General features: G+C 36.8%; 113 protein-coding genes, 2 pseudogenes and 1 riboswitch (2 of these 116 cut by a window edge). Of the genes and pseudogenes, 48 read left to right on the top strand and 67 right to left on the bottom strand.

Annotated elements, in window-relative coordinates; genetic code table 11:
• The 3 genes from serC to ACM26V_RS23515 form a co-directional block, all read left to right on the top strand.
• Positions 1–128, top strand: partial view of a 3-phosphoserine/phosphohydroxythreonine transaminase gene (gene serC / locus ACM26V_RS23525; protein ID WP_416149184.1) — the end only. The gene continues 958 nt to the left of window position 1, outside the view; 128 of the gene's 1,086 nt are visible here — the last part of the coding sequence; its start codon lies beyond the left edge, outside the window; its stop codon occupies positions 126–128.
• A gap of 459 nt (positions 129–587) precedes the next feature.
• Complete coding sequence (locus ACM26V_RS23520; protein ID WP_416149183.1) at positions 588–1,166, top strand: HTH-type transcriptional regulator Hpr; 579 nt, start codon at positions 588–590, stop codon at positions 1,164–1,166.
• Between the two features lie 316 nt (positions 1,167–1,482).
• Complete coding sequence (locus ACM26V_RS23515; protein ID WP_416149182.1) at positions 1,483–2,034, top strand: DUF3267 domain-containing protein; 552 nt, start codon at positions 1,483–1,485, stop codon at positions 2,032–2,034.
• Positions 2,035–2,058: 24 nt separating this feature from the next.
• On the opposite strand, the gene ACM26V_RS23510 is transcribed toward ACM26V_RS23515, so the two are convergent.
• Positions 2,059–2,634, bottom strand: coding sequence for a YpmS family protein (locus tag ACM26V_RS23510; RefSeq protein WP_416149181.1), 576 nt, complete (start codon positions 2,632–2,634; stop codon positions 2,059–2,061).
• 236 nt (positions 2,635–2,870) lie between these two features.
• Here ACM26V_RS23510 and ACM26V_RS23505 point away from each other — a divergent pair, with 236 nt between their 5' ends.
• Complete coding sequence (locus tag ACM26V_RS23505) at positions 2,871–3,053, top strand: hypothetical protein (RefSeq protein WP_416149180.1); 183 nt, start codon at positions 2,871–2,873, stop codon at positions 3,051–3,053.
• Between the two features lie 208 nt (positions 3,054–3,261).
• On the opposite strand, the gene ACM26V_RS23500 is transcribed toward ACM26V_RS23505, so the two are convergent.
• Together ACM26V_RS23500 and ACM26V_RS23495 are read right to left on the bottom strand one after the other, a co-directional pair.
• A complete protein-coding gene (locus ACM26V_RS23500) occupies positions 3,262–3,345 on the bottom strand; it encodes a YjcZ family sporulation protein (RefSeq protein WP_416151953.1) in 84 nt (27 codons plus the stop codon).
• Between the two features lie 43 nt (positions 3,346–3,388).
• Positions 3,389–3,478, bottom strand: a complete 90-nt coding sequence (locus ACM26V_RS23495) for a YjcZ family sporulation protein (protein ID WP_416149179.1) — start codon at positions 3,476–3,478, stop codon at positions 3,389–3,391.
• Positions 3,479–3,695: 217 nt separating this feature from the next.
• Here ACM26V_RS23495 and ACM26V_RS23490 point away from each other — a divergent pair, with 217 nt between their 5' ends.
• Both ACM26V_RS23490 and ACM26V_RS23485 read left to right on the top strand, forming a co-directional pair.
• A complete protein-coding gene (locus tag ACM26V_RS23490; RefSeq protein WP_416149178.1) occupies positions 3,696–4,631 on the top strand; it encodes a peptidylprolyl isomerase in 936 nt (311 codons plus the stop codon).
• A gap of 383 nt (positions 4,632–5,014) precedes the next feature.
• Positions 5,015–5,110 (top strand): YjcZ family sporulation protein, encoded by a 96-nt coding sequence (locus ACM26V_RS23485; protein ID WP_416149177.1) that lies wholly within the window; start codon positions 5,015–5,017, stop codon positions 5,108–5,110.
• Here ACM26V_RS23485 and ACM26V_RS23480 read toward each other — a convergent pair.
• The 8 genes from ACM26V_RS23480 to ACM26V_RS23445 form a co-directional block, all read right to left on the bottom strand.
• Complete coding sequence (locus tag ACM26V_RS23480) at positions 5,107–5,352, bottom strand: sporulation YhaL family protein (RefSeq protein ID WP_416149176.1); 246 nt, start codon at positions 5,350–5,352, stop codon at positions 5,107–5,109. The genes ACM26V_RS23485 and ACM26V_RS23480 overlap by 4 nt on opposite strands.
• A gap of 194 nt (positions 5,353–5,546) precedes the next feature.
• On the bottom strand, positions 5,547–6,506 hold the full coding sequence (gene yhaM, locus ACM26V_RS23475) for a 3'-5' exoribonuclease YhaM (protein WP_416149175.1): 960 nt from the start codon (positions 6,504–6,506) through the stop codon (positions 5,547–5,549).
• Positions 6,507–6,607: 101 nt separating this feature from the next.
• Entirely contained in the window at positions 6,608–7,990 is a 1,383-nt protein-coding gene (locus ACM26V_RS23470; RefSeq protein WP_416149174.1) for a sensor histidine kinase, read from the bottom strand.
• A complete protein-coding gene (locus ACM26V_RS23465) occupies positions 7,987–8,658 on the bottom strand; it encodes a response regulator transcription factor (protein ID WP_416149173.1) in 672 nt (223 codons plus the stop codon). The genes ACM26V_RS23470 and ACM26V_RS23465 overlap by 4 nt, the downstream gene beginning before the upstream one ends.
• 493 nt (positions 8,659–9,151) lie before the next feature.
• Entirely contained in the window at positions 9,152–9,694 is a 543-nt protein-coding gene (locus ACM26V_RS23460) for a GbsR/MarR family transcriptional regulator (protein ID WP_416149172.1), read from the bottom strand.
• Between the two features lie 69 nt (positions 9,695–9,763).
• Positions 9,764–12,775 (bottom strand): AAA family ATPase, encoded by a 3,012-nt coding sequence (locus ACM26V_RS23455; protein WP_416149171.1) that lies wholly within the window; start codon positions 12,773–12,775, stop codon positions 9,764–9,766.
• The gene (locus tag ACM26V_RS23450) at positions 12,772–13,998 is read right to left on the bottom strand and encodes a metallophosphoesterase family protein (RefSeq protein WP_416149170.1); all 1,227 of its coding nucleotides are present in this window, start codon (positions 13,996–13,998) and stop codon (positions 12,772–12,774) included. The genes ACM26V_RS23455 and ACM26V_RS23450 overlap by 4 nt, the downstream gene beginning before the upstream one ends.
• Positions 13,999–14,110: 112 nt before the next feature.
• Positions 14,111–14,455, bottom strand: a complete 345-nt coding sequence (locus ACM26V_RS23445) for a hypothetical protein (RefSeq protein WP_416149169.1) — start codon at positions 14,453–14,455, stop codon at positions 14,111–14,113.
• 171 nt (positions 14,456–14,626) lie between these two features.
• Here ACM26V_RS23445 and ACM26V_RS23440 point away from each other — a divergent pair, with 171 nt between their 5' ends.
• Positions 14,627–14,812, top strand: coding sequence for a YhzD family protein (locus tag ACM26V_RS23440; protein WP_416149168.1), 186 nt, complete (start codon positions 14,627–14,629; stop codon positions 14,810–14,812).
• An 86-nt stretch (positions 14,813–14,898) separates the two neighbouring features.
• Here ACM26V_RS23440 and ACM26V_RS23435 read toward each other — a convergent pair whose 3' ends face one another.
• The 5 genes from ACM26V_RS23435 to ACM26V_RS23415 form a co-directional block, all read right to left on the bottom strand.
• Entirely contained in the window at positions 14,899–15,324 is a 426-nt protein-coding gene (locus ACM26V_RS23435; protein ID WP_416149167.1) for a PaaI family thioesterase, read from the bottom strand.
• Positions 15,306–15,443 (bottom strand): hypothetical protein, encoded by a 138-nt coding sequence (locus ACM26V_RS23430; RefSeq protein ID WP_416149166.1) that lies wholly within the window; start codon positions 15,441–15,443, stop codon positions 15,306–15,308. The genes ACM26V_RS23435 and ACM26V_RS23430 overlap by 19 nt, the downstream gene beginning before the upstream one ends.
• Positions 15,444–15,544: 101 nt before the next feature.
• On the bottom strand, positions 15,545–16,390 hold the full coding sequence (locus ACM26V_RS23425; RefSeq protein ID WP_416149165.1) for a Cof-type HAD-IIB family hydrolase: 846 nt from the start codon (positions 16,388–16,390) through the stop codon (positions 15,545–15,547).
• Between the two features lie 254 nt (positions 16,391–16,644).
• Positions 16,645–17,004 carry a YlbF family regulator gene (locus ACM26V_RS23420; RefSeq protein WP_416149164.1) on the bottom strand — a complete coding sequence of 120 codons (360 nt, stop codon included), beginning with the start codon at positions 17,002–17,004 and terminating at the stop codon, positions 16,645–16,647.
• A 136-nt stretch (positions 17,005–17,140) separates the two neighbouring features.
• Positions 17,141–18,283, bottom strand: coding sequence for a DUF445 domain-containing protein (locus tag ACM26V_RS23415; RefSeq protein WP_416149163.1), 1,143 nt, complete (start codon positions 18,281–18,283; stop codon positions 17,141–17,143).
• Between the two features lie 250 nt (positions 18,284–18,533).
• On the opposite strand from ACM26V_RS23415, the gene ACM26V_RS23410 reads away from it, so the two are divergent.
• The 3 genes from ACM26V_RS23410 to ACM26V_RS23400 all read left to right on the top strand — a co-directional run bounded on the left by ACM26V_RS23410 (position 18,534) and on the right by ACM26V_RS23400 (position 20,931).
• Positions 18,534–18,752 (top strand): DUF5342 family protein, encoded by a 219-nt coding sequence (locus ACM26V_RS23410; RefSeq protein ID WP_416149162.1) that lies wholly within the window; start codon positions 18,534–18,536, stop codon positions 18,750–18,752.
• Between the two features lie 47 nt (positions 18,753–18,799).
• Entirely contained in the window at positions 18,800–19,696 is an 897-nt protein-coding gene (locus tag ACM26V_RS23405) for a PucR family transcriptional regulator (protein ID WP_416149161.1), read from the top strand.
• A gap of 143 nt (positions 19,697–19,839) precedes the next feature.
• Positions 19,840–20,931: an ABC transporter ATP-binding protein gene (locus ACM26V_RS23400; protein ID WP_416149160.1), complete on the top strand. Its 1,092-nt coding sequence runs from the start codon at positions 19,840–19,842 to the stop codon at positions 20,929–20,931.
• Positions 20,932–21,219: 288 nt separating this feature from the next.
• Here ACM26V_RS23400 and ACM26V_RS23395 read toward each other — a convergent pair whose 3' ends face one another.
• From ACM26V_RS23395 to nadB, 6 genes are all read right to left on the bottom strand, one after another.
• On the bottom strand, positions 21,220–21,420 hold the full coding sequence (locus ACM26V_RS23395) for a small, acid-soluble spore protein, alpha/beta type (protein ID WP_416149159.1): 201 nt from the start codon (positions 21,418–21,420) through the stop codon (positions 21,220–21,222).
• 229 nt (positions 21,421–21,649) lie between these two features.
• Positions 21,650–22,300 carry a 3-oxoacid CoA-transferase subunit B gene (locus tag ACM26V_RS23390; protein WP_416149158.1) on the bottom strand — a complete coding sequence of 217 codons (651 nt, stop codon included), beginning with the start codon at positions 22,298–22,300 and terminating at the stop codon, positions 21,650–21,652.
• Positions 22,301–22,317: 17 nt separating this feature from the next.
• Positions 22,318–23,010 carry a CoA transferase subunit A gene (locus tag ACM26V_RS23385; RefSeq protein ID WP_416149157.1) on the bottom strand — a complete coding sequence of 231 codons (693 nt, stop codon included), beginning with the start codon at positions 23,008–23,010 and terminating at the stop codon, positions 22,318–22,320.
• 294 nt (positions 23,011–23,304) lie between these two features.
• Positions 23,305–24,408, bottom strand: coding sequence for a quinolinate synthase NadA (gene nadA / locus ACM26V_RS23380; protein ID WP_416149156.1), 1,104 nt, complete (start codon positions 24,406–24,408; stop codon positions 23,305–23,307).
• Positions 24,401–25,252: a carboxylating nicotinate-nucleotide diphosphorylase gene (gene nadC, locus ACM26V_RS23375; RefSeq protein WP_416149155.1), complete on the bottom strand. Its 852-nt coding sequence runs from the start codon at positions 25,250–25,252 to the stop codon at positions 24,401–24,403. Before nadC ends, nadA begins: the two co-directional genes overlap by 8 nt.
• A complete protein-coding gene (gene nadB / locus ACM26V_RS23370) occupies positions 25,218–26,744 on the bottom strand; it encodes an L-aspartate oxidase (protein ID WP_416149154.1) in 1,527 nt (508 codons plus the stop codon). The genes nadC and nadB overlap by 35 nt, the downstream gene beginning before the upstream one ends.
• Positions 26,745–26,835: 91 nt before the next feature.
• On the opposite strand from nadB, the gene ACM26V_RS23365 reads away from it, so the two are divergent.
• Both ACM26V_RS23365 and ACM26V_RS23360 read left to right on the top strand, forming a co-directional pair.
• Positions 26,836–27,966: an IscS subfamily cysteine desulfurase gene (locus tag ACM26V_RS23365; protein WP_416149153.1), complete on the top strand. Its 1,131-nt coding sequence runs from the start codon at positions 26,836–26,838 to the stop codon at positions 27,964–27,966.
• Between the two features lie 11 nt (positions 27,967–27,977).
• The gene (locus ACM26V_RS23360) at positions 27,978–28,526 is read left to right on the top strand and encodes a transcription repressor NadR (RefSeq protein ID WP_416149152.1); all 549 of its coding nucleotides are present in this window, start codon (positions 27,978–27,980) and stop codon (positions 28,524–28,526) included.
• Between the two features lie 6 nt (positions 28,527–28,532).
• Here the strand turns inward: ACM26V_RS23360 and ACM26V_RS23355 are convergent, their stop codons facing one another.
• The gene (locus ACM26V_RS23355; protein ID WP_416149151.1) at positions 28,533–29,261 is read right to left on the bottom strand and encodes a sulfite exporter TauE/SafE family protein; all 729 of its coding nucleotides are present in this window, start codon (positions 29,259–29,261) and stop codon (positions 28,533–28,535) included.
• 135 nt (positions 29,262–29,396) lie between these two features.
• On the opposite strand from ACM26V_RS23355, the gene ACM26V_RS23350 reads away from it, so the two are divergent.
• Positions 29,397–30,038, top strand: a complete 642-nt coding sequence (locus tag ACM26V_RS23350; protein ID WP_416149150.1) for an NAD(P)-dependent oxidoreductase — start codon at positions 29,397–29,399, stop codon at positions 30,036–30,038.
• A gap of 79 nt (positions 30,039–30,117) precedes the next feature.
• On the opposite strand, the gene ACM26V_RS23345 is transcribed toward ACM26V_RS23350, so the two are convergent.
• The 3 genes from ACM26V_RS23345 to ACM26V_RS23335 all read right to left on the bottom strand — a co-directional run bounded on the left by ACM26V_RS23345 (position 30,118) and on the right by ACM26V_RS23335 (position 34,991).
• On the bottom strand, positions 30,118–32,133 hold the full coding sequence (locus ACM26V_RS23345; protein ID WP_416149149.1) for an ABC transporter ATP-binding protein: 2,016 nt from the start codon (positions 32,131–32,133) through the stop codon (positions 30,118–30,120).
• Positions 32,130–33,896 (bottom strand): ABC transporter ATP-binding protein, encoded by a 1,767-nt coding sequence (locus tag ACM26V_RS23340; protein WP_416149148.1) that lies wholly within the window; start codon positions 33,894–33,896, stop codon positions 32,130–32,132. Before ACM26V_RS23340 ends, ACM26V_RS23345 begins: the two co-directional genes overlap by 4 nt.
• Before the next feature lie 483 nt (positions 33,897–34,379).
• Positions 34,380–34,991 (bottom strand): response regulator transcription factor, encoded by a 612-nt coding sequence (locus ACM26V_RS23335; RefSeq protein ID WP_416149147.1) that lies wholly within the window; start codon positions 34,989–34,991, stop codon positions 34,380–34,382.
• Positions 34,992–35,733: 742 nt separating this feature from the next.
• Here ACM26V_RS23335 and ACM26V_RS23330 point away from each other — a divergent pair.
• From ACM26V_RS23330 to cydS, 3 genes are read left to right on the top strand one after another with little or no spacing between them, the layout of a single operon-like run.
• Positions 35,734–37,080: a cytochrome ubiquinol oxidase subunit I gene (locus ACM26V_RS23330; protein ID WP_416149146.1), complete on the top strand. Its 1,347-nt coding sequence runs from the start codon at positions 35,734–35,736 to the stop codon at positions 37,078–37,080.
• A gap of 18 nt (positions 37,081–37,098) precedes the next feature.
• The gene (locus ACM26V_RS23325; RefSeq protein WP_416149145.1) at positions 37,099–38,112 is read left to right on the top strand and encodes a cytochrome d ubiquinol oxidase subunit II; all 1,014 of its coding nucleotides are present in this window, start codon (positions 37,099–37,101) and stop codon (positions 38,110–38,112) included.
• A 12-nt stretch (positions 38,113–38,124) separates the two neighbouring features.
• Positions 38,125–38,256 carry a cytochrome bd oxidase small subunit CydS gene (gene cydS, locus ACM26V_RS23320; RefSeq protein ID WP_416149144.1) on the top strand — a complete coding sequence of 44 codons (132 nt, stop codon included), beginning with the start codon at positions 38,125–38,127 and terminating at the stop codon, positions 38,254–38,256.
• Positions 38,257–38,369: 113 nt separating this feature from the next.
• On the opposite strand, the gene ACM26V_RS23315 is transcribed toward cydS, so the two are convergent.
• Both ACM26V_RS23315 and ACM26V_RS23310 read right to left on the bottom strand, forming a co-directional pair.
• Positions 38,370–39,323 (bottom strand): aldo/keto reductase family protein, encoded by a 954-nt coding sequence (locus ACM26V_RS23315; protein WP_416149143.1) that lies wholly within the window; start codon positions 39,321–39,323, stop codon positions 38,370–38,372.
• Between the two features lie 237 nt (positions 39,324–39,560).
• Positions 39,561–40,448, bottom strand: a complete 888-nt coding sequence (locus ACM26V_RS23310) for an NAD-dependent epimerase/dehydratase family protein (RefSeq protein WP_416149142.1) — start codon at positions 40,446–40,448, stop codon at positions 39,561–39,563.
• Between the two features lie 236 nt (positions 40,449–40,684).
• Between ACM26V_RS23310 and ACM26V_RS23305 the strand changes: the two genes are divergently transcribed.
• The 6 genes from ACM26V_RS23305 to ACM26V_RS23280 all read left to right on the top strand — a co-directional run bounded on the left by ACM26V_RS23305 (position 40,685) and on the right by ACM26V_RS23280 (position 45,416).
• Positions 40,685–41,551: a substrate-binding domain-containing protein gene (locus ACM26V_RS23305; protein WP_416149141.1), complete on the top strand. Its 867-nt coding sequence runs from the start codon at positions 40,685–40,687 to the stop codon at positions 41,549–41,551.
• A gap of 16 nt (positions 41,552–41,567) precedes the next feature.
• Positions 41,568–42,266, top strand: coding sequence for an ABC transporter permease (locus ACM26V_RS23300; protein ID WP_416149140.1), 699 nt, complete (start codon positions 41,568–41,570; stop codon positions 42,264–42,266).
• The gene (locus ACM26V_RS23295) at positions 42,263–43,009 is read left to right on the top strand and encodes an ATP-binding cassette domain-containing protein (protein WP_416149139.1); all 747 of its coding nucleotides are present in this window, start codon (positions 42,263–42,265) and stop codon (positions 43,007–43,009) included. The genes ACM26V_RS23300 and ACM26V_RS23295 overlap by 4 nt, the downstream gene beginning before the upstream one ends.
• A 146-nt stretch (positions 43,010–43,155) precedes the next feature.
• A complete protein-coding gene (locus ACM26V_RS23290) occupies positions 43,156–43,551 on the top strand; it encodes a GntR family transcriptional regulator (RefSeq protein ID WP_416149138.1) in 396 nt (131 codons plus the stop codon).
• Complete coding sequence (locus tag ACM26V_RS23285) at positions 43,541–44,416, top strand: ABC transporter ATP-binding protein (RefSeq protein ID WP_416149137.1); 876 nt, start codon at positions 43,541–43,543, stop codon at positions 44,414–44,416. Before ACM26V_RS23290 ends, ACM26V_RS23285 begins: the two co-directional genes overlap by 11 nt.
• Positions 44,406–45,416 (top strand): hypothetical protein, encoded by a 1,011-nt coding sequence (locus tag ACM26V_RS23280; RefSeq protein ID WP_416149136.1) that lies wholly within the window; start codon positions 44,406–44,408, stop codon positions 45,414–45,416. Before ACM26V_RS23285 ends, ACM26V_RS23280 begins: the two co-directional genes overlap by 11 nt.
• A gap of 98 nt (positions 45,417–45,514) precedes the next feature.
• On the opposite strand, the gene ACM26V_RS23275 is transcribed toward ACM26V_RS23280, so the two are convergent.
• Positions 45,515–46,432 carry a pseudouridine-5'-phosphate glycosidase gene (locus tag ACM26V_RS23275; RefSeq protein WP_416149135.1) on the bottom strand — a complete coding sequence of 306 codons (918 nt, stop codon included), beginning with the start codon at positions 46,430–46,432 and terminating at the stop codon, positions 45,515–45,517.
• Between the two features lies 1 nt (position 46,433).
• Positions 46,434–47,534 carry a carbohydrate kinase gene (locus tag ACM26V_RS23270; protein WP_416149134.1) on the bottom strand — a complete coding sequence of 367 codons (1,101 nt, stop codon included), beginning with the start codon at positions 47,532–47,534 and terminating at the stop codon, positions 46,434–46,436.
• A gap of 234 nt (positions 47,535–47,768) precedes the next feature.
• Here ACM26V_RS23270 and ACM26V_RS23265 point away from each other — a divergent pair, with 234 nt between their 5' ends.
• From ACM26V_RS23265 to splB, 4 genes are all read left to right on the top strand, one after another.
• Entirely contained in the window at positions 47,769–49,415 is a 1,647-nt protein-coding gene (locus ACM26V_RS23265; RefSeq protein ID WP_416149133.1) for an ABC1 kinase family protein, read from the top strand.
• A 13-nt stretch (positions 49,416–49,428) separates the two neighbouring features.
• Positions 49,429–49,755 (top strand): phasin family protein, encoded by a 327-nt coding sequence (locus ACM26V_RS23260; RefSeq protein ID WP_416149132.1) that lies wholly within the window; start codon positions 49,429–49,431, stop codon positions 49,753–49,755.
• 333 nt (positions 49,756–50,088) lie between these two features.
• Entirely contained in the window at positions 50,089–50,370 is a 282-nt protein-coding gene (locus ACM26V_RS23255; protein ID WP_416149131.1) for a transcriptional regulator SplA domain-containing protein, read from the top strand.
• Positions 50,367–51,395, top strand: a complete 1,029-nt coding sequence (splB, locus tag ACM26V_RS23250) for a spore photoproduct lyase (RefSeq protein ID WP_416149130.1) — start codon at positions 50,367–50,369, stop codon at positions 51,393–51,395. The genes ACM26V_RS23255 and splB overlap by 4 nt, the downstream gene beginning before the upstream one ends.
• Positions 51,396–51,417: 22 nt before the next feature.
• Here the strand turns inward: splB and ACM26V_RS23245 are convergent, their stop codons facing one another.
• From ACM26V_RS23245 to helD, 7 genes are all read right to left on the bottom strand, one after another.
• Entirely contained in the window at positions 51,418–51,711 is a 294-nt protein-coding gene (locus ACM26V_RS23245; RefSeq protein WP_416149129.1) for a hypothetical protein, read from the bottom strand.
• A gap of 86 nt (positions 51,712–51,797) precedes the next feature.
• Positions 51,798–53,714: an EAL domain-containing protein gene (locus tag ACM26V_RS23240; protein WP_416149128.1), complete on the bottom strand. Its 1,917-nt coding sequence runs from the start codon at positions 53,712–53,714 to the stop codon at positions 51,798–51,800.
• Positions 53,715–53,900: 186 nt separating this feature from the next.
• On the bottom strand, positions 53,901–54,770 hold the full coding sequence (locus tag ACM26V_RS23235; protein ID WP_416149127.1) for a GNAT family N-acetyltransferase: 870 nt from the start codon (positions 54,768–54,770) through the stop codon (positions 53,901–53,903).
• A 44-nt stretch (positions 54,771–54,814) separates the two neighbouring features.
• A complete protein-coding gene (locus tag ACM26V_RS23230) occupies positions 54,815–55,273 on the bottom strand; it encodes a GNAT family N-acetyltransferase (protein WP_416149126.1) in 459 nt (152 codons plus the stop codon).
• A gap of 370 nt (positions 55,274–55,643) precedes the next feature.
• Positions 55,644–56,123, bottom strand: coding sequence for a hypothetical protein (locus ACM26V_RS23225; protein WP_416149125.1), 480 nt, complete (start codon positions 56,121–56,123; stop codon positions 55,644–55,646).
• 201 nt (positions 56,124–56,324) lie between these two features.
• Complete coding sequence (gene map, locus ACM26V_RS23220; protein WP_416149124.1) at positions 56,325–57,095, bottom strand: type I methionyl aminopeptidase; 771 nt, start codon at positions 57,093–57,095, stop codon at positions 56,325–56,327.
• A 101-nt stretch (positions 57,096–57,196) separates the two neighbouring features.
• Positions 57,197–59,479 carry an RNA polymerase recycling motor HelD gene (helD, locus tag ACM26V_RS23215; RefSeq protein ID WP_416149123.1) on the bottom strand — a complete coding sequence of 761 codons (2,283 nt, stop codon included), beginning with the start codon at positions 59,477–59,479 and terminating at the stop codon, positions 57,197–57,199.
• A 348-nt stretch (positions 59,480–59,827) separates the two neighbouring features.
• On the opposite strand from helD, the gene ACM26V_RS23210 reads away from it, so the two are divergent.
• Positions 59,828–60,823 (top strand): peptidoglycan-binding protein, encoded by a 996-nt coding sequence (locus ACM26V_RS23210; RefSeq protein ID WP_416149122.1) that lies wholly within the window; start codon positions 59,828–59,830, stop codon positions 60,821–60,823.
• A gap of 71 nt (positions 60,824–60,894) precedes the next feature.
• Here ACM26V_RS23210 and ACM26V_RS23205 read toward each other — a convergent pair whose 3' ends face one another.
• Positions 60,895–61,818, bottom strand: coding sequence for a ketopantoate reductase family protein (locus ACM26V_RS23205; protein ID WP_416149121.1), 924 nt, complete (start codon positions 61,816–61,818; stop codon positions 60,895–60,897).
• 95 nt (positions 61,819–61,913) lie between these two features.
• On the bottom strand, positions 61,914–63,098 hold the full coding sequence (locus tag ACM26V_RS23200) for an MFS transporter (RefSeq protein ID WP_416149120.1): 1,185 nt from the start codon (positions 63,096–63,098) through the stop codon (positions 61,914–61,916).
• 152 nt (positions 63,099–63,250) lie between these two features.
• Here ACM26V_RS23200 and ACM26V_RS23195 point away from each other — a divergent pair, with 152 nt between their 5' ends.
• A complete protein-coding gene (locus tag ACM26V_RS23195; RefSeq protein WP_416149119.1) occupies positions 63,251–64,942 on the top strand; it encodes a M3 family oligoendopeptidase in 1,692 nt (563 codons plus the stop codon).
• Between the two features lie 69 nt (positions 64,943–65,011).
• Here ACM26V_RS23195 and ACM26V_RS23190 read toward each other — a convergent pair whose 3' ends face one another.
• Both ACM26V_RS23190 and ACM26V_RS23185 read right to left on the bottom strand, forming a co-directional pair.
• On the bottom strand, positions 65,012–65,995 hold the full coding sequence (locus ACM26V_RS23190; protein ID WP_416149118.1) for an aldo/keto reductase: 984 nt from the start codon (positions 65,993–65,995) through the stop codon (positions 65,012–65,014).
• A gap of 227 nt (positions 65,996–66,222) precedes the next feature.
• A complete protein-coding gene (locus ACM26V_RS23185; protein WP_416149117.1) occupies positions 66,223–66,531 on the bottom strand; it encodes a hypothetical protein in 309 nt (102 codons plus the stop codon).
• A gap of 371 nt (positions 66,532–66,902) precedes the next feature.
• Here ACM26V_RS23185 and ACM26V_RS23180 point away from each other — a divergent pair, with 371 nt between their 5' ends.
• The 4 genes from ACM26V_RS23180 to tenA all read left to right on the top strand — a co-directional run bounded on the left by ACM26V_RS23180 (position 66,903) and on the right by tenA (position 70,526).
• Positions 66,903–68,171, top strand: a complete 1,269-nt coding sequence (locus ACM26V_RS23180; protein ID WP_416149116.1) for an MFS transporter — start codon at positions 66,903–66,905, stop codon at positions 68,169–68,171.
• Positions 68,172–68,251: 80 nt separating this feature from the next.
• Positions 68,252–68,434, top strand: a complete 183-nt coding sequence (locus ACM26V_RS23175; protein ID WP_416149115.1) for a hypothetical protein — start codon at positions 68,252–68,254, stop codon at positions 68,432–68,434.
• A gap of 164 nt (positions 68,435–68,598) precedes the next feature.
• Complete coding sequence (pgeF, locus tag ACM26V_RS23170; protein WP_416149114.1) at positions 68,599–69,435, top strand: peptidoglycan editing factor PgeF; 837 nt, start codon at positions 68,599–68,601, stop codon at positions 69,433–69,435.
• Positions 69,436–69,634: 199 nt separating this feature from the next.
• Positions 69,635–69,739, top strand: a riboswitch (TPP riboswitch).
• Between the two features lie 121 nt (positions 69,740–69,860).
• Positions 69,861–70,526 (top strand): thiaminase II, encoded by a 666-nt coding sequence (gene tenA / locus ACM26V_RS23165; RefSeq protein ID WP_416149113.1) that lies wholly within the window; start codon positions 69,861–69,863, stop codon positions 70,524–70,526.
• A gap of 52 nt (positions 70,527–70,578) precedes the next feature.
• Here tenA and ACM26V_RS23160 read toward each other — a convergent pair whose 3' ends face one another.
• Both ACM26V_RS23160 and ACM26V_RS23155 read right to left on the bottom strand, forming a co-directional pair.
• Complete coding sequence (locus tag ACM26V_RS23160; protein ID WP_416149112.1) at positions 70,579–72,006, bottom strand: dihydrolipoyl dehydrogenase family protein; 1,428 nt, start codon at positions 72,004–72,006, stop codon at positions 70,579–70,581.
• Positions 72,007–72,261: 255 nt separating this feature from the next.
• Positions 72,262–73,689 (bottom strand): SpoVR family protein, encoded by a 1,428-nt coding sequence (locus ACM26V_RS23155; protein ID WP_416149111.1) that lies wholly within the window; start codon positions 73,687–73,689, stop codon positions 72,262–72,264.
• A 558-nt stretch (positions 73,690–74,247) separates the two neighbouring features.
• Between ACM26V_RS23155 and ilvE the strand changes: the two genes are divergently transcribed.
• The 9 genes from ilvE (at position 74,248) to ACM26V_RS23110 (ending at position 85,566) form a co-directional block, all read left to right on the top strand.
• Positions 74,248–75,159: a branched-chain-amino-acid transaminase gene (gene ilvE, locus ACM26V_RS23150; protein WP_416149110.1), complete on the top strand. Its 912-nt coding sequence runs from the start codon at positions 74,248–74,250 to the stop codon at positions 75,157–75,159.
• A 437-nt stretch (positions 75,160–75,596) separates the two neighbouring features.
• The gene (gene ilvB / locus ACM26V_RS23145) at positions 75,597–77,330 is read left to right on the top strand and encodes a biosynthetic-type acetolactate synthase large subunit (protein ID WP_416149109.1); all 1,734 of its coding nucleotides are present in this window, start codon (positions 75,597–75,599) and stop codon (positions 77,328–77,330) included.
• The gene (ilvN, locus tag ACM26V_RS23140) at positions 77,327–77,848 is read left to right on the top strand and encodes an acetolactate synthase small subunit (protein WP_416149108.1); all 522 of its coding nucleotides are present in this window, start codon (positions 77,327–77,329) and stop codon (positions 77,846–77,848) included. Before ilvB ends, ilvN begins: the two co-directional genes overlap by 4 nt.
• Before the next feature lie 65 nt (positions 77,849–77,913).
• A complete protein-coding gene (ilvC, locus tag ACM26V_RS23135; protein WP_416149107.1) occupies positions 77,914–78,945 on the top strand; it encodes a ketol-acid reductoisomerase in 1,032 nt (343 codons plus the stop codon).
• The gene (locus tag ACM26V_RS23130) at positions 78,932–80,485 is read left to right on the top strand and encodes a 2-isopropylmalate synthase (protein ID WP_416149106.1); all 1,554 of its coding nucleotides are present in this window, start codon (positions 78,932–78,934) and stop codon (positions 80,483–80,485) included. Before ilvC ends, ACM26V_RS23130 begins: the two co-directional genes overlap by 14 nt.
• Positions 80,486–80,496: 11 nt before the next feature.
• Positions 80,497–81,588 (top strand): 3-isopropylmalate dehydrogenase, encoded by a 1,092-nt coding sequence (gene leuB, locus ACM26V_RS23125; RefSeq protein ID WP_416149105.1) that lies wholly within the window; start codon positions 80,497–80,499, stop codon positions 81,586–81,588.
• Positions 81,589–81,767: 179 nt separating this feature from the next.
• Complete coding sequence (gene leuC / locus ACM26V_RS23120; protein WP_416149104.1) at positions 81,768–83,183, top strand: 3-isopropylmalate dehydratase large subunit; 1,416 nt, start codon at positions 81,768–81,770, stop codon at positions 83,181–83,183.
• A gap of 29 nt (positions 83,184–83,212) precedes the next feature.
• Complete coding sequence (leuD, locus tag ACM26V_RS23115; protein ID WP_416149103.1) at positions 83,213–83,797, top strand: 3-isopropylmalate dehydratase small subunit; 585 nt, start codon at positions 83,213–83,215, stop codon at positions 83,795–83,797.
• A 224-nt stretch (positions 83,798–84,021) separates the two neighbouring features.
• Complete coding sequence (locus tag ACM26V_RS23110) at positions 84,022–85,566, top strand: peptide chain release factor 3 (RefSeq protein ID WP_416149102.1); 1,545 nt, start codon at positions 84,022–84,024, stop codon at positions 85,564–85,566.
• A gap of 102 nt (positions 85,567–85,668) precedes the next feature.
• Here ACM26V_RS23110 and ACM26V_RS23105 read toward each other — a convergent pair whose 3' ends face one another.
• The gene (locus tag ACM26V_RS23105) at positions 85,669–85,809 is read right to left on the bottom strand and encodes a hypothetical protein (protein ID WP_416149101.1); all 141 of its coding nucleotides are present in this window, start codon (positions 85,807–85,809) and stop codon (positions 85,669–85,671) included.
• A gap of 186 nt (positions 85,810–85,995) precedes the next feature.
• On the opposite strand from ACM26V_RS23105, the gene ACM26V_RS23100 reads away from it, so the two are divergent.
• The 4 genes from ACM26V_RS23100 (at position 85,996) to ACM26V_RS23085 (ending at position 89,441) form a co-directional block, all read left to right on the top strand.
• Positions 85,996–86,997 (top strand): NADP-dependent oxidoreductase, encoded by a 1,002-nt coding sequence (locus ACM26V_RS23100; protein ID WP_416149100.1) that lies wholly within the window; start codon positions 85,996–85,998, stop codon positions 86,995–86,997.
• A gap of 319 nt (positions 86,998–87,316) precedes the next feature.
• Positions 87,317–88,009, top strand: a complete 693-nt coding sequence (locus tag ACM26V_RS23095; RefSeq protein WP_416149099.1) for a DUF1538 domain-containing protein — start codon at positions 87,317–87,319, stop codon at positions 88,007–88,009.
• Positions 88,006–88,737 carry a DUF1538 domain-containing protein gene (locus ACM26V_RS23090; RefSeq protein WP_416149098.1) on the top strand — a complete coding sequence of 244 codons (732 nt, stop codon included), beginning with the start codon at positions 88,006–88,008 and terminating at the stop codon, positions 88,735–88,737. The genes ACM26V_RS23095 and ACM26V_RS23090 overlap by 4 nt, the downstream gene beginning before the upstream one ends.
• Positions 88,734–89,441, top strand: coding sequence for a P-II family nitrogen regulator (locus tag ACM26V_RS23085; RefSeq protein ID WP_416149097.1), 708 nt, complete (start codon positions 88,734–88,736; stop codon positions 89,439–89,441). Before ACM26V_RS23090 ends, ACM26V_RS23085 begins: the two co-directional genes overlap by 4 nt.
• Positions 89,442–89,521: 80 nt before the next feature.
• Here ACM26V_RS23085 and tnpB read toward each other — a convergent pair.
• Both tnpB and ACM26V_RS23075 read right to left on the bottom strand, forming a co-directional pair.
• A pseudogene (tnpB, locus tag ACM26V_RS23080) lies at positions 89,522–90,435 on the bottom strand (IS200/IS605 family element RNA-guided endonuclease TnpB); the annotation flags it as partial.
• A gap of 144 nt (positions 90,436–90,579) precedes the next feature.
• A pseudogene (locus ACM26V_RS23075) lies at positions 90,580–90,690 on the bottom strand (helix-turn-helix domain-containing protein); the annotation flags it as partial.
• 254 nt (positions 90,691–90,944) lie between these two features.
• On the opposite strand from ACM26V_RS23075, the gene ACM26V_RS23070 reads away from it, so the two are divergent.
• The gene (locus tag ACM26V_RS23070) at positions 90,945–91,841 is read left to right on the top strand and encodes a DMT family transporter (protein ID WP_416149096.1); all 897 of its coding nucleotides are present in this window, start codon (positions 90,945–90,947) and stop codon (positions 91,839–91,841) included.
• Positions 91,842–91,974: 133 nt separating this feature from the next.
• Here the strand turns inward: ACM26V_RS23070 and ACM26V_RS23065 are convergent, their stop codons facing one another.
• The 17 genes from ACM26V_RS23065 to ACM26V_RS22985 form a co-directional block, all read right to left on the bottom strand.
• On the bottom strand, positions 91,975–92,163 hold the full coding sequence (locus ACM26V_RS23065) for a Spo0E family sporulation regulatory protein-aspartic acid phosphatase (RefSeq protein ID WP_416149095.1): 189 nt from the start codon (positions 92,161–92,163) through the stop codon (positions 91,975–91,977).
• 259 nt (positions 92,164–92,422) lie between these two features.
• Entirely contained in the window at positions 92,423–94,156 is a 1,734-nt protein-coding gene (locus ACM26V_RS23060; RefSeq protein ID WP_416149094.1) for a phospho-sugar mutase, read from the bottom strand.
• 84 nt (positions 94,157–94,240) lie between these two features.
• Positions 94,241–95,905, bottom strand: a complete 1,665-nt coding sequence (locus ACM26V_RS23055) for a glycerol-3-phosphate dehydrogenase/oxidase (protein ID WP_416149093.1) — start codon at positions 95,903–95,905, stop codon at positions 94,241–94,243.
• 225 nt (positions 95,906–96,130) lie between these two features.
• The gene (gene glpK / locus ACM26V_RS23050; RefSeq protein ID WP_416149092.1) at positions 96,131–97,639 is read right to left on the bottom strand and encodes a glycerol kinase GlpK; all 1,509 of its coding nucleotides are present in this window, start codon (positions 97,637–97,639) and stop codon (positions 96,131–96,133) included.
• 12 nt (positions 97,640–97,651) lie between these two features.
• A complete protein-coding gene (locus ACM26V_RS23045; protein WP_416149091.1) occupies positions 97,652–98,503 on the bottom strand; it encodes an MIP/aquaporin family protein in 852 nt (283 codons plus the stop codon).
• A 213-nt stretch (positions 98,504–98,716) separates the two neighbouring features.
• Positions 98,717–99,271, bottom strand: a complete 555-nt coding sequence (locus ACM26V_RS23040) for a glycerol-3-phosphate responsive antiterminator (RefSeq protein WP_416151952.1) — start codon at positions 99,269–99,271, stop codon at positions 98,717–98,719.
• A 22-nt stretch (positions 99,272–99,293) separates the two neighbouring features.
• The gene (locus tag ACM26V_RS23035; RefSeq protein WP_416149090.1) at positions 99,294–100,304 is read right to left on the bottom strand and encodes an aldose epimerase family protein; all 1,011 of its coding nucleotides are present in this window, start codon (positions 100,302–100,304) and stop codon (positions 99,294–99,296) included.
• A gap of 145 nt (positions 100,305–100,449) precedes the next feature.
• Positions 100,450–101,034, bottom strand: coding sequence for a hypothetical protein (locus tag ACM26V_RS23030; RefSeq protein WP_416149089.1), 585 nt, complete (start codon positions 101,032–101,034; stop codon positions 100,450–100,452).
• On the bottom strand, positions 101,034–101,546 hold the full coding sequence (locus ACM26V_RS23025; protein WP_416149088.1) for a hypothetical protein: 513 nt from the start codon (positions 101,544–101,546) through the stop codon (positions 101,034–101,036). The genes ACM26V_RS23030 and ACM26V_RS23025 overlap by 1 nt, the downstream gene beginning before the upstream one ends.
• A 122-nt stretch (positions 101,547–101,668) precedes the next feature.
• The gene (locus ACM26V_RS23020) at positions 101,669–102,133 is read right to left on the bottom strand and encodes a chemotaxis protein CheX (RefSeq protein ID WP_416149087.1); all 465 of its coding nucleotides are present in this window, start codon (positions 102,131–102,133) and stop codon (positions 101,669–101,671) included.
• Between the two features lie 51 nt (positions 102,134–102,184).
• The gene (locus ACM26V_RS23015) at positions 102,185–102,877 is read right to left on the bottom strand and encodes a DUF2225 domain-containing protein (RefSeq protein WP_416149086.1); all 693 of its coding nucleotides are present in this window, start codon (positions 102,875–102,877) and stop codon (positions 102,185–102,187) included.
• 382 nt (positions 102,878–103,259) lie between these two features.
• Positions 103,260–104,204, bottom strand: coding sequence for a nucleoside hydrolase (locus ACM26V_RS23010; protein WP_416149085.1), 945 nt, complete (start codon positions 104,202–104,204; stop codon positions 103,260–103,262).
• 10 nt (positions 104,205–104,214) lie between these two features.
• Positions 104,215–105,156: a nucleoside hydrolase gene (locus ACM26V_RS23005; RefSeq protein ID WP_416149084.1), complete on the bottom strand. Its 942-nt coding sequence runs from the start codon at positions 105,154–105,156 to the stop codon at positions 104,215–104,217.
• A gap of 102 nt (positions 105,157–105,258) precedes the next feature.
• Positions 105,259–106,230 carry an ABC transporter permease gene (locus ACM26V_RS23000; RefSeq protein ID WP_416149083.1) on the bottom strand — a complete coding sequence of 324 codons (972 nt, stop codon included), beginning with the start codon at positions 106,228–106,230 and terminating at the stop codon, positions 105,259–105,261.
• Entirely contained in the window at positions 106,231–107,289 is a 1,059-nt protein-coding gene (locus ACM26V_RS22995; RefSeq protein WP_416149082.1) for an ABC transporter permease, read from the bottom strand.
• Positions 107,289–108,815, bottom strand: a complete 1,527-nt coding sequence (locus tag ACM26V_RS22990) for an ABC transporter ATP-binding protein (protein ID WP_416149081.1) — start codon at positions 108,813–108,815, stop codon at positions 107,289–107,291. The genes ACM26V_RS22995 and ACM26V_RS22990 overlap by 1 nt, the downstream gene beginning before the upstream one ends.
• 286 nt (positions 108,816–109,101) lie before the next feature.
• Complete coding sequence (locus ACM26V_RS22985; protein WP_416149080.1) at positions 109,102–110,274, bottom strand: BMP family lipoprotein; 1,173 nt, start codon at positions 110,272–110,274, stop codon at positions 109,102–109,104.
• A gap of 482 nt (positions 110,275–110,756) precedes the next feature.
• On the opposite strand from ACM26V_RS22985, the gene ACM26V_RS22980 reads away from it, so the two are divergent.
• Together ACM26V_RS22980 and ACM26V_RS22975 are read left to right on the top strand one after the other, a co-directional pair.
• Entirely contained in the window at positions 110,757–111,146 is a 390-nt protein-coding gene (locus ACM26V_RS22980) for a response regulator (RefSeq protein ID WP_416149079.1), read from the top strand.
• A gap of 241 nt (positions 111,147–111,387) precedes the next feature.
• Positions 111,388–111,648 carry a hypothetical protein gene (locus tag ACM26V_RS22975; RefSeq protein ID WP_416149078.1) on the top strand — a complete coding sequence of 87 codons (261 nt, stop codon included), beginning with the start codon at positions 111,388–111,390 and terminating at the stop codon, positions 111,646–111,648.
• Here ACM26V_RS22975 and ACM26V_RS22970 read toward each other — a convergent pair whose 3' ends face one another.
• From ACM26V_RS22970 to ACM26V_RS22955, 4 genes are all read right to left on the bottom strand, one after another.
• Positions 111,649–112,695, bottom strand: a complete 1,047-nt coding sequence (locus ACM26V_RS22970) for an ethanolamine utilization protein EutH (RefSeq protein WP_416149077.1) — start codon at positions 112,693–112,695, stop codon at positions 111,649–111,651.
• Positions 112,696–112,790: 95 nt separating this feature from the next.
• Positions 112,791–113,222 carry a hypothetical protein gene (locus ACM26V_RS22965; RefSeq protein ID WP_416149076.1) on the bottom strand — a complete coding sequence of 144 codons (432 nt, stop codon included), beginning with the start codon at positions 113,220–113,222 and terminating at the stop codon, positions 112,791–112,793.
• A gap of 87 nt (positions 113,223–113,309) precedes the next feature.
• Entirely contained in the window at positions 113,310–115,163 is a 1,854-nt protein-coding gene (locus ACM26V_RS22960) for a PAS domain S-box protein (protein WP_416149075.1), read from the bottom strand.
• A 173-nt stretch (positions 115,164–115,336) separates the two neighbouring features.
• Positions 115,337–115,343: the end of a manganese catalase family protein gene (locus tag ACM26V_RS22955; protein WP_416149074.1), read on the bottom strand. 887 nt of this gene lie beyond the right edge of the window; the window shows 7 of its 894 coding nt (coding positions 888–894); its start codon lies off the right edge, out of view; the stop codon is at positions 115,337–115,339.

The following is a 115,343-nucleotide window of genomic DNA, read 5'->3' as shown; positions in this document are numbered from 1 at the left end:
GGTTTGTTGGCTTAAATGGCCACCGTTCTGTTGGTGGTTGCCGTGTATCAAGTTACAACGCTGTCCCACTTAAACATGTAGAAGTTCTCCGCGACTTCATGATCGATTTCATGAAGAAAAACAGGTAAGCTATCATTACATGCTTTAACACTGTATTGTGATTATTAGTTGTAATCTTAGATAATAATAGTATTTGTATCTAAAATAATTTATTTTTTTCTAGGTACCATCTTACATAGGTGGTACCTAGAATTTTTTCTCATAATTTACTGGACAAAGCCTTAATTATAAACGTTCTCACTGTCTTTGGATCACTTAAGATACTTTTTATAATAAAAGTTTTCAGAAAATACAGAAATGATATTGAGAACACTTCAATTACTATGTTATGATGTTAATATCATTTTCCTAGTAAAGTAATAAACTATGAGAAAATTGTAATTATACTTATAGGCTATATAAAGTATGTAGACACCAAGATAATTGAGCAGGTTTTCACTCTAGAAGCTTAGCGGTTTAGCTTACTAGTCATAAAATAGAAACTTACTTTGAAATAGCCTCACATACAAAATGAATGGAGGGGACGTATGGAGCAGTCACCAACGCAATCCATGGTTCAGTCAATTATGTATAGTCATAAAATTGCTCAATTGAGCAAAGCTCTTTGGAAATCGATTGAAAAAGATTGGCAAACTTGGATCAAACCGTTCGATTTAAATATTAACGAGCACCATATTCTTTGGATTGCCCACCAACTTGAAGGGGCATCGATCTCCGATATTGCTAAATTTGGTGTGATGCATGTTTCAACAGCGTTTAATTTCTCAAAAAAACTTGAAGAACGAAATCTATTATCTTTTTCTAAAAGACAAACAGATAAACGGAATACATATGTCTATTTAACCCCACAAGGAGAAGAACTTCTCATGAAAACCTTTGAGAGCTATAACCTTGACACATATGGTGTTCACAGTGGGTCCTTACCTATTAAAGATTTGTATGGAAAATTCCCTGAATTTTCAGAGTTAATAAGTATTGTCAAACACGTTTACGGATCTGATTTTATTTCTACTTTTGAAAACTCACTGTCAAAATTTGAAGAAGATTTTATAGAAGATGATGGAAAGTTAGTGCCCATCCCGAAAGATAAAGAAACTACTTCATAAATGATTAAATAGAATTTTAAGAGAAAGAACCTTGACTGAGAGTCCTCTCATGTTAGGTTCTTTTTTGGGTCACAAATATTTTTACCACTCCGCTAATAATAAAACAGTCTAAAAAGTGCAGATTCTGTAAAACATTTACTAAGTGATCGCGATGAAATTGGCTCTCTCAAAATAAATTTATTTTTTTTTGCCAAAAACCATTGATTTCTTTTCGATTTCATCGTAAGTTACTATAGTGCTCCATTGAAAGAAGTTCTGACAACAAATAACTAAACTGTCTTTTATAGAAGCAACATTCTTCAGGAGGTGTTAGCAGATGAACTGTGTAAAAACAATATCTGTAGAAAATCAATTTGGCAAACTTCGCCTCTGGTTTTTATCATCAATCATTATGCTAGGATATTTCTTAATCTTTTTCATGGTATTTAGAACCTTTTTCACGTCTGTAGCATTAGTCGATTTTGGAGTTAGTTTTCTGCTCCTGTCTTTAGCCCTTGTCCTACCAATCCATTTACTTTTGCATTGTATGCCGATATGGCTTGTCGGGAAAAAAGCAACTTTCGGTTTCAGAAAAAATCAATGGCCTTACTTTTACTATTCAACAAAACAACCTTTATCAAAGCAAATAAGTTTATTGTCAACCAGTTCTCCTGCTTTCTTGTTAACTGGCATTTCCATTGTAGGATCGATTCTGTTTCCACAATTTGTCCATTACATTGCAATGATGTCAGCCCTTAATGTCGGTATTTGTGTATATGACTTCTTGAACTTTAAACAAATTAAAACAGCGCCTAAAAATTGTTTCATTGAAGAAAATCGAAATGGATTTTACGTACTTAATCCAATAATACAAAAAGAGCCCTCCTAGGGTTCTTTTTCTAGTTTTATTAGACTATCTGGCAGTAAATGTCATAAGTAACTCAATTTCGTTGGTTTCTAAATCAAATGATTGGATATTAATATCTATTTCTTCTGATACACCTTGGCGAACATCAACATAAAATTTACGGTCTTCCGATATAACATGAATCCAATCAGGTAATTCAATTGTTGCTGAAATCAATTGAAACACCCTTTCTGAAGGCAGTGACATCCCGCCAACATGGAAATACTCCTCTTCAAGCTCTAAGTTCCCCTCATTTGTCACGTTTGGAGTTAACTTCATCTCTATCGGAACATTTAAACCAAATGCTTCAATTTGGGTTTCTAAGTAAACACCATCGTCGATATATAAATCATACATCTCCGCATCTTGCTCCTTACTTAATTCTTGCTGTAGCCAACTATTTAAATCCTCTTTCGTAGTTGTAATTGTAAATGACGCACCCTCGCTTACCTCAGGTACCGTCGACTGAAAATCATCACTTCCTTCGTCGGATAATGCTAGATTAAGCCAAACGACAGCAGAGACAATCAATAAACTCAAAAATCCGATTAATGTCAAAAACAAAACTTTCCATTTATTCACGGGTAATAGGCCTCCTAACCAGCACTTCATTCAATATTTTATTCAAATCTTACACTAGTTCATTTCACGTAACAATAAATCTTTGTTACAATGTAAATATTACTTTAACGTATTCAGACTCTTATCCTACGCACATCTCTTTAACAGGTTCCCTTATTTGAAACATAAATAACTTTAATTTTACGATACCTTTTGATAAAGTAGGATAAGAGTCTACCTTAATTGGGGGTTACTAGATGGTATATTTACCTTTTTTGTTATTTGCATCAATTTATCTCTTTGTTATTAATACTATGACAAACTCACTATGTATACAAAAGGAAATTCCTGAAGAAAAACAAGCAAAAGTTTTTCGAACGATTAATGTGTTAATCACTATTCTTATTACTTCTTCTTTCGTCAGAATCTTTTTTACATGATTAATACAAATCATTAATATCCTAAGTAGTATATTTAAAAACCTGTTTGTCCCAAAATACGGGAGAAGTAAATTGTTAATTGCATAGAAAGAGAACGAGCAGTGAGACTTTTCCTGCTCGTTCTTTTTTCTTTTTTAACGACCGCAATCATTAGTAATCTGAGGATTTCTTTATAAATATTAATTCTTGCTCTACAGCCGGTTACTTATTACCACCAAGAGGCACCCACAATCACTAGAAGGATAAATAATACTACCAACAAGGCAAAGCTACTTTGCTGTTGATATGCCATATAATCACCTCCATTTTCCAAGTACTGGCCTATAGAATTTTAATTAACATCCCCAAGATGCGCCAATGATCACTAATAAAATAAACAACACAACTAGCAATGCAAAACCACCTGTTTGGTATGAGTGTGACACGGTACATTCCTCCTTGTTTTATCGTTCATTACATCTTATTAAGATCTCAAATATATGTATGGACGTATGTCATGATTTTATATAAATTGTTTATCCTTTAGAAATTTGGGGCAGTACGCCGTCATTGTCTCTCCGGACCGATGGGGCGACAAGAACTCCCAATAATCAATTTGATTCATTTAAAAATAATTTGGAATGTGCTATAGTAAAATTCAATGTGGAAACAGTTTTAGAAAAAATAGGAGTGGAAAAATTGAGAAAAAGTACGATAATTCTTATGCTTTTTAGTCTAATTTTATTATCGGCGTGCTCAAATAACTCAAATGTGAAAGATCAAAGTGAAACAAATGAATTTGATCATTCTTATGAACGCATTATTGTGGAAGCAGATACTTGGATTATTACCGAAGATGAATTCATTGAAATATTAAAAACAGAGCACGGAGAGCAAATACTTCAAGACATTGTTCACGATAAAATGATCCATGCTGAAGCAGAAAAAATAGGAATTACTGAAGAAGAGATTCAAGAAGAAATCCAATTTTTAATGACGAATATAGGAGCCGCCAATGAAGATGTTTTCTACGAAATGATGGAAGATCAAGGGATTTCCAGCGATGAAGATTTGCGTATGAGAGTAATCAATCATCTCGTCATTCAGCATCGAATTGGACTTATCGGTGAAGTGACTGAAAAAGAGCTTCTTAAAGAATACGATCGTGGTGAAGAAGTTGAAGCAAGGCATATTCTTGTGGAAGATGAGGATACCGCTTTTAAAGTAATCACACTTTTAGAAGAAGGAAATAACTTTGAAGACTTGGTTGATACCTATTCACGGGATCCTGGAACTAGAGAAGTTGGTGGATATCTTGGAAGTTTTCGTAGAGGTACGATGGCACCCCTACTTGAGGAAGCTGCTTTTACACTTGAAATAGGTGAACGAAGTGAACCTGTCCAAAGCCAATTTGGTTATCACATTGTTGAAACAACTGGACGAACATTGTTTGAAGATGAATTCGAAGATGTGCAGGAGCTATTATTTTCTACTTTAAATGATCGGAAACTTTTTAAAATGAACGCTGAGGAAATCAATATGCTAGAGAGTCTAGATATATCGATTCTTGATCAAGATTTTGAACATCTTTTTAAATAAAGCTGCGAGAGGCATTTAAAATACACGAAACCTCCTGTCCTGAGATACAAATTCCTCCGTAAAATTACAGTTACACGATACCTCAGAAGGACTCTCGTAGTGACTCTGTGGTTAATTCATCAATAGGTAATTAATTTCCCGGAATCACCAATGAGCTTGCCCCTTCTTTTCTATTAGAAAAACTTGGCTTTTCGCCAAGTCCTTCATGGCGAAAACCTTAGTTTATCTTACTTTAATCCTTTAGCAAAGTTAAACATTCTTAAAGTATAAAATAATCGATTAGTCGCTTTTCCATATTCGCCTATGAACCGATATCTTGCTCCCATCATAGATTAAGTATGGGAGCTCTTCCCAACATCGACCACAGAAAGGGTGAAGTACTCATGGCAGGTTATGCAACTACTCCTTACAGCGGATTTACACTTATCGTTGTGCTTTTCATTCTACTCATCATTGTAGGTTCTGCTTACGTTTGTTAATTTTCATGGGGAATTTTAGCTCCCAATGTAAGATAACATTGGGGGCTTTTCCCATGCTTTTTTTCTTCAATCCAGCACTTGGCAGACATGGTAGCACTAACTCCAATACCAATTACTATAAAATAAATCCACCATGGATGAGAATAAAAATAATCTCCAAATACCGTTAACGAAATAATTCTCAATGAAAAAGCTAAAAATAAACCACCAATTAATGTAAAAACAACCGTAATTGGATTCATTGTTTTCCTCCTCTATAATCAACTCTATTAATATAGTTTACTCTATGTATCTCAGTCTAAAAATATGATAGACGCGATACATAATCTCACATCAATAGTGTTTATAAAAAAAGGGCCTCAAATAAAAGAAACCGTCGTTTCTAAATCTGATGCCCTTTTTGCTATTAAATATCGGAAACAGTTACTATATTTCTTTATAAATCAATTGGTTTGTCATGAAATGAAGGTTTGTAAAATGAACGATTATCCATTGGAAATACCTTCTCGGAAAATTCCCCTGGAAATACACGATCTAACGTTCTGTCCATCATGTTCATCTTTGCATCGATGTTATCAATCATATGTAGCATTTCTGCTTCCCTTATTAAAGGAGGTTTCGGACTACCCCATTCCCCTTTAGAGTGATGCGAAAGGATAAGATGTTGTAACACGAGTACTTCTTCACCTTCAATCGCCAATTCTTTTGCTGCCTCTTCAATTTCAGTCACCATTATTGTGATATGTCCCAACAATTTACCTTCTATTGTATATTCTGTCGCCATTGGTCCTGACAGTTCCCTCACCTTAGCCATATCATGTAAAATGACACCTGCATACAATAGATCTTTATCTAGGCTAGGATAAAGAGACGCTATACTCTTTGCGAGTTCAAGCATCGAGACGACATGATAGATTAAACCGGAAACAAATTCATGATGATTCTTCGTCGCGGCTGGAGACACTGAAAAATCTTGCTGATGTTTTTTAAATAAATGTCTCGTAATTCGCTGAATTTTAGCATTTTGCATATCAAAAATATATTGTGTTATTTCTTCTAACATCTCTTCTTTATTCCTAGGTGCAGATGGTAAAAAATCCTCTGGTTTTACTTGGTCCATTCCCGACGTTGGACGAATAGCCTTGATTTTCAATTGACGCATCCCACGAAAATCATGTACCTCTCCTTGAACATGAACAATTGAACCACTTATAAACGTCGCTTCATCCTCAGATGAAATACCCCAAAGTTTTGCTTCAATAGCTCCTGTTTTATCTGTTAGGTGCAATGTAAGGAATGGTTTTCCATTACTAGCAATTCCTCTTTTCGAGTTTTTTATCAGTAAATAAGTATCTACTGATTCACTAATTTGATGATGATGTATCCCTTTCTTCATCGATTAACAAGCCTCCTCTTCGATACTTTTGTCATTATTATACCATATTTGGTTCGCCTAATTACCTAACACTACTCATTTCAAAAACGTCTCACCGATTATTAAAGTGGTGGTTTTAATTTCTTATCCTGCACTTTTTTTGTTTTAGGTAAGAGCATCGTAAATATTACACCATTTTGACTATTTTTGACTTGTGGATATCCTCCATGAAGTTCACAAATTCGTTTAACAATGGCTAATCCTAAACCAAATTGACCCTTATTCCCTTTTCTAAAAGGTATAAACAAATACTCTAATTCATCATCTGGAATTTTCTCCCCATTATTTATTACTTCAATTCGTATATAATCATCCTCCTGGTCAATTGCTTTCATTTCAATCATATCAACCGCATAACGTAAAGCGTTATCAACTAGGTTTTCCAAAAGTACCCCCAATTGCTCTTTATCACCAAAAAGCATCACTTGATCTCCCTTAACAGAAATCTTCACACCTTCTTTTGCTAAACGGAATCTACCTTCTACATGATAAGCAATCGATCCAAATGGAAACTCAACCATATCCATTGGTGCCTCACTTAATGTATCTAACTTTGTATAATAAAGCATGTCCTTTACTCTTTTTTCCATTCGATTAGATTCTTCTATAATGACATCCATCGTTTGTTCCATATTCTCTTTCGGAAGAATGCCATCTTTTACTGATTGCGCGTAACTTTTCACAACCATTATTGGCGTTTTCAACTCATGAGAAGCATGCTGTATAAATGTTTTTTGTGCAGAGTCAAATTTTATTAGATTTTGCCTCATAGATTCAAATTGATTTGAAAGTTTCTCGAAATCTTCATCCCCTTCCCAATGGAAAGGCTCTTTCCAATTTCGTTCAGCAATTTGCTCAAAGTGATTCCCCAAACTCATCAGAGGTTGCTTTAAGTAGTGTTTTAACCAAAACGCCGGCACTAAACTCATAAGACTAGCAAACAGCATAATATAGCTCAATCGTCCCCAAAGTCTATTTACCATTTGATCACGGTAGGTGTCCCACATATACGAAATATGATAGGCTTCTCCTCCTGTCGTATAGACTTTATAAACAACATAAAACAACGTTGCTTCATTATATGTTAATTCATACCGTCCTCTTCGCGTCAACTGGTTTTGTGAGCGATCACTCATTTCCCTAAGAACTTCACTCGGAACTGGATCTCCTTCGATCGTTCCAAACTGATTCATCAAAAATACATTCCCTACTGAACGTTCCGCTTCTCGTCTCTCAATAAAATCGAGTTCGGAATGTGGAGGAATCAAATAATCGCCATAGGGGTTCGTATGTCGGTTTTGTTCTTGTTCAATAATTCGATACGTCTCCTCTGTCAATTCGCTTTTTAATGAAATTGGGTAGATAACTCCAATCAAAAGTGCGACCATTAATAGAATCGAAATAAAGGAGAACCAGATTCGTTGCGTCAAGTTCAAACGAATCATGAAGAGAGGACCCTATATCCGTATCCATATAATGTTTCAACATGAATACGAGGTAGTTTTTTTCTCACTCTTCGAACCACGTCATCAACTGCTCGTTCTGAACCAAAGTAATCCGATCCCCACACATACTCAATAATTGATTCTCTTGAAAGTGCGTTTCCAACATTAGAAGCTAAAAGAATAATTAAATCCATCTCTTTTGTTGTTAATTCAAGCAGATTTCTCTCATCATATACAGTCCTTGAAATTGGATCAATAATATACCCATTCAACTCAATAGCATCTTGATCCTGTACTTCCGGCGGATATGCTCGATTTAATAATTTTTTTGCCCGGATAACTAATTCTTCTGGAAGAAATGGTTTTGCTAAATAATCATCACTTCCTAATTCCAAACCTAGAACACGATCTAAATCCTTGTCTCTTGCGGAGATAAAGATAACAGGGATATCCGCTTCATTTTTTATTGACTTCAATAACTGGTATCCGTCCATGCCTGGTAACATAATATCTAAGACCCACAAGTGTGGGGCTTCTTGAATATGATCATAAGCTTCTTTGCCATCCAAAAAATGCGTAACTTCCCATCCTTCTTTCTCCATATATGCCTTGATGACTTCTCCTAAATTCTTTTCATCTTCTACTAAATAAACTGAAAATACACTCATCGTCATCATCCTTTAAATTTCTTTTATGTCACTATTATACTAAATATAATTAATTCCGAACGTTTTATTTGTTAAAAGTATAACTACTGATCAAGTACCTACGCACCATAAATAATAGCATTATTGGTACGATTAAATTAAGTTTAATACATATCGATATTAAATAAAAACGTTTCGACACTTTTACATATATTTCAGAGAAGTAGTGAATCTCCTTTATCCTTAGAGATTGAAGGAGTGATCGACTTAAATTGAATAAGGAAATAGGGGGATAATACAGGCATAAGTTTTGTATATGAACTTTTTGCGGTTTGAACCAAGTGGGTATTCTCTTTTACATTTCACTATTTTCTAAAAGGGACATTTCTTTTAGGAGGACATGTTACCGCTCGGGTTTGCTGCAGGTCGTCGAGCGGGTTCAAGCCTCTTCAAGTTAACAGAGAGACACCAATTCCCATGTATCTTCTCTGCAAATTCAAAAGAAGATTTACAATTATTTTTCCATTGGAACGAGTGAATAAATTTCTCCCGACTCCACAACATCTACAAAACGAAGCAACCATTTATAATATTCCTTTGCGTAATTAATCCTTTCAATCGCTTCCTGTATTTGTTTTATTAATTCTACGTCTTCCGCATCTTCTAATATATATTCTAATGATTCCTTTGCTTCATCAGCTTCTTCAATATTGGTTTCTGTTGCTTTTTTCCATTGTCTCGAAAACAACGTTGTAAACGATTTGTACCAATCTTCTTCCGTTCGATATAAATCTTTTCTAACACCTCGTTTAAATACTGGATCTACCATTTTCATATCGGCCAATGTACGAACACCTGTACTCATGCTCGTTTTACTCATCCCTACGCCATCTCGTAAGTCGTCTAATGTCATTGGTTTATCAGAAAAATAAAGTGTCCCATAAAGTCTACCTATTGACGGAGTAATCCCATATAATTTCATATTTTTTGCCATACTTTGAATAAATTCATCTTTAGTCTCTTCAAATTGAACCCATTTATTATTTACTTCTTTCACTGATAAAACCTCCACCATCACTCTTAATGATTATTTTTACCAAAAATCGTTTTTCGATTACGCGAAACGTTAAGTTAAGTTCAAATAATGGATAGAAATACGATCACTTTCAATTATGTCAATTTCTTTTATAATACTTTCGTGACAAGTAAAAAATAGAATTTGTCTATCTTTAGACAATTCATTGAGGAATGTTAATACAGATGATCTCCTATCTTTATCCATGTTAACAAATGTTTCATCTAAAAAGAACGGAAAATTCTTTTTTGTTGACTCTTCAGTTGCTAAAGCTAATCGAATCGATAGATAAAGTAGCTCACATGTTCCTCTACTCAAATCTCCTGGATCAAATCTCTGACCATCTTCACGTTCCACTAAAAATCGTTCTTCTCCTAAAGGCGCAAATAAATATGGATACCTATTATCAGTTAGTTCAGCAAAAATAAGTTGTGCTCGTTTTAACACTGCTGGTTGCCTTTCTTTCTCATAAATCGCCTTTACTTTCCCAATCATATACTGACTAGTTTTAAACACGGCCCACTCTCTCGCCAGGTCATTTACTTTTTCTTTCAATGCAGTAAACCTTTGTAACTGTTCTTCATAGGTCCCATCCTCTTCAAGTTGACGAAGCCCGACCCTCAATTGAGAAAGCTCGGTTACTAACCGATTCTTTTCACCCTCTAACTCTCCAGATAGTTCATTCAATCGTTCCAGCTCAACCGATTCATCTATTGGTTCATGAATAATTTCATCAACTAATTGTTTTCTCTCAGATTCATTAGGAATCATTGAAACCATCTGAAGATGCCATTCACGTAATCGTTCTTCATTTACTTTTTGCTGGCGAAACTCCTCTGCCTTTTCTCGAAACTCCTCTTGCTCTCGAACTCCAGCAACATGAAACAGATCTTCCAATTGTTTAGTTAGCTGATTGTCCTCTTCTTCCGTTTGTTGAAGGATATCTGTATGCGTATCGATTTTATCAGATTGTCTTTGTGATTCGTCGATTTGCTCTTTTTCGAACACGAGAAGGTGCTGCATACCTTTCACTAAATCTTCAATTGATGCATCAATCGGACGATCTTTTAGTTTTCCTGATGAAAGGACGGTCACTTGCTCCTCATACATTTTAATGTTATCAACGATTTGTTTCTTTTTTACGGAAAGAGCTTCTATCTCCTTATCCAGTTGTTTCCATTCTTTGATCGAGAGAAGTAATTTTTCATAAAATAGTAATTCCTTTCCTGTAGGCAAGGCACTGTTAATACACCACTCGTGCACTTGTTCATTAAATAAAGCCAACTCGTCTTGAAGCTCAGCCCATTCATCTTGCCATTGCTCCTGTTGCCGATGTATAAAGGAAAGCTTTTGCCTTATTCGATCTACTTGTATTTTACGTTCTTGATGTTGTTTTAAAAGTTTCTCTGCTTGTCTATCATCAGCTGCCTCAGGAATTTCTTCAACAATATTATTGAGCTTACTGTTAATCTCACTCATTTGTTGCTCTAGATGAAGTTGATTCTTCTTGCGTGACTTAGTGACTTTTTTTAATAACATAGCGGTAACTAAACTCGATAATAAGAAAACCGTAAATAAAAGAAAATCAGTTATAAACAAACGAGTTACTGCGAAGGTTAATAAACCAAGAGAAAGTACCAACATGCCGTATATCAATAGTTTATCACTATTTTTTGAACGTTCCTTCTCCTGTTTCATCCAATTAAACTGATCGGAAAGAAACGTTTTTTCCTGTTGAAAAATCGCTTTGTGACCTCGATATTCAAGCTGCTTTTCTAGTTTTTTTTCGTCTTTTTCAGATAGTGAATTTTTTTCCTCGTGAGCCAATTGCTCACTTGCTACACTCTCCTCTAAGTGTAATTTCTTCTTTTCATCTAATAGTCGTTCTTCCTTTGCGAGTAAAGATTGAGATTGCCATTTTAATTGTTCATTTTTTTCGAGAACATAGCCATTTATATGAGCATTTCGAAATACTGATTGGTCATACGGCACCCAATCCTCTTCAATATTTTTTTGTTGTTTCAATAACTCGGATTCATTAAATTCAATTTGTTCATTTTCTTGTTTCATTTTTTTGTAGCTAGGAAATTGCTCTGTAATTTCACTTAATTCAAATTTTTCCTTTTCAGACAAACGATCAGAACTTAACTGATCAATTTGCTTATGTAAAACTAGAATCTTTTCTTTCTCATGAGATTTGCGGGCTTCTTTTTCATGTCGTCTTTCAATTAATCGGTCTAATCGATGCACTCCATCTAATGGGAATTGTTTTATTTTTTCTTCACTTTCCTCTTGACGCTTTAACGCATACCAGTCACGAACGAGAGACGATATTGAAATACGTTTATCAAGTTTTCGCAATTGTTGTTGAATCAGGGTTTGGTCTTGATTGATTTTAGCAAGTTTCTCTTTTTTTTCGCGGACTAACTCTTGAACCATATCGTATTCATCTAACTGCACTTCCCATTTGCTCAAATTTTGTTTCATTTCAACTAAGCGATTTGATAACTCATTGATCTTTGTTTTTTTTCCTCTAGGTTTGAAAAGACGTTCGGACTCTTGTTCAGCATATTTATCAAGATTTGTTAGTTTATTCGCTCCCGTCATTCCAGCATCATATAAATAACGATTTAACTCTTTCGGCGTTAAATCTTTCATTCCTTGTAATCCATCTAAATCAAAATGAAAAATTCCTTTAAATGTAGCAATGTCGATTCCTTTTATAAGCGTGCGAAGATCATTTTCATCGCCTGACCGTCCATCAGGGTAATGGACGGTCACTGTTCCTTTTTTCGTTCGCCCTCCAGTACGCTCAATAAAAATACCTTCGTATGGTGATTGGTCAATCAAAATAGATCCACCATAACGATCCGTCCCTCTTGGGATATATTGATTCTCTCTTTTAGATGGAAACCCAAAAAAAATCGAATGTATGAACGTCATCAACGTCGATTTACCTGACTCATTATCCCCCAAAAAAGTTTCAAACTGACTTTCATTAAAATCCCATTTCTGATCAATCCATTTACCAAAACCATAAATATGTATTTGCCTTATCTTCATGTCTCCTTCCCCTCTTCCAACAATGTCGTAAGAATCATCCTTTCTGCCTTTTCAATAATTTCTTTATGTTCATCTACCGTCAAATCATTTAAATAAGAGCGGATTTTATGATGCGAAAACAGTGGCGACAATACCTCAGACAACGATTCATCGGTTTCCATCTCTTCTCTTAGTCGGATCACGTCTCCAAGAAGATGGTCTTGTTGCTTCCAAACCTCTCGTTGAAGATTAGGGAGCGTGTCAAATACAATTCGATCAATTGATATATCATCATCCGTCCATTCTTCATACAAAAATGTGATTATTTCTTGCCGACTCCGCTGATCAGACAACTTATCATGAAGAATGCCACTTCCTTCTATAGTTACCATCACAATTCGTTTTTCCTTACTCGTTTTCACCGTCTCATTAAATTCCTCTACTAATTCATTTATCGTTTGCAATTCAGAGATGGACAAACGATGATGTTCCCAGCGAATTGGACTTGTTTCAATAAACTGTAATTGAGACTCTGAAGGTGATAATTCAACGTAATAAGCACCTTTTGCGCCTGTTTCCTTACGATGACATCCTTGAATATTTCCTGAATAGACAATTGGTGGATTCTCTCTTAACACCTGTCTCTGATGAATATGCCCAAGAGCCCAGTAATCAAACCCTTTCTCTTCTAATGAATGCACAGTGAAGGGAGCATAAGCATCGTGACCTTGTTGGCCTTTTTCCTGACCGTGCAGTAAACCTATATGATAAGCTTCGGTATTTTCTACTTTTTTATAATGTGGGGTGGGATTCTCTGTAAATGCTGATTCTGGATAACTAAATCCATAAATAATTACTTTCTCTCCTTGAGATGTCACGTACTCTTTGTGAGACACTTCTGTTGAAAAAATAAAAACATTCTCAGGCATCCCGATCATTTGGCGCTCATTCAGTAAAGGATCATGATTTCCATGAATCATAAAAACTTGGATATTGTATTTTAGTAATTTTTCTGCTTGTTTTTTAATAAACCACTGCCCTCTTATCGAGCGTTGTTTCTGATCATATACATCTCCACTTATTAATATAAAATCTACATTTTTTGAGATAGCTTCCTTTACAATTTTTTCAAAAGAATCATATGTGGAACGAACAGCTTCTTGAATAAATCGATCACTCATGTCCGTTGATGTTTGAAATGTCCGACCTAAATGAATATCTGCGCAATGGATAAAACGAATCATTGCCATCCCTCCTCCTAATGAAAATTATACCATATAAGCGAATGAACGTTCGTTAAAATTCAATCAAAAAAATCGACTCTTAGTAGTAGAATCGATTTTCCAATGTAATAAATTAAAAATATGGAAGAGTAGCGAGCGCAACGAGAGCTGTCAAAGGTAAAATGAGTCTTTGAAAACGTCGTGGACGGTAATATGGATATGGTGGGTACAGTGGGTACTGAGGGTAATATGGGTAATATGGGTATCCGTAACCAAACCCTCCTTCACTGTAAGTTGGGTGTAGTGTCGATTCTTGTCCTTGCTGATTCATTTCTCCACCTAAAGGGATCGCAAAAGATACATTCTCGTTATCGACCCCCTCAACGATTGCATCAAACTGCTGTTGGTCGTTGGTTGTTACAAGGACGTACCTGTGCAAGTGAGCTTCACAATGTCGTTTCATGTCATGGGTAGTCATCCCATCGCCTCCTTTCTGCCCAGTTTATTCACTTGCCTTTAAAACGTGATTAAGAAAGAAAAACTTCATAAAAGCGGATCCAATAAGAAGAGGTCTATTCGATTTTTATTGAGGCATGAAAATTTTCATAGTATGATGAAGTTATATTCTTAAAAAAGTGGAGGTCTCTAAATGGCTAAATTTTATTTAACCGCTTTCAGTGAAACAGGTGAACATCTTTTAAACGAGGTAATCGAAGCAAATAGTGACAAAGAAGCTTCTGAAAAGGGGTTACATCGACTTCAAACTGAAAAATTATTGCAATACCCGAGTCGTGTTGTTCGATCTTCAGGTGGACTTGTTCATTTTCATCCGTAGTAATCACAGATATTTCAAAAAAAATGTTGTTTAATTATCAAAAAGAAAGCAGCCCACACGATGGACTGCTTTCTTTTTGATAATTTTTAAACCGTATAAAAGGTTCCGGTCACTTTACTAAGCAGGCGCTCCTGGTCATCCTCAATCGTACATTCCACAAATTGGACCCTTTTCCCTTTTTTCAAGAAATAAGCTCTGGCTTTTAACTCGCCTGCTTTTGCCGTTCTAAAAAATTGTGTTTTTAACTCAAGTGAGACAGACGGTTGATCCTCGAAAGCTGCACATAAATGTCCCATTGCTGTATCTGCCATATATGTAATGATCCCTCCATGAATAAAACCAACTGGGTTATACATCACTTCAGAAACCGGTGCTGTCAGAGTCACAACTTCCTCTTCTTCATTATAATCAAAGCTAAAATCCATTAATGAGTACAAAAATAACTGTGGTGTTCCATCCTTATGGTCTTTTAATGCTTGATTGAATCTTTGCGTCATTTTTTGCTCGTCCATGAGACACTCTCCCTTCGTTTCACTCCTTTCATTATAAACTTCTTTTGATGAAATTGAACAGCGGATAAAACAGAAACCACCTCTTCTTGTGACCCTTCTTTTCCAAATTCACTCGCCATGGGGGCACAAGCTCCCTCTCCACTCCAATCAAATCAATCCACAAATTAATCCCAAAAAGTGCTCTCTACCGAAGTAGACAGCACCTTTTTTCATTGTATTGTTATACCTCTATTCGAAGTTGCTTTCGGAAGACTTCTTTTACCATATATCCGACACCATTTTGATCATTTGATCGAGTAAGCCAATCTGAGGCAGATTTAACTGACTCCGGTGCATGCCCCATAGCCACTCCTAATCCTGCTTGGGCAATCATGTCTAAATCACGTTCATCAGATCCGATAGCAACAGTCTCAGTTAACTTAATTCCTAATCGATCCGCTAAACTTTGTAAAGCTGTTGCTTTAGAGGCCCTCTCATCCGTTATATGCAGTTCCCCATCATTACTAATAATAAATCTCAAACCAGAGATCGTATCTTGCAATTCTTCCTTTGCATCCTCGCGTTCTCGATCATTCCAAAATTGAGCACGTATATTTAAAACACTTAATGGTTGATCTATTAACCGATGACTAACTGATTCTACATAGTGTGTAGAATAAAATAACGGGTCATTTAATTGAAGGTTCATCCGAGATATTAGCTGACTTTTTTGTTTCGTTTTGTTAGCGATCGCATATTTTTCATGAAATAACCTGAAATGACAATGATAATTTTCCAAAATATCAACAATTTGATAAACAGTCTCTGCACTTAACCTTCTCTCAAATACTGGAGAAGCTACATTATCTGCCATAAACGCTCCATCATGAGAAATCAAATAAGAAGGAGAAAGTTTCAGTGTTTTAGCAACTTTATTTGCTGAAAGAAATGGTCTTCCTGATGCAAGCGTAATATAAACGCCTTTTTCCTTTACATACTCAATGGCTTCTTTCGTCTCCTTTGTTAATCGATAATTCGATTTTAAAAGGGTTCCATCGATGTCTAACGCTAGTAAGCGATATGCCATAGTTGTTCATCCCCCTAAATTACAATGATTGGTATTATATATGAGACGGGACAAGGGATTAGAACAGAAAAGCGGTTAGAAGCAAAGTGCTCCTAACCGCTTTTCTATGTAAAATAATAATGTATTACATTTTTTAAGTAATATCTAGCTTCATCGCCATCGACTGGGGAACTTTCCTCAATCCATTCCGATAGATAAGTCAAGCTCCTCAGTCTAGTTTGTTCGTCAAACAAGCGATTCCACTTCTCTACTAATTAACCTTCTTGCTCTTGATCGACTCCGTAAAGTCCTTCAAGCGGCTCTGTAATAATTTTGTTCAGTTCGCCAACTAACTGGCTCATACGTTGTTCTTCTTCCATAAGCTTAGAAATAACTTCATGCTGCTGAACAAGTTCAAATTGCTGTTGCGCACTTTGAATTTCTTCTTCAGAAATTTGCTCACCCTGCATTTGCTTCTGTTGAAGCTCCATTTGAACTTTACGGAAGTTATCTAGCATACGCTTCGCAACTTCATCTTCGTTTACTTGACTGTGCAAGTCACTTAACTTCGTGAATTCGTCACTTGCTTGTAATTCTTTTGCTAATTCTTTTGCCTTATCGTAAGGGTTTGCCATGTTGATATTCCTCCTTCAATTTTATACGCACGCTTAAATCAAAATGATCTGTAATAACAGTCAAACTACGTACATATGTGAACTCCTTTAAGACTATAACATGAATTAATTATGAATTCATCCCATAGCAAAATTATCAGCTTAAAATAACAATAACTATTCCTTGTGCAAGTCCAACCAATGCCCCAATAATCGCACCTAGGACAGCAATTAATTTCAATTCTCTTTTTGCAATCATAAGTAGCAACTGCTCTAATCGATCTAGTGGAAATTGATTCACCTCAGCAATTACAATATCATGAATACCAATTCGTTTAATCATTGATTTAATATATCGCGCTAGAATAGATGAAGCAGAAGTCATTATAGCTGGTAACATTGCTTCTTGTATCACTTTCTCATATTTCCCACCCCATTCATTCAAGGGCTTTTCCCACTCTCCAACAACTGGCACATTTTCAACAATTGTTTCGCTTAAAGAATATACTTTATTTTTGATCCACTCATCATCAACGTACTCTGAAGGTGACTTGGCAACTATCGATTCCCATTCATTAATTAACAACGTCGTAAGCAAATCCTTTGTATGATCTTCCTTTAAAAAACGCACAATTTCTTTTCTTATCGCAGAAGACAATGAAAATCGATTTGCCATTTTCCCAAATATACTTGTTACACTACCTTTAGACTGGAAAAACTGAGTAACCATTTCATCTATTTGCTTTTTTCCTTCGTCAGATTGAAGATAATTCTCTGTTTTCTCGATAATATTATCAGCAACAATAGGAATTTTATTTTTTATATCATTTTGCCACTTCAGAGGAACCCATCCTGTGAAGGGTTTATCTTTGTAATCACCAATCCATGACATTAATTTAGCTTGTAGACTATTTTCTAACGAATTCCTTAGTGAAGTCATTTGATTCTTTTTATCTAAATGGTCTTCCAACCATTCATCTAATGTTCTTTCGTCCTGTAAAAGATTATGGACACCTGTGGACAGTCTATCTTCCACTTCTTTTAATAACAAACCATCCTTCAATTTATCTTGGATTCCTTCGGGGGTAACTAAATGTTCTTCAACCGTTTTGCCTAAGCTTACCGCTATTTCGCTTCTTCGCTTGGGGATAAGTCCTGGAGTAAACGGAAGTCGAAATGAGCCGATGAACATAGGTTTATATGGTCTAAAAAGCATGCGAATAGCAATCACATTTGTACCTCCACCAATAATTGCACCGATTAAAACCAACACGGAAACTAGTAGTATATTTTCCATCATTAATTGATCCCTCTTCTCTACATAAGTATCAGTACCTTGCGATTAACCTAGAATATTCTATGATTAGAACAATATCATGCCTTTTCCCTATTTTAATGATAATAAATCCCTTTGGCTAAAAATGAAAAGTAAAACAAATCGCAACCTCTACCAATTTTGCAAATAGCGACTTTTCTTCCAACTAATTCACTCTCATGTTACTATAAATGAAACATTGAAGTTAAGGATACTTATTCGGAGGTATATACCTATGTTGACACATTTCCAATTGAAAGAAATAAAAAATAATATGATTAACCAAGAATGGGACTTTACATTCTATTACAAAAGATTGTTTTACAAAGGCAAGTACTTCAAAGACGGGCGTATACAATGGATCTCTCCCTCTTCTATTGATCAAGATGATAAAGTATTTTTAGCAGGATGTGTTCATGACTTAATGTTATACCATGTTTACGAAGATCACTAACATTGATATTCAAATTCTAATTCGCATAGAGAAAGGACGTAAGACTCATGATTGACCGATTACAAAAATTTTATGCCGATGCGATTTCAAATGAAAACTTGCCAATTGAAAACCGTTTAACTTTGCGAATATCTAAGCAAGATGAAATTATTTTAGATAAAAATAAATTATCAATGGAAGAAATTCAATTATTAATAACACTATTTGATGAAGATAACACACAACATTTTCAAGGGAATCGACAAGATAAAATTATCCATGAGTGGTTAGTTGAAGAGAAAGAAGTCTCAAAAAAAGAAATAGCAAATGTCATCACCACTCCCATTCGACTAATTCATTTTTCTATTTCTAGTGACGTGGTAGAACAAGAGGAATTCTCTGTTGCGTTGCAAGGTCTATTCCCTGCATCCAAATCACTAGTATGGAAGTCGAAAACTGAAGGGCTCATCATCCAACAGATTGATACCGATTTTGATGATGAACTGTCAATTAATTCAATTATTGATACACTCACATCAGACTTCTTTGTAAAAGTTTCGTTTTATATTGGTTCACCAATTCCTCATACTTCTGAAATATTTACCAGATATCAATGGGAAAACCATATTTACAACAAAGTAAAAACGAGTTTCCCTAGAAAAGCTTACTTTATAGAGCAAGATATAAGTATTCATTATCTTCTACATAGTATACCTGAAGAAAACTTAACCAAAATTTTAAAGATGATTGCCCCTGTCAAGGATGACAAAACGCTTTTACATTCAGTAAAAATGTACTTAGAATGCAATTTGAACGCATCTTTAGCGGCAAAAAAGTTATACATGCATCGAAATACGTTGCAGTATAGGGTAGATAAATTTATTGAGAAGACATCCATCGATATTAAGCAATTCCCTAATGCAGTTTCTGTTTATATTATGCTTCTATCAATTGAACCAATATGAGCAATTAAAATATCAGGAGCTGAGAACGTTTGCAAGGTGCACAAAAAAGAAACTATTTTTTGTGCACTTCGTCAATAGATTTGGAAACCCTTTTACTATAAACTAAAGTCAGTGCTTAACAAACAAATCAGGAGGTTTTTTTCATGGCAGATATTAAATTCGACAGTCTTTATAAAATTTATGACGGTGGCGAGCAAGCGGTAACAGACTTCAACCTCGATGTTGTCGACAAAGAATTTATTGTTTTCGTTGGTCCGTCAGGTTGCGGAAAATCAACAACTTTAAGAATGGTTGCTGGACTTGAAGATATTACAAAAGGTTCTCTATACATTGGTGACGACAAAGTAAACGATGTTGCTCCTAAAGACCGTGATATCGCAATGGTATTCCAAAACTATGCTTTATACCCTCACATGAACGTCTATGACAACATGGCTTTTGGGTTAAAGCTTCGTAAGTTCAAAAAAGAAGACATTGACAAGCGTGTCCGCGATGCAGCTAACATCCTTGGTTTACAAGAAATGCTTGATCGTAAACCGAAAGCAATGTCCGGTGGGCAACGTCAACGTGTTGCTCTAGGCCGTGCAATTGTACGTAACCCTAAAGTTTTCTTAATGGATGAGCCATTATCAAACTTAGATGCAAAGCTTCGTGTAGCGATGCGTGCTGAAATTATTAAACTTCACCACCGTCTACAAACAACGACTATTTACGTAACACATGACCAAACAGAAGCAATGACAATGGCTACTCGAATTGTCGTATTAAAAGATGGTTACATTCAACAAGTAGGTGTACCTAAAGACATTTACGATTACCCTGAAAATGTTTTCGTTGGTGGGTTTATCGGCTCTCCTGCAATGAACTTCTTAAATGGTACACTTAAGGATGGAAACTTCTACTTAGGTGAATTCCCGGTAAAAGTTCCACAAGGAAAATTAAAGTTGCTTGAAAAATATAACAACAAAGAATTGCTTTTAGGTATTCGTCCTGAAGATATTCATGATGAGCCTGTATTCTTAGAAGCTTCTGAGAACTCAACATTCGAAGCTACGATTGATGTTGCTGAGTTAATGGGTGCAGAATCTTACCTCTACTCTACAGTTAACGATCAAAACTTTATCGCTCGTGTAGATTCACGTACAGATGTGACTAGCGGTAACAAGCTACAATTAGCATTTGATATGAACAAGTGTCACTTCTTCGATCCAGAAGATGAGTTACGTATTCGTTAATTTCTAATTAAATTTACAGAATCCCCTCTTCTTACGTTGAGGGGATTCTTTTGTATCAAGTAACCTAAATTTAAAGTAGACAACTATCTAAAATAGTGGAGAGAGTTCAAATTTTCAGCACTTTTTCAGCAAATGTGCATGTCAGAAAAACTTGGCTTGTCGCCAAGACCTTCATGGCGAAAACCTTAGTTTATCTTATACTTTCATCCATTAGCGAAGTTAAACATTCTTAAATTATAAAAAAAGGAATGGATTTCTCCATCCCTTTTCAGCCATGTATTCAGTTGGTTACTTTTGACCACTGAACTGCTGTTCAGCCATTTGCACTAAACGCTTTGTGATTTCTCCTCCAACTGAACCGTTAGAACGAGAAGTCGAATCAGCCCCTAGTTCCACCCCAAATTCTTGTGCAATTTCATATTTCATTTGATCCAATGCTTGTTGAACACCAGGTACTACAAGCTGATTTGAACTGTTGTTATTAGCCATGTTTCTCACCTCCTGACTTAACCATAGTTTGTATCATTCGACCTCTCGTATGTAAAAGAATCGCTAGTAATATTTAGGATTCATTTTGGAACTAATTAACTTCTCAAAAATCGCGAAATAGCATTACCATTGGTTAAAAAAGTGCAATCTTCTCCCATCTTAATATGAAGTAAGGAAACCTTTCTCATTGTTTCCTTACTTTGTTCAGATATAGTACTCAAGTGCAAATCTAAATAATAGAATTTACCAATTTCGCTCCTGTAACCGATTGAATATCATCAAAAGTACTGTTATCTAATATCTCCATTAATTCAAGCCCATTTTCACTCACATCCATTACCGCACGGTCAGTAATAATACGATTGACAACTCCCTTTCCAGTAAGGGGAAGACTACATTTCGTGAGAATTTTGGTGTCTCCACTTCGATTCACATGTTCCATCATGATCACGACTTTTTTTGCACCATGAACAAGATCCATTGCACCACCCATACCTTTGATCACTTTTCCTGGAATCATCCAATTAGCTAAGTCGCCATTTTCAGCTACTTCCATTGCACCTAAAATTGCTACATCAATGTGACCACCTCGAATCATCGCAAAAGATTCAGCGCTACTGAAATAAGCTGCACCTTCAATGGTTGTTACTGTTTCTTTTCCTGCATTAATTAAATCTGCGTCTACTTCTTCTCTTGTTGGATAAGGTCCAATTCCTAGTAAACCGTTTTCTGACTGAAGTATCAATTGTTTGTTGGGTGAAATGAAATTTGCAACCATCGTCGGCATGCCAATTCCTAAATTTACATAATTACCATCATGAATTTCTTTTTCCGCGCGTCTTGCTATTTTTTCACGTATTGCTCTGCGATCAATATTCATACTACTCACCACCCCCATTAAGCTTCTTTGATTGTTTTTCGCTCAATTCGATTTTCTTGTGTTCCTTGAATGATTTTATCAACATAAATACTTGGTGTATGGATATGCTCAGGATTTAGTTCTCCAGGTTTAACTAAATATTCAATTTCCGCAATCGTCACTTTTCCTGCTGCTGCAACCATTGGATTGAAATTTTGCGCTGTTTTCCGATAAATTAAATTACCAAACGTGTCACCTTTGTGAGCTCTTACTAAGCTAAAATCTCCTTTAATTGCTTTCTCTAACAAAAATTCTTTTCCATCAAAAAATTTCGTCTCTTTCCCTTTAGCAATTTTTGTTCCAACTCCAGCTGGTGTATAAAAAGCAGGGATACCTGCACCGCCAGCGCGCAGACGTTCTGCCAATGTCCCTTGAGGAACGAGCTCCACATTTAACTCTCCAGAGAGTACTTGGCGCTCAAATTCTTTATTTTCTCCTACATAAGATGCATAGATTTTGTTAATTTGTCTGTTCTCCAATAACAATCCAAGCCCCCAGTCATCGACACCGCAATTGTTAGATACGATCGTTAAATTTTTCGTCCCTTTTTTTCTAAGTGCTTTAATAAGATTTTCAGGAATTCCACAAAGGCCAAATCCTCCGACTAAAACCGTCGCCCCGTCATGAATACCGACTACTGCTTTATCAAATGATTCGTATATTTCTTTCATTGATACTCCTCCTCTTTTTAGACTACATTCCTTTTGTTTACTCATCTTTTTTCGAAAGGACACATACTCATTTTTTAACTGGCAAGAGTTTATTTTAATATCCTTATATGATTATTTGTATGACGTAGAATAAATCTCATGAGTAAAGCTAAAGTAGAGTATTTCCGAATTCCTATTCTTAGCAATAATTAGATACAAAAACAGAATGAGCAAGCCACCAATCTCTGCATACAACGAAAAGCATGCACACCTTTCAATGTGCATGCTCTTGACTATTTTTTAAAATTAAAATAACTATCGCTTCAGCATTCTGTCGATCGCTAATTTCGCTTCAACAGCAACCTTCTCGTCTACCTTAATCTGATTCGTTAATCTCCCCGCGTACACCTCATCCAATGTCCAACATAAATGCGGCAAATCAATTCGATTCATCGTTAAACAAGGACACATCTCAGGATTCAATGATTCAATTGATTGTTCCGGATGGTTCTTTTCCAGCCTTTTTACGAGATTCATCTCTGTTCCTATCGACCATTTCGTTCCAGCTGGAGCCTTTTCAACTTGCTCAATAATGTATTTTGTCGATCCAGCCAAATCAGATGCTTGAGTCACTTCCCAAGAACATTCTGGATGAACAAGAATCTTCCGGTCAGGATCGTTTTTCCGGAGATGATTTACATGGTCTATCCGAAAATTTTCATGAACAGAACAGTGTCCTTTCCATAAGATCATCTTTACTTTTTCTAATTCTGTGTCCTCTTCTATTTTCTCTTCTATTGGATTCCAAACGACCATTTCATTTAATGGTACTCCTAGATCATAAGCTGTATTTCTACCTAAATGCTGGTCAGGTAGAAAAAGAACTCTCTTCTTTTGTGAAAAAGCCCATTCCATCATGGTTTTAGCATTTGATGACGTCACTGTTGCTCCACCATGTCGTCCAACAAAAGCTTTAATATCCGCCGATGAGTTTACATACGTCAATGGAATAATTGAGTCACCGAATAACTCGGTTAGCTGTCTCCAAGCTCGCTCTGTTTGTCGCTTATCGGCCATATCTGCCATCGAACAACCAGCGCGTAGATCTGGTAATATGACAGCTTGATTTTCGTTTGTTAATATATCTGCTGTTTCAGCCATGAAATGTACGCCACAAAATACGATATATGAAGCTTCTTGATAGTTAGCTGATACTTGTGCTAATTGAAGTGAATCTCCTGTTTCATCTGCAAAACGAATCACATCATCTTTTTGATAATGGTGACCAGGAATAAACAAATCTGTTCCTAATTGTCGCTTTCTTTCTTGGACTCGTTCTATCAATTCCTCATCAGTCGCATGTTTATATGAATCGGGTAATTGCGGTTGGACCGCTTGGAATAAATCAGTTTTAAACATGTGAGACACCTTCCTTTACAAGGATATCTAAGCTAATATCGAGTGATTGTGCTGAATGAGTTAATGCACCCATTGAGATGACATGGACACCTGTATCTGCATAGTCCCTAAGTTGCTTTAAAGTAAGCCCACCTGAAATTTCTACTGTGATATGAGCTGGAATTTCTCTACACCAGACCTTCGCTTGATCTGAAGAGCAATTATCTAGCATGATTACATCTGGATTTGCAGCGATCGCTTCCTTCAGTTGCTCGAATGTCTCTATTTCCACTTCAATTTTTGTCATATGCCCTATAACGCCTCTGACTTTTTCCACTGCCTTTGAAACGGAACCAACTTGGGCAATGTGGTTATCTTTAATTAATATTGCATCATCGAGTCCATAGCGATGATTTTTACCTCCTCCACATTGGACAGCATATTTCTCTAACATACGTAGACCTGGAGTGGTTTTTCTCGTGTCACAAATTTGCACCCCTGTACCTTCTACTTCTCTTACTGCTTCATTTGTTTTTGTCGCAATCGCTGACAATCGTTGTATTAAGTTTAATATGACTCTCTCAGAGCTTAGTAAATCAATGACTGGACCCGTTACTTTCGCAATCACTTCTCCCACTTCGATCTGTTCTCCATCTCGTTTAAAAAGAGTCACTCTTATATTCTTTGAAAATAGTTCATAAGCAGCAAGAATCACTTTTTCACCACAAAAAACTCCTGCTTGTTTCGTCATATAAACAGCTTCAGCTTCTTCATTTTCAAAGATTGCATCTGACGTTTTGTCACCATATCCTAAATCTTCTTGAAAAAAATCAGCCAACTGTTGCTTTAACAAAAGATTGTTCACTTTGTTCCATCCCCTTTTCGTCTACTCTGAAATGAGCTCCACAACTTTTCTCATTTGCTAAAGCTGCTTGAGCGGTTAAATAAGCGGTCATTAACATATTTGCTGTTTGAATTTCTTCTTTATGCCAATCAAAACGGGAACGATACATCCAAACATCGATATTATATTGTTGGACCCATACCATAAATTTTTCTATCGTGTTGCCTTTACGAACAACCCCTAATGCGTCGGATACTCGCTGACGGATTTCTTCCTTTTCTGGTAATTTTGGTTTATTTGATGGAGTTTCTTGTTTCTGATCTTTCATGTATCTTATTGGAGCAGGTAATGGATGATTCGCGATCCACTCTCCTGTTCGTTCACCAAAGACAATCGCTTCTAGTAAAGAATTACTCGCTAATCGATTTGCACCATGGACGCCATTTCCGGCAACTTCACCGATCGCATAAAGTCTCTGAACACTCGTTTGTCCGTTCTCATTTGTCTTTATACCTCCCATATGGAAGTGAGCTCCTGGTCTTACTGGAATTTTCCCTTCTTTCCAATTCACACCCCCACTCTCACATAATTCTGTGATTTGTGGAAACCTTTCAGAGAAATTTCTAATAGAAGAAATTTCAAGAAATAACTGATGACCTTTTTGAGATTGTTGATATAGCGTTCTTGCGACGATATCGCGTGGCGCCAATTCTTTAAGCGGATGAACATGTTCCATGATCCTATTACCGAACTGATCGATGAGAGTCGCACCTTCTCCTCTTAATGCTTCCGAAGCTAATCCAACCGTCTTTCCTTCTGAAAATATCAACGTAGGATGAAATTGGATATATTCCAAATCACAGATCGCAGCACCTGCTCGATTTGCAATCGCAATTCCACTTCCAATTACGTTCGGGTCATTACTTGTTTCTTGAAACAATCCACCAATTCCACCGGTCGCTAACACGGTATGATGCGCATATATCGTTTGCAATTCACCTTCATCATTCAAAAATGTTGCTCCTTGACACGTTCCTTCATCAGTAATCAAGTCAATCATTTCATAGTTCTCATAAAAGGATGCATGATTTTCGACTTGTTTTGCGAAAAAAGTCATTGTTTTTTTACCAGTTTGATCTCCACCTGCATGGACAATTCTTCTTCGCCCATGTGCTCCTTCTTGTGCAAAAATTATTTTGCCTGTATCGTCCTTATCAAAGGTTAGTCCCTTTTTAATCCAGCTTTCTAACCTCTTTGCTCCTTCTTTCACAAGAATATGCACCATCTGTCGATTATTTATTTCACAACCTGCCTTCAATGTATCTGCTTCATGAAGATAGTATGAATCAGTTTTATCTAAAGCAGCCGCAATGCCACCCTGCGCCTTCCAGGAGTTACCATCTTTTTTCGTACCGTTCATTACGATTGTGACATTTATGTGATCGGGGAGTTTGAGCGCACACATCACGGCTGCAAGCCCTCCACCTATGATTAAAACGTCCGTATTTTTCATCTTCATCACCTATATTCTTTACATGTGTCTTGACACCTATATTTACATAAAATTAAACTAATAACAAGACATTTATGAGAGTTGGCTGATTATGATATATTTAGACCATGCTGCAACAACACAAATATCAACGGAAGCAATCGAAACATGGGTCAAAGCAAGTGAAAATTATTTTTCAAATGCTAACAGTCTCCATGAAGCGGGAGAACAGGCTTCACAATTATTAATCACTTGTAGAAAAAAGCTTTCCTCACTTGTTGGAACGAGTGAGGAAAACATCTTCTTCACGAGCGGAGGTTCTGAAGCTAATTTTATAGCGTTAAATAGTTTATACTTAGCACATAAACACCTAGGAAATCATGTTATCACAACGGCAATTGAACATCCTACTGTTCATTCATTCTTCCAGCAGCTAGAGAAACAAGGTGTTGAAGTCACCTATTTGCCAGTAAATAAGTTTGGCCTCGTTTCTTTAGAGGATATAAAAAATGCGACTCGAAAAGATACATTTTTGGCTTCAATTCAACATGTTAATTCAGAAATAGGCACAATTCAGCCTTTGAAACAATTTGGATCATGGTTTCAACAAAATAACATCGTGTTTCACAGTGATTGCGTGCAGTCATTTGGCAAAATATCTATTGATATTACAGAATTTCGTGTCGATGCTATCTCAGTTTCAAGTCATAAAATTCATGGTCCAAAAGGCGTCGGAGCCGTTTTATTGCGAGAAAACGTGACCTGGTCATCTGTCTATCCACTAACCTCACATCAACACGGATTTCGACCAGGTACGTTAAATACGCCCGGAATTGCTGCATTTACTCATGCTGCCATCGACATGCATGACGAATTAGCTGAGAAAAGGATACGTGCCTGGCAACTTCGAAATACGTTTATCAATCAATTGAGACCATTAGGTGACCGCTTGAAGCTTGAAGGACATCCAGACCAATCCAACCAACTTCCCTGGATTCTCGGACTAGGTATTCACGGTGTGCAGGGGCAATACATGCTTCTTACACTGGATCGATTTCACATATGTATTTCCACAGGAAGTGCTTGTCAATCAGAAGAGTTAGATGGATCTGCTGCAATGAATGCGATTTATTCGACTGAACAAGAGCGTTTACGATTTTTCAGAATATCATTTGGAAAGAACACAACAGAAGAGGAATTAACTTACGTCGCGAAGAAGATTATCGAAGTTTCAAACGAATAGGGGGATTGTTGATGACTAAAAAAAAGTGGCTCGGAGACGAAAGACGAAATGAAATTATCTTACTGTTAAAAAGTCACGGCGAACCATTGACTGGTGGGCAACTAGCTAATCACTTAAACGTCAGTCGACAGGTAATTGTCCAAGATATTTCATTATTAAAAGCAAAGAACATCCCAATTATGGCTACGAGCCAAGGTTATATTTTGACAGAAATAGACCCCACCAATGAAGGGGTAACCAGAACGGTAGCTTGCCAACATCAGCCTGAGCAAACCGAGGAGGAACTTCTCATCCTTGTCGATCAGGGTGTTCGCGTCAAAGATGTCAAAGTGGAACACCCTATTTATGGAGATATTACCGCTAGCATCATGGTAAGTAATCGTAAAGAAGTCTATCAATTCATCCGTAAAGTGACAAAAACAAAAGCCAGTTATCTCTCTGAGCTGACCGATGGCGTGCATTTACACACGCTAGAAGGGACTTCTGAACGTGACTTAGATGATGCAGTTGAGGCACTAGATCAAGCTGGATTTCTTCTCACAGACGATACGAAACATTAAGACTAATTACCAGAATGTCAAGATATCGATGATTCCGATCAAAATCATAAACACACCTGCTGTTCTTTGGACGTAAAGACCTATCTTGCGTCCTTTTTTGACGATTTGTCCGCTTAATCCTAAATACCAAATAACAAATATCACGAAGAGAAAGGGGACTGACGTGCCTATTGCAAACAGGCCTGGAAGAACAAATCCATAACCAGTCGATATCGTTATTGGCATGAGCAGCACAAAAAAGAGAATAAACATTGTTGGGCAAAAACCTAGTGAAAAGCTAAATCCTAACATAAACGCGCCCCATTTTCCTTTTCGCTTCTCACCTTTTGCAGGTTTCCAAAGCCGAATATTCCACCTCATCGAAAAAAATCCAAGCATATAAATTCCAATTAAAATAAGAATCGGTCCGAGGATTTTTCTCATAGGTTCAAAAAATATAGGCAGTTGTCGCTGAAATTCTTGACCGAAAAAATAAACAATCAATCCCAGTCCCGAAAAAGCAACGATCTTACCCAATACATAAAAAATAGTGTCAGACCAAGAGATTCCATCTTTTAGAGAGTTCGTACCATAAAGCGTAATTGCACTTATATTCCCTGAAAACTGGCACGGAGCTAAAGCACCTACTACCCCTAACAAAAGTGCAAACAATAACGGAATGGACTCGACACTATTTGCAGCATTCATAAATGGATCACGTAAAACTTGACTAATTGCCTCTATATATTCAAACATTGTCATAAGCTCCTTCAAAACATTTCGATAAATCTACTACAATTCTAGCATATAACAATTTTCTTTATAGGATTAGATCGAATGATTTAAGGGAAAAGGACTTCCAATATTTATTAATTGAAGGAGACCTATCGAATGAATATGCTTATATTAGGAGCAACTGGACGAGTTGGTTCACATGTTGTAACGCTCGCACTTGATGCTGGGTACGACGTGACCGCTTTGGTACGCTCCCCTAACAAATTAAATACTGAAGTTCGAAACAACCCTAATTTACATGTCATTAAAGGTAATGTCTTAAATAGTCAAGACGTAGAACTTGCTATCTCCGATAATATTGACGTTGTATTCAGCGCATTGGCTACCGATAAAAACGACACTTTATCGCAAGCAACTCCAATAATTATTGATGCGATGGTAAAACAAAATAAAGCCAGATTTATTTCAATTGGAACGGCAGGTATTTTACAAGCGCGTTCGAATCCTGAAGTATATCGTTTTCAGTCACAAGAGTCGCGTAGAAAAAGCACTAACGCCGCTGAAGACCACTTGGCTGCCTATCATGCTTTGAAATCAAGCAACCTTGACTGGACGATCTTTTGTCCGACGTATTTACCTGATGGGCCGCTTACCAAACAGATCTTATTTGAGGTTGATATGTTGCCAGAGAATACGTCTCGAATTACGGTCACCGATACAGCTTGGTTTACTTTTCAACACTTGTTCAATGAAGATTTTTACGGGTACCGTGTCGGAATTGGCGAGAAATCTATGTAGACTTTCCTACTCACTATTTTTTATTGTTATGAAAAGGGTACCGCTTAATCAGCGATACCCTTTCTCTATTAAGTCAGTTTTAACTTGCTGAATCTCTCGTTGTCCCTTTTTGAAGCTGATACATATGATAGTAACGACCAGTGAGATCCATTAATTTTTCATGGTTCCCTTGCTCGACAATTTCGCCGCTATTTAATACAAGGATTTGATCTGCTTGTCGGATTGTTGACAGTCTGTGTGCAATCACAAACGTCGTTCGACCTGCCTTTACTACATCAAGCGCTCTCTGAATCACTTCTTCGGTTTCTGTATCGATATTCGCTGTCGCTTCATCTAATATCAATATTGAAGGATCAAATACAAGTGCCCTTGCGAAGGACACTAATTGCCTTTGTCCAGCTGACAACGTACTTCCTTTTTCTTTGACCTCTTCATCAATCCCATTTGGAAGCGTACGAAGTAAATCACTCGCACCTACTTTCTCTAGGGCCATCACAATTTGTTCTCTAGTAATAGAAGGGTCATTCATGCTCACATTGCTTGCAATTGTTCCACTGAAAAGAAAAGGATCTTGGAGCACGATCGCCATATGTTGTCTTAATTCTTGTTTTGTCATCTCATGAATGTCGATTCCATCGACGGCCACTCTACCGATTTGATGATCATAAAATCGGAATAAAATGTTCATGATCGAACTTTTACCTGATCCTGTGTGACCAACAAAGGCAACTGTTTCCCCTTTATTAGCAGAAAATGAAATGTTTTTTAACACATATCGTTCTTCCTCATAAGCGAATGAGACATTATCAAATACGACATCTCCTTGAAATCGTTGTCGTTGCCCTTCCTGCAAAGCAATTCCTGGCTCATCCATTAATGAAAAAACACGCTCTCCGGCAATTCTCGCTTCTTCTAGTTGCGCGAGTTGGTTAACAATTCCATTTACTGGTTCAAATAGGCGGTTCATATAATCAACAAAAGCATAGACAACACCAAGGCTAAATACCATGCCGACACCTATTGATCCCCCACCAAAAAACCAAATTAATGCGACAAACGCGATATTTCTCAGTAAATTCAATAAATTAAACGAAGTCATCGCATTTAATGTTAGCAGTTTATTATTATACTTAAAGTGCTCTTGATTTAATGTTTCAAATTCTTCTTTCACTTCTTTTTCTCGGCCAAATGCCTGAACGATTGGCATTCCTTGAATATTCTCATTGATTCGACCATTAATATCACTTAATTTCTCACGAATGACTCGATTATATTTTCCAGCATATTTACGATAAACGACCATCCAGATAATTAGCAAAGGCACAAGCACGAGAGTAGCAAATGCTAACCTTGTATCTAACAAAAATAATGCAATAAAAATACCAACCATGTAAACAATACTGGTGAAAAATGTCGCTAATACTTTTACATAAAGTTCACGAATCGCCTCAGTATCGTTTGTGATTCTTGATACGATTTTACCAGTTGGCAACTTATCAAAATAAGTAATCGGAAGTTCATGAATTTTTGCAAAGACATCTTCTCGCATTTTCTTAATAATACGATTTGCTGACGTTTGTAACCAATAACTTTGGTAATAATGAAAAATCGCGGAAATGATTACGAGTAGAAAATAGCCCCCCATAAGAAAAAGTAAGTAGGGAATTTCCTGTTGGAAAAAGAGATAGATATCAGACTGAGACATCTCTGTCGCAGCATAATTAGCTTCCTCTTCTCCTCGAGTGATTGTCATTTCTCCATTTGAGAATGATCTTTCACCATCAAACTCAATGGGTCCATCGATAAAGTAATAACTTAACCCAATTTGCAACAGGTTCACTTCTTGATCTTCTGTCCATTGTGAATCCATGCGATCTGCACGAACAAAGTTTCTGCCTTCATAACTGACGTCACCTTGTGATTGCTCAATCCAAGGTTGTTCGATACCGATAATATGATTATCGATCATCGTCTTAGCTATAAATGGTCCAGTTAATTCTGCCGCTGCTGCAATAGACAAAAACAATAACGACAATAAAATTAGGCGTTTAAATTGCATCGCATATCCGTAAAATCTTTTTCCTACATGATTCATAATGGATGCCCCCCCCTAATCGCTTCTCCTGTTTTTTCCATTTGCTGCTTGGCATATTGTCCGCCATACCAACCTTGCTTTTCGAGTAACTCTTCATGTGTTCCCGCTTCTACCACAACTCCTTCATCCATCACCAAAATTAGGTCTGCATGTCTAATCGCTGACATCCGGTGAGCCGCAATAAAGGTTGTTTTCCCTGACCGCTCTTTGCGAATATTCTTGACGATGGTTGCCTCTGTTTTTGCATCGACTGCTGACAGAGCATCATCCAATAAAAGAATCTCAGGGTCTTTAATTAACGCTCTTGCAATTGCAATTCGTTGCTTTTGCCCGCCCGATAACGATACACCTTTTTCTCCCACTAATGTCTCAATTCCATGTAGGAACGTTTCAATGTCGGCCGTGATTGACGCTTGTTCCAATACTCTTTCTAAATCCTGTTCATTGGCAAAAGGGTTTCCAAACAATATGTTCTCTCGGATTGTTTTAGAAAATAAAAACTGATCCTGTGGCACATAGCCGATCCACTTTTTCAACTCAGCTAAGGCGATATTTTCAATAGGGATTGCGGATATGAACATCGCCTTCGTCTCGATTGGATATTCTCTTAGTAACTGTTTGAACAGTGTTGTTTTACCGCTACCAGTTTTCCCTACAACTCCGACGCTATATCCTCTTGGAATATGAGCATGAATATTTTTCAACGACTCTTCACTAGCAGTTGGATATTGAAACGACAGGTAGCGAATGTCAATCGACTCAGGCAGAAAATCTCTATCTGGATCATCTTCATTTTTGACATCTGCAGTGTAACTAAATGTCTCATTTAAACGGTCCATCGATGCATTTCCTCTTTGCATCACATTCATCAATTCACCAAAGGCGAACATCGGCCAAATCAACATCCCTAAATAGATGTTGAAAGAAACTAACTGACCGAGCGTAATTTCACTACGAAAAACTAGTAAGGCACCGTATCCGAGACCGATCATATAACTAAGTCCAACTAATATTTTTATCGTCGGTTCGAACAGGGCATCGATCTTAGCTACTTGGATATTTTTGTCTAGAACATCCTTTGTTATTGCGTTAAATCGTTGTTGATCATCATTCTCCTTAACAAAGGCCCGAATAACTCTCACACCTGAAATCGATTCAAGTACTTGATCATTAAGATCACCGAAAGCATCTTGTGCTTTCATAAATCTTTCATGAATAACTTTTCCGTACTTTTGCATGAGCCAAGCCATTATTGGCAGAGGTAAAAATGCTGCAATAGTAAGTTTCCAACTGACGAGAAATCCCATCATAAACAAAATAATAACTAGAAATATCGTCGCATCAACGAGTGTTAATACACCAAATCCAGTAGTGAGTGAGATAGCCTTTAAGTCATTTGTCGCCTTTGCCATTAGATCTCCCGTTTTGTTTTTCTCATAAAACGTCGGGGTCATTTTCGTTAAATGTTTCATATACAGTGATCGTAACGTTCGTTCTATAATAAAAGCACCACCAAATAGCTGCCTCATCCATACATACGTTATAATGTAGATCGCTACCATCAGACTAATAAACAAAATAACATACTGCCTAAGCCCTTCTTCCGTTAATCGCCCTTGATGAACGTCATCAATAACAATCCCAAGTAAACGTGGCGGAAGAACCTCTAACAAACTAGCGACAATCAATAAAAAAATCGCCGTAATATATCGCTTTTTATGTTTCTTAAAAAACCATGTTAATTTCTTCAGTACTGAGAACATTTTTATTCACTTCCTTATTCATTTTTTCCTACTCTAACCGCCACCAGTCGTTTCTCCCTCTGTCTTTCTCTTTCGCCTAATTATTCTAATGATGAACATGATCATCCCTCCAAAATTTTTTATATGTTATCAGCTCAAAGCTGTAAACAACAAAAAAGCACATGAGTAAGTTACTCATGCGCTCCGAAAATACATATTTCACATATGATACGAATAAAAACACATGGGTATTGCCATGTGTATGCTTCTGTATCGTACCTAACTAATACAGTCTTAAAGGAAGGAGACGTTCTAAAACACAACATGGATGATTAGATATTCAATTGTTTGCGTTAAATCGATTCTCTTTTCCATGCTGTTCTCCCCCTTTTTTGAATTTTATGATTACTTCCATTTTTTATGATACCACTAGGGCAATCAAAGCGTCAATATAAATTTAGAAAAACGAAGTTATCTTACTCGTTTCCTCCAATATGTATTTTTTTAGATCACCCCGAGCCGTTTGCCCCATTCGAACCACTGATGATTTTTAGTAATATTTAGCTTTTTACGAATATTTCTCCGATGATTTTCAACCGTCTTAGGAGAAATATTTAATAATTTAGCTGAATCAACGACGGAATAACCACGAACTTTCATATTGAAAATTTCTTCTTCTCGTCTCGATAAATCTGTTGAGACCGATTTTTGATTCGTTTCATCCTCTCCATACATTCTTAGAATCGTCTTGTCTCCTTTCAATACTTGTTGAAAGAAAATCATTAACTCATTTAGCGAAGCTTGTTCATAGAAAAGACCTTGTAATTTATTTTGTTGAACCAAGATTTCTAGTTCATGAAAAGAATCATGATACATTAACACTCGTTTACAAGAAGGAGATTGGTTCTCTAGTAAAGATAAAGTACTCCTTATTCCCCCTGCTTTTGCTAATCGGTCGTCGATAACGATTAAGTCAAATCTATATTGTTTCAATGCATGTACGAGCTCACTAGCTGTTTCTGCCATCACCATTGAATCAACAGAACGTACATCTTTAATTAGTTGAATTAATCCATATTGAAGAAGTTCATGCGACACCCCTGCCAACACTCTCATTACCCATTCTCCTCATGATATTATTTTCTTTCATTCCTGAATTCCTCTCTTATTCGGAACGTTTCCCTAATTCCTATCTTCTAACGGTCCGAATCTCTCTCTTATTCGGAACGTTTCCCTAATTCCTATCTTCTAACGGTCCGAATCTCTCTCTTATTCGGAACGTTTCCCTAATTCCTATCTTCTAACGGTCCGAATCTCTCCCTTTTTCGGAACGTTTCCCTATTTTCGATCTTCTAATGGTCCGAATCTCTCCCTTTTTCGGAACGTTTCCCTATTTTCGATCTTCTAACGGTCCGAATCTCTCTCTTATTCGGAACGTTTCCCTAATTCCTATCTTCTAACGGTCCGAATCTCTCTCTTATTCGGAACGTTTCCACAATTCCATTCTTCTAACGGTCCGAATCTCTCTCTTATTCAGACCGTTTCCCAAAACAAATATTGTTGTCGTCAATGTAGCATCTTGCGCCTGTATTATCAACTTTCATCGACTTCCAATAATATTTCACAAAAAAATCATTTTTCGTTCAATAAACGCTCACAATTTCACATTAATATGAGGGAAAACACCTATAAAAGAAATCCATAATATTTATTACTATTGAAACAGTGTTAAATATGTTACAAACAATCTACAAAAGTTCGCAATTTTAATTAGAAAGTTTTGTTACAATAGTTATTCTAGTTTAAGCTAGTCTCTTTGCTAATAAAAATAGAAGTTTACTAGAAAGGGTTGTTCGCTATGTTTGAATACGATCCGGTCATGTATAGCCGTATTTTGACTTATGTGACGTTAGGATTTCACGTAATTTTTGCTACAATCGGTGTAGGTATACCGTTAATGATTGCCCTAGCTGAATGGATGGGGATCAAACGGAATGACCCTCATTATACCTTAATGGCAAAACGATGGGCACGCGGATTTATTGTCACCGTTGCCGTTGGTGTTGTTACAGGTACCGCTATTGGTTTACAGCTTAGTTTATTATGGCCAAACTTTATGCAAGCAGCTGGTCATACTATCGGTTTACCGATGTTTATGGAAGTTTTTGCATTTTTCTTTGAAGCAATTTTTCTCGGAATCTATTTATATACATGGGATCGTTTCAAAACTAAAATGAGGCACTTCCTACTTATTATCCCAGTCGTGATTGGTGCGACAGCTAGTGCATTTTTTATTACATCAGTCAACGCGTTTATGAATGTTCCTCAAGGGTTTGAATTGGTGGATGGAGTTTTACAAGACATCAGTCCACTAGCTGCGATGTTTAACCCTGCAACACCAACTAAAATAGCTCATGTAATTATTACATGTTATTTAACGTCTGCATTTATTTTAGGTACTATTGCTGCAATTCATATGATAAAAGGAAACAAGCATGTATACCATAAAAAAGCTCTTCACCTAACTATGGTTGCAGCCGCTGTATTTGCAATTGGTACGGCTCTCGTTGGCGACCTTTCTGGAAAGTACCTACACGAGTACCAACCTGAAAAATTAGCTGCAGCAGAATGGCACTTTGAAACGGAATCTGAGGCCCCACTTATTATTGGTGGTTTCTTAACGGAAGATAATGAAGTCAAGTATGCGTTGGAAATTCCATATGCATTAAGCATTTTAGCTGGTGGAACTCCTGATACGGAAGTAATTGGTTTAAATGACTTTGAGGAAGACAAACTGCCTCCATTATTTGTTCATTACTTTTTCGACTTAATGGTCTTTATCGGAATGTTCCTAGCTGCAGTTTCTGTCCTGTTTGCAATTATGAGTTGGAAAAATGGCTGGAATCCATTTAATAAACCTTTATTATGGATGATTGCTGCTGGAGGACCGCTTGCTATGGTTGCAATTGAATCCGGTTGGATCTTCGCAGAAGTTGGTCGACAACCATGGATTATCAATGGTGTCATGCTAACAGAGGAAGGTGCAACTACCTCTGCTCATGTCGATATCATGTTGTACTTGTTTATCATTCTGTATGTTGTATTAGGAGTAACTTGTGCAGTGGTGTTAAGAAAAATGTTTAAGAGAAACCCAGTCGAGCTAGAATTAGAAAAACTAGAATCTAGTGAAAAGACCGCTCAATAGAAAGGAAGGTGCGAAAACATGACATATGAAGTCATCGGAATATCTGTGCTTTGGTTTTTCTTATATGGCTATTTGATAGTGGCGTCGGTTGACTTCGGCGCTGGATTCTTTAGCTATTATACGAAGATGACAGACCAAAACCACATGATACACAAAATAATTCAACGTTATTTATCTCCAGTTTGGGAAGTAACGAACGTGTTCCTCGTATTCTTTTTTATTGGGGTTGTCGGCTTCTTTCCATCAACAGCATATTATTATGGTACAGCACTTTTAATCCCCGGAAGCGTGGCGATTATACTCATTGCACTTAGGGGGTCCTATTATGCCTTCGCAACTTATGGAGCAAAGGACAGTAAATTTTTCACTTTTTTATATGGTTCAACTGGTCTTCTTATCCCCGCTTCATTATCAACAGTTTTAACGATATCTGAAGGCGGTTATATATCCACTAGTAACGGTAATGTTGAGTTATTATATGGCGAATTATTTCGAAGTCCTTATTCTTGGGGAGTTGTCGTACTTGCGGTTGTGAGTGTTTTATTTATTTCTGCGAGCTTTCTAACATTTTATGCTTCAAGAGCAAAAGATAAAAAAGCTCTAGATTTACTCAGAAAATACGCATTAATATGGGCATTCCCATCTATTGGAATGGGGATCATCGTCTTTTTATTGCTAAACAATCAGAACCCTGAGCATTTCCAAAAAATGGTTGATATTTGGTGGGTATTTGCCCTCTCCTTATTCGCATTTGTTGGTGCTTTTTCACTTATTATAAAGCGAAAAAACTATGGAATTGCCTTCATCTTAGTGATGATTCAGTACTTTACAGCATTCTTTGGTTATGGTGCTGCTCATCTTCCATATATACTTTATCCGCATTTAACGATTTATGACGGATTCACAAATGAAACAATGGCAATAGCATTAATTTCTGCATTTATCGGTGGACTGTTATTGTTGATTCCATCATTATATTTGTTAGTCAAATTGTTTTTATTTGATGCAGACTATGTTCAAGGTAGAAAATAAGGAGGTAAGACAATGGATCTTTCTTGGTTTTTAATCATGGTAGCTTCTCCACTTATCGTGTTAGCTAGTGTGCTTGGTATGTTCGTATGGGCCGCAAAAGCGAAACCACCTACTTTTGTTGAGGAGAATGAAGAAAAATTTTAGACTGTTACCGATTTACTTTCGAAGTTTAAATCCGATAAAATGCATTTATGAATTACCTAAAAAGGCTCTAGAAATCTCTAGAGCCTTTTTGTCTCATAAATGAACGTACGATACTATTTAACAGCCAATATTTGTTCGATCTCCTCAAATGTATCCTCTGTTATATTAACTTCAGTCGCTTGGATATTCTCTTCTACTTGCTCTGGTTTACTAGCCCCTATTAACGCACTAGCAACATTCTTCTGACGAAGAATCCATGCAAGTGCCAATTGCGATAACTTAATATCATATTCACCAGCAATTACCTCAAGCTTCTCTACTCTTTCTAACGTATCATCTGCCAAGAATCTTTCGACAAATTTATTTTGATTTGGATTTGTCGCCCTGCTTCCCTTAGGAAAATCGACGCCCTTTTTATACTTCCCCGTTAACACGCCTTGAGCCAAAGGAGAAAAAACAACTTGTCCTATACCATTCTTCTCACTAACAGGAATGACTTCTTTTTCGATGTATCGAGTAAGCATATTATATACAGGTTGATTGACGACAATTCGATCAAGTAGTCGACGATCCGCAATGTTACACGCTTCTTCTATTTGTGCGGCAGTCCATTCGCTCACTCCTGCATAGAGGATTTTTCCTTGGCGAACGAGATCATCAATCGCTCTCAATGTTTCTTCCACTGGTGTGTCTTGGTCATACCGGTGACAATAGTAAATATCTACATAATCATGCCCTAATCGATCCAAGCTAGCATGGAGTTGCTCAAAGATGTGCTTTCGTGATAATCCCTTATCATTCGGTCCATCTCCCATCGGACCAAACACTTTTGTCGCTAGAACGTAAGATTCTCTCGGATATTTCCGCAATGCCTCACCAACGACCTTCTCTGCCGCTCCTCGATTATACACATTGGCCGTATCAAAGAAGTTCACGCCCAAATCATAGGCTTTATCAATTGTTTGAATTGCTCGCTCTTTTTCTACACTATCCCCATAAGTAAGCCAACTACCTAAACTAATCTCACTGACCTTTAATCCAGTTCTACCTAATCTGCGATAATTCATTTTTTTTGCCTCCCTCTATTTGATAAATGATTTCTGAGACCCCTAAAGTGAATTCCTATGTAGAGATAAACCACATTATTATCTTATCTTCCCATAATCGTTACCTATAAGTAAAGCAAAGACAACGTTTACATAACTCCTGTAATTTGTACAAAAAGATAGAAGGGATAGTCAAACGACTAACCTCCTCCCACAAAAACGAAGCCCATATATGCATATGGGTTTCGTTAATTATTTTCATTTTAATTCTTGTTTTACTATCGATTGAATTAATGGCTCAAACCATTCAGATAGTTTCTTGAAATAGTAGCCATTCGCTTCTGCCGTAGACACATCTTGGTAATAGGAAACCGGAAAATTTATTGGTGATCTCTCTTCATTTGTTCCGTCTGAACTAATCAGTGCTACCTTGTCAGTTGCTCGTTCAATTAATTCCATCATTGCACGAAGACTAATTTGATCAGAAGCGGATGCATTTATTGGTCCAATAAACTCTTGAAATCCTGTCCAGAAGAGAAAGTTCGCTAAATCATCAGAATCTACAAATGACACTTTTACATCTGGTTGATCGACTCCAATTTCCTCACCATTTATCACTTTCCGGACGTGATAATGAAGCCTTTCCGTGTAATCATCCAACCCGAATACGACGGGAGGTCTAGGGGCAACGACTGGAAAAGTTGCTTTCTGAAAAAATGTCGCTTCCGCTAGACGTTTTCCTTCAGCATAGTCAAATTGTTCTTTTCGACCAGATTGCAACTGATAGTTATATGGATCAAAATCTTTTTCTATTTTTTCAGCTTTTTCATTAAAGTGATATACTGAGAGTGTAGACGTAAATACATATCGCTTCACTCTTCCAGCAAATATTTCACACGCATCTTCAGCATCATCTGGTGAGAAGCAAATCTGATCATACACTACATCCCATTCTCCATCTTGAAATGTTTTTTCCATCGATCCACGATCAAACCGATCAACTTTCAAGTGATGGACCTTCGAGCCAAAAGAATTAGCCGTCTCTCCTCGCGTCGCTACGGTTACCTCATCGCCATGGTCTAATAGTTTCTGCACAAGTCTTTTTCCAAAAAAACGCGTGCCGCCTAACACAAGGACCTTTCTCATCTTCCCACTCCCTTACCCTAATAAATATGATATTAGTAAAAAATTCTGACATTTCTTATTGATCTATTTTAGTACAAATTTGTTATAAATGATAGCAATACGCGCCCCTTGATCGATACGTTAATTATTTACATATGGCATTGACAAAAAGCAAACTAAACATATCCATACCTAAAGGTTTGTGAGAAAATATAAGTAATTAGAAAACAGGGATCGAAATTATATTAAAGGATGAGATGAAACCTATGAAAAATCTGCCTAGTAATATTTTTAGCCTTTGGATCATCATTATTTTCATCATCAGCGCTTGCGAAACAAGTCATTCCCAAGTCGAGATGGATGCAGGAGAAATAGGAGACCAGTTGTTACTAGCTACAACGACCAGCACTTATGACAGCGGTTTATTAGATAAACTCCTACCTGTGTTTGAAGACGCAACCGGAGTACAAGTGAAAATTATATCCGTGGGTTCTGGCCAAGCATTATCCATGGGCGAAAAAGGGGAAGCAGATGTATTACTTGTTCACGCTCCATCTGAAGAAGAAAAATTAGAAGAACAAGGAACTGTCATCAATCGTCATCGAGTGATGCATAATGATTATGTTCTCTTAGGCCCTGATAAAGATATCGCCGCTTTCAAAGACAAGTCTATTACAGAAGCTTTATTCGCAATTCATCAAAAAAATGTCCCCTTTTACTCTAGAGGAGATGATTCCGGAACACATTATTTAGAATTAGATCTATGGGAGCAAGCTGGTATTTCTCCTAGTTTTGATACATATCAAGAAACCGGGCAGGGTATGGGAGAAACGTTGCGTATTTCTGCTGAAAAAGAGGGATATGTAATAACAGACCGAGGCTCCTATCTTTATCTACAGAATCGTCTTGCCCCAATATCCATCCTTGTTGAAGGTGATGACGCTCTCGCAAATATCTATCACGTCATGCAAGTGAACCCAAAACTTTCTAAGCAAATCAACGAGGAAGCTGCCAAGGCATTTGTGGATTATTTATTGAAAGAAGAAACCCAAGATTTAATCAATAACTATGGTGTAGAGGAATGGGGAGAACCACTATTCTTCTCGAGTAAGACAGATCAATAGACTGGATGTGTTGCAGATGAATTTAATTTGGACTGGATTAAGTGAAGCAATGCAAATGATTTTATCCATGGATCCGGAAGTCCTTGAAATTACATGGTTAACCATCCAAGTCTGTCTCATTTCAACTTTCATTAGCACAATTATCGGTGTCCCGATCGGCATGATTCTAGCTTTCAAATCATTTCCTGGGAAAAGGCTCGCAATACTCCTAAGTCATGCTGGGATGGGTCTCCCTCCAGTTGTCGCTGGATTATGGGTTACGATGTTCTTATGGAGAGCTGGTCCATTAGGAGATTGGCAGTGGTTATTTACAGCAAACGCTATTGTTATAGCGCAAATTGTCGTTTCCTTACCTATCATTATTTCTTTATCCTATTCAGCATTCAAAAAAATAGATGGTGGGATGAGACTTCAATTAAAAGCATTAGCTCCTACTAAAACTCAAAGTCTTGTGCTTTATTTAAAGCAAGCTCAGTTCGGAATATGGGCTGCAATCATGGCTGGATTAGGAAGAGTTTTAGCCGAAGTAGGAGCTGCCATGATGGTAGGAGGTAACCTACAAGGACAGACGAGAATTTTAACAACAGCAATGGTTATGGAAGTCTCTAGGGGTAATTTTGAAATTGCTTTAGCACTCTCTTTTATCCTGATGACTATCGCACTGATCCTTACCTTCATTTTACTTAAACTTCAACAAAAGGATGTGACGGTATGACACCATGGATAGAATACCAACATTTCATATGTAAAAAATCAAACAAAACAATTGTGACTCTCGACCACCTTTCTCTTCAACAAGGACAAACCATTGGAATAATGGGTGAAAATGGGACAGGAAAGTCAACGTTACTAAAAGCAATGAGTCTGCTTGAACCCCCAACCAATGGAACGTTGATATACAAAGGGAAGCCTATTGATACAAACAAAGCACCCTTACATATTAGAAGAGAGTGGGCTTGCGTCTTCCAACATTCGTATCGTTTTATTGGTACTGTCTATAGCAATGTTGAAATTGGCCTGAAACTGAGAAAAATTGATAAAGCTAATCGACAAAAACTGGTAATGAACTGGCTCGAGCGGTTTAATATTTCTCACCTCGCCTATGAACAAGCTTATCGTCTTTCAGGAGGTGAAGCGCAAAGAATGAACCTTGCCCGTGCGTTCGTTCTGGAACCGAGCGTTTTGTTTTTAGACGAACCATTTTCTGCGCTAGATTTCCCAACAAAAATTACCTTGCTCGAAGAACTCCAACAAGTATTAAAGGAAACTAAGATTACTACCTTTCTCATAAGCCATGATTTAACAGACATCGAATTTTTGTCTAGCCACTTTCTTTTTATTAATAAAGGAACTGTAACCGATCAAGGCGATATCACAACTGTCATCCAATCTCCTTCCTCTTATTTGCAATCTTTTCTTTCACCGTGGCAAAAAATAAGGGATAATAATATACTTTAAAGCTTCGCTTGGATAATCCATTCGAAGCTATCTTAGTCCTGATATAAAGTTGACAATACTTTATTATTTATCCATACTTTAAATGTACCGATACATATAACACACTTAGTACAAAATGACTATCTATAGTTAGAGGTGGTGAAGTGATGTATTTTCAAATTGACCCAAAGAAAAACATCCCCCTATATGAGCAAGTGATTCATCAAGTGAAAGAAATGTGTGCAAAAGGGCTCCTTAAACCAAATGAAAAGCTTCCTTCTGTCCGTGAATTATCATCACACATGGTCATAAACCCAAATACCGTCAGTAAAGCATATCAAGAATTAGAGCGTCAAGGTCTCATCGTTACATTAAGAGGCAAAGGCACGTTCATTTCTGAAGAGTTAGCTCATACCTACGATCGAAAACAAGCAGAGGAATTGAAACAATCATTTAAACAAGTAATTATTGATAGTTATTATGCTGGTTTATCTAAAAACGAACTTCTTCAATGGTTCACTGACGTCTACGAAGAGATGGAGGGACACCACGATGAAAGTTAATCACATTTCAAAGTATATAAATGGCAAACAAATTTTAACTGACATTGATTTCGAAGTAAAAACAGGTAGTATCGTTGGTATTATTGGACGAAATGGAGCTGGAAAAACGACGCTATTACGCACGATGGTTGGAATACTTGATCCTACTAAAGGAACCATTACGATTGATGATCAAAACATTTTTAGTAAACCAGTTTTAAAAGAGCAAGTTATTTTTGTACCTGACTCCTCAGAAGCGTTAAAAAATTACAGTACAAAAGAAATGCTTTACCTATATAAAAGCATCTATCCGAAGTTTGATGAAAAATATTTTCACAATTTAATGGAAAGGTTCTCACTGAAACCTATTAACAAAATTGGCAACTATTCAAAAGGAATGAAAGCACTTTTCTCGCTTATCGTTGCATTTTCAACAAAAGCAAAATACATTCTCCTTGATGAACCGACAGATGGCCTCGATGTCATTGTGAAAAAACAAATATTAAAAATTTTAGTAGAAGAAGTCTCAACGAGTAATGTATCTGTTATTATTTCTTCTCACCGGCTTGATGAACTTGAATTTATGGCCAATGATATAATTATGATTAAAGAAGGAAAAGTTGATACGCATTATGAGTTAGATGAAATGATAGAAATGTATACAAAAGTTCAGATTCTTTTTGATGGCGATATGCCAAATGCGATTCGTAATGATATCGACATATTGAATAAAACAGGAAAAGTGCATACTATCTTAATCGATAAAAATAATTCAACTATCGTAAAAAAATTAAAGGAGTTATCGCCTCTTTTATATGAAGAACTTCCTTTATCTTTAGAAGACTTGTTTCTAGCTAAATTAGGAGGTGAAATTGATGTTCCATAAAGCACTTTGGTTTCAAAACTATAAACAAACACGGATCACTACATGGATGATTTTTGCTTTGTTTGTCCTTCATATGCCGTTTCAAACGGTTCTTACACTTGAAACTTGGCAGGAACGGGAAGAACAAGCGCAACAAGTAGAAGAACATGTTTATGAAATTCAAGCATGGGAAGTTTTAGAAATTTTTTCACAAGGAACATTTCCTATTATATTGTCTATTTCAATTATTTTATTGGCCTGCCTCCTCATTGGCTTAGAAAGGAACACGAGAAGAAACGATTTTACTTTCTCTTTACCTTTTAAAAGGCAAGAACTATTTTTAGCTAAATGGTGTTATGGTATCTTTACTATCGCATTGTTTCACATTGTGAACTTTTTCATTGCCTACTTTATTATTTATCAATCAGATTACAGCTCCTCGTTGTATCTTGTTAGTTGGATTGAAATATTTTGGGGACCGTTGTTAGGATTTATAATGTTTTTCACATTCGCTCTGCTTATCGGTGCAATTTCCGGTGAAATGATATCTCAAGTTGTGTTGACGTTTCTATTGGGAATATTTCCTTTGGGATTATTTTATTTGATTCAAGAGTTAATAAATGTCCACTTTCATTTTCATGTTAACTCGCCAATATGGATTGAATACGTGACTCCTTTTATGTATGTAGTTAATCACCCTTTTCAAGTTACTACAGTGATTTTACCAATAATCGTTACTGGATTATTTCTCATATTAGGTGTTCATCTTTATAAGCGGAATAAGATAGAACATAATGGAGATTTTTTAATATTTAAAGTATTAAATCCAATATTTCTGATTCTAATCACGATTTGTCTCTCTTTATTTGGCGGAATGATTGTGTCATCGTTTGCTCCTTGGAATGCTGACGCGCTTAGGATTATTTCCTATTGGATTGGATTTACTACAGTTTTGTTATTTTCATTGATAATGGTAAATAGACTTCTTTCTATGAATGTCATGTTTAGAGCAAAATCATAATGCAATCTAAATAAAAGCCGAAAAAGGCTCTTTAGTTTAAGAGATCTTTTCGGCTTTTTCTTGGTCTTAAAACAATCGCATTGTCATAATATTATTTACTATTTATTTTGAAGAGCTACAGCAATGTCAGCTCCAACTCTCGCATTATTTTCAACTAGCGATATATTTGTTTTTAGTGTTGCTCCATTACTTTTATTTTTTAGACGATCCAATAGAAACGGTGTTGTTCCTTTGCCACTGATTTTTTCTTTTTTAGCCGCTTCAAGTGCCTCATCAATTATTCCTTTAATTAGAATTGGATCCATCTCATCACCTGATGGGACGGGATTTCCAATAACCATCCCACCTGAAAGATTCAAATCCCATTTCACCTTCAACATATCAGCAATCTCTTCTGCAGATTTCGCAGCTACATCAACACCAAATCCACTCGATTGAGTGTAGAAAGCTGGAAATTCATCCGTTTGATAACCTATAACGGGGACGCCATATGTTTCTAGATACTCTAACGTTAATTCAATATCCAATATTGATTTAGCTCCTGCACATACGACCGCAACGTTTGTTTTAGCAAGTTCTTGTAAATCTGCAGAAACATCCATTGTTTCTTGTCCACCTCGATGAACGCCACCTATCCCACCAGTTACGAATATCTTTATTCCAGCTAATTCCGCACAAATCATTGTCGCTGCAACTGTTGTTGCGCCCATTCTTTTCATTGCCAATACCGCTGATAAATCTCTTCGGCTGACCTTTTCTACATCGGAAGCCCGTCCTAACAAGGTCAATTCATCACTCGTCAAACCTACTTTTATTTTCCCATCAATAATCGCAATCGTAGCAGGGACGGCACCTTTCTCACGAATAATTTCTTCAACCTTTGTAGCAGTTTCAATGTTTTGTGGATAAGGCATGCCATGTGCAATAATCGTTGACTCTAATGCTACAATTGGAGTTCCCACTTTTTTTGCTTCTTCCACTTCAGGTGAATACACTAAATAATTAGTTAAACTCATATTATTCTCCTCCTTGTTCCAATGGATCTTTGTCCATGAAAAACGTTTCATTAAGATTTTTTGCAACGGACTCGTCTGTTTCTATAGTAAATTTCGCTAATTGAATGCCATACTTGCAAGCCTCTCTTAACGGTAGTTCGTGATACAGTCCGTAAATAACGCCAGCTGCAAAAGCATCACCGGCTCCCGTCACATCTTTCACAGATACAGGTAATGCTGCCAGAGATCCATGCTCGCCCATTTCAGTTTTAAATGTAACTCCATTTTTTCCATTAGTAACAATGACATTTTTAACACCTAACTTTAAAATTTCATCCATTTGTTCGATAGTATCCAAAGAAGAATCTATCAAATATCTCTTTGAAGCTGATTTCAGTTCCTCTTCATTAAAAATAATGAAATCGATTTGTTCCAATGAATCCGGTACTCGATTCATTTTTTTCGAAGAAACAGGAACAAGAGCCAATACTTGATCTTTTTGCTTATTTTGGATTATTTCTCGCAATACATTTTTAGGAAAGTTCGTGTCTAAGATTAACATCTCAGCAGCACGAAGATGACTACTGGCTAAGTTCAAGTCTTCCGTTGATACCGAATCATAAATATCCATATCTGCTAAAGCAAATACCATCTCATTGTCATTGTTTAACACTGCCGTGTAAGTACCTGTTCTTTGACCTTGTTTTTCTATAGATGGGGACCGGTCAATCAATGAAGAAGATTCCCAAATAACTTCACTTGCTTGATCGTTTCCTATCACTGTTAGGAGCGACGTTGGAATAAGAAGTTTAGACAAATTTTCTGCAATGTTTCTTGCAACGCCACCCGCTGAGTCGCTTACATGGACAGGATTGGAGTCTTGCCATTGAAAATCTTGAACTAACTTTGCTTTGCGATCGATATTTGCTCCACCAATACACAGAACCTTTCTTGATTCATTTAATACGTAGGCACGCCCAATGATATGTCCGGCTTTGGTTAAAGTTGAAATGTAACCTGCAATTGCTGATCTTGATAAGTTCAAGCGTTCAGCAAGATCCAGTTGGGTAATATACGGATTATTTCGAATCAAGTCTAATATTACCTGCTCCCTTTCATTCATTTAGTTGGCTCCTCTTCTTTTTAATATACTACCAATCTCACCTCTATAATAAACTAATGTTTATACAGTCGTCAAATGTCTTATTTAAATCTTTTACAAATTTCCATCTTTGAATTCGATGAGTGTTTTTTAGAGAATTCACTTATTAATGTAGTATAATAGTGACATAATTCTTATTATTATCGGGTATGAAACAGATACAGTGTAGTAGTTGAATTGACAGGAGGATCATTTGTGAAAAACTTCTCATTCTATCGCATCTTAATCATCGTAACAATGTTCATAAAATTTGTATCACAACTATATGTTTTTAATAAACGAAATAAAACATGGGATACTGAAACCAAAAAAAAATGGGAAAAATTATTGACAAAACAAGCAGCAGAGTACCGAGAAAAAGCAATTAAGTTGGAAGGCTTAATGATAAAAGTTGGACAGTTTCTAAGCACAAGAGCAGATATTATGCCTGAAGTATTTTTAAATGAACTATCTGATCTCATCGATCAAGTACCTCCTGTTCCGGCGAATATTTCAAAGAAAATATTAGAGAAAGAATGGGGACAAGAATTAGAAAATTATCTTGCCGAATTAAGTGATAAGCCAGTTGCGTCAGCTTCGATTGGAGAAGTATACAAAGGAAAGTTACACAACGGTCAAGACGTCGCCATAAAAATACAACGATACAATATTGATAAAATTATTAAAACTGACTTTAAAGCACTGCGCTTAGTCTTATGGATTACTCGTGTATTTACGAAGTTCGGAAAAGAAATGGATACAAAAGCCCTTTATAAAGAAGTCGTTTCTATCGTTGGAAATGAATTAAATTATCATAAAGAATTGAAAAATGGACAATATTTCTACAAAAAATTCCACGATAGTAAAAATTATTACATTCCTCAATTTTATGAGGAGTACTGCACTCGCCGTGTTCTCGTCATGGAATGGGTAGAAGGACAGAAAGTAACGGATATAGCTTATTTCAAAAAACATCATATTGACCGTCAAGGTGCTGCACGTCGGTTATTTCAGTTCTTTGTTGATCAATTATTGGATTATGGGATGTTTCACGCTGACCCACATCAGGGAAATATATTAATTACGAAAGATGGAACGATTGTTATTCTCGATTTCGGTATGGTAGGAGAAATTTCTCGCGAAGATTCTGCAAAAATCAGAAGAATGATTCAAGGTTTTGTGCTAGATGATTATCAACTTGTCATCGACCAATTGCAAGAATTGGGGTTTCTTCTTCCCCATGCTAATAAGGGTAAACTTTCGTCTTTATTAAAAACTTATGTAGATCTGTATTTGGATCAAGGCTTGAAAGATTTGGATCAGGGTGCGATGGAAGAAATTTTTCAAGATCTTCAAGAAATCGTCCGTGAACAACCAATCCAATTACCTGCTGAATTTGCATTTTTAGGACGTTCTGCTTCGATCGGTGTTGGTGTACTAACGATTATTGATCCAAAAATTGATTTTTTAGAGCTAGGAAAACCAGTGGTGATGGAATGGTTAGAAGAAAAGGAAGAGGATCATGCAAGCATACAAATGCAACTTTTAAAAGACTCAGTGAAACCTTTTCTATCGATCCCACGTAATATAAATAAGTGGCTAGAAGAACCTTCTTATCAAAGAAATTCTGAAGAACGGCGTCAATGGAGATCATTTGACCATCAAAGATTTGTGCTGATGATGATCGGATCATCACTAACTTTTTTTATTATGGTAACTTTTCTACTTTTAACTATACTGGTCGCTGATTCTTCTATACAATTGATTGCGCTTATTCTTACTATCATCACTTTCATCATATGTATTACCACTTTCCTATTTCATAAATGGTGGGTGGATAAATATAGAGAACAAAATCACTAAGGAGGTTTATTAGATGAGTAATTTGTTAAAAACAGGATTTTTACTCGGTATAGGTGCTGCAGTTTCGAGCAAGGAAAAAGTGGATAAATATGTTGATGACTTGCTTGCTAAAGGGAAAGTAACACCGAAGGAAGCTGACGAATTGTATCAATCTCTGCTAAAAAAGGGAGAAGAAACAGAGGAACAATGGAACCAGCGCTCAAAAGAAAAAATGCGTTCTATTATGGATGATTTAAATATCATCTCGAGAGAAGAATTCTTGCAACTACAAGAACGCGTAGATCAACTGGAAAAGAAACTAACTGATCAAGTGGATAATGATCCTAAACAAGATGATTAGACATGGCAAAAATTCATACACCAAATTAGCGGCAGTCTTTCATGACTGTCGTTTTTCTAATACTTTAAAAATGTTTAACTTCCCTAATGGATTAAAGTATAAGATAAACTAAGGCTTTCGCCATGACGGACTTGGCGACAAGCCAAGTTTTTCTAACACTTTAAAAATGTTTAACTTCCCTATGGATTAAAGTATAAGATAAACTAAGGCTTTCGCCATGACGGACTTGGCGACAAGGCAAGTTTTTCTAATGATATTTTTTCCACGCATAACAATCCCCTTTCTCTCTAATGATAAAAAGAAATCTAATTAATCTACGAGGGAGTAATAATTATGACTAACAACCAATATCATTCTGGTGACCAAGTATATGTCATTCAACGCAATCCACACACACAATCTGTCGCACATATTCAAGGTGCAAATATCGTAGAAAACCCTTATCATCCAGGTGAATTATCTCTCTTTTTTATGGATGAGTATTATCCTTTAACCGATGAATTTGCGATTTACTCGAGTTATGGTGAAGCTGAAGATGAATATCGCGAAATTTTTGCAAGTAGTGATGAAAATCAAGCAGGAATTTCCCCTCTACACGAGGCCTTTGATTTATGATCGAACCTTTTGTACCACAACTCGTATATATTGAACCAGACGCATTAGAATATGCTTTAGGAAGACAATTAAAAACTAAATTCGAAGCAATGGGGATCGAAATCAGAGAAACAACATCTCATAATCAAGTAAGAAACATCCCAGGAAAAAATGATTTACAAAAATATAGAAATGCTAAGTCAACACTCGTGGTTGGAATCCGAAAAACATTGAAATTTGATACGTCGAAACCTTCTGCTGAATATGCAATCCCATTAGCTACAGGATGTATGGGACATTGCCAATACTGCTACTTACAAACAACGATGGGAAGCAAACCCTACATTCGAACTTATGTGAATGTGGATGAAATTCTAGACGCAGCAGATTCCTATATGGCGGAACGTGCGCCTAAAGAAACGCGTTTTGAAGCTGCTTGTACGTCTGATATTGTAGGAATCGACCATTTAACCCATTCGTTAAAACAGGCAATTGAACATTTTGGGAAATCTGACTACGGGAAGCTTCGTTTCGTAACTAAATATCATCATATCGATCATTTATTAGATGCAGACCATAGAGGAAAAACGCGCTTCCGCTTCAGTATCAATGCTGATTATGTGATTCGAAACTTTGAACATGGAACTTCCCCTTTAACTGAAAGAATTAAGGCCGCAGCAAAGGTAGCCGAAGCTGGTTATCCACTAGGTTTTATCATCGCCCCCATCTACTTACATGAGGGGTGGGAGGAAGGCTATTTGAAAATGTTTCAATTGCTCGATGAGCATCTTCCTGAGAAATTTCGCGAAGGAATGACTTTTGAATTGATTCAACATCGTTTTACTAAACCCGCAAAACGTGTAATTCAAAAAAATTATCCAATGACCAAACTAGAACTAGATGAGGAAAAACGCAAATATAAGTGGGGAAAATACGGAATCGGAAAATATGTTTACCAAACAGATGAGCAAGAAGCTATTCAGTACCATCTTCATCACTATCAGGAGCAATATTTTCCTGAAGCAAAAATTGAATATTTCACATAGTAAATCAGAGTGACGCTTTACGTCACTCTGATTTACTTTTGTCATTTTCTCGTTTTTTGTCAGCAGTATGCATTTGGAACCAGAAAAATCCCCAATAACTACCTATCGCAAGGAAGGCTAACAAATATATTCCGCTTCGTATCAATTCTCCACGAACAACAAATAATGATGGATCAAAACGATAAGAAATCATATACGTTACGATCAAATACAAAACCCATAACTTTACTCCAAAATGATAAAGACCTTCTTTTACAATAAAAGCTGTTCTTCCTTCTTCCAATCGCTTTCTCATACGTTTATTCTGTTTTGACAATAGTTGGCTCCTCCTGCAAATATAAATAAGGATTATATTTATTATTCTACATGAAAAAAACCGAAGCTACTAGCTCACAGCTCATATCATGATATTAGATATGATCTATTTATAAGTGAAGGTACATCTATTGAATCTACTGGTCGACTTATGAAGTACCCTTGAATACCATCGCATTTATGCTTCTTTAAAAAGTCGATCATCTCTTCTGTTTCAATTCCTTCAGCGATTACATAAATCCCTAGTTGCCTTGCTAAATGAATAATTGTTTCGACGATTGCAGAATCCACTTTATTTCCTGGAACCTCACTCATAAAGGAACGATCAATCTTGACATAATCTGTTGGAATCGTTTTCAAATAATTCAATGAAGAATAACCCGTCCCAAAATCATCCAAAGCAATTCTACATCCTAATTTCTTCAACTCTTTGATGGTGGCTAAGCTGGTTTCGATATGATACATTAACACTGTTTCAGTTATCTCAAATTCAATTCTATTCGGTTCAACACTATATTTGTCTAGTAACATCCTCACATCATCAACGAAATTACTTTTCCTTATTTGGTTTGCCGATAAGTTTATGGACATCTCCAAACGAATTCCTTGCTTTTCCCACTCCTTCAATTGAGAAAACGATTCTGCAATAATCCATTCCCCTAATCGAATGATATAGCCGGTTTTTTCAGCAATCGGAATAAAATCTAACGGAGGAATTCGTCCATTTATTGGATGATTCCAACGTACCAAAGCTTCAACTCCAACAACCTTTTTTTTCTTCAAGTCATATCTAGGCTGATATTGTAAATATATTTCGTTATTTTCCAATGCTTTTGTCAAATCGTGTTCAAGACGGAAGGAGTCTATATGGTGACTAAGACCGTTTAAATAAAATTGTATGCTTACTCCGGCTTCTTCTTTTGCTAAGTACATAGCCATGGCTGCATGTTGAAAAAGCGTATGAGCATCCACTGAATCATCAGGGAAAATAGAAATTCCTACACTTACATCAACAACGATATGCTGACCATTCAATTCAAATGGTTTACTTAACTCCTTAACCACACTTGCTAATACTTTGTTCAATATTTCGAACGATTGCACATCTTGATAAAGTAATGAGAATTCATCTCCACCATTACGATAAACTTGAATAGGTAGTTGCTCCGAAGTAGATTCCAATCTTTTAGCTACCTGTTTCAACAATTCATCACCAATATGGTGACCAAACGTATCATTTATTGTTTTAAAGCGGTTAATATCAATAACTATTAGTGCTAGCTTTGATTCTCTTTTAACCGCTTTAGCAAGCATATCTTCTGCATCTCTTGTTAAGCTAAAACGATTAGGTAACCCTGTCATATAATCAAATTGAAGAAGGTGTTCCAATTCGGCTTCATGTTTTTTACGTTCATTCACATTTAAAAAGAATACAGAAACTCCTTTTCCAGAAGGAAATACCCTGACATCAAACCATGACGATTGACTCTTATAAAACTCTTCAAATGACTGATTAGTATACTCTTGATTTGCAATAAGTAAGGCAGAATGAATTTTTGTTTCCATTAAATCAGGAAATTCTTTCCAAAGGTTTTTACCGATTAAATTTTCATTTGTTTTTCTGCCTAATAATCGTTTCGCTTCATTGTTCATGTAAGTAAAAGCAAAGGTTTCATCTACTGAAAAGAACGCATCACTAATACTTTCCAAAATCTTTCTCGAACTGGTAAGGACTTCAATCCTTTGCTTCTTTTCATCAATTAGCTTTTCATGAATTTGTTCGTTCTTATTAAAATAAATTTTTATCAAAATATAGAGGAGAATTGATGTTACAACAACATAGCCTACCCCTTTTGTCGTATGGATAATTAAAGCAATTTTCGAGTTCGTTATATAATGATCGACTAAGCCATCTGAAACAGTTATCCATAGGATTCCTAACAAAAGGTAAAATAAAGAAATTTTCAGGGCTGCATGATGGAATAAAGATGGAAAAGTAAACATCAACGACACTCCTCTAGTAGATTTACTTTATTTTTTATTTCCTAGAGCTTTTCTATCCATCAAGATACTTATATTAAATAAGTTATCCATTGTGAAAATGATCTGATATGATTCTAAATATTCAGTCTTATTATACTATTTTTTCTGCTTTTTGTAACCTCTTTTTCTGTACAAAAAAATTCACCCTTAAGGTGAATTCGAAATCTCCTCAAAACGATATTCAACAGCATCGCCAATCGGTTCATAGCCAATTTTCATATAAATAGAATTTGAAGTAGGGTTTTCCGCATCGGTATTCAAACTACAAAATTTAAACCCTTCGTTTAAAAGCCGTTCACTTAATGCACCGACACATGTTGTTGCATAACCCATTCGTTGGTACTCTTCAGGAGTATAGACAAAGTTAACGACAATACCATTTGGCAATTCCCTTGCTCGTTTTGCCATCGAGACAGGCGTACATTGATCGTTCCGCCAAAAAAATACTTGGTTGTTACTAATCTCTTTTCGAACTGTTTCTTCCAAGTTCGGGTGTTCGGTTAGTCCTAACGCTTCTTCTTCAAATTCTTCGGTCCAAGACATAACCAACGCAATATCATCCTCTGTTGCATAACTGAGCCGACCAGGTTTCCTAGGATACTCTTGAAGATTTTTCAATTGGTAAATATTTTGCTTCATACATGCTACAGCACGGTGCCCAGTAAGATTCGACCACTCATTTGCAAATGTCTTAGACGTATCCGTACACCCGACAACTCCTGGAATGTCGATGCCAATACTATATATCCACTGTGCTGCTTTTTTTAAAACGGAAAGTTGTCCACAAATAATCAGATTCCGTGGCGGTGTTCTAACAAGCACAACTTTCACAAAATTCTCCTCATCTATTCCTAATGCCATCAACATATCGTTTGGTATTGACCCAGAGGTTTTTTCAAGCTTTGCTAATTGTCTAAGTATTCCAAGAGGAAGATTATGAATTGCTTCTTGTTTAGCAAGAAATTCTCCCGCTAAGTCAAGCACCGTCAAGGCCGAATTGTAACGTACAAATTCCATAGATATTCCTCCTCTACTAGTTTATGAACGTTCTGGAAGTGGTATCATAAGAAGTCTCTTTCCAATTTAACAAATCGATAATCGCGGCCATTTGTGTTCCGCTGAAAATAACTTACTTTATCAAACTTATGTTTTTGAAAAACATGAATTGCGCGTTGATTAAATTCTGCTACATTGACAAGTAACTTTTTTGGTTCATACCATTTTAGCGCAGTTTCAATTGCATATTTTGTAAATGCATATCCTTTGCCTAAACCAGTTAAATCTGGGCGCAATCCTAAGGCAATTTCTACATCATGTAAATTCAGTGGATTGAATCTGAAATAACCAACTAATTCATCATCTTCATAAATTGCTGCATAATGATTCCACTTGAATGGATTCAAAAATTCATCTAAATCGTCTACTTCGTTCTGAATATCGTAGAATGAATATTCATCATCGTATTCCCATTCTACGATTTCAAGTGCTGCTTCGTTTGTCATCCAATTCCACTGCAACATGGAAATCCCCCTAAGTTGAACTGTATCTTCTACTTTATCTTACTTTCTATTATACATTTTTCCTATCTTTCATTCATCCATTATTTAGTTAATTAAACCAATTTCATAAAGAAGACCCTGTCGTCAACACAATTAAAGGACAAAAATATGTAGTTTTTTTAATTCCTACAGATTAACGTTACATTGGTACATATAAACATCCAATTCGTACATATAAATCAACCCTTCCGACACATAACATGATTCAACAATATTCGCAGCACGATCCGTGTTCACTTCCTTCCTCCACAACTTAAAAATCAGCAGATTCCTATCAATAAAAAAAAGCTGGTTTAAAATTTATTTAAACACAGCTGAAAAAGTATTTTTGTTAATAGCATTGGAAAGAGCGAATTTGATTTGTATCAATTCCCATATAGACCCATCTGTATTGCCTAGGTCTCCACCTATACCCTGCAACAGAAGTTCTTCCAATAAATGTAGGCCAAAACCAGAATCTCCGTCGATTTTCTAAAACAACATACGTATAGCGATATAAACAACCATGAAATGCTCCTGGATCTACAGCAAATGTCCCAATTCCACCAAGCTGTGTTGCCTGAGCAGGCGGTCGCCCTGGTGGAGGTCCTGGTGGAGGCCCTTGTTGCCCTGGTGGCCCACCAGGAGGAGAATAACCACCGGTGCCAGTAGGGAATCCAGGTGGCCTAGGAGGTTGACCAGGAGGCCCTGGTGGAGGACTTCCCGGTCCAGTTCCAGGTCCAAAACCAAGAAAAGAACCAATTCCTTGATAATCTTGCGTTACCCCTGGTTGAGCAGGAAATAGCCAGTTTATAATTCGATCATCATTCACGTTTTTCTCTCCTTTCTGTTTCTTTATATAGCCTATGATTGTCTACAATCATGGTGCTTGCCTAAGACTAGAAAACTTCATTAAAATATTTTTATATTTGTTTGTAGCGTCCCTTTTAAACCTCCTGGATGCAACAATAAAAAAGACCTTCCTTAAAGTGGAAAGTCTTGATTACTGTATTGATATCCTCATTATTATTGTTTATAGATCCCAAAGACCTTCTTGATTTTGTTCTGTCGTAATAATTGGTTTGCCATTTGTAATCACCAATGTATGTTCATATTGCGTTGAAATACTTCCATCTCGTGTTCTCGCAGTCCATCCATTATCATCCATCTTTGATTGCCAATCGCCAATATTAATCATTGGTTCAATCGTAATTACCATTCCTTCCTTCAGACGCTGGCCTTTACCAGCTCTGCCGAAATGAGGAATATTCGGTTCTTCATGAATCGTTGGTCCAATCCCGTGTCCAGCAAAATCACGAACAATCCCATAACCATAAGGCTTAACAAACGATTGAATAGCCGCACCAATATCTCCCACTCGGTTTCCTGCTACCGCTTGTTCAATCCCTTTATATAACGATTCTTCCGTCACTCGGTTAAGTTGTTTAATTTCATCAGATACATTCCCAACTGTATACGTCCAGGCTGAATCCGCTAACCCTCCATTAAGATCAACAACAAAGTCCATCGTCACAAGGTCACCTTCTTTCAATGGTTCACTACGAGGGAATCCATGACAAATTTCATCATTAATTGATGCACAAGTCGCAAATGCGTATCCGTGATATCCTTTTTGTGCTGGCTTTGCTCCATGTTTTTGAAGAGTTTTTTCTACAAATCCATCCAATTCTTTTGTCGTTACTCCTGGTTTCACCATCGTTGCTAATTTACGGTGAATACTCGCGACCAGTTTTCCAGCTTCTTTCATTAGCTCAATTTCTCGTTCTGATTTTCTCTGAATCATGAAGGGTGATCTCCTTTTTAATTTTTTTCATATGATATTAGGTATTCGGTACAAATCAAACATTCGTAAAAATACTAAAAATTAGCGAAGATTATAAGTAACTAGCCTTCTATCCGATTTATTTCTTCTACAAGGAGTCGATGTTGTTTTTCTGAAAACAGAAACAAGCGATGTAATGCACGAGTCATTGCCACATAAAGTAATTTCACATCGACTTCACTAAATGTATATTCTTCATCTAGTAATGCAATGAATACAACATCAAACTCCAAACCTTTAGCTAAAAAGGATGGAACTATAACAAGATCAGAATCAAACTGTTCATCAGAATCACTTAAACGTTGTACGGTCAATTTTGTCTCCTTCAACATCAATTTTTCAATTTCTTTACATTCATTCTCATTTTTACCGATAACAGAAAAAGATTGATATTGTTTCCCCTTCAGTTTAGAAATCGTTCTTTCAATTTCAACGACAAGTTCTTTTTTTGATAGGAATTTCTGAAACTCAGGAGATTTATCATGACGAACAACAGGTGTCGCTTTATATGCTTGGTTCTCAGGCAAATAATCTAGGACATGATTCGCTTCAGTCATAATTTCAACCGTTGTTCGATAACTTTGTGTCAATTGTTTAAATTGAGCATTAGGAAACACTTCGTCGATCACATCTTCCCAACCGGAAACGCCTCTATAGGAATGAATCCCTTGAGATAAATCCCCAAGTATCGTAAACACTTCTGTCCCCATCGCTCGTTTCATTACTTCAAATTCAAAAACACTGTAATCTTGAGCTTCATCAACAATCACGTTGTTCATTTGTAGGTTTGTTGGAATCCCATTAAAACGATGGGCAAAATAAAGCAATGCTCCTGCATCTTCAATCGAAAAAAGCTTTCTTTTTTTCAATAATTCCGCATCTTTCGAAAGCCATTCACATTGCTGAGCTTCAAGTTGACTGAATCTCATAATATCTCTGTGATTCGTCATCAACTCTCTATATTCTTTTATGTAATCTATTTTCGGGAACTTTTTTATATAATCACGAATCAATGACTTAGATTCTTTTTTCAATTCCTCTACATAAGCATCTTTTTTATCCGAAAGTGCGACGACTTTTTCTCGTCGTATTTCTTTATCACTTATGCCATAAAGCGCCTTTTCAATCTTATCATCATATACTTCTTCAACATTTTTAATAATCTCTTCTATTTTACTTTTTCCTTGTTTCTTAATAATTGTTTTCAGTTTCTCTATCCTTCTTGCAGGAGGCAAATAAGTATATTCTTCAAAAAACAGCTGATGAATTCTTTTTGCAGAGAACACTTTGTAACGTTCGAGCATCAGATTTTCTTTAGGAATCATCTGCACTTCCTTATCCGAAATAAATGCATCAAGTACTTGCTTAAATGCCATAGAACCTTTGAACTTTGCAATCCAACATTTCTCTTCAACTAATTCTTCGCTTTGATCATCCATTAAAGTAGTTAATAACTCGTCTTTTCCTACAAATTTAAGTTTCTTCCCGACAGCATCTTCTACATAATCGATAAAAGTTTTTTGTCTAACAGCATCGACGCCTAATTCTGGAAGTACTTCGGAGATATAATCCAAAAAGAGATTGTTTGGTGCTAAAATCATCATGTGATCTGCATCGAAGCTCTCAGAATACGTATAGATGACATAAGCAATTCGGTGCAAGGCAATCGTAGTTTTACCACTTCCTGCTACACCTTGAACAATTAACGGTTTATTCATAGGCGCACGAATGATTTGATTTTGCTCGGCTTGAATCGTTGATACGATATCTTTTAATCGGCTATCGGCATTGGTAGTCAATGATTCTTGCAACATCTCGTCTCTTGCAGTCATATCAATATCTCGAATTTCGTCTAATTCCCCGTCATCCAAAATATATTGACGTTTTAGATTTAAAGTTCCAGAATACGTTCCATCGTTCCCTTCATATGTAACCTTGCCGAGTCTCCCTTCGTAATAAAGGTTGGCAATTGGAGAACGCCAATCGACGATGACTGGTTCTTGGTTTTCTTGTTGAAAGAGAGATGTCTTTCCCAAATATAGCTTCTCTGTTACATTTGTTTCCTCTGGATTAAAATCCATACGTGCAAAATAAGGCTTATCCTGCGCATTTTTCAAGTGGTCTAAATGCTTCTTCGTCATCTCTAATAGATTCGCATTAGCCAGTATATTCACCCAACTCAAACTACTATCTAGGTGATCGAGTTCTTCTAGCGCGTGCTTAATATTTCCATGAAAGTCCTTTCGATCTGATTCTGCAGCAAGAATAACCGCTCGTATTAGTGACTTCGTTTCATCTAATCTCTTTTTTTCAAATTGGTAATCTTGATGGGTTTTCGCGTCCAAAGACGGTCACCGCTTTCCGTATAATATAACTATAACAACGTTTATCATATCAATAGTTACCGCTCTCAATCAACTTTAATGTCAATCATACACTCCTTATGTTGAAAAGTCAGCGAAAAGAAAACCCTCCAACAACATAAGAAGCATCTCTATAAACGGTTGAAAAATAAACGAATTCAGTACATATAAACTATGGGGAATTCTCTAATAAATGACAAGCAGATTACAGACAGTGACAATCTCTTTTCATAACATTAAATAACATGGAAAAGCATTGATCCTTCTTAATTAGGCTGATACGATTGGTCTCGTTGCATTAGGAACCAGAAGAAGGAGGTTTTCATTATTATGAAAACAATTAAATCGAACCGGTCGCTTCAGCGATTCGGAGTATCAGCCGTTGCAGTGAGTGCTATTCTTTTCTCAGGTACACAAGTAGGTGCGGCAAACGACAAAGAATTTGGAAATCAGCTTCTATATAAAGGAAAAGCTCATGACCATATCATAGAACTAAAAGAGCATTTGGGAGAAAGTGACTTCCTCGAAAAAGATGAAGACGAAAATGAATGGAACAATGAGTATGACGAAGCAACAAAGGAAGCTGTAAAGGAATTCCAGGAAAAATATGACTTGTTAGTTGACGGTCTTGCCGGCCTCCAAACTGCTAGTGCACTTATTGGACTCGAAAAAGGAGACGAAAGCGATCTTGTTTTAGCACTTCAAGAAGATCTAGCTGAACTTGGCTACTATGAATATCGTTTAGATGGAAAATTTGAGGACTTAACAGAGGAAGCTTTAATAAATTTCCAAAATGATGAAGAAGTAGAAGATGACGAAGGTGTTGCCGGGCCTTATACTTATTCAGCATTACACGATATGACAAGCAGGTATAACCCAGATATTCAACCACCTGAGACAGAAGAGACATCTCAGTCAAATGAATCAAATTCAAACGGATCCAATCAAGCTGATAATTCAAGTCAACCAGAATCGACTTCAAGTGAAAATGAATCAGCTGAAGAAAGCTCTTCATCTAACAATGAACCTGAAGCTTCGATGACATTGGAAGCAACTGCTTACACAGCTTATTGTGACGGATGTTCAGGTGTTACTTACACAGGGATTGATCTTAGAAGTAATCCTAATAAAAAGGTAGTCGCCGTCGATCCTAATGTGATTCCACTTGGGTCAATTGTAGAAGTTGAAGGTTATGGCCGCGCTGTTGCAGGAGACATTGGTGGCGCAATTAAAGGTAACCGTATCGACTTACATGTACCAACGAAAGATGAGGCGTTTTCATTCGGTCGACGAAATGTTGAAGTTACGATTGTTGAAACTCCATAAATTATGAAACGAGGTAGCTCAAATTATGAGCTACCTCGTTTCTTCTATGACGTACAGGTTCCATCTTTATCCTAAAAAGGATGGTTTTTTTCATAAACCTTCAAATGTTGATAAATCAGCTTTAACAAAGGCGTTTCCACTCCTGATCTTTCTGCTAACAATAACAAATAACCTTGTAGATGGTCCGCTTCAATTTGATTGTCTTTTTCTATATCTCGAAGCATGGAAGACTTCATTTTTGCTCCTAATTGTTCAACAATCATCATTTGTTTTTCAACGATTCCCTCAGCAATCGGAGCTCTTGCCTCTTCCATTGTTAATCGGACTTCCTCGAACAACTGTTGGATGTATGTTCTACCTTCTAACGTATCTCGAATCGGCCCTATAGGTGAACGCATCAAAGAAGTAATCCCTGATATTGTTGTGATAAACAAGTATTTATGCCACAAATCCTGCTGAATATGCTCACTTAATCTAAATGTAGCTTTCGTACCCGAAAATAACTCGTCTAGTTGTTTGATGCGATCAGTAACCTTACCAGACATTTCCCCAAAGGCAAGTTCATGCTTTTCACTAGTCTGAATAATATGTCCTTCTTCATTTAAAGTTGACTCAATAAAACAGAGGCCACCTATGACCTGGTCTTTGGAAAAATAAGAATATAATTCCTCAATATGCTCAACCCCGTTTAATAAAGGAACGACGATCGTATAGTCGCGCACAAAAGGGTTCAAAGCTTCCATCGCATCACTTAGATGATATGCCTTCGTTGCTATGAATACGATATCGAAAGGATAATCATCCCCGGCTCCCGCCTGAATAGTTGTTGCTCTCAAAGACACATCTCCATGGATACTTTTAATAATCAAACCATTCTTTTTTAATTGATTCGCTCTTTTTTCTCGAACGAGAAATGTCACATCTTCTCCTTTTTCCAGTAGGCGACCACCAAAATACCCACCTATTGCTCCTGCACCTAAAATTAGTATTTTCATCTTCTTAACCTCCCTAGAACCTCTGTTTTGTTGATTATTTCGATATCAAAAGGGAAAACTCCTCTAATTTGGTTTTCCATTTTGGAAATATTCCATTATCCTTGTTTTCTTTCGGGTTCTTGATTAGACGCAATTTTTAATTTCTGCTTATTAAACAACATAAAGATCACAAATAACATCGAAATAGCAAATGCGAAATAGAACAATTGGCCTGCAATCACATCATACAAAAATGCGAAAAGCAACGGTCCGATAATTCTCCCCATACTGTCTGCCGAAAACTGTAACCCTGATGCATAGCCAGACCTATTGCCACTAGCCCTTGTTATCAGTGATAGGGAGAGCGTTCGGATTACCGCATTTCCGACAACGAATAAGATTAAATATATTGCCGCTAAAACCATATTGAAAACGATCGCCATAAATAGGAATGCAAGACCTGATGCAATTTGACCGACAATAATCCATCGATACTCTGTTCCAGTCTTCACCTTTCTTAGCAATCCACCTTGAACTAACGCTAAAATAATTCCACTAATAAAAAACAGTGTTCCCATTTCCGTTGGAGTCATCTCAATAATATCCATCCCATAAATTTGAAACACACTTTCTAGGCCTGCCAACAAAAACGACGCACTAAAACTCATGATAAGTAAGATTTTCAGTGTTTCATTTGACGGAATTGTGATCGACGGTAGCCATTTTTGATTTTTTTCAGCTTCGACTTTTACCCAATTAGCGTCATCTAAATTCTTCCAAGCAAAAGGTACAAGAACTAACATTATTCCTCCAGCTAAAAAGAATGGGACAGCAAACCCAAATACGCTTAGCAATCCACCAGAAGCTGGTCCAAAAATAAAACCAACACCAATTGACATACCGACCAAACCTAAATTGCGATTGCGAGTCTTGTCATCAGAAATATCCGAAACTGTCGACATCGCTGCTGCATATAATGCTCCTGCAAAAATGCCACTCAATCCTCTTGCTATGTACATCATTAACACGGAGTCAAGAAATAACCCAAATAAGATAAATCCTAGTGCATAGCCAAACAACCCTAGCATTAAAATTCTTCGTCTGCCATGCCGGTCAGCCCAATGGCCCCAAGTAGGTGCAGTCAAAAAAGAAGCCAATGAATAAATGGCTAATAAACCGCCAATATGACCGGCACCACCACTAACGTCCGCGACGACTTCTGGCAAAACCGGAATGACCATTCCGAATCCAGCATAAACTAGAAATTGTATGATTAAAATAATTATCAACGTTTTCTTCATATCGTCCCCCTACGTAAACCTCTTTAATTTCTAACACAAACATAGTTGAATCATACCACATTCTACTTTGCTCACCTAGCTATGATCATTCGACGTTTAATTAATAATATATTATGCTAAATAGGAATCTATTAGGAAATAGGAGGCGTACTATGACAACATTTTATCAAGCAAAATTGGATTTCCAAAAACCAGAATTAATTGAAACGTTCTTTCAGGACTTAGTGAACGAACCAATTACTTCCGTTGCACAATTGGAAGATTGGTTAATTCGACAATCTGATTTATTTGATGCCATTGAAGAAGGACTGACAGGACATTACATAGACTTTCAATCACAGAGCGATTCCACCTCCGCTAAACAAACTTTTGAACACGATCAACAAGTGATAGAGCCATTGATAAAAAAATACGATGCTCTCTTAGATGATAAATTTCTTTCTAGCCCATTTATAGAAAAACTTGATCCAGATGAATTCCACCAGTTTATAAAAAGTAAAAAGAATGCTAAGGCTCTTTTTCGTGAAGATAATATCGAGCTAGAAGTAGAAGAAGACCGTCTTTCAACAAGTTATTTCGAACATACCGGTGGACTGACAGTTAATTGGAATGGTGAGGAAAAAACAATAAGTGAAATATCAGCTTATACACAAGACGCTAACCGTGAAACGAGAAAAAAAGCTGTACAACTTTCTGCAGAGGCGTTTCTATCAAAAGAATCCGAGCTTCAAATAATTATGGATGACCTTATTACCCTTCGTCAGAAAAAAGCTGATTACGCAAATGTAGATAACTATCGCGATTATATGTTTAAAAAGTATGAACGCTTTGATTACACTCCTGATGACTGTAAAGAGTTAGCGGAGTCAATTCGTAAACATGTCACACCTTTAAAAGAAAAAATCCAAAGGAATCACCAACAGGAACTAAGTGTTGAAACCTATCGCCCCTGGGATACCAAAGGAGTTGCGAATGGGCAACAACCATTAAAGCCATTCGAAGACAGGGACCAATTAGTGAAAAGATCTGCGACAATTTTTTCAAACCTTGATCCTCGCTTTGAAGAATTACTAACAACAATGGATAAGCGGAGTATGCTCGATTTAACTACAAGAAAAGGGAAAGCTCCTGGAGGTTTATGCGCCCCCTTACCAGTTTCACAACTTTCGTTTATTTTCATGAACGCTTCGACAACACATGATGACATGATTACGTTGCTTCACGAGATGGGGCACTGCATCCATAATGATTTAACTAAAGATTTAGCTTTGAGTAAATATAGAGATATGCCAAGTGAATCTGCTGAATTAGCTAGTATGTCGATGGAATTATTGACAATGGACCAATGGGAATTATTTTATGAAAACAAAGAAGACCTGGTTCGAGCAAAACAAGATCAGTTACGAGGTATCATTGAATTTTTACCAATGGGGATGGTTGTTGATCAATTTCAACACTGGATGTACGAAAATCCCAAGCATACAGCCGAAGAAAGAAACAAAAAGTTCGCCAGTTTACAAACTGAATTGAATTCAACCGTTGTCGACTGGACAGGTTACGAAAAATGGAATGAAACGTCATGGCTTCGGATTCTTCATATCTTTGAAGTTCCATTCTATTTTATTGAGTATGTCATTGCTCAACTCGGCGCCGTACAAATGTACAAACAATATTGCGAAAATCCCAAGTTAGCGCTTGCTAACTACAAAAAAGCATTATCACTCGGTTCCTCTCAATCTTTGTCTAAGGTGTACGAAGCTGCAGGTATTCGATTCGATTTTTCTGAAGACATGATCAAACAATTAATGATATTTGTCGAAGCAGAGTTAGAGGCATTAGCATAATATGCAAAAGAGGCTGTCACCAAAAATACTTTTTTTGGGATAGCCTCTTTTAACATTTTCGATTCGATCTTAATAAGCTCCTCGGATATGATCGTGTACTTTATTGTTGTAAAACTCTTGTATTCGATTCATTTCTTTCGGAGTAAATTTACTCGTTTCAAGTGCTTTCAAATTATCTTCTACTTGATTAACATTTCTGAAGCCAGGAATAACTGCAGAAATCGCATGATGTTGCAAAATCCACTTTAATGCTGCCTGCGTCATATTTCCACGACCATCAGCGATCCATGAAACCTCACTACTAAGTTCCACACCTTTTTCAAAAGGAAGACCCGCGAACGTTTCCCCGACATTGAACTGTTGTCCGTCGCTATTAAACTTTCGATGATCATCTTCAGCAAATGCATGATCACTTGTAAACTTTCCAGTTAATAAACCACTCGCAAGCGGGACCCTTGCCAAAATGCCCACTCCTTTATCAATGGCTACTGGAAATAATTCTGATACTGGTTTTTGGCGAAATAAATTAAAAATGATTTGTAGAACACGAACATTTTTATACTCCATACACAGAAGTGCTTCTTCCACCGTTTCAACACTAACACCGTAGTAGCGAATTTTCCCTTCAGCTTGAAGTTTATCCAGCACCTCAAATACTTTCCCATCCTTCAATATTTCGAGGGGGGGACAATGAATTTGATATAAATCGAGACGATCACGATTTAATCGACGAAGTGTGTTTTCCAAGTAGTTTCTGACTGATTCTTCTGAATATGTCGCGGGATCATGAATATCTCCCGCTCGGCAGAATTTACTAGCAATATAAATCTTATCCTCTTTACCCTTAGTAGCTTCTGCTAACAACTCTTCACTGTGGCCAGCACCATATACATCTGCTGTATCAAAGAAGTTTACACCAAGATCCATCGCCTTTTTCAAGCCAGCAATGGCATCTTGGTCATTTACATCTCCCCACGAACCACCAATCGCCCATGTACCAAAGCTTAATTCACTAATTTTCAGATTCGTATTACCTAGTCTACGATAATTCATTAAGACCTCCTTCTAATACTTGTATAACTAATTATAGTTGAACAGTGGCTACGCTTACAATTGAAACGAATAAATATTTATATACGAATAATCCTGCGGAAGATCAAGCAAGGCTAGACTCTGCAAAGCTCCAAGAGGCTCCCCCACTCCGCAGCCGAAATTCACTCCATTGAAGAGCATCCCCCTTCCTATTAACAATAGCAATGTTTAGTAGTGCCTAAAAAAGATCATTCACTACTCTTATGACCTAACTTCTTTTCCAATTCCTTAAACACTTTAATAAACGGTGTAGGATCTTCCTTAACAATGTAAGTGAAAACTCCTTGATTTGTATGAACAAAGAGTGTTCCTTCTTCTCCACTCTTCAACTCACGGTATGACATATCAAACACTGCTTCTGAGGAGAATTCTCGATGTTTTGTAATTAGCTTATCTTCATATAAATATAACGTCCGTTCATATTCAACATTTTTTTGTTGAATACTGTTTATCTCTCTTTGGACTTTATAGTAAGGATGTGAAGCTAGTAACTCCATTAAATATATCTCCTTTCTTCATTTCTTCTTTTCACTCAACATTTGATCGGTTTCCCTGTATATACGATTCGTCGATTGTTTTGTTTCACAATTAAAATAATACCTGAATTCACGAGCTAACGTTGAATCAGTATTTGATTAACTCTAAGTTAATTTTACCATATAAAATTTTTCTACGCTGTATGCGCTACTTCCTCACTTAATCAACTATCGTTACTCCTTATTCACTTTTCCCTTATCATTCAAACGAATTCAACATACTTTTCTTACCAACAATATGTTTTTTCGTTCAGTAAAATAATTTCGGTCTTACGTTTATCGAAATATCTGTTAAAATAAAACGTAGCTTACCATCTAGAAAGGATATTCATATGATAAAAAAACAAAATAAACAAGATGCACCAACTTTTTATTACGGTTGGTATATTGTATTAATCGGAGCAATGGGCTTATTTTTCTCTGGTCCTGGACAAACATATTCAAATGCGGTATTCATAGATTATTATATTTTGGACTTTAATTGGGAAAGGTCTCTTGTCTCCGGTATTTACTCGGGAGCAACATTAACTGCTGGATTTTTACTCTTTCTTGTTGGCTCAAGCATTGACAAGTTTGGGCAAAGAACCGTTTCATTAACTGTTAGTATTCTGCTTGCAATTGCTTGTTTTTGGAATAGCATCGTTGTCAATCCATTCATGTTGTTTATTGGTTTCTTCTTAATACGTTTTCTTGGCCAAGGATCTATGACTCTCGTATCGAATACTCTCATTCCCCAATGGTTCATTGAGAAGCGAGGGCGAGCATTTAGCTTCATGATGATTGGAGGCTTTCTAAGTTCTACTCTTTTCCCTCCGCTCAATGCTTGGCTAATTTCAAGTTATGGATGGGAAAATGCTTGGCGTATATTAGGTGCTACAATCATTATTTTTTTCGTCCCCATTTCATTTTTCTTTATGAAAAATAAACCAGAAGATATCGGTCTCCTTCCAGATAATAAAAAAATAGAAATTAATGAAGGTGAACACACACCAAAACTTAAAAATGATATCTCTTGGACGTTAAAGGAAACAATGAGAACACGCCAGTTTTGGCTCTTACTACTCTGTATTGGCATTCCATCGATGCTTAATACAGGTCTAACATTCCACCTTTTCTCGATCCTTAGTGGAAGTGGTCTAAGTTTAACAGCCGCAGCCTTCATCTTAAGCTTAATGGCAATGGTCGGTTTCCCGGTTACAATGTTAGCCGGTTTTATTCTTGAAAAAGTGAAAATTCATTACATGTTCGCTTTTGTTTTCTTTGGTCAATTCATCTTCATCATTACTTTGTACTTTACAGATTCTTTTGTTTGGGCCATCGCATTTGGTATACTTTGGGGCTTCATCGGGGGTATCGAACGAATTGTTGTATCTATGGTGTTCCCTGATTATTTTGGCCGACAGCACATAGGTAGTATTAAGGGAGTTGCAACGACAGTTACTGTATCAGCATCTGCATTCGGACCACTACCGTTTGGAATTGCATATGATTGGTTTGGTGGTTATCAAGAAATCTTGATATTTATGATGGTGTTTCCTGCATTAGGAATCATCGCTAGTTTAATGTCTCCTAAACCATATAAGAAAGAATCATCTTTATAATACGTCTTTGGTGAAATCTTATTGAGAACTTGCTATAATTACTATTAATACTTATTATTATGTGAAAGGCTGTGGGAAACATGGATTTATTTACGATCCCTGATCCATCAGAAGGTGGAATGGGTTATGCATACATTTTTATGATCTTCGTTTTTATTGCTGCCTCGTTCACGGTATATAAATTAAAGAAATCTACAAAACGAGTGACAGAGAAAGAAACACCAAAAGCATATGAAATGTATCAACCTAAAGATAAATCGTAGCAAACCTATTATGTTTAGAGCTCCTGAAATAAGGGGCTCTTTTGTATTCACAGATGTACAATTTTGCTTCTACTCAGAACTTTTATATTCAAATTTCGTATTATATAATGATGAGGAATGGATAGTAAACTAATTCTTCACAGTTACAAAATGGAGGGGTATTTATGGATGAATCCTTTATCCAAACAACCGATTCAACACTAACTATTAAAGATTGGACAAAAATAAATCCCGAGCTCGTTGCCGGTTTCACAACTAAGCATGGTGGCACAAGTCATTTCCCTTATAAATCAAATAATTTCGGTTTACATGTTGGCGACGAGGGTCACAATGTCATTACCAATCGCCAACAACTAGCAGATCAACTTGGTTTCTCACTAGAAAATTGGGTATGTGCAGATCAAGTTCATGAAGATCAAATTGTTAAAGTTTCAAGCGTCCTGACTGGATCTGGAGTTGATGATTATAACGATAGTATTAAAGGAACCGACGGCTTCTATACGAATCAAAAAGATATATTACTTACGTTATGTTACGCAGATTGTGTACCAGTTTATTTTTTCGCTCCTAATTATCACATGATTGGCATTGCTCACGCAGGTTGGAAAGGTACTGTTAAGAATATTTCGGGAAAGATGGTTCAGCTATGGGATATGATGGAGAAAATTCCTCCATCAGAGATTTATGTAACAATTGGACCATCGATTAACCAATGCTGTTATATTGTTGATGACCACGTAATTAATGAAGTAGATAAAGTTCTAGAGGCTGTATCATTCACTACCTCTCCTTATGAACAAATAAGTGATGGGCAGTATCGCCTTGATTTAAAGTCCGTCAATTATTTACTACTTTTACATGCTGGCATTCAAGAAGATCACCTTCTCACGTCCAACTTTTGCACGAGTTGTGACAACGACCTGTTTTTCTCTCATCGCGCTGATCAAGGAAAAACAGGAAGAATGATCAGCTATATTGGCTTCTATAATCAATATAAATAGAAAATTGAGTATATGTCTCCCTCACACATTCGGACCGTTTCTCACTGTTTCTTTCCCTAATTGGCTCGCTTTCTGCTCAAGTGCTGTTTCAAGAATAATTCAGATATGTCATTGGAGAAGATTCAGTATTTTCACTATACTTGATGATAATCCTTGATATTACCAAAAAATGGTGTTACGATTAGTATAATTTCATAACAAGTTCCACTAGGGGTGCCATTTTATGGCTGAGACAAGATTCTTTCTTGATCCCTTAGAACCTGATCTAGTTCATACTAGCGTAGGGAAGTGGCGTGAATCTCTTAATTTTGTTTTACAAACAATAATGAGACTGTTAACGTCATTCCTTCAATGGATTGGCGTTTTTTATTTATCCACCTTTCCCTCATCAGAGTGGTTCTTCTAAAAATAAGGAGGCAACTGACATGAGTTTTACACAGGATTTACGAAACGAAACAGAATCACTATTTAAAGCATGCTATGAACACCCTTTTGTTCAAGGGATTGCAGAGGGGAATCTTGAGAAAGGTCAGCTCATTCACTATGTTAAACAAGACTACGAGTACTTAAATGCAATGATTCAAACACGTGCTCTAACCATGGCAAAATGTAACAACCGCGATGATATGGCCTTATTAAACGAAGGCATCGCTTTTATTTTAAACGACGAAACTCACCCACACAATAATTTCTGTGAGCAAGCTGGCGTTGATTATAAAGACTTAAAAGGAGAGACTCTTGCTCCGACGGCCCATCATTACAGCCAATATATGTTGCAAGTTGCGTCGAATGGCTCTTTAGCTGAATCTTTGGCTGTTGCCCTCCCATGTCCCTGGGTTTATTTGTATATTGGTGAAAGAATCATGAAAGAAGTAAAGCCAAGCCCTGATCATCCCTTTTATCCTTGGATCTCTTTCTACGGAGCTCAAGAAATGCCAAGAATTACAAAGACAATCGATTGGTTAGATCGCCTAGCTGAAGAAGCAACTGAAAGTGATCGTGCTAAAATGAGAACCCACTTTTTAATGGGGTGTCGCATGGAATACATGTTTTTTGATATGGCATATACGAAACAAACGTGGCCATTATAAGTCTTTCGCGATGTGGGTGCCTAAATCGCACCCATTTTTTACTCCCTTAAAACTATCTAAACCAAGAGACATATTGGCTCATCATTTTTGAAAGTGAGCTTCCGAACAACTTCTCTCTCCAATATAAGTCACCAGCATTTTTTACAATTTCACTTCTTGAAGGATAAGGATATACGCTGTTCGAGATTTTTTTCACTGATTCTCCATTCGTTTTCATATAAACTAGCTGTTGCATCCAATCACTCACATTACCTCCTACACCATGAGCACCTAGAATCATTCCCTTGTTGTCCGTAATGATTTTTATCATCGACTGGTTGTCCATTTCGGCAATCATCCGATCAACATGATTATGGTCCATGCGGTAGACTTTATAATTACTACCTCTCTGTTCTTTCACTTCGCTTTCCGTCATTCCTAAATGAAAGATTTCTGGATCTGTATAATAAACCCATGGAACATTTTCATAAGAAACCTTTCTCTTTAAACCGAATACTGCATTAGCAACGACAACTTTCCCCTCATGGGAGGCACCATGTGTAAATGGAAAAGCACCATTAACGTCCCCTAAAGCGTAGATGTGTGGCTCAGAAGTTTGCATCGTCTCTTTAACAATGATTTCTCCTTTTTGATTTACATTAACCCCCGCTTTCTCCAAATTGAGCGTATCTGAATTTGGTCTTCTACCAATAGCTAAAAAAAGTGCATCCGCCTCAATTTCTCGAGCGTGCTGCCCTTTAACTCGAACAAACGTCTTGCCATCTCTTTGAATTACTTTTTCTACTGTTGATGAAGAGAGGAATTCGAGTTCTTTTTTCAATTGATTAAGCAAGATATTTGATACTTCACCATCTTCTTTTGATAAAAGCAAGTCAGAACTGTCAACGACGGATACATTCGATCCTAGCCGGCTTAATGCTTGGGATAATTCTAATCCAATAGGTCCTGCTCCCATCATTACGATTCGTTTAGGTAATTGCTCCATATCAAAAACCGTCTCACTCGTTAAGATTTGAATATTTTCGATACCTTCGACTTCAGGAATTATTGGACGTGATCCCGTTGCTATAATTATACGTTTCCCCTCAATGATGGAACCTGATGATAATTGGATGTGATGGCTATCCTGGAAGGTCGCGGAAGCAAACATGACGTCAACCCCTAATTCACGAAATCTTTTCTCCCCGTCATTTTCCTGGATGATAGATACTGCTGTATGAACTCGATCTTTTGCTAATTGCCATTTTGGCTTACCAGAAACAGAAACCCCGAAAGCTTCAGCTGACTGATATAGTTGATGAACCTCATTTGCGACAGCAATCAATGCTTTTGATGGAACACATCCAAAATGGAGGCAGTCTCCTCCCAAACTGTTTCTTTTTTCTATTAACGCAACTTTTGCGCCAAATTGCGCTGCACCAGCAGCAACCGTTAATCCACCAGAACCTCCACCGATAACAATGATATCGTATGTTTTCATCCTATCTCTCCTTCACAGCTGACTAATACAATCTTTTATTAAAAATACTTCGAAGTTATTTTAGATTGCTCTCTACTTTTATTTACTTGATAGACAAACGAAATAGTTTTATTAAATTTATCATATTACTCAGCTCTAATTCATCTTAAGGGTCTTAATTTGATCTAACTCTTGGTGTTTAAAAATCCGACAGTAACATCTATTCTCCATTATAAAGCTAAAAGGAAGCTAGCCAAAAGCAGCTAGCCCCCTTTTTCATACATACCTTTTACTAATCTTTCTACCGTCATAACAAAAAACAATTGCTCTATCTGATAATACGCTTTCCATATGCACAGATCTTCCCCATAATTGATATAAGTACGGTAAGGTTTTTTCTAAATACTTTGTATCAAGTTCGACATCTTCATATTCGTGCTTTAAATACAGTTCACCAGCTTTTAAATAGTCCCCATTTTTAACAGTTATATACGGAAAACCTCCATTAACTCTACTCGTAATAATTTGATCACGAACATTCTCCCACTCTTTATCAACAATTTCATAATCACGACCATGTTTCTGAAATAAATACATATCCTCTCGAAAGACTAAATCTTTCGTTAAATAATTTCGAATAAATGAAAGATCAGATTCAATTTCACGAACTTCAAAAATTTTCTCCCTACCACTTTTTGGTTTAATCCCTTGTCTTTCTTTCATATCATCCGTAGGGTTGTTATAACGTTCTTCAATGTCCTCAAAAACCTTTAATCCAAGATAATAAGGATTGATTTGAGTTTTTGACGGTTGAATAACACCAGCATTTAATTTCGCAAACTCAATCGACTCATCTGTAGGTAGGTCCAATTCACGAACAATTCTCTGATGCCAATAACTAGCCCATCCTTCATTCATTATCTTCGTTTCTAATTGTGGCCAGAAATAAAGCATTTCTTCACGCATCATCGTTAGAATGTCACGTTGCCAACCTTCTAACTCTTTACTGTAGTGCTCAATAAACAGTAATAAATCCTTTTCAGGTTCAGGCGGAAACTGTTTTTTCTTCTTCTCTAATTCAGACAGTTTGTTTTCAGTTTTATCTTCTTCTAAATTCCATATATCATCGTAAGGGCTATTTACTTTATTTTGCCCTTCATCTGATTCGTCTCCGATATCTTCTATTGACCAACTTAACTTCGCCCGCTGTAAACTAGGATCAATATGTTCTTGAATTGCTAAGACTGCGTCAAGAAATTTTTCTACTTCTCTTCTACCGTGTATCATTTCATATTGATGAATCCTCTCTGCTGTCGCTGTCATACTTTCCACCATATCCTTGCGTGTATTAGAAAAGCGCGCATTATTTTTAAAAAAATCACTATGACCTAAGACATGGGCAACAATCAATTTATTTTGAATTAACGAATTGGTATCCAGAAGGAACGCATAGCAAGGGTTAGAGTTAATCACTAATTCATAAATTTTACTTAAACCTAAATCATATTGTAATTTCATCTTGTGAAACTGCTTTCCAAAACTCCAGTGATTAAATCGAGTTGGCATCCCGTAAGCACCAAACGTATAAATAATATCCGCTGGACACACCTCATAGCGCATCGGATAAAAATCAAGTCCAAATCCCTCAGCAATTTCAGTTATTTGATCAATCGAATACATTAGATTTTCCTCATCAGTTGGCATTTTATTTCCCCCTTTTTTCGTTACTTCCAAGTTATGAAGCAGCATCTTAAATAATGAGAAGCTTTCCAAAGTAAAATTGAAAATAGATACCTTCTCATACTTGGAGATAAAAATATTTGCAACTTCCAAAAATACACGATAACAATTTCCACGCTATTTCATGAACCACAGTTAAGGGGAATTTTTTAAATTCTAACCCTCCTATAACATATGGCACATATATGAAAACGCTTTAAAAAAATTTACATTTATCAGAAAATTTGATTTATTAACCTTTAAACCAACGTCGAAACCGCATTCAATAGGATGGATTGTTTTGAAATGTTAGAATTTTTCACAATTAACAGTTGACCTACCCTTCATTTGACTGTATTATTGGCGTCAATATCATATTTATTAATTCACTAATTTCAATTGAAATTAAATAGATTTATCTATTATTAACAGAACATTTGTGCATTTTAACTAAACACCCATAAAATTCTTTAATAATAAACAGAAATTGACATATGAAATTCAATTATAATTCTATATACTGAAAGAAAGGAGTGAATCGGTATGAGCGGTCAGTGGATTTTTCTCGGCGACGAGCTTGTAAAAAAAGAAGATGCCGTCGTTTCCGTTTATGACCATGGTTTTTTATATGGTGATGGAGTATTCGAAGGAATCCGAGTTTACAGTGGAAATATTTTTAAACTCGATGAACATCTTCAACGTCTCTATGAATCTGCCCAGTCAATCATGTTAAATATCCCATACGATAAGGAGGAGATGGAGCGAATTATTGTCGACACTGTCCGGAAAAATAAACTAGATACTGCTTATATCCGTGTCGTCGTCTCACGCGGGCCTGGAAATCTAGGACTAGATCCTACGAATTGTTCCCAGCCTAACGTTATTGTCATTGCTGAGGCTCTCGCTCTTTTCCCAAAAGAACTATATCAAAAAGGCTTAAGGGTTGGCTCAGTCGCAAGTCGACGTAATCGACCAGACGTGCTAAGCCCACAAGTTAAATCACTTAATTATTTAAATAATATACTCGTAAAGTTAGAAGCTAATCAAGCGGGTGTTGATGAGGCCCTCATGTTAAATGATCAAGGTTACGTAACTGAGGGCTCAGCAGATAATATTTTTATCGTCAAGAACAATATAATCTACACACCTCCTGTTTACTTAGGAGCTCTTGAGGGAATTACACGTAATGCGATCATCGATTTAGCTCACAAGCATGGTTACAACATGAAAGAATCTCCATTCACTAGACATGATGTTTACGTAGCTGATGAAGTATTCCTCACAGGTACTGCAGTTGAAGTTATTGCAGTTGTCGAAGTGGATGGTCGATTAATAGCCGATGGAAAACCAGGTAAAGTAACAACACATCTGCTTTCTGAATTCAGAAAGATTGTTCAAACGGATGGGGTAGCCTGTTACGGACCATCTTCAACGGGTAAGGCGATCGTAAGTTAACAATTATATTTGACAACTTCACATCATCTAAAGCGATGACGGGAAAAAAGGTTTAAGGTCCTGTATTCACAGAGAGCCGGGGTTGCTGAAAGCCCGGAAATACAGCTTAATCCGACATCATCCCTGAGTGTTATGCTGAACGATTTTATTCAAGTAGGCATAAACAGGTGTTTAAGCACCTGTTATCAAAAGAAGCTTCCCTTTATAGAGAAGCTTCACAAGGTAATCTTCGTGAGAAGTTTACAAATCCGGGTGGTACCGTGAAAAGTAAAGGCCTTTTCTCCCCGTTGACGTTCGAGCTGCAATAATACATCTGCTGGCTTTGAAATTCGATGGAAGAAATAGGCCTTTTTATTTTGAATGATTTAACAACAAAATCGCAACGGAATTTACCGTTATTTAAGATCATATTCAAAACATTCTAGGAGGGATGAAAAATGAAAATGGAAACAAAAAAGACAGAGAAGACAGAGATTGAACCAGTTACAGCTGTAAAAACAGGGGCGGACATTCTTGTTGAATCATTAATTAGTCAGAAGGTGGATACAATCTTTGGATATCCTGGAGGTGCAGTCCTTCCTATTTACGATGCATTGTATCGCTCCGATGGTGATTTCGAACACATTCTTTCTCGTCATGAGCAAGGTTCTATCCATGCAGCTGAAGGATATGCTCGCGTTTCAAACAGACCTGGTGTTGTTCTAGCTACTTCTGGTCCAGGGGCAACAAATTTAGTAACAGGAATTGCTGATGCAATGATGGACTCTCTTCCACTCGTCATTATTACTGGCCAAGTAGCAACGGCTGTTACAGGAACAGATGCATTCCAAGAAGCAGATATTATGGGAATAACAACACCGATCACTAAGCATAATTATCAAGTTCAATCAGGTTATGAAATCCCGCGAATTATTAAAGAAGCATTTCACATTGCTTCAACGGGACGACCAGGACCAGTAGTCGTTGATATTCCTAAAGACATCTCAGCAAATCCGTGTCCTGAAACAGATCAGTCTGATTTTCACCTACCAGGCTATCAACCAACAATTAAACCGAATCCGTTACAAATTAAGAAACTAACAGAAGCACTAAAGAAGTCTAAGAAACCATTGATTCTAACGGGTGCTGGTATTCTTCACGGGAGAGCAACAGATACCTTACTAGAAATCGCCGAAAAATACTCGATTCCAGTTACATCGACTTTACTTGGACTTGGGGCATTTCCTGGAAACCATGAATTATTCTTAGGAATGGCTGGTATGCATGGAACCTACACGTCAAATATCGCTATTTCTGAATGTGATTTACTTATAAATGTAGGCGCAAGATTTGACGATCGTTTAACTGGAAATTTGCAACATTTTGCTCAAAACGCTGTGATCGCTCATATCGATATCGACCCTGCTGAAATTGGTAAGAATGTTCCTACCGATATTCCAATTGTTGCTGATTCAAATGCTGCGCTCAAAGAGCTTAATAAACAAATGAAGGTCGGACCGGAACATGCTGAGTGGATGGAGAAACTTAATTATAATAAAACAGCTTTTCCACTGTGGTATAAAAATCCACAAACAGAAATGATTCCTCAGTGGTTAATCAAATCTATTCACGATGCTACTAGAGGTAATGCAATTATCACCACAGACGTAGGTCAACATCAAATGTGGGCAGCACAATATTATTCTTTTGCAAGACCAAACCGCTGGGTTACTTCAGGTGGTCTCGGGACGATGGGCTTCGGCTTCCCTGCTGCCATCGGTGCACAGTTAGCCGCACCAGAGGATCCTGTTATAGCGATTGTTGGTGACGGTGGCTTTCAAATGACCTTGCAAGAACTTTCTGTTCTTCAGGAACGTGGATTGCCTGTAAAAATTATTATCGTTAATAACGAAGCTTTGGGCATGGTAAGACAATGGCAAGAGGCTTTCTATGATAAAAGGTACTCTGAATCAATTATCAGCGTACAGCCAGACTTCGTGAAATTAGCTGAAAGCTATAGCATCCGCGGTATGAAAATTGAAACACAAGCAGAATTCATTAAAGCAATTCCAGAAGTAATGGCTTTTAACGGTCCAGTACTTATGGACTGTCGTGTACTTCAACAGGAAAACGTCTATCCGATGGTTGCTCCTGGAAAAGGAATTAACGAAATGGTAGGGGTGAAACCATGAAACGAATTATCACAGCAGTCGTCCAAAACCGAAGTGGTGTACTAAATCGTGTGACAGGCCTTATGCATAAAAGGCAATTCAATATTGAGAGTATTTCTGTTGGTCGTACCGAAACCGAAGGCATTTCTAAAATGACTTTCGTCGTCGATGTAGCAGATCATGCAAAACTCGAGCAATTAACGAAACAATTGAACAAACAAATTGATGTATTAAAGGTTACTGACCTTTCCGATAAAGCGATTGTCGCAAGAGAGCTAGCACTCATTAAAGTAGTGAGTAATGCTCAAGTGAGAAATGAAATTCAAGGCATTATTGAACCATTCAGAGCATCGGTTATCGATGTAAGTAAAGACAGCTTGTCTGTCCAAGTAACGGGTAAACCCGATAAGATTGAGGCATTGATTGATTTGCTTCGACCTTATGGTATTAAAGATATAGCAAGAACTGGTCTTACCGCTTTTTCAAGAGGGCATCAACCGCAAGTAGCTGAACTCACTTCCTACTCATTACTCAAGTAATAGTTATGGCCATGCAGTATCAGCAAAGTATCAACAAATAAACTAATTTGAGAGGATGTATCAACATGACAAAAGTACTTTATAACCACAATATTCAAGAAGAGGTTCTTAAAAATAAGAAAGTTGCTATTATTGGCTATGGCTCTCAAGGCCATGCACATGCCTTGAATCTTAAAGAAAGCGGCTTTGATGTCGTTGTCGGACTTCGAAAAGGAAATTCATGGGATAAAGCAGTTGAAGACGGTGTTGAAGTTGCATCAGTTGCTGATGCAACAAAACAAGCAGACCTCGTTATGGTGCTCCTACCTGACGAAGGACAGCCAAAAGTCTACGAAGAAAGCATCAAGCCTAACTTACAAGCTGGAAATGCATTAGCATTTGCTCACGGTTTTAATATTCATTTTAGCCAAATTGTTCCTCCTGAAGACGTCGATGTCTTTCTTGTTGCACCAAAAGGACCAGGTCACCTTGTCCGCAGAACATTTGAAGAAGGAGCTGGAGTCCCTGCTCTTTACGGCATTTATCAAGACTCTACAGGCAAAGCAACAGACCTTGCCCTTGCATATGCTAAAGGAGTTGGAGCTGGACGTGCTGGTATCCTTGAAACTTCATTCCAAGAAGAAACGGAAACTGATTTATTCGGTGAGCAAGCCGTCCTTTGTGGAGGTATTACAAGTTTAATTAAAGCTGGTTTCGAAACATTAACAGAAGCTGGTTATCAGCCTGAAGTTGCCTATTTTGAGTGTCTACATGAAACAAAATTGATTGTTGACCTGCTTTATGAAGGTGGACTTGAAGGTATGCGTTACTCGATTTCTGATACTGCACAATGGGGAGACTTCGTGTCTGGACCAAGGGTTATAGATGCAGATACAAAAGCGCGTATGAAAGACGTATTGACTGATATTCAAACAGGGAAATTCGCGAAAGAATGGATCCTTGAGAACCAAGCTAATCGTCCACAATTTAACGCAATTAATGCAAAAGAAAATAAGCATCAAATTGAAAAAGTTGGCCGTGAACTTCGCGAATTAATGCCATTTGTCAAGCAACAAGGTAAAAAGAAAGAGGATGTGGTGACTCATGGCTCACGTTAACGTCTTTGACACCACCCTTCGAGATGGTGAGCAATCCCCAGGCGTAAACTTGAATCAATTAGAGAAACTTGAAATTGCAAAACAACTAGAACGATTTGGCGTCGATGTGATGGAAGCAGGATTCCCTGCTTCCTCACAAGGCGACTTTGAAGGTGTTAGAGAAATTGCTCGGAAAGTACGAGGCGTTTCGATTGCTGGATTAGCCCGAGCAAAAAAGTCCGATATTGATACAGCTTGGGAAGCATTAAAAGAAGGCGTCGATCCGATGCTTCACATCTTTCTAGCTACCTCCCCTATTCATATGACACACAAATTAAAAAAGACACCGGAAGAAGTATTAGATCTAGGCGTAGAAATGGTACGTTATGCAAGAACAAAATTTCCAAAAGTAGAGTGGTCAGCAGAAGACGCCTCTCGATCAGACTTAGACTTTCTTGTAAGAATGATTGAAAAAGTGATAGATGCAGGTGCAACCGTTATCAATCTACCTGATACTGTTGGATACACTACACCAGCGGAATATGGTCAATTATTCAAATATGTCCGCGAAAATGTTCCTAATATTGATAAAGTTACTTTGTCCGCTCATTGTCATGACGACTTAGGAATGGCTGTTGCTAATTCTTTAGCCGCTATTGAAAATGGTGCAAATCAAGTGGAAGGAACGATTAATGGTATCGGTGAACGTGCTGGAAACGCAGCTTTGGAAGAAATCGCCGTTGCATTAACGATTCGCAAAGACATTTATCCCTACAAAACAAACTTAGTTTTAAATGAAATCAAACGCACCAGTGATCTTGTTAGTAATTTAACTGGAATGGCGGTTCCCCGAAACAAAGCAGTTGTCGGACAAAATGCCTTTGCCCATGAATCAGGCATTCATCAAGATGGTGTGTTGAAGAACGCTTCCACTTATGAAATTATTACACCTGAATTGGTTGGTGTGAAATCTAACAATTTAGTCATGGGAAAACATTCTGGCAAACATGCTTTTAACGACAAAGTAAAACAATTAGGTTATGAATTATCTAAAGATAAATTGTTAGAAGCTTTCACTTCGTTTAAATTGCTCACGGATCGAAAAAAAGAAGTAACTGATGAGGACTTATTTACAATTTTAACAGAAATTCAAACGGACTCAGATGAAGTAAAGAAGTATGTATTGAAAGCTTTCCAAGTTCAGTACGGCACATCAAATCTTCCTACTGCAACCGTAGCTTTGGTTGCCCCTGATGGCACAAAGCTGGAAACAGCCTCTACGGGACAAGGTAGTGTAGAAGCCCTTTTCAACACATTAGACTGTATGATTCAAGAAAAAATTCAATTATCTGATTATCAATTAAGTTCGGTTGGACGTGGACGAGATGCCTTAGCGCAAGCAAATGTAAAAATGACAGTTGACGGCATTTCAGTCAATGGTCGTGGTTCGTCACAAGATGTGTTAGAAGCATCAGCGAAAGCCTTCTTAAATGCAGTTAATCGTGCTTTTTACCATAAAGAACCAATTAAAGATAAAGTGATTCAAGCTCAATCGAATTAAGGAGGTTTACAATGGAAAAGAAAATTGTTCTTTTACCGGGGGATGGCATTGGCCAAGAAGTTGTTCAATCTGCCAAACTCGTTCTTGATGCTTTAACAGAAGAATTTCAGCATTCATTCACTTATGAAACACACTCCATTGGAGGTACAGCTATAGATGATCATGGTACCCCATTACCTGATGAGACTACCAAAGCATGTCATGAAGCAGATGCGGTTTTACTAGGAGCCGTTGGTGGACCTAAATGGGATCAAAATCCTTCTCATCTACGCCCTGAAAAAGGATTGTTAGGAATTCGCAAATCACTAGGTTTATTTGCCAACTTGCGTCCTATTCAAGGGTTCGATAATTTACTACATGCGTCACCGTTAAAAGAAGAAGTTGTTAAAGGCAGCGATTTGCTTATCGTACGAGAACTCACTGGCGGCCTTTACTTTGGAACACCTAGTGAACGACGAAACGATGGTCAGTCTGTCGTAGATACTCTCGCTTATGACCGTTCTGAAATCGAACGAATTGTTGAAAAAGGATTCCAAGCAGCACAGATTCGCCGTAAGCACCTTACTTCTGTTGATAAAGCAAATGTATTAGAGTCTAGTAAACTGTGGCGTGAGGTTGTTGAGGAAAAGAAATCCGACTATCCGGATGTGACTGTAGACCATATGCTCGTAGACGCAACAGCAATGAAGCTCGTTACTGCTCCTACTTCCTTTGACGTTATCGTTACGGAAAATATGTTTGGTGATATTTTAAGCGATGAGGCTTCAGTTTTAACTGGTTCATTAGGGATGCTCCCTTCCGCAAGTGTTAGACAAGATAGCTTCGGATTATACGAACCCGTACATGGTTCCGCACCTGATATCGCAGGTCAAGGTGTTGCTAACCCACTAGCAATGATTCTTTCAGCTGCACTTATGCTGCGTCATTCTTTCCACATGGAAAAAGAAGCTCTCTTAGTTGAATCAGCTGTTCATAATGTACTCAACCAAGGCTATCATACAGCCGACTTGAACATCGTTGATGGAAAAAAAGTCAACACAGAAAAAATGACACAACTTATCGTGGACTTTATTAAATCCACTAGCACGGCCAAAAGCAATTAACAACTATTACAAATATTTTTTTATTAGATAAACTTGGCTTGTCACCAAGTCCTTCATGGCGAAAGCCTTAGTTTATCTTATACTTTAATCCTTTATCGAAGTTAAATATTCTTAAAGTATAACAAAATCAGTAGCACCTACTGTTTAAGTAGGTGCTATACCTCAAAGGAGTGACCAACATGGGAAAACCACAAACAATTGTTGATAAGATTTGGGACCGTCACGTTGTCCTTCAAGAAGAAAATAAGCCTGATTTAATTTATATTGACTTGCAACTCGTTCATGAAGTCACTTCCCCACAAGCATTTGAAGGTCTACGCATGAAAGGCCGAAAAGTAAGAAGGCCTGACCGAACATTTGCAACGATGGATCACAACGTCCCTACGATTGCTAGACATATTATTAACGATCCAGTATCTAAAATTCAGATGGAAAAACTACAAGAAAACTGTAAAGAATTTAACATCCCATTAGCAGATATTGACCATCCCGATCAAGGAATTGTTCATGTTATTGGACCTGAATTAGGATTGACTCACCCGGGAAAAACGATCGTATGTGGCGATAGTCATACGTCAACTCATGGTGCGTTTGGGGCACTTGCATTCGGAATTGGAACTAGTGAAGTTGAGCACGTTCTAGCAACGCAAACACTTTCGCAAGCACCTCCAAAAACGATGGAGGTTAAAGTAAATGGGAAATTAAGCCCTGCTATTACTGCAAAAGATTTAATACTAGCGATCATCGGTAAATTCGGCGTACGATTCGGTACCGGTTATGTTCTCGAGTATACAGGTGAAGCGATTCGAAACCTTACAATGGAAGAACGAATGACTGTTTGTAATATGTCTATTGAAGCTGGTGCTCGTGCAGGATTAATTAGTCCTGACGAAACGACATTTAACTACTTAAAAGGAAAACGACACGTTCCTAAAGGTAATGATTTTGACAAAGCTGTAGCAGACTGGTCGTCACTTGCAACTGATCCAGGTGCTGCTTATGACGCTTCAGTCGAAATTAACGCTAATGAAGTCGAACCACAAGTAACTTGGGGTACAAACCCTAGCATGTGTATCCCTGTTGGAGCAAATATCCCAGCGCCTGAGTCCGCAGATTCAGATGCTGAAAAAGAAGAAATTGAACGCGCACTAGAATATATGGGGCTTGAAGCTAATAAACCAATATCTTCTGTAACAATTGACCATGTCTTCATTGGATCCTGTACAAACTCGCGAATAAGTGATCTTCGAAGAGCTGCAAAAATTGTTGAAGGGAAAAAAGTACATTCTTCTGTGCATGCTATGGTCGTACCCGGTTCACAATCTGTTAAGCTAGTAGCTGAATCAGAAGGACTTGATAAAATATTTACCGAGGCTGGATTTGAGTGGAGAGAAGCGGGATGTAGTATGTGCCTTGCTATGAATGACGATATCGTACCATCAGGTGAACGATGTGCATCCACTTCAAACAGGAACTTTGAAGGTCGTCAAGGTAATGGCGCCCGAACGCACTTAGTAAGCCCAGAAATGGCTGCAGCAGCTGCTATTGAAGGTAGATTTGTAGACGTGCGAAACTTTTTAGCCGCAACCGTATAAACATATAGTATTTAAAGGAGGCAAATACGATGGAACCAATTCGTCAACATACTGGTCTTGTTTATCCAATCAATCGATCAAATATAGACACAGATCAACTTATTCCTAAACAATTTTTAAAACGCATTGAACGCCAAGGATTCGGTCAATTTTTATTTTATAACTGGCGGTATAATGACGACGGAACGGAACGAAAAGACTTTTCATTAAATGATCATAAATATGACGGAGCATCTATTCTTGTTTCCGGTGAAAATTTCGGCTGTGGATCATCTAGAGAACACGCACCTTGGGCTCTGCAAGATTTTGGCTTCAAAGTAATTATTGCATCAAGTTTTGCAGATATTTTTTACAACAATTGTGTAAAAAATGGCATTTTGCCTATCCAATTATCTGAACAACAAATTGCTGAATTAGTTAAAAAAGCTGAAGGTTCAACTTATAATTTATCAGTAGATTTGGAAAAGCAAGTTGTGTATGATGATGCTGGCTTCGAGGCTCAGTTTGAAATAATTAACTACTTGAGAGAGATGCTTTTAAACGGTTGGGATGAAATTGCCGTTACTCTTACTCAAGAGGATAAAATTACACAGTTCGAACAAGCAAGAGACTAAGAAAAATCAATAGAAAAGCCAACGATTACCTTAGGTAAGGAATCGTTGGCTTTTTCTTACGAGTTTTATAAACGACAACTCGTTATTTCTTCGTTTGTCCGAGAGCAAATAAAAAGAAAGTGTGCTTCTTGACGTTATTTTGTTTATAATAGAATATTGAAGCCAACATTTATTAATATGATAATTAGCATATTTTATTTTTTATTATAGAAAGGGTTATGTATATGTCTACTGAAACACCGAGACGCACATTTGCAATTATTTCTCATCCAGATGCCGGAAAAACAACACTCACAGAAAAAGTCCTTCTCCTCGGCGGGGGAATTCGTAGCGCTGGAACCGTCAAAGCAAAAAAGTCAGGAAAATTTGCTACTTCAGACTGGATGGATATTGAAAAACAACGCGGAATTTCAGTCACTTCTAGTGTCATGCAATTGCTTTATGATGATATTCAAATTAACATCCTCGATACTCCTGGTCACCAAGATTTTAGTGAAGATACTTATCGTACGCTGACAGCCGTTGACACAGCCGTCATGGTCATTGACTGTGTAAAAGGTATTGAGGCACAAACACTCAAATTATTTAAAGTATGCCGTATGCGTGGCATTCCTATCTTAACATTTATAAATAAATTAGATCGTGAAGGAAAAGAACCGTTAGATCTTCTTGCGGAAATTGAAGAAACGCTTGAGATGGAAACTTTCCCTATGAATTGGCCGATTGGCATGGGAAAAAGGCTAAAAGGAATTTACAGTATTCCAGACGAGACAGTGGAAATTTATGATGAATCACATGATCGTCAAATTATCCCCTATAAACAAGACACTTCCCTTGAAGATTACGAGCGAGAAACTCTTGAAGAAGAAATCAGTCTTTTAGAAGAAGCAGGAAATGATTTTACGATGGAAAAGGTACACAATGGCTCATTAACCCCTGTATTTTTTGGAAGTGCCCTATCGAATTTTGGAGTTCAATCATTTCTTGATCAATTTGTGAAATATGCCGCAGAACCACAACCAAGAAAAGCGTCAGGAGAGTTAGTAGCAACCACTAGTAAAGATTTTTCTGGATTTATCTTTAAAATTCAAGCAAATATGAACCCTAACCATCGTGACAGAATTGCCTTTTTGCGTGTTTGCTCAGGCCATTTCGAAAGAGGTATGGAAGTAACTCTTTCACGATCAGGAAAGAAAATGAAGTTAAATCAATCTCATTCCTTTTTTGCCTCTCACACAGAAACAGTTGAAAAAGCAATGCCTGGAGATATTGTAGGACTTTATGACTCTGGAAATTTCAAAGTAGGCGATACTATCGTAAGTGGTAATGAGCGAATTCAATATGAGGAAATGCCTCAATTCCCTCCTGAAAAATTTGCTAAAGTTACCGCTAAGAATGCTATGAAGCACAAGCAATATCATAAAGGGATTGAACAGCTTGTCCAAGAAGGAACGATTCAATTATATAAAACTCCATACTTCGAGGACTATATCATTGGCGCTGTCGGTGAATTACAGTTCCAAGTATTTGAATATCGAATGAAACACGAATACAAAGTCGACATCGAGTTTCATCATATGACTCATGAGTTAGCTAGATGGATAACAAAGGGAAAAGTTACCGAAGATATGACAGATAGCCGAAAGATGCTAGTTAATGACCAACAGGGTCGTCAAGTTCTCCTCTTTCAAAATGAATTTGCATTAAGATGGTTTCAAGACAAGCAACCAGATATAGAATTATCTTCTGGTTGGGAAATACTCGAATAATCAAACGAAACAAAACAAGCTTGAATGAGAGAACTCTTTTATTCAAGCTTGTTTTCCTTTAAAATAAATCAGAGCCGATAATTTAAATACTTCTGCACTACCTCAGACAACTTTCTTTTTCACATATTTCTTTTTCCCTTTCCCCGCACAAAAGCCACAAGGAACTTTCTTCGTCACAAACCAAAGTTTACTGTCCACACGTCCGACCCCATTGCAATGCTTACAAATGTAAATAATCGCCATGTGATCCCCTCTTCCTGTCAAAATTCAGATGATTAATACTTATAGTATACCCTTTATTATTTTAATATTCAAAATATTTAAAAGTGTGCTAGTAGTTATCCCAGTAAGCAAAAATCTATTGTCTGTTATTTCTTTATGTTAATGTAAGTAACAATAGATATTTTAAGTAATTATGGAGGGATTTTTATGAGTATAAACAAACAAATTCTATTAGCGAAACGACCGGAGGGTATGCCTGATAAAGATACATTTAAATTTGCAGAAACAGAAATCGAAAAACCAAGAAAAGGAGAAATATTGATTCGCACAATCTATGTATCAGTTGATCCATATATGCGTGGAAGAATGATTGATGCTCCTTCGTATGTCCCCCCTTATAAATTAAATGATGTACTTGGCGGTGGATCAATCGGTGAAGTCATCGAATCGGAATCAAGTCAGTTTGAGCAAGGTGATATTGTCATAGGTAGTTATGGATGGCAAAGCTATTATACAGCGAAGGAAGATGAAGTTAGAAAAATAGACAAAAATATTGCGCCGATCTCTACTCACTTAGGTCTTTTAGGAATGACTGGATTAACTGCATATTTTGGGTTGCTTGACATTGGTAAACCAAAAGAAGGTGAAACGGTTGTTATCTCTGGAGCTGCTGGCGCTGTTGGTTCCGTTGTCGGACAAATTGCAAAAATAAAAGGGGCACGTGTTGTTGGCATCGCAGGTACTGATGAAAAAAAACAATACTTAAAAGAAAAATTGCACTTTGATGAAGCTATCAACTATAAGACTACATCTAATCTGCAAGAGGATATTGCAAAAGCATGTCCGAATGGAGTTGATGTGTATTTTGATAATGTTGGTGGTGTAATCTCTGATACGGTGCATGCAAATTTAAATAAATATGCACGAATATGTATTTGTGGGGCGATATCAAGTTATAATCTTGAATCGGGAGATATTGGACCACGTATTCAAACTACACTGATTAAGAAAAGTGTTTTAATGCAAGGCTTTACATTAGGCGATTTTGCGGACCGATTCGCCGAAGGTTCTGAAGCACTTGCTAAATGGCTTCAGGAAGACAAACTAAAGTATGAAGAAACCATTAAGGAAGGCTTTGACAATATCCCGGAGGCATTTCTCGATCTTTTTGAAGGCAATAACATAGGGAAACTATTAGTCAAAGTGTAAAACATCGACAACATATAACTCCATTGAAAAAAATCGTTATTTACTTCTAAATCTATCTCAATCTATTCAATTAAAACATAACTTATAACATCAAAAATCCCTAATTGTTATAATGATTATAACCGATTAGGGATTATTTTGTATAAATGAAAAAGGTCATCTCTTATACAAGTGAGGAAAAACTATCCTAAATTAAATATTATTTAAATATTCAAATTACTTGATTATGTGCGTATATTTAGGTATTTTAGGGTAGAGAATATTAGTCGTTATTATTAGCATAAAACCCTATTCACTTATTTAAATAAGGAGGAATCCAATGAGAGATATCATTGAGCAACTAAAGGAAGTTGTCATGGCCATCCTGCCGATGGCGATACTAATTATTATTCTCCAATACACAGTTATTGGCCTTCCACCGGAAACTTTTTTTCGCTTTTTAGCTGGTGTTGTTATGGTGGGGTTTGGACTTTTTTTATTTTTAGTAGGTGTACATATTGGTTTATTACCTATTGGTGAAATGATCGGTTCTGCTTTACCGAAAACAAAGAAACCTTGGCTTATTATTGCCGTTGGATTTGTGTTAGGAATTGTCGTCACAATTGCTGAACCTGATGTCCGTGTTTTAGCTTCACAAATTGACCAAGTTTCTGAAGGTGAAATATCAAATCTCGTGCTTATCTATGCAGTAGCAATGGGAGTTGGATTCTTTGTCGCTGTTGCGATGGCTAGAACACTTTTTAATATTCCTTTAAAATATATTCTACTTGTAAGTTACGGAGTTGTGTTCACATTAGCAATGTTTACACCTGAAACGTATATACCCATCTCATTTGACGCTGGCGGGGTCACTACAGGACCGATGACAGTCCCATTCATTCTTGCCTTAGGTGTCGGTGTTTCTTCTGTGTTGCGTGGAAAATCGTCATCAAGTGATGGATTTGGTCTTGTTGCGCTCGCTTCTATTGGACCGATCCTATCTGTGATGATTTTAGGAGTGATATACGGATGATTCTCGACTTGTTTGAAAATATAGACCACGTATTAGTTGAAGTTGCCATGGCTATCTTACCATTAATGATATTCTTTTTTGTCTTTCAATTTTTCTTTTTAAAATTAGACAAAGAAAAAATTAAAAACATTTTTGTTGGGTTAGTTTTTACCTTTGCAGGTTTAGTATTATTTCTTCAAGGGGTTGAAGTCGGCTTTTTTCCTGCCGGTGAAGCAATTGGTGAACTGTTAGGTGAAAGAGAAAATACGTTAATTCTTCTTCCAACGTTAGGTTTTTTATTTGGATTAGTAGCAACGTTTGCTGAACCTGCAATTCGGATATTGAATTATGAAGTCGAAAAAGTTACAGCTGGGTCGATTTCTAAAAATGTTATGTTAATTACTCTTTCTCTAGGTGTTGGAGTCTCCATTGCTCTATCAATGTTCCGTATTTTAGTAGGGTTGCCACTTTGGTGGTTCATTGCCCCAGGATATGCACTTGTCATGATTTTACTTTTCATCTCAAAGGATCAATTTATTTCAATTGCATTTGATGCTGGTGGTGTTGCAACAGGACCAATGACAGTCACTTTTATTATGGCTATTGGCGTCGGTGTTGCCTCTGTTACTGAAGGAAGAGACCCTCTGATGGATGGGTTTGGCATGATTGCTCTGGTAGCCTTGACACCGATCTTATCAGTGCTCATACTAGGCTTGATATATAAACAAAAGGAGCGGGTCGAACAATGACTACAATAAAAAAAGACAATAAGCTCTTAGTGACCATTGTAAAAAAAGGAAGGGCAAAATATGTCATGAAAGCATCAAAAAAGGGTGGTGCTGAAGGTGGCACTGTCTTAATAGGAATTGGTAGAGGAATTCATGAGAAAAAGAAGGTTTTTGGCCTTGAAGCTCTCTATGAAAAAGAAATTATTTTAAGCTTGGTTCCTGAAGATATTTTACCTACTGTTTTAGATAGAATTATTGATGAAGTGAAATTAAACGAGCAAGGAAAAGGAATCGGCTTTATTGTCGATATAAAGAAAACGATTGGGATCGCTCATATGGACTATGAAGAAAAAGTAAAGGAGGACTTAGAAGAAATGACCGATGATATTAAACACAAAGGGTTCGATTTAATTATGACGATCGTAAATAAAGGTAATGCAGGAAAAGTAATAGATGCTTCAACACGCGGAGGTGCTGAGGGAGGAACAGTTCTTACTGGCCGTGGAAGCGGCGTTCATGAGAAAGCAAAGCTTTTATCGATTGCGATTGAGCCAGAAAAAGATGTCGTACTCACATTAATTAAAAAGAGCTCTACTAAAGACGTATTAAATGCAATTGAAGAAGATGTGAAAATTAATGAACCTGGTAAAGGGATTTCCTTTGTCCTTCCTGTCGAACAAACAGTTGGGATTCATCATCTTATGCAAACACCTGATAATAATTGAAGTACCCGCCACTTAACTGCTCTTGCGAACTGTTTGAAGTGGGGGATTCCTAAGAACACCTTCGTAACCGAAAGTTTTGATTAGGCTAGCCCCGTCGCACCGACGGTTAGAAGCCTTATAGCTTCATGTTTGAGATTTAATCCTGCGTTCATATCGCGGTCGTGATGCATGCCACAAACACACGTCCACTCACGCACATTCAGATCTTTAACGTCTTTGTTTTTATAGCCGCAACGTGAACAACGTTGTGAGCTAGGGAAGGTTTTGCTCACTTCCACCACCGTCTTCCCGTACCATTTAGCTTTATATTTCAACAGGCTCTTAAATTGAGACCAAGATACATCAGCGATTGATTGAGCTGTTTTCTTATTTTTCATCATGTTCGATACTTGCAGACTCTCCATTCCGATAATATCGTGGTTTTTGATGATATCCGTCGAGGTCTTATGCAAGAAATCTGTCCGCTTATTTTCAATCTTTTCGTGAATTCGAGCGACCTTGATTCGTTGCTTGTTCCAGTTGCTAGAACCAATAACTCGCCTTGATAGAACTTGTTGAGCCTTTGCTACCTTTTGTTCTAACGACTTAAAATAACGATGGTTTCTATATCTTGTTCCATCTGCAAGGATAGCGAAGTCTTTTAGTCCTAGATCAACGCCTGTACTGGTGTTTGTCTTCGGCATCTCAACGACGTCTGTTTCAGCTAAGATTGACACAAAGTACTTACCACTTGGATTGCGTCGTATGGTCACATTTATGATTCGCCCATCCACGTCACGACTTTTAGAAAACCGAACAAGACCAAGCTTCGGCAACTTGATGTGTTTACCTAAGCGATATTTCCATTGGTGTGCTTCGTGACATAGGACTGTATCTTGTTCTTTTTACTTTTAAACTTAGGAGCTTTGTTTTGTTTTTTATAATACCTTTGGTAAGAATCAGCGAGGTTTTCAACGGACTTTTGCAAGGAAATACTATCCACTTCTTTTAAAAAAGGATAATGCTCTTTTAATTGGCGAACCGCCTTAACTGACGCGTATTTGTTGAAAAACTCTCCTTTCCAGTTATTTGAAGGGAGATGACCGGTTTGCACCATTTCTTCGACGATGTACCAGTAAGCGTCTTTTTGCTTCTGCTTACTGAGGAAGAAATTGAACACGAATCTTGAACAACCGAGCGTTTTATGAATGAGCTCGACTTGTTTCGGATTAGGAAAAATACGAAATTTGAACGCTTTTTTTACTAACATGACATCACCTCATTTGCAAACGTATGTTCTAATCATATCATGAGGTGAGTCTGTTGGCTATCGCCAACCGCCATGGCTAAAAGCCCTTCTCGCGATTGAAGAGGGAGTCTTCTGGCGGAAAACGATAAAATTTAAAATGATACGTCTCAGAAGTGAAGTTTGGTATCCTCCCCTTACTTCACTTTTCTTACTCCTACGCTAATCAAAAAATACTCCGTGCCTATGTTATACTTGTTGAATTGGAGGTTTTGAAAATGCGTATTCATCCATACTTATTACTAGCTATTGCCATGCTTTTTTTCTCTGGGAACTTCATTGTCGGAAAAGCCTTTGAAGGAATTATTCCTCCCTTTACTTTAGCTTTTTTCCGTTTTGCCGTTGGATCTCTCATCCTTCTTCCGTTTTGTATAAAAACACTAATTAAACAAAAAGCTCTTTGGAGAAACGAATGGAAACCCCTATTAGGTCTATCTATCTCTGGGATTGTTCTATTTAATTCAAGTCTTTATTGGGCAGTTAATTTTACGAGTTCAATTAACGCCTCCATTGTAGACGCATTAACTCCGACGGTTGCAGCCATCCTTGGCTTTTTTATTTTGCGTGAATCCTTATCTAAAATACAACTGTTCGGAATTATCTTGTCCTTTGCAGGAATATTAGCAATTATAACAGAGGGGAGCTGGAGTGTTCTTACTACGCTAACATTTAATCGAGGAGATTTAATTATGCTTTTCGGGATTATATGCTGGGCTATTTACTCCATTATAATCAAGCTACACAGCTATAAATTTCCCGCAATTGCAGGACTAGTCGTGACAATGGTAATCGGAACAATCATCCTTATGCCAATCGCATTGATTGAAACTTATTACTTGGGAATTCCAAACCTCTTCCAAAAAGAGATCCTCCTTGGTTTAGCTTATATCGGGATTTTTCCGTCAGCAATCTCTTTATTACTATGGTATCGTGGTGTTAGTGAAATTGGACCTGGAAAAGCATCTATTTTTTTCAATTTAGTACCTATTTTCACAACTGCGATGGCAATCACTTTATTAGGTGAAAACATCACTTCCTCACAAATAATCGGGGGTATTGTCGTCTTGTCTGGTGTGTATTTATCAACAAAAGCGCCAAAGAGAATGAGAAATTAGTATGGGAGCTAAACATGAAGTAGAATACTATTACTTTGCAAAAGCATAAAAAAACACCGTGAAAGATCCACTAAATACGATGTTTTTAATGCCTATTATCGAACCTACCCCTCTTTTAGTAAATAAGAGTGGCTTAATTTGTGCAACTGATCTTTTTATCTTCACTTGATTGTGTAGTATGTCGATATAGATTCAATAACTGATCTAATTCTTGACTATATTGAATGGTTTCTGAAGAAGTGAATCCATATTTATTAGCGGCAAGAATCATTAGCTGACGCTTCGCTTCCATTTGAACCATTAATGATTTTTTAAAGCACATTTCACAACGCCTACCTAACATTCTTTTAAAAATTAACTATGCCCTATTTTTACTAACGTATTAAGTTTATCATAAGTCCCCTGTTTTTTTCCATTAATAAAAACCTTTTTTATGACAATTTGATTTATTATTGTAATATCTTTCGATAAAAGTTAAATATTTTTGGAATTATCCCGATTTCAAGAAGAAATTTTAGATAAATTATACCTCAAAAAAAACAGAAGTCATTGATAGACTTCTGTTTTCATTAAAATAGTCATTATATTGCTTCAATTTTCGAAACTAATTCCTGTTTAATTTGTTCTAAACGTACCTTCGCGCTTTCTGAAGAACTTTCTTTTACACCTATATAACATTTGATTTTTGGTTCCGTTCCCGATGGACGTAAACAATACCACGATCCATCTTTTAATATCATTTTCAGTACATTAGATGTCGGTAAATCTATTACTTCCGCTTTATCCTCTTCAATCACATGTCGTGTTCCTGTTTGATAGTCTTCAACAAACTCAATATTAGCTGCCAATTCACCGCTTGAAATCTCATCTCGGAAAACGGACATAATTCGCTGTATCTTCTCTGCTCCAGCCTTCCCTTTAAATACAAAGGAAACTAAATCTTCATAATAGTAACCATATGTTTCATAAAGAGTTTCTAATCCTTCATGAAGAGACAATCCCTGCTTTTTATAATGGGCACACATTTCTGCAGCTAAAACTCCTGCTTGGATTGCGTCTTTATCTCTCGCAAAAGGTTTAATTAAATAGCCGAAACTCTCTTCATATCCAAACAAAAACTCATGCTCTTTCGTAGATTCAAATTGTCGAATCTTCTCACCAATAAATTTGAAACCCGTCAATACATCTAATGTTTCTAACCCATAAGCTTGTGCAATTGTTCTTCCTAATTCTGATGTTACAATCGTTTTGATTACAACACCGTTTTCAGGGATTTTAGCCATCTCTTTTTTCTTTTTTAATAAATAATCAAGCAATAATGCCCCTGTTTGATTCCCAGATAATACTTCATATGTATTATCCTTATTTTTAGATGCTAAACCAACACGGTCACCATCCGGGTCTGTTGCAATTAAAACATCCGCATTTGTTTTTTCGCCTAGCTTAATCGCTAATTCAAATGCATCGTGCTCTTCCGGATTCGGGGAACGAACAGTCGAGAATTCTGGATCTGGCACTGCCTGTTCCTCCACGATATGAACATTTGAAAAGCCATTTTGATCAAATGCTCGCATCATTGGTATATTCGCCGCTCCATGAAGAGGCGTAAAGACAATAGACAAATCACTGCCTACTTCACGAATAAGGCCATGATCTAACACTACTGATTTTAATTCATCTTCATAAGCTTTATCTACATCTTCAAGGACCCATTCAAGCAAACCGTCTTTCTCTAGCTTCATTGCATCCGCGGTTTTCACTTCCAACTCATCCTCGACAGCATCGACCATTTTGATGAGTAAATCAGCATCTGCAGGAACTAGCTGTCCACCATCATCTCCATAAACTTTGAATCCATTGTATTCAGGAGGATTATGGCTCGCTGTAATCATAATTCCAGAGTAGGTCTCCAACTCACGAACAGCAAAAGACAATTCAGGAGTCGGACGAAGTTCTTTAAACAAGTATGTCTTAATCCCATTTGCTCCGAAAGTACAAGCAGACTCTAATGCGAATTCTTTCGACATCCTTCGATTATCGTGAGCGATAACGACTCCTTTGGCCACCGCTTCGTCTCCTGCTTGCTTAATAAAGTCTGCTAACCCTTGAGATGCTTTTCGGATCGTATAGATATTCATTCTATTTGTCCCAGGTCCAATTTCTCCGCGCATACCACCTGTTCCAAATTCAAGGTTCTTATAAAAACTGTCCTCTAAATGTTTTCCATCGTTTTCAAATGTCACTAACTCTTTTTTTAAATCTTCGTTGAGATTTATTTTAGATTTCCATCGTTCATATTGATTCTTCCATTCCATTTAACTTCCTCCTTAAATTTTATAGGCAATTATACATACTTCTAGTTATACTCATATTTTAGCCTATAGTAAAGAGGTATCACGTTAATTTTTTTCTCTTGTTTCCACAGGATTTGTCGAATAATAGATTTCTTCTTCCAATACTTCAATATGTTTGTCTCTTTCTTCTTCAGTCCAATGGAAGCGATCCGTCATATACTTAATCACCCCTGTCTTCCATTGTCGAACATAACGAATGTCAAAGAACAAGGCGCTCGTTCGCCGATTAAAAAAATCAATCGGTGAAACGACCATCTCCTCTTCAATACCATATATTAGAGAGGCAAAAACACTAACTGGTAAATCATAATGTTTACTTTCACTTCCTTGTGTCTCAATTATTTCAAATACTCGTTGAACATTTGACCCATAAAGATTTGACAATCTTTTGGCCTCTGTTTCAGTTAAGCCGAGGTCCTTTCCTTTTTTTGTCCATTTTTCAATAAAGTTGTCAAGTTCATCTGAACCTCCAACATCTCCTCCAGATAGAGTCATTTTCTCTGTTTTACATTTTTCCTTGTTACCTAGCTCACGACCAACAAGATCAACAATCCGTTCTGCCATTTTTCTATAGCCTGTCAGTTTCCCTCCAGCTATCGAAAGCAGGCCGCTATAGGACTCAAAAATCTCGTCTTTTCTAGAGATTGCTGAAGTACTTTTTCCTTCTTCATGAATAAGCGGACGAAGTCCACTCCAGCTAGATTCTACATCTTCACGATTCAAATGAACAGATGGAAACATATAGTTCGCTGCATCAAGGATATAATCCATGTCTTTTTCAGTCATATGTGGAGTAGCAATATTCTCTAAATAGTGAGTATCCGTTGTTCCAACATACGCCTTTCCTTCTCTAGGAATGGCAAACATCATTCTTCCATCATCTTCTGTATCAAAATAGACTGCTTGTTTCAAAGGAAATCGCGATTGGTCGATCACAATGTGAACACCTTTCGTTAAGTGGAGGTATTTCCCTTTTTTTGAACGATCTTTTTCTCTTAGCTCATCTACCCAAGGTCCTGCAGCACTCACAACTTTTTTAGCATGTAAACTATATATTTTTCCTGAGACAAGATCCTTCACTTTAACACCTTTAACTTTTCCATTTTCATAGATAAGTGATTCAGCCTTTGTATAATTCGTTGCTTGCGCCCCTTGGTAAATAGCTTCTTTTAAAATTTCTAACGTAAGTCTTGCATCATCTGTTTTATACTCTACATATACTCCCCCACCCTTTAGGGTATCTTGACGAAGTAAAGGCTCCCTATCCATTGTCTCTGTTTTATTTAACATTTTCCTACGCTCGCCTCGCTTTACTCCGGCTAAAAAATCATACACTTTTAGCCCTAAGGAAGTGGAAGCTTTACCAAACGTTCCCCCTTGAATAATTGGAAGTAGCATCCATTCAGGACTCGTCACATGCGGGGCATTTTCATAAACGATTGCCCTTTCCTTTCCAACTTCAGCAACAATTCTAAATTCAAATTGTTTTAAATACCTTAAACCACCATGCACCAATTTCGTTGAACGACTCGATGTACCAGCTGCGAAATCTTGCATTTCAACTAAACCTGTTGATAGACCTCTAGACGTTGCATCCAGTGCAATCCCAGCTCCCGTAATACCGCCTCCAATCACTAAAATATCTAGTTCATTTTCACTCATATGTTCTAAATAAGATTCTCTTTGTACAGCTGAAAAAGGTTTTACCATATTAAATCATCCTCTCAATAGGTTTACTAGTTAAGATTTAAAAAGTAGTTTAAGTCTTTAGTAATACATATTTTTCTCAAAATAAAGGAAAAAAGAGACCACAGCAACCCTCACGTAAAAGAAATTCCTTTACGCTCGAGTGCTATGGTCTCTCCATATCTCCAGACCCATTCATTAATTTAATCTAATTATACCATATAATACTTATATATTATATAATTAGGCTTATTTTTTCTTCTGTTTCTTAAATTTCATTGTTGCGTCGACAGCTGTTTTCCATCCATCATACAATCCTTCTCTAACATCGTCTTCCATGTCTGGCTTGAACGTACGGTCAATGTGCCACTGCTGAGCGATCTCCTCTTTATTATCCCAAAAACCAACAGCGAGACCAGCAAGATAAGCAGCCCCTAAAGCTGTTGTTTCTTGAATGTCCGGTCGATCAACCGGTACATTCATAATATCACTTTGGAATTGCATTAAGAAATTGTTAGCTACAGCACCTCCATCTACACGAAGTGTTTTAACATCAATACCTGAATCTGCTTCCATTGCTTCGATGACATCTCTTGTTTGATATGCTAAAGATTCCAATGTTGCTCTAATGAAATGTTCTTTTTCGGTACTTCGAGTCAGTCCAAACATGGCACCACGGACTTCACTGTCCCAATATGGCGTTCCTAATCCTACAAATGCAGGAACGATATACACTCCATCAGTAGACGCTACTTTAGAAGCGTAACCTTCTGTTTCAGGTGCAGATTTTATCATCCTTAACCCGTCTCGTAACCACTGAATAGCTGAACCAGCTACAAAAATACTTCCTTCAAGGGCATATTCTACTTTTCCATCAATTCCCCAAGCAATTGTAGTTAGCAATCCGTGTTTTGACTTTACTGCTACTGTTCCTGTGTTCATTAACATGAAACAACCAGTACCATACGTATTTTTCGCCATTCCTTTTTCAAAACATGCTTGTCCAAACAATGCTGCTTGCTGGTCTCCAGCTGCGCCTGCAATCGCCACCTCTTCACCAAAGAAATGATAATCGACTGTTTTCGCATACTCTTCAGAAGATGGTCTAACTTCAGGTAGCATTGACTTTGGAACACCTAGTATATCTAATAATTCATCATCCCATTTTAACTTATGAATGTTATACATTAATGTCCGTGAAGCATTTGTATAATCAGTAACGTGCGCTTTTCCACCCGACAGTTTCCAAATTAGCCACGTGTCAATTGTGCCAAATAATAGTTTTCCACTTTCTGCTTTTTCTCTTGCGCCTTCAACGTTATCTAACAGCCACTTAACTTTTGTCCCAGAAAAATAAGCATCAATTAAAAGTCCAGTTTTGTCTGTAAAGAGCTCACTGTATCCTTTCTCTCTTAATTCTTCACAAATTGGATCTGTTTGACGAGATTGCCAAACAAGTGCGTTATAAATAGGAATACCAGTTTCTTTCTCCCAAATAACTGTTGTTTCACGCTGATTCGTAATTCCTATCGAAGCAATTTGTTTTGCTGAAACATTTTGATTACTTAGAACTTCCGCAATAACCCCTAAAACCGACGACCAGATTTCATTTGCATTGTGCTCTACCCAACCTGGTTTTGGAAATATTTGTCTAAATTCTTTCTGAGCAGTATCAACGATTTTTCCCTCTTTGTTAAATAAAATTGCCCTTGAACTAGTCGTTCCTTGGTCTAATGCAAGTACATACTTTTTTTCCATAATAAATTCCCCCTATGCTTGTTTTTGTTCTTTCATTGGATTATGTTTCGTTTCTTCAACACTTGATGGCTGTAATTCTTCTTTATCAATTTTAAAAGCGATAAAGAGAACTATAAAGAATAGAGCAATAAAAATCCAAAGTCCAATATTTACAATACCCTCAAACATTGCTACATAGCTTAACGTTCCTAATGAACCGCCAATAATTGGCCCTGCAATCGGAATCCATGAATATTTCCATCCATTGTCACCTTTATTATGGATTGGAAGAATAGCGTGTGCCAGTCTTGGACCTAAGTCCCGGGCAGGATTAATAGCATATCCGGTTGTTGCCCCCAAAGACATACCAATAACAACAATTAAGAAACCAACTAAAAGTGGATCAAGTCCAGTTGTTACATCGTTTGCCCCTAATCCTAGAATACCAAACAATAACACGAATGTTCCAACAACTTCACTAAAGTAATTTGACGGCGAATGTTTCATTGCTGGTGCCGTGCAAAAAACTGCTTGTTTTGCTCCCTGATCTTCTGTGTTTTTCCAGTGAGGAAAATACATTAAAAATATAATTGTAGCCCCAACAAATGCACCAGCTAATTGAGCCGCAATATATCCCGGTACATCAACCCACGCAAAGTCTCCTATCATGGCAAAACCTACAGTTACTGCTGGGTTAATGTGACCCCCACTAATTTCACCAATCATATAGATCGACATGGCTACACCAAGACCCCATGCAAATGTTATAACAATCCATCCGCTTGCTTCTGCCTTCGTACCTTTCAACACAACTCCTGCAACAACACCTCCTCCAAAAATGACCAACATCATTGTGCCTAAAAATTCCGCTAAAATTGGCGACATTCTTTTTCCCCCTTCAAAAAAAAAATGGAGACGCAAAAAAGACCGACAGAAATCCACCATAGACATATCGTCTTTTGGTGCATTTCCGTCGGCCTCCATAGTCTCCACGAAAAATTTATTAACTTAGCTATCATTTAACCAGAGCTTGTAAGCGATGTCAATCGATTTCTATTAATTAAGCAATTTAATTAACTTTTTATTCGGTAAAGTATGTTATTGTTCTGATCCCCATAATTTTTTATTTGAAGTTGTCACAGCTGTTGCTCCAGCTTTTATAGCAGCATCGACTTCTTCGTTCGAACGTATTAATCCACCTGCAATAATCGGTACATTTGTTTTACCATAAATCTCTTCTATGATGTGAGGAATTAAGCCCGGTAGAACTTCAATAAGGTCTGGCTTAATCGTATCAATCATATTATAACTTGACTCTAATGCAATCGAATCAAGGAGAAACAATCGTTGAATTGTTAATATTTTTGCTTTCTTAGCTGTTAACAAAACATTTTTTCTCGTAGAAATTAATCCTTCTGGACGAATATCTCTGCATAAAAATTGAGCCGCATATTCATCGCTTTTTAATCCTTGAATTAAATCTGCATGAAGCAATACTTTTTTATCATGGTCATGAAGCATCTTAACGATACTTTTCAACTGTCCAATGTGTGTATTTAACAATACGACGTATTCATAGTTTGAACTTGCAATTTTTTCCAAATCTTTTAAATCTCTAATAGCAGGTAAAATGGTTGAGTTTAATAACCCCATCATTCACCTCCCTTTCCTTAAGTTATTTTGCATTGAAAGAAAATACCGTTTGTTTTCGATACACTTCTCCCTTTTCAATTAAATAACTCTCTGTTTCGTTTGGTGGCATTTGTGTTTCCAAGCAAATACCAGCATATTTTTCTGCTGTCCCTCCATTTAAAGTTGGAGTTTGCTTCACTTGATTTCCTGAGTATACAACTACTGCTGGGTCATCCGTTTTAACAGTAAGTGTTCTTCCAGACTCCGGATCAGTTAAAGTAATCTTTTCCTCCACTGAATCATCTAATAAAAATGGGTGATCAATCCCACCACCAACGATATCGGTCTGCTCATATCCACCATCAACAACATCTTTGACAAGCTTGCCTTTTCTAAAATCAAATGTTGGATGATCGTCAACTTTTACCACTCTAACAGGCATCGACTCTTTGTCTAATTCATAAAAAGATGGGCTAGCTAATTTTAATGAATGATTTAAAATATCTGTTTTCTTATTACCTGACAAGTTGAAATACGTATGGTTAGTTAAATTGATCGGTGTTTTCTTATCAGGGCTTGCCCAATAATTGATCGTTACTTGATTATCTTCTGAAAGAACGTAGCTAACTTTAAATGTGACTGTACCAGGATAACCATCTTCTCCATCAGGGCTAACGTACTCAAAAATAAGCGAATCCTTTTTTTCAGTTACTTCCCATATACTTTTGGCTAACCCTTTGATTCCACCATGCAAATGATTATTACCATCATTTTTTTCTACTTGAATTGCCTGATCTTCAAATTTAAGAAGACCTTCTTTAGTACGGCCAGACGTCCGTCCAACGACTATACCTAGATAATATGGATTTACTTCGTAATTGGAGATATCTTGATAATTAATCACGACGTTTTCCGTAAGCCCATTTTTATCTGGGACATTTATCTCTGTAATAGCCGCACCAAAGTTTAGCGCAGTTAATGACATTCCTTTTCCATTCTCAATCGTATACGCGTAAATTTCTTCCCCACTAAATGTTGCTACTTTTTGTTTCAATGAAATTCCTCTTTTCTATGATATTTTCTATTTTAATTGTACATAAAGAATCTTTAGAAGAAAAGTAATATTAGTCTGCTAACGATATTGATCCACCTTAAACAGGATTCTCAGTGAGAATAGACCCCAACATCGAAGTTGAGGTCTATTCTTCATATAATTTAATTGCATTAATTATATCTACACTAGACGCTCGATACACAGGGTAGACATTATTATTTTCAACAAGGTCTTTGCCTCGATGGAATCCTAACTTATGTAAGATTCGCTTACCATCATCAGAAATAGCAATTGCGCCAACTTCTTTTATCGTCATCCCTTGCCTTTTAATCCACTTTAATTGCTTTCGGAGATCTTTAATAATTGTTTTTGTGTATTTTTTATAATCCTGATCATGAATATCTACAATCATCGAAATTAAATATAAATAAATCTCTTTTGGAACTTCATAGTCAAGCAAAAATTCATCCAATTCACTTTCATCCAATTTACCATTCAAAATATTTTCATAAACTCCCTTAGAAAATGGAAACAAACTATATATACCTTTTATTTCACCGTTTACTTTAAGCGTTCGATAGACAGAAGAATTTTTACTCATGATATTCAAGACAAATTCCTTTGATACATGCCATTCCTTAGGATAAATTTTATAATTCAGTTCTAGCATCGCAGTTATGTCTTCTTTTTTAGGATTTTCAATTGATATATCTTCAGCCGGATGATTCATCAATTTACCCTCACATCATTTGTCTTTTTTTCTTCCTTAGCCTCAATTTCATCTATTACTTTCAATAGAAAAACCGAAAATGCTTTGTCATACCAAGTTGCTGATTTACGGAACATTTCTCTTGCTAGTGAACATCGATTGAAAAAATGATAAATAAATTCTGCCCATGATTCCCAATCTTCTTTATCATTTTTATTCTTATAGATTTTCTTATGATAAAAATCAAAAATAATGTCAAAAAAGTTAATATAATAATAAATAAGTGCTTCTTTTTTCCCTCTTTTCAGAGGTGTTTTCTCAATGTAATCAGAAATAGGATGATCATCATAAATACTCCATAAGTCTGGATCATCAATATACATCTTATCAATTTCTAACATTAACTTATTATGCTCAACTCTCGCTTCGTTACGAATTGTCACCTTATTATACTGGATAGTAATAATAGCCAAAATACCTGAAATCGTTAAAGACATAAAAGAAACTGTTAATGTAATCGTACTCGTATCCATGACCACTCTCCTTTAAAACCATACATATATCATATCATATTCAAGCTGAGTTTATAATTGAAATGAAGATTACAACATGCTGGGGTTTTTATTCAGAATCGTGTTCCTATCTCTAATAGATTTTAGCTTGCTTTGCCATCTAAAGAGATATGAATGGATACTTCACCTATTGCTGATTCCAACGGCACAGTAATGAACTTTTTTGTAGATCGAAAGTTCGAAGCACCATCATTAACAACCGGTGGTGTAACGTCAATGATACACTCTTCTTTTGATAATTCTGTCGCTGTCGATCCCGCAATCCAGTTTCCAAATTCTTGGATTGCACTCCAACCCATATCATCTAAAGAATCTACCGTCATTCCACCCATCATTGCTCCGACAATTTTTTTCGCTGTTTCCGTGGTAAGAGTACATATGATCTGTCCTGTTACCTCACCATTAACACCTAACACCACAGCAACATCATTAGAAGGCACTACTCCTTGACTTGAACTTGGTTTTTTAGCTGTAATATCAACACCTAGATGGTTACTCATAATTGATTTTGCTGCTCTACACACTGCATTTATATGTTTCACGTTCATTCTTTCATCTCCTTATTTTCACACTCATTTTTGAATAGTATTACAAGTTTTTTACTTTGATCCCATTACTTCTCGTGTTTTATACCATTGATCTCGTGCCATCTCAACAATTTGTGGTTCTGTATGACGTTCTTTGTGCTGAATGACTTTAGAGAAATACTTGACAGCTTCTTCCCTGTTATCAACTTGACGATTAAGTTCAGCTAAAAGATATATAACTTTTAGTTCAGACATTTTTTTTGATGCAAAGTCTCCTGAAGTAAATGCATTCTCAAAATGTTTAATTGCATATCGTACAAAACGTTTCTCCTCCTCTTTTTCAAGCGAATAACGAGACAACCAACTTAACTTCATACATAAACTCCCTATCACAATTGATGGTTGCGTCGTTTCACCAGCAGATATTAATGCTAATTTATATACTCGAACGGCATCTTCATAGCTCCGCTGCTCTGAGAAACTCTGCTTTCGCCAGTTAGCTGAAACTCGGCTTTTAAAATTTTGTCTGTGATTCTCTTTTTGAATGTCATCAAACTGCTCATTAAATGCATAGCCACATTGAGGACAAACATTGACTTCGTATAATAAGGGATTGAGAGATTCATCTTTATATTGCTTGGAAAAATCATTGAATACTTCCTTTACTCTGATAAACCTTGACCTTAATTTTTTTGAAGTGAAAGTGTGATCACATACATGACATATTACTTTCTTATCATACAATGGTGGTATATCATTTGTCATAAAAAACTTTCACCTCGCTTTGAAAAGATATTATAAGTATAAAGGACCTAGACTAAAGAAGGAAGAGAAAATTGTCGAATTATAAGTAATTAATACTATAGTCCTGTTACTATTCATTTTTAATTGTAGGACACCTCTAAATAAGGTCTACTGTATAAAATAGGGTGAACCATTTTTTATCAAAATTGATGCCTCTTTAACGTGCAAGGTTTATGGGCCATATTGCGTTCATTCCTTTCCACGTAACTACGATAAAATAGGTGGAAATCACTGTCATGATCAGTATTCTCAGTTATTCAGTAGTCCTTAAATAGATATCGATAAGAAAGTAAAAATCGCACACAAAAAAAGAACACAGCATTGCCGTGTTCTTTTTTTGTGCTTAAATAGATTTTAAAACATTCAAAAGCATATTTTTAAATTTTGGTCTATCGACTGCTTCACAGACACGTACGTTTGGTAAATTTCCAGTTCTATTATTAACATCTACCAGACTATATCCTCTAGTCAATTCACCAATCGTTTCAACATCAACATAATAATTAGTAGACTTCGTCATTATCGAGTTGTCGGCTGCTATCGCAGCTAACAGTGTATCAGGATGTGTAGTACCACTTAAACGATGGACTGTTTTATTAAATTTCTTCACAACACGATTAACATTAATGAAAAAATCGGAACCCTTTGTTGCTAATTTTTTAATGTCATGATGATCGTTATCATCCATAAGTGAATAATTGATACACATATCCCATCCGACCATTGTGATAGGGACACCAGAATGAAGGACTATTTTCGCTGCTTCAGGATCAACCCAAAAATTATATTCGGCTGCGGGAGTAATATTCCCTAAACTATTGTTAGTGCCTCCCATGATATATAAGTGTTTTAAATCTTTTATAATCTCAGGGCATTTTTTTATAGCCATCGAAATATTTGTTAAAGGTGCTATTGCTAATAAAACTATTTCTCCAGGATTCTCTTTAACTTTATTGATTATAAAATCGACAGCATGCTCTTTTTCAGGACGCTGAATTGCTTTATCAAAGAAGGAGTCACCCATCCCATCACTTCCATGCACATCTTCTACAGTTACATGCTGTTTCGTTCCTGAAGAAAAAATTGGCCCCTCATAACCACAGTAGACTGGCGTATATGCTTGATTTTGAGATACTTGAATTGTATAAAGCGCATTTTCAATTTGTTGATTAAATGCGACATTACCACCGGTTATTGTAACACCCTCGACTCTAAAATGATGCAAAGCTGTTAATAAAGCGATCGTATCGTCGCCCGCTGTATCCGTGTCAATGATTATTCGTTGCATTTCTTACACCTCACACATTCTGTCTTGACAATTGTGTAATGTAATTAAAGAAAGCATTACGATCAACATCATAAACGAGATTCACTTTTCTTCCTGTTTCGAAAATCTCTGTTTTCCCTTGGCTAGGTCCACTGGAATGGACCCTACTAGGAACTTCTTTTGTTTTGACCAATCCTTTGTTTCCAATTGTTGTTGTTGTTAAAACATCCCATAAAAAGTAGGTTGAATTCGTCACGAAATGTTCCAACGGCGGAACCATTGCATAACATTGACCTAGGAAGTCAATACCTATATCCTGTCTTTTTGCCGCCCAATCTGACCTAACATCTGGTGTTAACGGCACTTTATTCGTACTTTCTAAAGCAACGAGATCTATTTCAATATTACTTTCCCAAACTCTAGCAACAGCTTCGGGATCCCAAAATGCGTTCCATTCAGCTGTACCATCATGTTCAGGCTCTTCTACATTTCCAACTTCTAAAAATGTTCCACCCATCCAAACAAGTTTTTCAATATTCTTTTCTATTTCTGGAGCTTCATCTAAGGCAGCAGCTAAATCCGTTAACGGCCCTATAAATAATAAGGTTACTGGTTCTTGTGATTTTTTTATTGTATCGATCATATGTTTATGCGCAGGAATATTAGCAACTTTTGTCTTAACAGGTTGATACTCATTAAGAATAGGTAATGAATCTACAAAAAACGCATGTAATCTCCAGTCTTTAGGAAAAGGATTTTTACCACGCAAAGAAGACGCAGATACTTCTATATCTTTTCCCTTACCAAATCTGTCAATTATTTTTCTGCTCGCAAACATTGCCGGTTCTAAATAACAATCTGCTGGAATCACTCCTACACCAAGTAAATCTACTTCTTCCATTTGTAAAAGAAGAAATAAAGAAACGAGATCGTCTACACCACCATCATGATTTAAATAAACTGATTTACCCATTTGCTCACCTCTATATCTATAAATTAATCTTCAATGAAATAAGCTCTCTATTCGGTACTCACCTTCTATGTTCGTCTAGCATCGCAACAAGTAAATAAATGATTAACGACTTCCTTTTTCATAATGCTGATTTAACGCTGCAGGGCCTTCAGCTTTCCCTACAAATCCTGCGAGTGCAAGAATAGTTAATACGTATGGCAAAATCAACATGTATACTTGCGGAACATTAGCTAAACCTGGTATTTGCTGGGCAGAAATACTTAACGCCTGCGCAAACCCAAAGAATACCGCTGCTCCCATCGCTCCAAAAGGATGCCACTTACCAAATACGAGAGCAGCCAAGGCCATAAAACCTTGCCCGACAATCGTTCCACCACCAAAGTTTCCAGCAGTTGTAATCGCGTATACAGCACCGCCCATACCACCAAAAGCGCCACTAAGCATAACACCAATATATTTCATTCGATTAACGTTAATTCCCATCGTATCTGCTGCCATTGGATGTTCTCCTACTGAGCGGAGACGTAGACCAAATGGCGTTTTAAACACGACATACCAAACAATAAACGCAATCAAGAAGGCAATATACGTTGTTGCATAAACTCTTGTGAAAAGCATCGGACCAAGTATTGGGATATCACTTAATAACGGAACGGTTATACGATATAATCTCGCTCCCCCTGAAATCGTATCTGTTTGACCTTTATCAAACATCTCTCGAACAATATAAACCGTTAAACCTACCGCTAGAAAGTTTAATGCAACACCACTTACAATTTGATCTGCTTTTAAAGATATCGATGCTACAGCATGAAACAAGGAAAACATAGCTCCTAATATAATAGCAACTAGTATCCCCATCCAAGGAGAGACTGCACCAAAACCTAATGAATCAAAGAACAACGTTCCAATAATACCTCCGAAAGCACCCATAACCATAAGACCTTCTAGACCTATGTTAACAACACCTGATCTTTCTGAAAACAAACCACCCAACGCTGTAAGAAGTAGAGGGGTAGCTGCAATCAGCGCAGCCGGAACAATGGTGTAAAGGATTGGTAATATCAAATCCATTTATTTCCCCTCCTTCTTGCTTTGTATGCGGCTATAGATCCAGCGAATCAAATAGCTTGATGCTACAAAGAAAATAATTAATGCAATAATGATCTCTATTAGTTCAGGTGCAACACCTGCTTGACTTTGCATATTACTCGCCCCTTGTTTTAAACCACCAAACAAGAACGCTGATAGAAAAATACCGATTGATGTACTTGATCCAAGTAATGCGACTGCTATACCATCAAAACCGAAATTAGTAAAAGAAGGCAAAATGTTGGCATAGTTATACGTCCCTAACCCAAGCATAGCGCCACCTACTCCAGCAAATGCACCTGAAACAGACATGGAATAAATAATGTTCCTATTAACATTCATCCCCGCATAAGAAGAAGCATCTTTATTGTATCCGACTGAACGAAGTTCAAATCCTTTTTTCGTTTTCCAAAGAATAAACCACATAATTATACAAGCAATGATAGCTATCAAAAATCCCCAGTGAAGCCGAGAGAAATTTGTAATATTCGTTAAAAACTCTGATGAGAGAGAGGCTGATTCATTAATATATGCGGTACGTTGCGCTGATTCAATCATATAATTTCTAATAAAGTGATTTACTACATGCATTGCTATGTAATTCATCATAATGGTGACAATGACTTCATGAACTTGAAATCTCGCTTTTAAAAGTCCTGGAACAAAGCCCCACAGTGCACCAGCTATTGCACCGGCTATAAGAGAAAGAGGTAAATGGATAATCATCGGTGCCTCAATCGCAACACCTACTAAAACAGATGTAAACCACCCTACTATTAACTGACCTTCTACACCTATATTTAAAAGGCCAGTTCTAAATGCAAACGCTACAGCCAACCCTGAGAAAACCAAAGGAGTCATCCGCTGCAGGGTCTCACCAAAATCATACGGTGTTCCAAAAATCCCGCTTATTAATGCTGCATAAGCACTGATGGGATTATTACCACTGACTATCATAATGACAGCGCCTGCTAAAAATCCAAAGAAAATAGCTATCAACGGGATTAACACACCTGGCAATTTATCTAATACTTTCTTCATTATTGAATCTCACCTACTTCCCTTTTACCACCAGCCATGAGTAGACCTAATTCTTTTTCGTCTGTATCTTTTGCGTTTAAGATGTCAACAATTTTCCCTTCATAAATAACGGCAATCCTATCACTTACATTTAGCACTTCATCTAGTTCGAGGGACACAAGCAAAACGGCACGTCCCTTATCTCTCTCTTCAATCAGTTTACGATGAATAAATTCAATGGCCCCTACATCCAAACCACGTGTAGGTTGAGCAGCAATTAATAAGTCAGGTGAACGATCCACTTCACGGGCAATAATTGCCTTTTGTTGGTTTCCACCTGACATCGATCTAGCTAAAGATTTTTCACTAGGTGTTCGAACATCATATTCCTCTATGAGTTGACGAGCCTTCTCATACATTTTAGAGTAATTTAACACACCATTTTTCGTATATGGTTTCTGGTAATAGGTTTGTAGTAAGACATTTTCTCCAACCGTAAAATCGAGAACAAGACCATGCTTATGACGATCCTGTGGAATATGCCCGATCCCAGATTCTGTAACTTTACGCGGTTTCAATCCAGTAATATTCTTCCCTGACACATGTACACTGCCACTTTTAGCTTTTTTCAAGCCTGTAATAGCCTCAATTAATTCTGTTTGACCATTTCCATCTACACCAGCAATCCCCATGATTTCAGCACCGCGAACGTCTAACGAAAGACCTTCAACTGCCTCAATACCTCTTATATCTTCAACAACTAAGTCTTTAATAGAAAGGACTACATCATTAGGTTGTGCTTCCGCTTTTTCTACTTCAAAATTAACTTCTCGTCCTACCATCATTTCAGCTAGACTGTTTTCAGAAGCTTCTGCCACTTCCACAGTACCAATTCCTTGTCCACGTCGAATAACTGTACACCGATCACAAACCTGCAGAATTTCTTTTAATTTGTGCGTAATTAATATAATCGATTTACCTTCACTAATTAAATTTTCCATAATTTGAATCAATTCTTTAATCTCTTGAGGCGTTAAAGCGGCTGTTGGTTCGTCAAATATTAGGATTTCCGCTCCACGATAAAGTGTTTTTAAAATCTCAACACGCTGCTGCATACCTACAGATATATCCACGATTTTCGCGTTTGGATCTACTTTCAATCCGTAACGATCAGAGATATCCTTTACATCTTTAGCTGCTTTACGAACATCAATTGACCCTAGCTTTGTAGGTTCGCTGCCAAGGATTATATTCTCAGTTACAGTGAATTTTTGAACTAACATGAAGTGTTGGTGTACCATTCCAATGCCCAAACGATTAGCCACATTAGGATCTGTTATAGCTACTTTTTCTCCACGAACTTTAATTTCTCCTTTTTCAGGTTGATACAGGCCGAACAAGACGTTCATCAATGTTGATTTCCCTGCTCCGTTTTCACCTAATAACGCATGAATTTCGCCTTGTTTGACCTGTAGCGTAATATTGTCATTGGCAACGATACCGGGGAATTCTTTTCGTATGTTATTCATCTCGACTACGTATTCCAATGTAAACACTCCTATCAGAATCAATAGAAAATTAGCTTGCTTATCGCCATGACAACAAAAAAACCGTATAAAGTTCATTTAACGATACTTTTGGATGTGAAGCAATAGGTTCTCATTCTACTGAATTCATTTGATATTTAAGTTGAGCGTGAATAAAAGTATTATTTCTCTACTACGATTCACGTATTACTATAACTAAATTATTGTTATTCACCTATAGACAAAGGCTAGTACAAGACTAGCCTTTGTTTTCACTTATAGGTAAATACAAGTATTTACAATAAAATTATAGATTTCCTTCAAACTCTTCGTACTCATCGTCTGTTTGAGGTACATCAATTTCACCATTTATAATCATCGCTTCATATTCTTCAACTGCTTCAATCGCTTCATCAGAGACGTTATCTCTTGTTTCAGCGATCCCTACACCTTGATCTGTAAGATCAAATTCTAAAACTTCTCCACCAGGGAAGTTGCCATTCATTGTATCTTCAGAAACTTGATAAACCGCCTCGTCGACACGTTTAACCATAGAAGTTAATATAACGTTTCCTTCTCCCCAGTCACCTTCAGTAAGAGCTTGGTCTTGGTCTACACCAATTGCCCAAACTGTTTCTCCTCCTTCATTACGGTCAATTGCTTCAGTGAATAGCCCTTGTCCAGTTCCACCGGCAGCATGATAAATAATATCTGCGCCATTTCCATACATAACGTCAGCAATTTGCTGACCTCGTGAAGCATCATTGAAGTCTTGTGCATACTGAACATCAATTTCAATATCAGCATTTACAGATTTCACTCCAGCTTTAAATCCATTCTCAAACTTTTTGATTAGATCTCCTTCTACTCCACCAATGAAACCAATGTTATCTGTTTCAGTGTGCATTGCTGCTACGACACCGGCTAAGAAAGAGCCTTCGTGCTCAGCAAACGTAATATGAGCAATGTTTGACATAGGTGCATCATCATCACCCATTACAACAGAATCAACAATCGCAAAACTCTGGTCTTCGTTTTGTTGAGCTATTGTACGGATATCATCTTCCATTAAGAATCCAATCGCAAATGTCAAGTCAGTGCCTTGACGTGCTAAATCATTCAAGTTAGGTGCATAATCTGATGCATCACTTGATTGTAAATAATCAACTTCATTATCTGGATAGTCGTCACCAAACTTTGTTAAACCCGCCCAAGCGGATTCGTTAAATGATCTGTCATCAACTCCACCCACATCAGTTACCATTTTTGCTGAGAAACCTTCTCCATCTTCAGTTGCCTCATTATTAGCTTCCTCTTCATTATTATTAGCCTCGTTATTCTCTTCGCTTTCATTCACTTCGTTCTCATTACCGCCTCCATTATTAATAGGAGTTGTGTCATCATTTCCTTCACCACAAGCAGCAAGTAATGTTCCAGCAGCAAGCACTGAAGAAAGAACCATCATCATACGTTTTTTCATTTTGTAAATCCCCCTTGATATTTTTTTTGCCTATACCTTATAATCTGAAACAAGGTGATAGCCTATGCCATTATTATGACATATAAAGAAGTAAATTATAATCAAAAGAAGTTCTACTAAGCTATCAATCGACTTGTACGATGTCTGACATCTAAAGTGGAAGTAGGCCCTTAAGAATCTTCTTATGACTAGGTTTAAATATATCATTAAATGATGAAATAATAAATAGTTTTATTTTGTGAATCTACTTACAAAACAAGTTGTAAAACGCTTACATTTTTTTGCTTGTCGATAGATTTTCTTACCCTCATATCCCTCATTTTTTCAGTCAACAAGCTAAAATAGTCTCTATTATATGGTAAACTATTAGCAGAAATATTACTGTTGCAGATTATATTGGATCAATTGATAAGTAAAAAATGTGATTGATATCTTTGTTCGTGATGACTAATGAAATCCTCAACTGATTGGAGGGAAATTCATTGAAGAATTTATCTGTTCTCGTATGCGATGATTCCGAATTAGTGCGTAAACAAATGATAGAAGTACTAACTTTAATCGGTGTGGAAAACATTCTTGAAGCTTACGATGGCGAACAAGCAGTTATTATTTGTAAGAAACAAAAACCAGATCTCGTGTTCATGGATATTATTATGCCAAAAAAAGACGGTATTGCGGCATTAAAGCAAATCACTCAATCTAACTCTACTATCAAGGTTGTTATGGCCTCTTCTTCTTCAAGTCACTCTCATTTGAAAAAATCTCTTCAACTAGGGGCATATACATTTATACAAAAGCCAATAAGTGAAAAGGTCATTCTAAATATTATACAAAACCTCATCGAAAAAAGAACAATCTTTAGCAAAGATTAATATATTATTGTCCGAATACTATATACGGAAATTAAATTTCTGTGTGTAAGTGATTCGGACACTTTTTTTATTAAAATCTAGTAATTAATCTGTATCCGGAAGTGATAAGCCAAATGCGATAGGACTCCTCTTGGTTAGAAGTACGATATTGACATACTCTTATTAACATGATTATTCTAATTTTTTTGTAGTGGGAATATATATAATAACATCAAGTTCGCCGTTTCGAGGAGGCTCTATCATGAATAAGAAAATGCAATTATTTAAGTTCAAATGGCATCAATTTTGGATAGCTTGGCACGAAACAAAGTTCCATTATTACGGATCAACCTGGCACGAAAAGAGAATGATAAAGCATGAAAAGAAAGCTAATCATCTATTCTCAATGGATGTTGACACGATAAAAGAACAACTCGACAGCACTGATGAAGAAACTCCCTCTTCAAACAAAGAGGAAACAGTATCATTGGATAAAATAGCGGACACATCCGCAACAAAGTAATCATTTAGAAATAATAAACGCAGTAACAATAGCTAAAATACCAGCAGAGACTTTGCCTACCATCATTGGGACAACCATGTTAGGTTCAAGTGCAGCCGTAAACCCTAAATGTCCGCCTATAACAAACGCTCCGCTAACAGAGAAAGCTATATTCATTAATTTTCCTCGTTCATCTAATTCATGAAGCTTTTTATACATTGGAATACTATGCGCAAGAGATGAAACAAACCCTAACCACGCAAGATCGGAAATACCAGTTTTGCGTATAAGTGGCTGAAATAATGGGATAATTCTTTCCTTCAAAAAATATACAAGTGGGAATGCACCAGCTAAAGCGAGCACTATTAACCCTACTATTTCGATCGATTCACGAAAAGGAGTTAGTCCTTGAATAAGTTCAACTCCAGTCAATTCATGAATAGCAACAATTCCTATAATTATTGAAACTGAGGCCATCACAGCTTTACCCGTAAAAACAAAGATGCTGATCATTATTTTATCTAACCAGATTAATCCAGAGATAATAACAGTAACAAATAATAACACTGGTATTAATTGTACAATTAAAAATGTCACTGGAAATCCCGCTATTAATCCGGCAAGAAAAGCTCCTAGTGGAATTGGAATTAATCCTATCATAATTCCTTTAGCTAAGATCGAATAATCGTTTTTGTTAATAAAGCCTAACGCTACTGGGACAGTGAACACAAAAGTTGGTCCTAACATTGTCGATAATATTACACCTGAAAATAAGGCTGCTTCTCTACTTTCTGCTAACTCTACTGCTAGTGGGTACCCCCCCATATCTATGGCAAGGAGCATACCTGGAAACATTGCTGGATCTGCTCCAACAGCTATAAATAACGGACTTACAAGAGGTCTCAATATATTTGCAAGCACCGGAGAAATTGTAATCATTCCAACCATAACCAAAGCTAATGGGCCCATTGCTTGAAATCCTTCATCAAAAGCCTGGCCATACCCCTTCCGATTCCCTCGGATTTTGTCTAAGATTCCCACAAATATAAATGCTATTAGCGTCCACATAATTAACGTATGTACCCACATCGTCTACACCAAATCCTTTTGTCAAAAAATAAATTAAACCACTTGTTCCCCCTGAACAGTGGTTTAATGAATCTTTAATAACCTATTTCCGTCAATCCTACAACAAGCAAAGCTTCTAGTTCTTCTTGCGTCAAACGATCCATCACTTTTTTCTCTAGTTCGACTTGTTCCTGCACAGTAAGACCTCTAGATGCTTTAGTTGTAATCTCTCGAATCTCTCCGAAAGAAAATTTACTGACCAAAAGTTTCGTTGCTTCTTGTTTTGTTGAAAAAGGTAGCTCTTCTTTTTGAATAGAAGATTCTTGAAAAGATTGAATTTCTCCTCGATATTTTTCAATTACCGCAGAAACTTGCGGATCATCTATAATTTCGTTAATTACTTCCTCAGTTAATAATTCACTTGCCACTTGGTCTATCATTTGATCAGATGCAACAGTTAAAAAATAACGGTAACCTCCATAAAGAAGCCCAATAATAATAACGATAAAAATAATTGCTTTTTTCATTTATTACTCCCTTTCGAATATCAATCATTACGAATACTATCATTATATACGGAAAGGAATTTTTAGCAAGGAGCCTTTTCATCCACACTAAGTTAAAGTATTATTTTCTTGGTGTAGTGGTAATCTAACTGTAAATTTAGTGCCTTCCCCTTCTTTACTTTCAACTTTTATATCACCATCATGGTCATCAATGATTTGATAAGAAACCATCAGGCCTAAACCGGTTCCTCGTTCTTTCGTTGTAAAGAAAGGTTCTCCAACCCTCGATAATAACGATTCTGGAATTCCACATCCTTCATCGATAATATCTACTACAGCATATTCATTTTCTTTTCGTAATTCAACAATTATACTTCCACTTTCCATCGCTTCGATAGCATTTTTGATAAAATTCATAAAAACTTGCTTTATTTGATTATTCGTACAATAAATATTAATCTTTGAACCATCTTCCTTTTTCTCAATGTATATATTCTTTATTATGGCTTGTGTATTTAGAAGAGTGATAATATGATCTAACAGACAATTCAATGAACTTACTTCTTTATTGACTGTTTGTGGCTTCGACAAAATCAATAACTCATTTAATATTTGTTCGATTCGAACAAATTCAGAATTCATAATCTCAAAATATTCAGGTTTTCCTTCGCCACTTATTTCAATTAATTGAAGGAATCCTTTCAATGAAGTAAGGGGATTTCGAATTTCGTGAGCAATCCCTGCGGCTAATTGCCCCACAGCAGAAAGTTTCTCTGATTGATAAAGTAGTTCTTCAGATTTTTTCTTTTCAGTAATGTCTCGAAAGGTATATACCTTCCCGACAATTTTACCCACTCCTGCAATTGGAGTCATTACGTATTCTATAATGATCGGTTTACCATCTTTTCTAAAAATAGACGCATTCGCCACTCGAATGATCGACTCTTCTAAATTCTTTTCATTATTCGATGTATCTATCTCAACTTCAGAGCGATTGAGTAATCTGTCTTCTTTGAACATTTTGTTAACAATCTCTGGCGTTAACTCTTCTATTTTATATCCCGTCATTTTCTCTGCTGCCCGATTCCACATAACGACATTCGACGAATCATCAAAACCAACAATTCCATCCTCAACCGAATTAAGGACCAACTCATTCGTCTGAGAAACGGACAAATATTTTTCAAGACTATCTCGTTCGGCCGTTACATCTTTAATAATTCCGTATACACCAATAATATTTGACTGAACAATGATAGGTAACGTTGTAATAAGTACATAAAATGGACGATTAAATTTCTTTGAGAAATTCAACTCAGTCGCTTGCGGTTTTCCATTTTTAGCAAAGTAAAATAACTCTTTAACTTTTTTCTTCATATCGTTCGGAAGAAATTTAAGGTAATTACTACCTAAAAATAATCTCTCCTCAATTGGAAATAAATTCTTAAACGCCGTATTAATCGCGAGGAAATTCCCATCTAAATCAATAGAGCAGACTGCGTCTGGATGCTTTTGAAACAGCGTTCGATAGCTTTCTTCAACAACTTCCATTGCTACATGCTTTTCAGTAATATCTTGCATAATAACAAGTAATCCGGTTTCCTTTGGGTAGGCCTTAACATGAAACCACGTATCAAACTTAGGTTCATATTCATCAAATTCAACAGAGGTATTTTTTAAATGTGCATGATGATAAGCTTCATAAAATAGTGTCTTAATTAAATGAGGATATTCATTCCAAATATCCTCCCCTAAAAGAATTGACCGATCTTTTTTTAACATTTTTTCTGCAGCTTGATTTATGTACTCAAATTGCCAATTCAGATTTAAAAAAAGGATACCTTCTGAAAGTAGATCCATGGTTTGAGAAAATGAGTCAACTAATGAGTCAGTAGTTGACTCATTTCCTCCCATAATTGAACCAATACCATTTGCAAATTGATTACTCTCGTATGTGCACACTATCTTCACCTCATTATCTTTCAAATCTATTGGCAACTTATTCTTATCTTACCAAATAATTGATCATTTTTTCTGTTTTTTTTTAAAGTCTTGACTTTTTTTATCTACCTGACTCCTCATAAAATGATAAAAAACACGACTATTCGTAGATAGCCGTGTCATACTTTGTTGAATTATAGT

Source organism: Salipaludibacillus sp. HK11 (assembly GCF_047795645.1).
Taxonomy (GTDB): domain Bacteria; phylum Bacillota; class Bacilli; order Bacillales; family Salisediminibacteriaceae; genus Salipaludibacillus.
Note: the sequence above shows the minus strand (reverse complement) of the source record. Positions and strands in the feature narration are given on the sequence as shown.

Coding starts and splice junctions, on each gene's coding strand:
- ACM26V_RS23385 (WP_416149157.1), bottom strand. CDS start 23,010: ATGAAAGAAATATACGAATCATTTGATAAAGCAGTAGTCGGTATTCAT.
- ACM26V_RS23130 (WP_416149106.1), top strand. CDS start 78,932: ATGGCTCACGTTAACGTCTTTGACACCACCCTTCGAGATGGTGAGCAA.
- glpK (WP_416149092.1), bottom strand. CDS start 97,639: ATGGAAAAAAAGTATGTACTTGCATTAGACCAAGGAACGACTAGTTCA.
- ACM26V_RS23190 (WP_416149118.1), bottom strand. CDS start 65,995: ATGAATTATCGTAGACTAGGTAATACGAATCTGAAAATTAGTGAATTA.
- ACM26V_RS23310 (WP_416149142.1), bottom strand. CDS start 40,448: ATGAGAAAGGTCCTTGTGTTAGGCGGCACGCGTTTTTTTGGAAAAAGA.
- ACM26V_RS23405 (WP_416149161.1), top strand. CDS start 18,800: ATGATTGACCGATTACAAAAATTTTATGCCGATGCGATTTCAAATGAA.
- ACM26V_RS23425 (WP_416149165.1), bottom strand. CDS start 16,390: ATGGCATATCGCTTACTAGCGTTAGACATCGATGGAACCCTTTTAAAA.
- ACM26V_RS23240 (WP_416149128.1), bottom strand. CDS start 53,714: ATGTTTACTTTTCCATCTTTATTCCATCATGCAGCCCTGAAAATTTCT.
- ACM26V_RS23040 (WP_416151952.1), bottom strand. CDS start 99,271: ATGGGGTTATTAAACTCAACCATTTTACCTGCTATTAGAGATTTAAAA.
- ACM26V_RS23500 (WP_416151953.1), bottom strand. CDS start 3,345: ATGGCATATCAACAGCAAAGTAGCTTTGCCTTGTTGGTAGTATTATTT.
- ACM26V_RS23445 (WP_416149169.1), bottom strand. CDS start 14,455: ATGACTACCCATGACATGAAACGACATTGTGAAGCTCACTTGCACAGG.
- ACM26V_RS23270 (WP_416149134.1), bottom strand. CDS start 47,534: ATGAATGAAAGGGAGCAGGTAATATTAGACTTGATTCGAAATAATCCG.
- ACM26V_RS23205 (WP_416149121.1), bottom strand. CDS start 61,818: ATGAAAATACTAATTTTAGGTGCAGGAGCAATAGGTGGGTATTTTGGT.
- ACM26V_RS23435 (WP_416149167.1), bottom strand. CDS start 15,324: ATGGACGAGCAAAAAATGACGCAAAGATTCAATCAAGCATTAAAAGAC.
- ACM26V_RS23410 (WP_416149162.1), top strand. CDS start 18,534: ATGTTGACACATTTCCAATTGAAAGAAATAAAAAATAATATGATTAAC.
- ACM26V_RS23105 (WP_416149101.1), bottom strand. CDS start 85,809: ATGGCGATTATTTACATTTGTAAGCATTGCAATGGGGTCGGACGTGTG.
- leuC (WP_416149104.1), top strand. CDS start 81,768: ATGGGAAAACCACAAACAATTGTTGATAAGATTTGGGACCGTCACGTT.
- ACM26V_RS23480 (WP_416149176.1), bottom strand. CDS start 5,352: ATGAATCCAATTACGGTTGTTTTTACATTAATTGGTGGTTTATTTTTA.
- ACM26V_RS23180 (WP_416149116.1), top strand. CDS start 66,903: ATGATAAAAAAACAAAATAAACAAGATGCACCAACTTTTTATTACGGT.
- ACM26V_RS22995 (WP_416149082.1), bottom strand. CDS start 107,289: ATGAAGAAAGTATTAGATAAATTGCCAGGTGTGTTAATCCCGTTGATA.
- ACM26V_RS23065 (WP_416149095.1), bottom strand. CDS start 92,163: ATGTGCTTTAAAAAATCATTAATGGTTCAAATGGAAGCGAAGCGTCAG.
- ACM26V_RS23200 (WP_416149120.1), bottom strand. CDS start 63,098: ATGAAGAAAACGTTGATAATTATTTTAATCATACAATTTCTAGTTTAT.
- ACM26V_RS23260 (WP_416149132.1), top strand. CDS start 49,429: ATGAGTAATTTGTTAAAAACAGGATTTTTACTCGGTATAGGTGCTGCA.
- ACM26V_RS23025 (WP_416149088.1), bottom strand. CDS start 101,546: ATGGATACGAGTACGATTACATTAACAGTTTCTTTTATGTCTTTAACG.
- ACM26V_RS23520 (WP_416149183.1), top strand. CDS start 588: ATGGAGCAGTCACCAACGCAATCCATGGTTCAGTCAATTATGTATAGT.
- ACM26V_RS23195 (WP_416149119.1), top strand. CDS start 63,251: ATGACAACATTTTATCAAGCAAAATTGGATTTCCAAAAACCAGAATTA.
- splB (WP_416149130.1), top strand. CDS start 50,367: ATGATCGAACCTTTTGTACCACAACTCGTATATATTGAACCAGACGCA.
- ACM26V_RS23430 (WP_416149166.1), bottom strand. CDS start 15,443: ATGGCGAGTGAATTTGGAAAAGAAGGGTCACAAGAAGAGGTGGTTTCT.
- ACM26V_RS23335 (WP_416149147.1), bottom strand. CDS start 34,991: ATGAGAGTGTTGGCAGGGGTGTCGCATGAACTTCTTCAATATGGATTA.
- ACM26V_RS23395 (WP_416149159.1), bottom strand. CDS start 21,420: ATGGCTAATAACAACAGTTCAAATCAGCTTGTAGTACCTGGTGTTCAA.
- ACM26V_RS23505 (WP_416149180.1), top strand. CDS start 2,871: ATGGTATATTTACCTTTTTTGTTATTTGCATCAATTTATCTCTTTGTT.
- ACM26V_RS23020 (WP_416149087.1), bottom strand. CDS start 102,133: ATGAACGTGAAACATATAAATGCAGTGTGTAGAGCAGCAAAATCAATT.
- cydS (WP_416149144.1), top strand. CDS start 38,125: ATGGATCTTTCTTGGTTTTTAATCATGGTAGCTTCTCCACTTATCGTG.
- nadB (WP_416149154.1), bottom strand. CDS start 26,744: ATGAAAAATACGGACGTTTTAATCATAGGTGGAGGGCTTGCAGCCGTG.
- ACM26V_RS23330 (WP_416149146.1), top strand. CDS start 35,734: ATGTTTGAATACGATCCGGTCATGTATAGCCGTATTTTGACTTATGTG.
- ACM26V_RS23345 (WP_416149149.1), bottom strand. CDS start 32,133: ATGAATCATGTAGGAAAAAGATTTTACGGATATGCGATGCAATTTAAA.
- ACM26V_RS22975 (WP_416149078.1), top strand. CDS start 111,388: ATGAATAAGAAAATGCAATTATTTAAGTTCAAATGGCATCAATTTTGG.
- leuB (WP_416149105.1), top strand. CDS start 80,497: ATGGAAAAGAAAATTGTTCTTTTACCGGGGGATGGCATTGGCCAAGAA.
- tenA (WP_416149113.1), top strand. CDS start 69,861: ATGAGTTTTACACAGGATTTACGAAACGAAACAGAATCACTATTTAAA.
- ACM26V_RS23455 (WP_416149171.1), bottom strand. CDS start 12,775: ATGAAGATAAGGCAAATACATATTTATGGTTTTGGTAAATGGATTGAT.
- ACM26V_RS23295 (WP_416149139.1), top strand. CDS start 42,263: ATGACACCATGGATAGAATACCAACATTTCATATGTAAAAAATCAAAC.
- ACM26V_RS23280 (WP_416149136.1), top strand. CDS start 44,406: ATGTTCCATAAAGCACTTTGGTTTCAAAACTATAAACAAACACGGATC.
- ilvN (WP_416149108.1), top strand. CDS start 77,327: ATGAAACGAATTATCACAGCAGTCGTCCAAAACCGAAGTGGTGTACTA.
- ACM26V_RS23005 (WP_416149084.1), bottom strand. CDS start 105,156: ATGGGTAAATCAGTTTATTTAAATCATGATGGTGGTGTAGACGATCTC.
- ACM26V_RS23045 (WP_416149091.1), bottom strand. CDS start 98,503: ATGTCGCCAATTTTAGCGGAATTTTTAGGCACAATGATGTTGGTCATT.
- ACM26V_RS22985 (WP_416149080.1), bottom strand. CDS start 110,274: ATGAAAAAACGTATGATGATGGTTCTTTCTTCAGTGCTTGCTGCTGGA.
- ACM26V_RS23095 (WP_416149099.1), top strand. CDS start 87,317: ATGAGAGATATCATTGAGCAACTAAAGGAAGTTGTCATGGCCATCCTG.
- ACM26V_RS23465 (WP_416149173.1), bottom strand. CDS start 8,658: ATGAGTGTATTTTCAGTTTATTTAGTAGAAGATGAAAAGAATTTAGGA.
- ilvB (WP_416149109.1), top strand. CDS start 75,597: ATGAAAATGGAAACAAAAAAGACAGAGAAGACAGAGATTGAACCAGTT.
- ACM26V_RS23340 (WP_416149148.1), bottom strand. CDS start 33,896: ATGTTCTCAGTACTGAAGAAATTAACATGGTTTTTTAAGAAACATAAA.
- ACM26V_RS23100 (WP_416149100.1), top strand. CDS start 85,996: ATGAGTATAAACAAACAAATTCTATTAGCGAAACGACCGGAGGGTATG.
- map (WP_416149124.1), bottom strand. CDS start 57,095: ATGATTCAGAGAAAATCAGAACGAGAAATTGAGCTAATGAAAGAAGCT.
- ACM26V_RS23175 (WP_416149115.1), top strand. CDS start 68,252: ATGGATTTATTTACGATCCCTGATCCATCAGAAGGTGGAATGGGTTAT.
- ACM26V_RS23450 (WP_416149170.1), bottom strand. CDS start 13,998: ATGATTCGTTTTATCCATTGCGCAGATATTCATTTAGGTCGGACATTT.
- ACM26V_RS23255 (WP_416149131.1), top strand. CDS start 50,089: ATGACTAACAACCAATATCATTCTGGTGACCAAGTATATGTCATTCAA.
- nadA (WP_416149156.1), bottom strand. CDS start 24,408: ATGTTTAAAACTGATTTATTCCAAGCGGTCCAACCGCAATTACCCGAT.
- ACM26V_RS23365 (WP_416149153.1), top strand. CDS start 26,836: ATGATATATTTAGACCATGCTGCAACAACACAAATATCAACGGAAGCA.
- ACM26V_RS23515 (WP_416149182.1), top strand. CDS start 1,483: ATGAACTGTGTAAAAACAATATCTGTAGAAAATCAATTTGGCAAACTT.
- ACM26V_RS23085 (WP_416149097.1), top strand. CDS start 88,734: ATGACTACAATAAAAAAAGACAATAAGCTCTTAGTGACCATTGTAAAA.
- ACM26V_RS22970 (WP_416149077.1), bottom strand. CDS start 112,695: ATGTGGACGCTAATAGCATTTATATTTGTGGGAATCTTAGACAAAATC.
- ilvC (WP_416149107.1), top strand. CDS start 77,914: ATGACAAAAGTACTTTATAACCACAATATTCAAGAAGAGGTTCTTAAA.
- ACM26V_RS23315 (WP_416149143.1), bottom strand. CDS start 39,323: ATGAATTATCGCAGATTAGGTAGAACTGGATTAAAGGTCAGTGAGATT.
- ACM26V_RS22965 (WP_416149076.1), bottom strand. CDS start 113,222: ATGAAAAAAGCAATTATTTTTATCGTTATTATTATTGGGCTTCTTTAT.
- ACM26V_RS23110 (WP_416149102.1), top strand. CDS start 84,022: ATGTCTACTGAAACACCGAGACGCACATTTGCAATTATTTCTCATCCA.
- ACM26V_RS23300 (WP_416149140.1), top strand. CDS start 41,568: ATGAATTTAATTTGGACTGGATTAAGTGAAGCAATGCAAATGATTTTA.
- ACM26V_RS23000 (WP_416149083.1), bottom strand. CDS start 106,230: ATGGATTTGATATTACCAATCCTTTACACCATTGTTCCGGCTGCGCTG.
- yhaM (WP_416149175.1), bottom strand. CDS start 6,506: ATGAAGAAAGGGATACATCATCATCAAATTAGTGAATCAGTAGATACT.
- ACM26V_RS23390 (WP_416149158.1), bottom strand. CDS start 22,300: ATGAATATTGATCGCAGAGCAATACGTGAAAAAATAGCAAGACGCGCG.
- ACM26V_RS23055 (WP_416149093.1), bottom strand. CDS start 95,905: ATGGTAAAACCTTTTTCAGCTGTACAAAGAGAATCTTATTTAGAACAT.
- ACM26V_RS23160 (WP_416149112.1), bottom strand. CDS start 72,006: ATGAAAACATACGATATCATTGTTATCGGTGGAGGTTCTGGTGGATTA.
- ACM26V_RS23155 (WP_416149111.1), bottom strand. CDS start 73,689: ATGCCAACTGATGAGGAAAATCTAATGTATTCGATTGATCAAATAACT.
- ACM26V_RS23325 (WP_416149145.1), top strand. CDS start 37,099: ATGACATATGAAGTCATCGGAATATCTGTGCTTTGGTTTTTCTTATAT.
- ACM26V_RS23415 (WP_416149163.1), bottom strand. CDS start 18,283: ATGATGGAAAATATACTACTAGTTTCCGTGTTGGTTTTAATCGGTGCA.
- ACM26V_RS23030 (WP_416149089.1), bottom strand. CDS start 101,034: ATGAATCATCCGGCTGAAGATATATCAATTGAAAATCCTAAAAAAGAA.
- ACM26V_RS23285 (WP_416149137.1), top strand. CDS start 43,541: ATGAAAGTTAATCACATTTCAAAGTATATAAATGGCAAACAAATTTTA.
- ACM26V_RS23230 (WP_416149126.1), bottom strand. CDS start 55,273: ATGTTGCAGTGGAATTGGATGACAAACGAAGCAGCACTTGAAATCGTA.
- ACM26V_RS23420 (WP_416149164.1), bottom strand. CDS start 17,004: ATGGCAAACCCTTACGATAAGGCAAAAGAATTAGCAAAAGAATTACAA.
- ACM26V_RS23015 (WP_416149086.1), bottom strand. CDS start 102,877: ATGACAAATGATATACCACCATTGTATGATAAGAAAGTAATATGTCAT.
- ACM26V_RS23275 (WP_416149135.1), bottom strand. CDS start 46,432: ATGAGTTTAACTAATTATTTAGTGTATTCACCTGAAGTGGAAGAAGCA.
- ACM26V_RS23400 (WP_416149160.1), top strand. CDS start 19,840: ATGGCAGATATTAAATTCGACAGTCTTTATAAAATTTATGACGGTGGC.
- ACM26V_RS23360 (WP_416149152.1), top strand. CDS start 27,978: ATGACTAAAAAAAAGTGGCTCGGAGACGAAAGACGAAATGAAATTATC.
- ACM26V_RS23290 (WP_416149138.1), top strand. CDS start 43,156: ATGTATTTTCAAATTGACCCAAAGAAAAACATCCCCCTATATGAGCAA.
- ACM26V_RS23070 (WP_416149096.1), top strand. CDS start 90,945: ATGCGTATTCATCCATACTTATTACTAGCTATTGCCATGCTTTTTTTC.
- ACM26V_RS23440 (WP_416149168.1), top strand. CDS start 14,627: ATGGCTAAATTTTATTTAACCGCTTTCAGTGAAACAGGTGAACATCTT.
- pgeF (WP_416149114.1), top strand. CDS start 68,599: ATGGATGAATCCTTTATCCAAACAACCGATTCAACACTAACTATTAAA.
- ACM26V_RS23090 (WP_416149098.1), top strand. CDS start 88,006: ATGATTCTCGACTTGTTTGAAAATATAGACCACGTATTAGTTGAAGTT.
- ilvE (WP_416149110.1), top strand. CDS start 74,248: ATGAGCGGTCAGTGGATTTTTCTCGGCGACGAGCTTGTAAAAAAAGAA.
- ACM26V_RS23235 (WP_416149127.1), bottom strand. CDS start 54,770: ATGGAATTTGTACGTTACAATTCGGCCTTGACGGTGCTTGACTTAGCG.
- ACM26V_RS23350 (WP_416149150.1), top strand. CDS start 29,397: ATGAATATGCTTATATTAGGAGCAACTGGACGAGTTGGTTCACATGTT.
- ACM26V_RS23210 (WP_416149122.1), top strand. CDS start 59,828: ATGAAAACAATTAAATCGAACCGGTCGCTTCAGCGATTCGGAGTATCA.
- ACM26V_RS23185 (WP_416149117.1), bottom strand. CDS start 66,531: ATGGAGTTACTAGCTTCACATCCTTACTATAAAGTCCAAAGAGAGATA.
- ACM26V_RS23355 (WP_416149151.1), bottom strand. CDS start 29,261: ATGTTTGAATATATAGAGGCAATTAGTCAAGTTTTACGTGATCCATTT.
- ACM26V_RS23010 (WP_416149085.1), bottom strand. CDS start 104,204: ATGCAACGAATAATCATTGACACGGATACAGCGGGCGACGATACGATC.
- ACM26V_RS23305 (WP_416149141.1), top strand. CDS start 40,685: ATGAAACCTATGAAAAATCTGCCTAGTAATATTTTTAGCCTTTGGATC.
- ACM26V_RS23470 (WP_416149174.1), bottom strand. CDS start 7,990: ATGATTCGTTTGAACTTGACGCAACGAATCTGGTTCTCCTTTATTTCG.
- ACM26V_RS23060 (WP_416149094.1), bottom strand. CDS start 94,156: ATGGAATGGAAGAATCAATATGAACGATGGAAATCTAAAATAAATCTC.
- ACM26V_RS23485 (WP_416149177.1), top strand. CDS start 5,015: ATGGCAGGTTATGCAACTACTCCTTACAGCGGATTTACACTTATCGTT.
- leuD (WP_416149103.1), top strand. CDS start 83,213: ATGGAACCAATTCGTCAACATACTGGTCTTGTTTATCCAATCAATCGA.